This is a genomic window from Virgibacillus proomii (assembly GCF_900162615.1).
Taxonomy (GTDB): domain Bacteria; phylum Bacillota; class Bacilli; order Bacillales; family Amphibacillaceae; genus Virgibacillus; species Virgibacillus proomii.
Map to the genome: position 1 here is coordinate 1,614,801 of NZ_FUFN01000010.1, position 115,343 is coordinate 1,730,143.

General features: G+C 35.8%; 110 protein-coding genes and 1 other annotated feature (2 of these 111 cut by a window edge). Of the genes, 75 read left to right on the forward strand and 35 right to left on the reverse strand.

Translation table 11 applies throughout. The annotated features are described in order from the left end of the window. A protein-coding gene (locus BN1066_RS14930; RefSeq protein WP_077320246.1) for a zinc-binding dehydrogenase crosses the window boundary here: on the forward strand, positions 1-724 show its 3' portion. 263 nt of this gene lie to the left of the window's left edge; the window shows 724 of its 987 coding nt (coding positions 264-987); its start codon lies beyond the left edge, outside the window; the stop codon is at positions 722-724. Positions 725-1,114: 390 nt separating this feature from the next. On the opposite strand, the gene BN1066_RS14935 is transcribed toward BN1066_RS14930, so the two are convergent. From BN1066_RS14935 to BN1066_RS14970, 8 genes are all read right to left on the reverse strand, one after another. Next, a complete protein-coding gene (locus BN1066_RS14935; protein WP_077320247.1) occupies positions 1,115-2,344 on the reverse strand; it encodes a dicarboxylate/amino acid:cation symporter in 1,230 nt (409 codons plus the stop codon). A 179-nt stretch (positions 2,345-2,523) separates the two neighbouring features. Beyond that, on the reverse strand, positions 2,524-3,378 hold the full coding sequence (locus tag BN1066_RS14940; protein WP_077320248.1) for a DUF421 domain-containing protein: 855 nt from the start codon (positions 3,376-3,378) through the stop codon (positions 2,524-2,526). A 411-nt stretch (positions 3,379-3,789) separates the two neighbouring features. After that, positions 3,790-3,990: a DUF1657 domain-containing protein gene (locus tag BN1066_RS14945; protein WP_077320249.1), complete on the reverse strand. Its 201-nt coding sequence runs from the start codon at positions 3,988-3,990 to the stop codon at positions 3,790-3,792. 12 nt (positions 3,991-4,002) lie between these two features. Beyond that, the gene (gene spoVAE / locus BN1066_RS14950; protein WP_077321503.1) at positions 4,003-4,353 is read right to left on the reverse strand and encodes a stage V sporulation protein AE; all 351 of its coding nucleotides are present in this window, start codon (positions 4,351-4,353) and stop codon (positions 4,003-4,005) included. Then, positions 4,353-5,366, reverse strand: coding sequence for a stage V sporulation protein AD (spoVAD, locus tag BN1066_RS14955; RefSeq protein WP_077320250.1), 1,014 nt, complete (start codon positions 5,364-5,366; stop codon positions 4,353-4,355). Before spoVAD ends, spoVAE begins: the two co-directional genes overlap by 1 nt. After that, positions 5,366-5,845, reverse strand: a complete 480-nt coding sequence (spoVAC, locus tag BN1066_RS14960) for a stage V sporulation protein AC (RefSeq protein WP_077320251.1) — start codon at positions 5,843-5,845, stop codon at positions 5,366-5,368. The genes spoVAD and spoVAC overlap by 1 nt, the downstream gene beginning before the upstream one ends. Before the next feature lie 19 nt (positions 5,846-5,864). Continuing rightward, the gene (locus BN1066_RS14965) at positions 5,865-6,332 is read right to left on the reverse strand and encodes a hypothetical protein (RefSeq protein WP_077320252.1); all 468 of its coding nucleotides are present in this window, start codon (positions 6,330-6,332) and stop codon (positions 5,865-5,867) included. A gap of 365 nt (positions 6,333-6,697) precedes the next feature. Next, the gene (locus BN1066_RS14970) at positions 6,698-6,904 is read right to left on the reverse strand and encodes a DUF1657 domain-containing protein (RefSeq protein ID WP_077320253.1); all 207 of its coding nucleotides are present in this window, start codon (positions 6,902-6,904) and stop codon (positions 6,698-6,700) included. Positions 6,905-7,141: 237 nt separating this feature from the next. Here BN1066_RS14970 and BN1066_RS14975 point away from each other — a divergent pair, with 237 nt between their 5' ends. Beyond that, the gene (locus BN1066_RS14975) at positions 7,142-7,588 is read left to right on the forward strand and encodes a hypothetical protein (protein ID WP_077320254.1); all 447 of its coding nucleotides are present in this window, start codon (positions 7,142-7,144) and stop codon (positions 7,586-7,588) included. Between the two features lie 204 nt (positions 7,589-7,792). On the opposite strand, the gene nfsA is transcribed toward BN1066_RS14975, so the two are convergent. Continuing rightward, a complete protein-coding gene (gene nfsA / locus BN1066_RS14980; protein ID WP_077320255.1) occupies positions 7,793-8,542 on the reverse strand; it encodes an oxygen-insensitive NADPH nitroreductase in 750 nt (249 codons plus the stop codon). Positions 8,543-8,881: 339 nt separating this feature from the next. Between nfsA and BN1066_RS14985 the strand changes: the two genes are divergently transcribed. The 3 genes from BN1066_RS14985 (at position 8,882) to BN1066_RS14995 (ending at position 13,220) form a co-directional block, all read left to right on the forward strand. Next, positions 8,882-9,292 (forward strand): YwpF family protein, encoded by a 411-nt coding sequence (locus tag BN1066_RS14985; protein WP_077320256.1) that lies wholly within the window; start codon positions 8,882-8,884, stop codon positions 9,290-9,292. A gap of 581 nt (positions 9,293-9,873) precedes the next feature. Beyond that, positions 9,874-11,238, forward strand: a complete 1,365-nt coding sequence (locus tag BN1066_RS14990; protein ID WP_077320257.1) for a TrkH family potassium uptake protein — start codon at positions 9,874-9,876, stop codon at positions 11,236-11,238. Between the two features lie 23 nt (positions 11,239-11,261). Next, on the forward strand, positions 11,262-13,220 hold the full coding sequence (locus BN1066_RS14995) for a GGDEF and EAL domain-containing protein (protein WP_077320258.1): 1,959 nt from the start codon (positions 11,262-11,264) through the stop codon (positions 13,218-13,220). Between the two features lie 53 nt (positions 13,221-13,273). On the opposite strand, the gene BN1066_RS15000 is transcribed toward BN1066_RS14995, so the two are convergent. From BN1066_RS15000 to lepB, 4 genes are all read right to left on the reverse strand, one after another. Further along, the gene (locus BN1066_RS15000; protein WP_077320259.1) at positions 13,274-13,414 is read right to left on the reverse strand and encodes a YjcZ family sporulation protein; all 141 of its coding nucleotides are present in this window, start codon (positions 13,412-13,414) and stop codon (positions 13,274-13,276) included. Between the two features lie 517 nt (positions 13,415-13,931). After that, complete coding sequence (locus tag BN1066_RS15005; protein ID WP_245799808.1) at positions 13,932-15,065, reverse strand: S1C family serine protease; 1,134 nt, start codon at positions 15,063-15,065, stop codon at positions 13,932-13,934. 30 nt (positions 15,066-15,095) lie between these two features. Beyond that, on the reverse strand, positions 15,096-16,256 hold the full coding sequence (locus tag BN1066_RS15010; protein WP_077320260.1) for a zinc ribbon domain-containing protein: 1,161 nt from the start codon (positions 16,254-16,256) through the stop codon (positions 15,096-15,098). A 781-nt stretch (positions 16,257-17,037) separates the two neighbouring features. After that, entirely contained in the window at positions 17,038-17,562 is a 525-nt protein-coding gene (lepB, locus tag BN1066_RS15015) for a signal peptidase I (RefSeq protein ID WP_077320261.1), read from the reverse strand. Between the two features lie 380 nt (positions 17,563-17,942). On the opposite strand from lepB, the gene BN1066_RS15020 reads away from it, so the two are divergent. Beyond that, positions 17,943-18,113, forward strand: coding sequence for an aspartyl-phosphate phosphatase Spo0E family protein (locus tag BN1066_RS15020; RefSeq protein ID WP_077320262.1), 171 nt, complete (start codon positions 17,943-17,945; stop codon positions 18,111-18,113). Between the two features lie 20 nt (positions 18,114-18,133). Here BN1066_RS15020 and BN1066_RS15025 read toward each other — a convergent pair whose 3' ends face one another. Next, complete coding sequence (locus tag BN1066_RS15025; protein WP_077320263.1) at positions 18,134-19,297, reverse strand: aminotransferase A; 1,164 nt, start codon at positions 19,295-19,297, stop codon at positions 18,134-18,136. A 116-nt stretch (positions 19,298-19,413) separates the two neighbouring features. On the opposite strand from BN1066_RS15025, the gene BN1066_RS15030 reads away from it, so the two are divergent. Beyond that, on the forward strand, positions 19,414-19,572 hold the full coding sequence (locus BN1066_RS15030) for an FbpB family small basic protein (RefSeq protein ID WP_077320264.1): 159 nt from the start codon (positions 19,414-19,416) through the stop codon (positions 19,570-19,572). A 368-nt stretch (positions 19,573-19,940) separates the two neighbouring features. Here the strand turns inward: BN1066_RS15030 and BN1066_RS21330 are convergent, their stop codons facing one another. Then, positions 19,941-20,168, reverse strand: a complete 228-nt coding sequence (locus BN1066_RS21330; RefSeq protein ID WP_077320265.1) for an EamA family transporter — start codon at positions 20,166-20,168, stop codon at positions 19,941-19,943. Positions 20,169-21,228: 1,060 nt separating this feature from the next. On the opposite strand from BN1066_RS21330, the gene BN1066_RS15045 reads away from it, so the two are divergent. After that, positions 21,229-21,555 carry a hypothetical protein gene (locus tag BN1066_RS15045; protein ID WP_143695852.1) on the forward strand — a complete coding sequence of 109 codons (327 nt, stop codon included), beginning with the start codon at positions 21,229-21,231 and terminating at the stop codon, positions 21,553-21,555. A 256-nt stretch (positions 21,556-21,811) separates the two neighbouring features. Here the strand turns inward: BN1066_RS15045 and BN1066_RS15050 are convergent, their stop codons facing one another. The 4 genes from BN1066_RS15050 to BN1066_RS15065 form a co-directional block, all read right to left on the reverse strand. Then, positions 21,812-22,285, reverse strand: a complete 474-nt coding sequence (locus BN1066_RS15050) for a YkyB family protein (RefSeq protein ID WP_077320268.1) — start codon at positions 22,283-22,285, stop codon at positions 21,812-21,814. A 188-nt stretch (positions 22,286-22,473) separates the two neighbouring features. Beyond that, positions 22,474-23,328 (reverse strand): metallophosphoesterase, encoded by an 855-nt coding sequence (locus BN1066_RS15055; RefSeq protein WP_077320269.1) that lies wholly within the window; start codon positions 23,326-23,328, stop codon positions 22,474-22,476. Between the two features lie 305 nt (positions 23,329-23,633). Next, positions 23,634-24,566, reverse strand: coding sequence for a cation diffusion facilitator family transporter (locus tag BN1066_RS15060; protein WP_077320270.1), 933 nt, complete (start codon positions 24,564-24,566; stop codon positions 23,634-23,636). A 10-nt stretch (positions 24,567-24,576) separates the two neighbouring features. Further along, positions 24,577-24,879 carry an ArsR/SmtB family transcription factor gene (locus BN1066_RS15065; RefSeq protein WP_077320271.1) on the reverse strand — a complete coding sequence of 101 codons (303 nt, stop codon included), beginning with the start codon at positions 24,877-24,879 and terminating at the stop codon, positions 24,577-24,579. Between the two features lie 201 nt (positions 24,880-25,080). On the opposite strand from BN1066_RS15065, the gene cbpB reads away from it, so the two are divergent. From cbpB to BN1066_RS15095, 6 genes are all read left to right on the forward strand, one after another. Next, complete coding sequence (gene cbpB / locus BN1066_RS15070; protein ID WP_077320272.1) at positions 25,081-25,524, forward strand: cyclic-di-AMP-binding protein CbpB; 444 nt, start codon at positions 25,081-25,083, stop codon at positions 25,522-25,524. Positions 25,525-26,348: 824 nt separating this feature from the next. Next, entirely contained in the window at positions 26,349-27,068 is a 720-nt protein-coding gene (gene dapD, locus BN1066_RS15075) for a 2,3,4,5-tetrahydropyridine-2,6-dicarboxylate N-acetyltransferase (protein ID WP_077320273.1), read from the forward strand. 13 nt (positions 27,069-27,081) lie between these two features. Beyond that, positions 27,082-28,197, forward strand: coding sequence for an N-acetyldiaminopimelate deacetylase (locus tag BN1066_RS15080; protein ID WP_077320274.1), 1,116 nt, complete (start codon positions 27,082-27,084; stop codon positions 28,195-28,197). A gap of 70 nt (positions 28,198-28,267) precedes the next feature. Beyond that, positions 28,268-28,510 carry a YkuS family protein gene (locus tag BN1066_RS15085; RefSeq protein ID WP_077320275.1) on the forward strand — a complete coding sequence of 81 codons (243 nt, stop codon included), beginning with the start codon at positions 28,268-28,270 and terminating at the stop codon, positions 28,508-28,510. Between the two features lie 105 nt (positions 28,511-28,615). Beyond that, entirely contained in the window at positions 28,616-29,059 is a 444-nt protein-coding gene (locus BN1066_RS15090; protein WP_245799850.1) for a TlpA family protein disulfide reductase, read from the forward strand. A 1,016-nt stretch (positions 29,060-30,075) separates the two neighbouring features. Continuing rightward, complete coding sequence (locus tag BN1066_RS15095; protein ID WP_077320277.1) at positions 30,076-30,741, forward strand: potassium channel family protein; 666 nt, start codon at positions 30,076-30,078, stop codon at positions 30,739-30,741. 39 nt (positions 30,742-30,780) lie between these two features. Here the strand turns inward: BN1066_RS15095 and rnjA are convergent, their stop codons facing one another. After that, on the reverse strand, positions 30,781-32,448 hold the full coding sequence (gene rnjA / locus BN1066_RS15100; RefSeq protein WP_077320278.1) for a ribonuclease J1: 1,668 nt from the start codon (positions 32,446-32,448) through the stop codon (positions 30,781-30,783). 3 nt (positions 32,449-32,451) lie between these two features. Further along, positions 32,452-32,661, reverse strand: a complete 210-nt coding sequence (locus tag BN1066_RS15105) for a DNA-dependent RNA polymerase subunit epsilon (RefSeq protein WP_077320279.1) — start codon at positions 32,659-32,661, stop codon at positions 32,452-32,454. 973 nt (positions 32,662-33,634) lie between these two features. Between BN1066_RS15105 and BN1066_RS15110 the strand changes: the two genes are divergently transcribed. Beyond that, on the forward strand, positions 33,635-34,408 hold the full coding sequence (locus tag BN1066_RS15110; protein WP_077320280.1) for a Cof-type HAD-IIB family hydrolase: 774 nt from the start codon (positions 33,635-33,637) through the stop codon (positions 34,406-34,408). 36 nt (positions 34,409-34,444) lie between these two features. On the opposite strand, the gene def is transcribed toward BN1066_RS15110, so the two are convergent. Beyond that, entirely contained in the window at positions 34,445-34,996 is a 552-nt protein-coding gene (gene def, locus BN1066_RS15115) for a peptide deformylase (RefSeq protein WP_077320281.1), read from the reverse strand. Between the two features lie 566 nt (positions 34,997-35,562). Between def and BN1066_RS15120 the strand changes: the two genes are divergently transcribed. From BN1066_RS15120 to lpdA, 5 genes are all read left to right on the forward strand, one after another. Then, positions 35,563-36,249: a YkyA family protein gene (locus tag BN1066_RS15120; RefSeq protein ID WP_077320282.1), complete on the forward strand. Its 687-nt coding sequence runs from the start codon at positions 35,563-35,565 to the stop codon at positions 36,247-36,249. 1,122 nt (positions 36,250-37,371) lie between these two features. Further along, positions 37,372-38,454 carry a pyruvate dehydrogenase (acetyl-transferring) E1 component subunit alpha gene (gene pdhA / locus BN1066_RS15125; protein WP_077320283.1) on the forward strand — a complete coding sequence of 361 codons (1,083 nt, stop codon included), beginning with the start codon at positions 37,372-37,374 and terminating at the stop codon, positions 38,452-38,454. 3 nt (positions 38,455-38,457) lie between these two features. Next, a complete protein-coding gene (locus tag BN1066_RS15130) occupies positions 38,458-39,435 on the forward strand; it encodes an alpha-ketoacid dehydrogenase subunit beta (RefSeq protein WP_077320284.1) in 978 nt (325 codons plus the stop codon). A 23-nt stretch (positions 39,436-39,458) separates the two neighbouring features. Then, on the forward strand, positions 39,459-40,724 hold the full coding sequence (locus BN1066_RS15135; RefSeq protein ID WP_077320285.1) for a dihydrolipoamide acetyltransferase family protein: 1,266 nt from the start codon (positions 39,459-39,461) through the stop codon (positions 40,722-40,724). A 3-nt stretch (positions 40,725-40,727) separates the two neighbouring features. After that, on the forward strand, positions 40,728-42,134 hold the full coding sequence (gene lpdA / locus BN1066_RS15140) for a dihydrolipoyl dehydrogenase (RefSeq protein WP_077320286.1): 1,407 nt from the start codon (positions 40,728-40,730) through the stop codon (positions 42,132-42,134). A gap of 320 nt (positions 42,135-42,454) precedes the next feature. Here the strand turns inward: lpdA and BN1066_RS15145 are convergent, their stop codons facing one another. Then, the gene (locus BN1066_RS15145) at positions 42,455-42,844 is read right to left on the reverse strand and encodes a thioredoxin domain-containing protein (protein ID WP_143695854.1); all 390 of its coding nucleotides are present in this window, start codon (positions 42,842-42,844) and stop codon (positions 42,455-42,457) included. A 733-nt stretch (positions 42,845-43,577) separates the two neighbouring features. Further along, positions 43,578-45,107, reverse strand: coding sequence for a glycine betaine uptake BCCT transporter (locus BN1066_RS15150; protein ID WP_077320288.1), 1,530 nt, complete (start codon positions 45,105-45,107; stop codon positions 43,578-43,580). A 265-nt stretch (positions 45,108-45,372) separates the two neighbouring features. Here BN1066_RS15150 and BN1066_RS15155 point away from each other — a divergent pair, with 265 nt between their 5' ends. From BN1066_RS15155 to BN1066_RS15165, 3 genes are all read left to right on the forward strand, one after another. Beyond that, positions 45,373-46,245 (forward strand): polysaccharide deacetylase family protein, encoded by an 873-nt coding sequence (locus BN1066_RS15155; protein WP_077320289.1) that lies wholly within the window; start codon positions 45,373-45,375, stop codon positions 46,243-46,245. A 449-nt stretch (positions 46,246-46,694) separates the two neighbouring features. Then, the gene (locus BN1066_RS15160; RefSeq protein WP_077320290.1) at positions 46,695-46,802 is read left to right on the forward strand and encodes a GapA-binding peptide SR1P; all 108 of its coding nucleotides are present in this window, start codon (positions 46,695-46,697) and stop codon (positions 46,800-46,802) included. 468 nt (positions 46,803-47,270) lie between these two features. Then, entirely contained in the window at positions 47,271-47,558 is a 288-nt protein-coding gene (locus tag BN1066_RS15165; protein WP_077320291.1) for a UPF0223 family protein, read from the forward strand. Positions 47,559-47,636: 78 nt separating this feature from the next. Here BN1066_RS15165 and BN1066_RS15170 read toward each other — a convergent pair whose 3' ends face one another. Beyond that, a complete protein-coding gene (locus tag BN1066_RS15170) occupies positions 47,637-48,254 on the reverse strand; it encodes a YktB family protein (RefSeq protein WP_077320292.1) in 618 nt (205 codons plus the stop codon). A gap of 592 nt (positions 48,255-48,846) precedes the next feature. Here BN1066_RS15170 and BN1066_RS15180 point away from each other — a divergent pair. Then, on the forward strand, positions 48,847-49,038 hold the full coding sequence (locus tag BN1066_RS15180; RefSeq protein ID WP_077320294.1) for a hypothetical protein: 192 nt from the start codon (positions 48,847-48,849) through the stop codon (positions 49,036-49,038). A 421-nt stretch (positions 49,039-49,459) separates the two neighbouring features. Continuing rightward, positions 49,460-50,269: an inositol monophosphatase family protein gene (locus tag BN1066_RS15185; RefSeq protein ID WP_077320295.1), complete on the forward strand. Its 810-nt coding sequence runs from the start codon at positions 49,460-49,462 to the stop codon at positions 50,267-50,269. 7 nt (positions 50,270-50,276) lie between these two features. Here the strand turns inward: BN1066_RS15185 and BN1066_RS20345 are convergent, their stop codons facing one another. Continuing rightward, entirely contained in the window at positions 50,277-50,447 is a 171-nt protein-coding gene (locus tag BN1066_RS20345) for a DUF5325 family protein (RefSeq protein WP_179104414.1), read from the reverse strand. 189 nt (positions 50,448-50,636) lie between these two features. Between BN1066_RS20345 and BN1066_RS15190 the strand changes: the two genes are divergently transcribed. After that, positions 50,637-50,936 carry a YlaH-like family protein gene (locus BN1066_RS15190; RefSeq protein WP_077320296.1) on the forward strand — a complete coding sequence of 100 codons (300 nt, stop codon included), beginning with the start codon at positions 50,637-50,639 and terminating at the stop codon, positions 50,934-50,936. A 345-nt stretch (positions 50,937-51,281) separates the two neighbouring features. Here the strand turns inward: BN1066_RS15190 and BN1066_RS15195 are convergent, their stop codons facing one another. Beyond that, entirely contained in the window at positions 51,282-51,485 is a 204-nt protein-coding gene (locus tag BN1066_RS15195) for a YlaI family protein (RefSeq protein ID WP_077320297.1), read from the reverse strand. 380 nt (positions 51,486-51,865) lie between these two features. Here BN1066_RS15195 and BN1066_RS15200 point away from each other — a divergent pair, with 380 nt between their 5' ends. Further along, complete coding sequence (locus tag BN1066_RS15200; RefSeq protein ID WP_077320298.1) at positions 51,866-52,156, forward strand: hypothetical protein; 291 nt, start codon at positions 51,866-51,868, stop codon at positions 52,154-52,156. 56 nt (positions 52,157-52,212) lie between these two features. Here the strand turns inward: BN1066_RS15200 and BN1066_RS15205 are convergent, their stop codons facing one another. Together BN1066_RS15205 and BN1066_RS15210 are read right to left on the reverse strand one after the other, a co-directional pair. Next, positions 52,213-52,806, reverse strand: a complete 594-nt coding sequence (locus BN1066_RS15205; protein WP_077320299.1) for a YhcN/YlaJ family sporulation lipoprotein — start codon at positions 52,804-52,806, stop codon at positions 52,213-52,215. A 221-nt stretch (positions 52,807-53,027) separates the two neighbouring features. Further along, complete coding sequence (locus tag BN1066_RS15210) at positions 53,028-53,513, reverse strand: hypothetical protein (RefSeq protein WP_077320300.1); 486 nt, start codon at positions 53,511-53,513, stop codon at positions 53,028-53,030. Positions 53,514-53,820: 307 nt separating this feature from the next. On the opposite strand from BN1066_RS15210, the gene BN1066_RS15215 reads away from it, so the two are divergent. From BN1066_RS15215 to pyc, 3 genes are all read left to right on the forward strand, one after another. Beyond that, a complete protein-coding gene (locus BN1066_RS15215; protein ID WP_077320301.1) occupies positions 53,821-54,102 on the forward strand; it encodes an Fpa/YlaN family protein in 282 nt (93 codons plus the stop codon). 225 nt (positions 54,103-54,327) lie between these two features. After that, complete coding sequence (locus BN1066_RS15220; protein WP_077320302.1) at positions 54,328-55,521, forward strand: FtsW/RodA/SpoVE family cell cycle protein; 1,194 nt, start codon at positions 54,328-54,330, stop codon at positions 55,519-55,521. After that, the gene (gene pyc / locus BN1066_RS15225; protein ID WP_077320303.1) at positions 55,488-58,931 is read left to right on the forward strand and encodes a pyruvate carboxylase; all 3,444 of its coding nucleotides are present in this window, start codon (positions 55,488-55,490) and stop codon (positions 58,929-58,931) included. Before BN1066_RS15220 ends, pyc begins: the two co-directional genes overlap by 34 nt. A 477-nt stretch (positions 58,932-59,408) precedes the next feature. Here pyc and BN1066_RS15230 read toward each other — a convergent pair whose 3' ends face one another. Further along, positions 59,409-60,356 (reverse strand): COX15/CtaA family protein, encoded by a 948-nt coding sequence (locus BN1066_RS15230; protein ID WP_077320304.1) that lies wholly within the window; start codon positions 60,354-60,356, stop codon positions 59,409-59,411. A 1,247-nt stretch (positions 60,357-61,603) separates the two neighbouring features. On the opposite strand from BN1066_RS15230, the gene cyoE reads away from it, so the two are divergent. From cyoE to BN1066_RS15265, 7 genes are all read left to right on the forward strand, one after another. Further along, on the forward strand, positions 61,604-62,548 hold the full coding sequence (gene cyoE, locus BN1066_RS15235) for a heme o synthase (RefSeq protein WP_077320305.1): 945 nt from the start codon (positions 61,604-61,606) through the stop codon (positions 62,546-62,548). 61 nt (positions 62,549-62,609) lie between these two features. After that, complete coding sequence (coxB, locus tag BN1066_RS15240) at positions 62,610-63,662, forward strand: cytochrome c oxidase subunit II (RefSeq protein WP_077320306.1); 1,053 nt, start codon at positions 62,610-62,612, stop codon at positions 63,660-63,662. 36 nt (positions 63,663-63,698) lie between these two features. Continuing rightward, positions 63,699-65,552: a cytochrome c oxidase subunit I gene (ctaD, locus tag BN1066_RS15245; protein WP_077321506.1), complete on the forward strand. Its 1,854-nt coding sequence runs from the start codon at positions 63,699-63,701 to the stop codon at positions 65,550-65,552. Next, on the forward strand, positions 65,553-66,176 hold the full coding sequence (locus tag BN1066_RS15250) for a cytochrome (ubi)quinol oxidase subunit III (protein WP_077320307.1): 624 nt from the start codon (positions 65,553-65,555) through the stop codon (positions 66,174-66,176). Between the two features lie 3 nt (positions 66,177-66,179). Beyond that, positions 66,180-66,494: a cytochrome c oxidase subunit IVB gene (ctaF, locus tag BN1066_RS15255; RefSeq protein ID WP_077321507.1), complete on the forward strand. Its 315-nt coding sequence runs from the start codon at positions 66,180-66,182 to the stop codon at positions 66,492-66,494. Between the two features lie 404 nt (positions 66,495-66,898). Next, positions 66,899-67,807: a cytochrome c oxidase assembly factor CtaG gene (gene ctaG / locus BN1066_RS15260; protein ID WP_077320308.1), complete on the forward strand. Its 909-nt coding sequence runs from the start codon at positions 66,899-66,901 to the stop codon at positions 67,805-67,807. Positions 67,808-68,227: 420 nt separating this feature from the next. Further along, a complete protein-coding gene (locus BN1066_RS15265; RefSeq protein WP_077320309.1) occupies positions 68,228-68,683 on the forward strand; it encodes a DUF420 domain-containing protein in 456 nt (151 codons plus the stop codon). 272 nt (positions 68,684-68,955) lie between these two features. Here the strand turns inward: BN1066_RS15265 and ytvI are convergent, their stop codons facing one another. Both ytvI and BN1066_RS15275 read right to left on the reverse strand, forming a co-directional pair. After that, entirely contained in the window at positions 68,956-70,014 is a 1,059-nt protein-coding gene (gene ytvI / locus BN1066_RS15270) for a sporulation integral membrane protein YtvI (RefSeq protein WP_077320310.1), read from the reverse strand. 631 nt (positions 70,015-70,645) lie between these two features. Next, positions 70,646-71,011, reverse strand: coding sequence for a YugN family protein (locus tag BN1066_RS15275; RefSeq protein ID WP_077320311.1), 366 nt, complete (start codon positions 71,009-71,011; stop codon positions 70,646-70,648). Positions 71,012-71,710: 699 nt separating this feature from the next. Between BN1066_RS15275 and BN1066_RS15280 the strand changes: the two genes are divergently transcribed. The 7 genes from BN1066_RS15280 to coaD all read left to right on the forward strand — a co-directional run bounded on the left by BN1066_RS15280 (position 71,711) and on the right by coaD (position 76,234). Then, positions 71,711-72,778, forward strand: coding sequence for a CAP domain-containing protein (locus tag BN1066_RS15280; protein WP_077320312.1), 1,068 nt, complete (start codon positions 71,711-71,713; stop codon positions 72,776-72,778). A 122-nt stretch (positions 72,779-72,900) separates the two neighbouring features. Then, entirely contained in the window at positions 72,901-73,311 is a 411-nt protein-coding gene (ylbD, locus tag BN1066_RS15285) for a spore coat protein YlbD (RefSeq protein ID WP_077320313.1), read from the forward strand. 11 nt (positions 73,312-73,322) lie between these two features. Further along, positions 73,323-73,556 carry a YlbE-like family protein gene (locus BN1066_RS15290; RefSeq protein WP_077320314.1) on the forward strand — a complete coding sequence of 78 codons (234 nt, stop codon included), beginning with the start codon at positions 73,323-73,325 and terminating at the stop codon, positions 73,554-73,556. 53 nt (positions 73,557-73,609) lie between these two features. Then, positions 73,610-74,044, forward strand: coding sequence for a YlbF/YmcA family competence regulator (locus tag BN1066_RS15295; RefSeq protein ID WP_077320315.1), 435 nt, complete (start codon positions 73,610-73,612; stop codon positions 74,042-74,044). Positions 74,045-74,318: 274 nt separating this feature from the next. After that, positions 74,319-74,594, forward strand: a complete 276-nt coding sequence (locus BN1066_RS15300) for a YlbG family protein (RefSeq protein WP_077320316.1) — start codon at positions 74,319-74,321, stop codon at positions 74,592-74,594. Positions 74,595-75,163: 569 nt separating this feature from the next. Further along, on the forward strand, positions 75,164-75,739 hold the full coding sequence (gene rsmD / locus BN1066_RS15305; RefSeq protein WP_077320317.1) for a 16S rRNA (guanine(966)-N(2))-methyltransferase RsmD: 576 nt from the start codon (positions 75,164-75,166) through the stop codon (positions 75,737-75,739). 15 nt (positions 75,740-75,754) lie between these two features. Next, complete coding sequence (gene coaD, locus BN1066_RS15310) at positions 75,755-76,234, forward strand: pantetheine-phosphate adenylyltransferase (protein ID WP_077320318.1); 480 nt, start codon at positions 75,755-75,757, stop codon at positions 76,232-76,234. Positions 76,235-76,345: 111 nt separating this feature from the next. Here the strand turns inward: coaD and ylbJ are convergent, their stop codons facing one another. Beyond that, positions 76,346-77,557 carry a sporulation integral membrane protein YlbJ gene (gene ylbJ / locus BN1066_RS15315; RefSeq protein ID WP_077320319.1) on the reverse strand — a complete coding sequence of 404 codons (1,212 nt, stop codon included), beginning with the start codon at positions 77,555-77,557 and terminating at the stop codon, positions 76,346-76,348. Between the two features lie 330 nt (positions 77,558-77,887). On the opposite strand from ylbJ, the gene BN1066_RS15320 reads away from it, so the two are divergent. Beyond that, positions 77,888-78,919 carry a SepM family pheromone-processing serine protease gene (locus BN1066_RS15320; protein WP_077320320.1) on the forward strand — a complete coding sequence of 344 codons (1,032 nt, stop codon included), beginning with the start codon at positions 77,888-77,890 and terminating at the stop codon, positions 78,917-78,919. 614 nt (positions 78,920-79,533) lie between these two features. On the opposite strand, the gene BN1066_RS15325 is transcribed toward BN1066_RS15320, so the two are convergent. Next, a complete protein-coding gene (locus tag BN1066_RS15325) occupies positions 79,534-80,748 on the reverse strand; it encodes a nucleotidyltransferase (protein ID WP_077320321.1) in 1,215 nt (404 codons plus the stop codon). Between the two features lie 671 nt (positions 80,749-81,419). Here BN1066_RS15325 and BN1066_RS20350 point away from each other — a divergent pair. From BN1066_RS20350 to BN1066_RS15340, 4 genes are all read left to right on the forward strand, one after another. Beyond that, the gene (locus tag BN1066_RS20350) at positions 81,420-81,578 is read left to right on the forward strand and encodes a hypothetical protein (RefSeq protein WP_179104415.1); all 159 of its coding nucleotides are present in this window, start codon (positions 81,420-81,422) and stop codon (positions 81,576-81,578) included. A gap of 329 nt (positions 81,579-81,907) precedes the next feature. Beyond that, entirely contained in the window at positions 81,908-82,438 is a 531-nt protein-coding gene (locus BN1066_RS15330; RefSeq protein ID WP_077320322.1) for a YceD family protein, read from the forward strand. 151 nt (positions 82,439-82,589) lie between these two features. Continuing rightward, complete coding sequence (rpmF, locus tag BN1066_RS15335) at positions 82,590-82,763, forward strand: 50S ribosomal protein L32 (RefSeq protein WP_077320323.1); 174 nt, start codon at positions 82,590-82,592, stop codon at positions 82,761-82,763. 401 nt (positions 82,764-83,164) lie between these two features. Then, a complete protein-coding gene (locus BN1066_RS15340) occupies positions 83,165-83,629 on the forward strand; it encodes an RsfA family transcriptional regulator (RefSeq protein ID WP_077320324.1) in 465 nt (154 codons plus the stop codon). 381 nt (positions 83,630-84,010) lie between these two features. Here BN1066_RS15340 and BN1066_RS15345 read toward each other — a convergent pair whose 3' ends face one another. Continuing rightward, positions 84,011-84,493: an N-acetyltransferase gene (locus tag BN1066_RS15345; protein ID WP_143695856.1), complete on the reverse strand. Its 483-nt coding sequence runs from the start codon at positions 84,491-84,493 to the stop codon at positions 84,011-84,013. 556 nt (positions 84,494-85,049) lie between these two features. On the opposite strand from BN1066_RS15345, the gene BN1066_RS15350 reads away from it, so the two are divergent. From BN1066_RS15350 to ileS, 26 genes are all read left to right on the forward strand, one after another. Then, positions 85,050-85,430 carry a DUF3397 family protein gene (locus BN1066_RS15350; RefSeq protein WP_077320326.1) on the forward strand — a complete coding sequence of 127 codons (381 nt, stop codon included), beginning with the start codon at positions 85,050-85,052 and terminating at the stop codon, positions 85,428-85,430. A 624-nt stretch (positions 85,431-86,054) separates the two neighbouring features. After that, positions 86,055-87,674 (forward strand): bacillithiol biosynthesis cysteine-adding enzyme BshC, encoded by a 1,620-nt coding sequence (bshC, locus tag BN1066_RS15355; protein WP_077320327.1) that lies wholly within the window; start codon positions 86,055-86,057, stop codon positions 87,672-87,674. A 313-nt stretch (positions 87,675-87,987) separates the two neighbouring features. Continuing rightward, the gene (gene mraZ, locus BN1066_RS15360; protein ID WP_077321508.1) at positions 87,988-88,419 is read left to right on the forward strand and encodes a division/cell wall cluster transcriptional repressor MraZ; all 432 of its coding nucleotides are present in this window, start codon (positions 87,988-87,990) and stop codon (positions 88,417-88,419) included. A gap of 55 nt (positions 88,420-88,474) precedes the next feature. Beyond that, positions 88,475-89,452 (forward strand): 16S rRNA (cytosine(1402)-N(4))-methyltransferase RsmH, encoded by a 978-nt coding sequence (gene rsmH, locus BN1066_RS15365; protein WP_077321509.1) that lies wholly within the window; start codon positions 88,475-88,477, stop codon positions 89,450-89,452. Next, on the forward strand, positions 89,452-89,826 hold the full coding sequence (gene ftsL / locus BN1066_RS15370; protein ID WP_077320328.1) for a cell division protein FtsL: 375 nt from the start codon (positions 89,452-89,454) through the stop codon (positions 89,824-89,826). The genes rsmH and ftsL overlap by 1 nt, the downstream gene beginning before the upstream one ends. A gap of 23 nt (positions 89,827-89,849) precedes the next feature. Then, on the forward strand, positions 89,850-92,045 hold the full coding sequence (locus BN1066_RS15375) for a penicillin-binding protein (RefSeq protein ID WP_077320329.1): 2,196 nt from the start codon (positions 89,850-89,852) through the stop codon (positions 92,043-92,045). A 345-nt stretch (positions 92,046-92,390) separates the two neighbouring features. After that, positions 92,391-94,322, forward strand: coding sequence for a stage V sporulation protein D (locus tag BN1066_RS15380; RefSeq protein ID WP_077320330.1), 1,932 nt, complete (start codon positions 92,391-92,393; stop codon positions 94,320-94,322). Positions 94,323-94,609: 287 nt separating this feature from the next. Beyond that, positions 94,610-96,085: a UDP-N-acetylmuramoyl-L-alanyl-D-glutamate--2,6-diaminopimelate ligase gene (locus BN1066_RS15385; RefSeq protein ID WP_077321510.1), complete on the forward strand. Its 1,476-nt coding sequence runs from the start codon at positions 94,610-94,612 to the stop codon at positions 96,083-96,085. Then, positions 96,085-97,446, forward strand: a complete 1,362-nt coding sequence (locus BN1066_RS15390) for a UDP-N-acetylmuramoyl-tripeptide--D-alanyl-D-alanine ligase (RefSeq protein WP_342745614.1) — start codon at positions 96,085-96,087, stop codon at positions 97,444-97,446. Before BN1066_RS15385 ends, BN1066_RS15390 begins: the two co-directional genes overlap by 1 nt. 30 nt (positions 97,447-97,476) lie before the next feature. Beyond that, positions 97,477-98,463 (forward strand): phospho-N-acetylmuramoyl-pentapeptide-transferase, encoded by a 987-nt coding sequence (gene mraY, locus BN1066_RS15395; protein ID WP_077320332.1) that lies wholly within the window; start codon positions 97,477-97,479, stop codon positions 98,461-98,463. Next, positions 98,460-99,809, forward strand: a complete 1,350-nt coding sequence (gene murD, locus BN1066_RS15400; protein ID WP_077320333.1) for a UDP-N-acetylmuramoyl-L-alanine--D-glutamate ligase — start codon at positions 98,460-98,462, stop codon at positions 99,807-99,809. The genes mraY and murD overlap by 4 nt, the downstream gene beginning before the upstream one ends. Before the next feature lie 428 nt (positions 99,810-100,237). After that, positions 100,238-101,302 carry a stage V sporulation protein E gene (gene spoVE, locus BN1066_RS15405; protein WP_077321511.1) on the forward strand — a complete coding sequence of 355 codons (1,065 nt, stop codon included), beginning with the start codon at positions 100,238-100,240 and terminating at the stop codon, positions 101,300-101,302. A 445-nt stretch (positions 101,303-101,747) separates the two neighbouring features. After that, positions 101,748-102,500 (forward strand): cell division protein FtsQ/DivIB, encoded by a 753-nt coding sequence (locus tag BN1066_RS15410; protein ID WP_077320334.1) that lies wholly within the window; start codon positions 101,748-101,750, stop codon positions 102,498-102,500. A 276-nt stretch (positions 102,501-102,776) separates the two neighbouring features. Beyond that, positions 102,777-104,057, forward strand: coding sequence for a cell division protein FtsA (gene ftsA / locus BN1066_RS15415; protein WP_077320335.1), 1,281 nt, complete (start codon positions 102,777-102,779; stop codon positions 104,055-104,057). A 107-nt stretch (positions 104,058-104,164) separates the two neighbouring features. Further along, entirely contained in the window at positions 104,165-105,310 is a 1,146-nt protein-coding gene (gene ftsZ / locus BN1066_RS15420; protein WP_077320336.1) for a cell division protein FtsZ, read from the forward strand. A 579-nt stretch (positions 105,311-105,889) separates the two neighbouring features. Beyond that, complete coding sequence (gene spoIIGA / locus BN1066_RS15425) at positions 105,890-106,810, forward strand: sigma-E processing peptidase SpoIIGA (protein ID WP_077320337.1); 921 nt, start codon at positions 105,890-105,892, stop codon at positions 106,808-106,810. Between the two features lie 13 nt (positions 106,811-106,823). Then, positions 106,824-107,543: an RNA polymerase sporulation sigma factor SigE gene (gene sigE, locus BN1066_RS15430; RefSeq protein WP_077320338.1), complete on the forward strand. Its 720-nt coding sequence runs from the start codon at positions 106,824-106,826 to the stop codon at positions 107,541-107,543. A 124-nt stretch (positions 107,544-107,667) separates the two neighbouring features. Further along, the gene (gene sigG, locus BN1066_RS15435; protein WP_077320339.1) at positions 107,668-108,450 is read left to right on the forward strand and encodes an RNA polymerase sporulation sigma factor SigG; all 783 of its coding nucleotides are present in this window, start codon (positions 107,668-107,670) and stop codon (positions 108,448-108,450) included. A 665-nt stretch (positions 108,451-109,115) separates the two neighbouring features. Beyond that, positions 109,116-109,394: a YlmC/YmxH family sporulation protein gene (locus BN1066_RS15440; RefSeq protein ID WP_077320340.1), complete on the forward strand. Its 279-nt coding sequence runs from the start codon at positions 109,116-109,118 to the stop codon at positions 109,392-109,394. Positions 109,395-109,583: 189 nt separating this feature from the next. Further along, a complete protein-coding gene (gene pgeF / locus BN1066_RS15445; protein WP_425445283.1) occupies positions 109,584-110,399 on the forward strand; it encodes a peptidoglycan editing factor PgeF in 816 nt (271 codons plus the stop codon). A 27-nt stretch (positions 110,400-110,426) separates the two neighbouring features. Then, entirely contained in the window at positions 110,427-111,095 is a 669-nt protein-coding gene (locus BN1066_RS15450) for a YggS family pyridoxal phosphate-dependent enzyme (protein WP_179104454.1), read from the forward strand. A gap of 9 nt (positions 111,096-111,104) precedes the next feature. Continuing rightward, complete coding sequence (locus BN1066_RS15455; RefSeq protein ID WP_077320341.1) at positions 111,105-111,530, forward strand: cell division protein SepF; 426 nt, start codon at positions 111,105-111,107, stop codon at positions 111,528-111,530. 6 nt (positions 111,531-111,536) lie between these two features. Then, positions 111,537-111,803 carry a YggT family protein gene (locus BN1066_RS15460; RefSeq protein ID WP_077320342.1) on the forward strand — a complete coding sequence of 89 codons (267 nt, stop codon included), beginning with the start codon at positions 111,537-111,539 and terminating at the stop codon, positions 111,801-111,803. Positions 111,804-112,037: 234 nt separating this feature from the next. Further along, the gene (locus BN1066_RS15465; RefSeq protein WP_077320343.1) at positions 112,038-112,814 is read left to right on the forward strand and encodes a YlmH family RNA-binding protein; all 777 of its coding nucleotides are present in this window, start codon (positions 112,038-112,040) and stop codon (positions 112,812-112,814) included. A 121-nt stretch (positions 112,815-112,935) separates the two neighbouring features. Continuing rightward, complete coding sequence (locus BN1066_RS15470; protein WP_077320344.1) at positions 112,936-113,439, forward strand: DivIVA domain-containing protein; 504 nt, start codon at positions 112,936-112,938, stop codon at positions 113,437-113,439. 104 nt (positions 113,440-113,543) lie between these two features. After that, positions 113,544-113,760, forward strand: a binding site (T-box leader). Positions 113,761-113,998: 238 nt separating this feature from the next. Then, positions 113,999-115,343, forward strand: the start of a protein-coding gene (gene ileS, locus BN1066_RS15475; RefSeq protein ID WP_077320345.1) for an isoleucine--tRNA ligase. Its footprint extends 1,412 nt past the window's final position; only the first 1,345 of its 2,757 coding nucleotides appear in the window; its start codon is at positions 113,999-114,001; its stop codon lies beyond the right edge, outside the window.

Sequence of the window (115,343 nt, forward strand, 5' to 3'; positions counted from 1 at the left end):
TGATAATAGTGATGCACCGCCTGCAGGGTATGAAATATTAGGAATGCCTGATCATGGTACGTTTGCTGAAAAAATTGCTATTGATTATCGTCAAGTAAAGAAAAAGCCTGCTCACTTAACGTGGCAGGAAGCCGGAGTGCTTGCACTATCTGGGTTAACAGCATATCGTGCACTGTTTACAAAGGGACAAATAAAGGCAGGAGAGACGGTATTTATTCCTGGTGCAGGGAGTGGTGTAGCTACATTTTTAATTGCATTTGCAAAAAATATTGGTGCAAAGGTGATTGTGACATCTCGAAGCAGAGAAAAGCTGGAGCAAGCAAAATCATTGAGCGCCGATATACTACTCCATAATGAAAATGATTGGAAAGTGGCGTTAAAATCGGAAACAGTGGATCTCGTCATCGATAGTATAGGACGAGCTACCTTTCAACGATCGCTTGATGTGCTGAAAAAGGGTGGAAGAATGGTTGTGTTTGGTGCAACAACGGAAGATACAGTGACCATCAATTTACGTGAATTTTTCTATGGTCAGTATCAACTGTTTGGCTCAACAATGGGAAGCAGACAAGAGTTGACAGCGATGCTTGCTCATGTTGAACAATATCAATTACACCCAGTTGTCGATAAAACTTTTTCATTACAAGCTATGCCGGAGGCGCTGGATTATTTAAACGATAATCACCAATTTGGAAAAATTGCTATTGATTTATCCATATCATGATTAAAAGTACTTGTTTTGTAGCTTACAAACAGAAGAACTTATGACGGGATAAAATGAAACTTTATTCAAGGAGTGCTTTTCTCCTTGAATGTTTGTCGCAAGGGTATGACCTAAAGGCCCTTAAACGAATTGGGGATTTAGGAGCCGTTTTTCGGTTCGTAACATCATTAGCACATTTTTGAAATAATAAAAATACGGCTTCTTATATCCGGGCTAAAGGAAACATCCCTGCAACAGGGGTTTCTACGAAAGTGCCAATTTTGCTACCGCTAATGTGCTTAAGCTAAACGACGAAGCTATTTTCAATAAAGATATTCAAGAAAAAATTGCACCTCCAATTGGTAGATTATGTTAACAATGGGGGTGCACTTCAAAACAGTATTTTTTAGATTAGGCTGGAGATTTTTCTATCCAGTCTTTACCTTCTAAGTGTCTAGTTACGAGCATGCTGGAAACTGTATCACCAGTAACATTAATCATTGTTGCAGGAGGGTCAACCACTATTCCAATAGCAGAAATGATTGGTAAAGCTTCTAATGGCAAGCCGTACAGTGTAATAATCATCATTTCGCCCATAAAACCTCCACCGGGAATACCACTCATTACAATCCCAGACAATAAACAAATTCCAATTGCTGTTAAAAAAGTATCGATTCCGGAAAAGTCCAAATTAAATACACCGAAGACAAAGGCGATTTTTAACATAGCTGAAAGACATGAGCCATCCATATGTATGGTAGCACCAAGCGGAAGCACTGTTTCCCGAATATCCTTAGGAACTCCTATTTGCTTTGCAGCTTGTAAATTAGCGGGTAATGAGGCCACACTGCTACCAGTACCAAGTGAAGTTGCAGCTGGGGCAAGTATGTTTTTCCAAAATCGGGCTATTCCCTTTTTACCACCAGCGATAAAAGCATATAAGGTAAAGCCGATGGCAAAATATAAGACAGATACTGGATAATAAATAATTACTGCTTTAGCGTAATCACCAATTAATTCTGCGCCAAACTCCCCAACTAGAGATGCAAAATAAGCGCCTAGACCAATCGGAGCGTAGTACATAACAAGTTGTATAATTTTCATAAATACTTCTGAGCCACTTGTTAAAAATGTGGTGAATGCTCTTCCTTTTTCTCCGGTAAGTCCAGTTGCTACACCGATAAGTACGGAAAAAACAATCAAAGCAAGCATGTTATCGCGTGAAAATAAGTCTACAAAATCAGGAACAGTAAACGTATTTACTAGTTGTTCAGAAAAGCTCATTTTCTCTTGAACCTCATCTGGTTTTATTCGTGGGATATCCACACCAGAACCAGGTTGGAAAATAACGGTAGCAACTAGCATAAATACTGCAGCAAAGATTCCGGTAATCACAAACACTGTTATCATAGAACCCATTATCTTTCCCAGCCTTTTCATGCTGTCCATACTTGCTATAGCAGATGAGATTGTAAAGAAAACAAGCGGCATTACAATCATAAATAGCAAGTTAATAAACAAATCGCCTAATGGCTTAATAACCGTAGCGTCTTTGCCGAATATAAGCCCAATAATGGACCCGATAATGATTGAAGCAATTAATATGATCGGAAAGCGATAGGCTTTTAATTTACCCTTCATATCAGTTCATTCCTTTTTCGTGTAATGAAATAAGATAGCTATTCTATTCTACACGAAAAATAATGTTAACAAAAGGGACTTCATCTATATTTGCCAATTATAATTGTCATAATAGGGCTTTTAACAAGAGCTAAGTTACCAAACTACATCGGTTACCAACAGAATGTGAAAAATTTCGGTTATAAATACGGTTGCACAAGGTCAATAACATGTTGGAGTTTCTTACTATTTTTTTCGTATACATTCTTACTTTCCTCGTTTTCAGTGGCTAAAGAAAACAACTCCAAATCCGCTTGACATTTTTTCAAGTTTGCAAGCAATAACGCTTTTTCTGTTGGTTCAGGGACAGTAATTTTATCATCGTATAAATCAAGGTATAACTGACCATTGTTATCCGCTTGGGCAAGAAATACATTTTCAATGCTTACATTTTGTTTATCTAGTTCAGTTTCTAACCAGTTTACATTTAACGATAAATTAGCAAGTGATTCTAACATTATCTCTCCATCCATGATAACCGTTTGTGGTTCTTTTTCTGGGGCTACATTTATTCCTAAATCTTTTGCTGTTAATGGGCGATTTTCTTTTTTAGGGAGTACATTTAATTCTCCAGAAGATTCAAGAACAGCAAATTCCACATCTGATGCTAAAAAAACGTTATTCTCTCGTAATGCTGCTAACAAATCATCTGTTGAGTATCCTTCTTTTTTTAGATTATCCTCCATAATTTTACCATCTTGAATAAGTACAGTGCTTTTACCTTCTGTAAAATCACGAAATCGTTTACTTTTTAATGACAAAAACTCGGCGATATAGGGAACAATAAACCAAATGAACATGGAAATTAAAGCATACATAAAATTGGCATTTGGATCAATAGCATGAACAGCAGCAATTCCCCCTAGCACAATACCTGAAATATATTCGAAAATGTTTAACTGTGATATTTGTTTTTTACCTAGCCATTTTGTCATAAAAAACAAAATGACTAACATAGAAAACGACCGAATGGTTACGTTAATCCAATCTGGCATTGAGAAACCTCCTTTCATAAAAAACTGGTAAAAATGACGAAGCGAATGTTTCGTTGGCTTGTTTCTTTAGTTTTCTTCGATTTAACTCATACACTGTATACCATATGTTGCCTCGATTTTTGCCGGACAGGACTTGCTTGTGTCGGCTTGCAACAGTACCGGAAAAAACATAGAATCGATAATTCGCACGCATAAAAAACGTTTTTTTCTTTCCCAAGCAAGGAAAGCTACGTCAGCTACGCATCGCACGCATAAAAAGTATACTGCTTTTTCAAGGATAGAGTAGCTTCGACAGCAATACAACGCGGTTTTTTAAAGGATAGGGAAAAGCGTGAAAGCGGTACAACAGAGTTTCATGGACGTGTGTAGTTGACATTGATCCTTTTCATTCCGATTGCTCAAAATATAACTTCATTTATATTGCGGTTCCTCTTTCGTCAGTTTAATGACTTGTTGTTGCAAATCTTTTTTCACTTCCGCTACAATCTGCATTGCTTGTTCGAACTGTTTTTGTTGTTCTTGTTCCTTGGTTTTTTCTATAAGCAATTGTAAAGTAGCCTCAATACTTTTAATGGAAGAAAAACATCCTTTTACTTGTGCTCCGACTGTCACGTTATTAACCTCCTAGCCTTTTGATTTAAAAATTATTGCTCCAATCACACCGAAAATAATCGCTGAGGAAATACCAGCACTTGTTACTTCAAACATTCCAGTTACTACACCAACTAAACCGTGGATTTCAGCTTCCTGCATAGCGCCATGAACTAAAGAATTACCAAAGCTTGTAATAGGTACCGTTGCACCTGCACCAGCGAAATCAATTAATGGTTCATATAGACCGAAACCGGATAAAATTGCGCCTGATACGACTAATATAGTCAATGTTTGTCCAGGGTTTAATTTAAAAACATCAAATAAAAGCTGACCGATTACACATATTAACCCGCCAACTAAAAATGCCCAAAAAAAGATCATCATATATCACTTCCTGATTCTATAGCTACTGCATGTGCAATACATGGAATTGGGTCGTTTTGCTGTATACTTAACGGTGAATGTAGTGCACCTGTAGCTACAACTAAAATACGTTTTAGTTCTCCATTTTTCATACGATTTAACAAGTGGCCATATGTTACTACAGCAGAACAAGCAGAACCACTTGCTCCAGCTTGGACAGGCTGATCTTCTCGGTAGATGATTAAACCGCAATCTACATATTGGTCTTCTTTAATATTTAACCCTCTTTCCAGTAATAAGTCATAGGAAACTTCCCGACCGATACGGCCTAAATCACCAGTGATAATTAAATCATAATAGGAGGGATCAATACTCAAGTCTTTAAAATGATTTTCAATGGTATTGACAGCAGCAGGTGCCATTGCTCCTCCCATATTAAATGGGTCGGTTATTCCCATGTCTACTATCCTGCCAATTGTAGCGGACGTAATCACCGGTCCCTTGCCCTGCTGAGCTATCAAAGAGCAACCGGCACCAGTAACTGTCCATTGTGCAGTTGGCGGTTTTTGCCCCCCATATTCTGTAGGGTAACGGAACTGTCTTTCAGCGGAAGCGTTATGACTTGATGTCCCGCTAAGAATATAGTTGGCCCCTTTATTATTAATAATCATTGCTGATAGGGCGAGGCTTTCCATCGAAGTAGCGCAGGCATTAAATAAGCCGAAAAAAGGGATATTCAGTGTTTTTGCTGTAAAGTTAGTAGGTGTAATTTGATTTATTAAGTCCCCGCTTATAAAGAATTGAACTTGATCTTTTTCAATTGAACTTTTTTTAAGCGCTATTTGACAAGCTTCTTCCATTAACGTTTGCTGAGCTTTTTCAAAAGATTCTTGTTTTAACCACATATCTTCATGTAGCAAATCAAAATCTTTAGCAATCCTTCCATCAGCTTCGAATGGTCCACCCACGGTACCTGTAGAAATAATCACCGGCTTATTAGCAAAAACCCATGTTTGATGTCCTTGTAACATTATAGCCCCCCCCAAATGATGAGGATTGTTTTAATAAGCGCTACGACAAATGCTGCGAATACGCCATATACGATTACGGGTCCTGCTAACTTTAGCATATTTGTACCAACTCCGAGAATAAAACCTTCTGTTCGATGTTCAATTGCTGAAGCGATGACCGCATTTCCAAACCCTGTAACAGGTACAGCAGAACCTGCACCAGCAAATTGACCAATTCGATCATATAAACCAAATCCAGTGAGCAACATAGTGATAAAGATTAAAGTGGCTACAGTTGGATTACCAGCTGTTTGTTCTGTAAAACGAAAAAAATACATGTAAAAGGTAGAGATAATTTGACCGATGAAGCAAATAAAACCACCTACTAAAAAAGCTTTGACACAATTTTTAAAAATGGGTCTTTTTACTTCTCTTTGTTGTTGAAATGCTTGGTATTCTTGAGCTTCAGGTGGTGCATTTTTCTTTTTCTTATCCGCCATTTTATACTCCCTCTTTCCATTAAGTTTGTTCTTTAGACAATTCAATGAGTCGTTTAACTTCTTTTTTTATTTCTTTTTTAGTAAGTTTGTTTTCTTGGATTTGCTTTTCTAATTTTTCCAGTTCTATAACAATTTTTTTATCAGTTGATAATTCTACCTTTAAGTCGGGAAAACTTTTTTTCATCTTTTTCTTGAGTTCTTTACGAATATCCGCCAGCTTAAATCGCTTCATATGTTCAATTTCTATGGTTAATAATAAAACCTTATTTGTATTAACAGCATTAATTTTTGTTATTTCCGGGTAATGACTAAGTAAGTCTTTTGCTTCATTCGCTGGTTTTTGACTGACGGGTTGTTCCGTAGAGATTTTTGCTAAGTCTATTTTTTCATTTTTTTGATTTGTTGGGGGCTCTAGTGCGGAATCATTCCCACAAGCAACTAATGACACAACTAAAGCAACCATCCCGATCCATTTGCCAATTTGCATTATTTCACCTACTTTAATGGAGTAAAAGGAGGCTGGGATGATGAACCAGCCTCACTTCAACAGTTGTTTTGGTTTTAAAAGGTTGTTCAAAAACCTTTCAAAAATAGAAATTTGTTGGCTTGTTTCCGGCTACTCATGTATTTACGGGATACACTCTTTCGTCAAAACTACGCCACCTTGAAGGAAAAGGCGTGAGTATCGGCGTTGCAACAGGATAGTAGTATGCTTCGACAGCTCTACATCGACGCATAAAAAGTGCTTTTTTTTTCAAGGATACGAAAAACGTCAAAGCAATACATCTCTTCAAGGATGCCTGCGTTCTTAGCCGACCTTAGTCCTTTTGACCTCTTTTTTGAACATGCACTTTAAAAACCTTTATATTGAGGTTCCTCTTGTTCAATTTGCTGTATGCGTGGTTCTATACTTTGTAAGATAGCCATCGTTTGTTGAGCAGCGTTTTCGTATAGCTGTTTTGCTTGTTTATTTTCTGTTTGTAAAGCAAATTGTTCAAAACTGGCTTGAGCACTTTTAAGACCAGCAACTGTTTGCTTTATTTGACTTGATACAGTCATATAGGTTTCCTCCTTTTAAACTGTTCATTAGTTAGAATGAGTTGTTAACGTACGAAATATACAGAGGATGTTTTTCCTATTATCACCAGTTATTACTAATCTTTTGGAAACCAAACAGGCAAAGTAGGAAAATAAAGAGGAAATTCTTTGTTTTCAATGAAAAAAGTACTAAATAATGAAACTTTTTCGAGTGATATTTCGTCTTATATACTAAGTGGGAGTATAGGAGGATAGTTCGTGAAGAGGAAAATAACCTTACTATTGGTCATCATTGGTTTATGTTCTATCTTAATTATGGTTGGGGGTATTGGTCACCGTAATATAACGATAAAAGAAACGACAAAATCGAAGGAGGTAGGAGATTTTATTTTACATATGTACATTGAGAATGCAGATGAAGGTATTAAGGTATATAGTTCCCTGCAATATATTGGAGAGGGGACCATTAAGTTAATACATCAGGAGCCGTTAATATCTGTTGTTTCAGGAAATCAACGTCATGTCTTTTCCGGTGAAACGAAAACAAAACAGCTTAATCATGGAAATATTTATCATCCATTTAGTGATGGAAATGAGTTTGAAATATCAAGGAAAACAGCAAATGAACTACACTTTGAAGCCCGTTTTAAGGTAGATGATGAAGAAATTATTATTAAACATTCAGAAAGGCTGCAATTTGAATAGCCAGCATTCTTAAAAGGAGAATACTGGCTGTTTTTATTGCTCAAGAAATAATAAAATTGTTCAGGGAAAAAATATTTGTATTGAGTTTATCCATATTCAGATCCTAGCCCCTCAAGATTGTTTCAAACCTAAGTAAGACGATCCTCTTGTTGTAATTCCAGTGCTTGTCGAGGCGAATCAAGACGCTTATCCCTTTTTGCTTGTTTATTTTTTATTTAAATTTTTGTGGTGTAAAAATGGAGTTACGTCCATACGGATAGGATTAGAAAATTTACGAATGATTTGATTTGACCAATTATCTGTGCGACGATTTTGTTTACGTTTTTCGTAATACTTTTGTAATTGTGCATCAAATTGCTTAATAAATGGAAGTTGTTGTTCAAATGGTTGATACTTATTTTCATGATAAACTACTTCAAATGGCAAACGCGGCTTCTGTTCAGGCTCATGGTTTGGATAACCTACAGCTAGTCCAAATAAAGGCACAACTCGTTCAGGTAGTTGAAGCAATTCACTTACACGATGAATATCATTTCGTAAGCTTCCAAGAAAGCATATTCCTAGCCCTAAATCTTCAGCTGCTATGGCTGCATTTTGGGCAGCAAGTGTCGCATCAACAGTCATTACAATAAATTGTTCCGAGGATGCTAAACTTTCTTCCATAGCAGCTTGTTGTTCCGTAGTTCCTAATTGCTCTACCCGATGCAGATCACCACAAAAAACAAATAAGTGTCCGTTATTTTGAACATAAGGCTGACCGGAAATGGCAGTGAGTTGTTCTTTTATCTTTTCATCTGTTACTCCAATAATCGTATAGCCCATTACATAACTAGAAGTAGAAGCCATTTGCGCTGCATCAACGATTGTTTTAATCTGAGCTTCTGTAAGTGGCTGATCTTTAAACTTACGAATAGATCGGTGATTCATAATAGTTTGAATTGCTGAATTTGTCACGTTTATTCTCCTCTTTAATATACTCCTCTATATCATAAGAGGTTCTAAATTTTACTGTCAATTGGAATGCTCGAATAAAGAAGAAGTAATATCAAAGTGAGGCTTTTTTTGTTACACTGATCTTATAGTAATGTTCAAAAATTCCGGTAAAATTAAAGTAGTTTAGACTGAAGTAAGGTGACGCTGTAAAATAATGCGATTTGTTCGCTCGATGAACGTATTAAAGCATAACTGAAGGAATAGACAAACTGTGGTGAATTTTACAAAGCACTCTACTTTAAAATAAAGTTTGCTTAAACCCTATTTCGATAAAGAATTTAATTAAAGGAGATGGGAGTAATGAAAACCTTTAAACTAAAGTTGTTAAACATAATGGAAGAAAAAGATGGAGAAATTATGCCACATAAAATTGAACTATTAGATGGTTTAATTATTAATCGGGAGGATGAAAATAATCAATGGACAATAGAAGCATATCTGGACAAATCGTACTTGCCTTTTTTTGAAGAACTCTGGAAGCAGAAGCCGGAAATCTTGATTCAAGTAAAAATTACCAAGGAGAGTAACGATACTGCAACATTCATTACCACGATTATAGATATAAATGAGATTGGCTCGCATATAAATGTTTTATTTTTAGGAAATATTGTCGATAAAAGAAAGGCAAGTATTGAAGCTCTCTTAACTACATTAATCGACAAGGGATATCAAGGAGAGGAATTGTTGGATAAATTTAAAGAAATTATGTAACAATCTTAATCAAGCTTATCCTCCTAAAAAGGCATTTTTTCCTACATGTAAAGCAAGTAACACTCCTCCTGTAAGTTATAAAAGAGTACAAAAAGTCTCATCGGGGAGATGTCTGATTCGTTTGGGTGACAAGGCAAGAAAAACTTCGCCAGCGACACATCGCAGTTTTTAAAGGACGGCTGAGAATTTTATCCATTGTTCTACTTCAAGGAAAAAAGCACTCCTTGAATGAAGTTTCACTTTATCCCGTTAGAAGATCTCCGGTTTGTACGCTAACTTGAGCGCTTCTAGCTTATGTTCTTTTTATCAGTAAGGGATGAAGAAAAAGCCTAACTGAATAAAGCAGCTTTGTTTTCTCTATTAGTCCAAGTTTGGTGTAAGCAATGTATTCTTTATAAAAGAACAACTCAGATCATTTTGACTAAAAAGCTGTTGACATTATTTAAACAGAGAAAGAAGCCTCATTATGTAAAGAACTATTATTATAAAATATGGGCATTTTCCATTATCCCCTGTTATAATATATCTTAGATTTTTACTAACAGATACTAACTATGATAGTTAATAAGGAGTAAATTATAATGCAATACCAAAAGCCAGTGTTTCGCTGGGGGAATCGCTTATCACCTGTACAGGTTTTATTATTATTTTATTTTTTAGCAGTATTATTATCAACAGTAGTTATGTCATTGCCTGTTGCATATCAAGATGGGGTGGATATTGCTTTTATTGATATCATTTTTACTGCAGTTAGCGGTCTAAGTGTGACAGGATTAAGTTCTATAAATCTTTCAGAAACATTAAGTACAACTGGAATTATTTTCCTTGCTTGTATACTCCAGCTTGGTGCGGTTGGAGTAATGGCTATCAGCACTTTTATCTGGCTATTATTAGGTAAAAAAATAGGCTTAAAAGAACGTAGATTGATTATGGCAGACCAAAATCAATCTACGTTTGGAGGAATGGTTCGATTAATAAAACAAATTGTTTATGTGCTTTTAACGATAGAAGGGATCGGCTTTCTTGTCTTAGGAACCTACTATTTAAAATATTTTGATTCTGCAGGCGAAGCTTATTTACATGGACTCTTCGGTACAATTAGTGCTATATCAAATGGAGGATTCGATATTACCGGCGCATCATTAATTCCATTTAAAGATGACTATTTTGTACAATTTATAAACATGCTGTTAATTATTTTTGGGGCTATTGGTTTCCCGGTATTAATTGAAGTAAAAGAATACATATTTGCAAAATCTGAGCAGCGAAAGTATATCCGATTTAGCCTATTTACGAAAGTGACAACGACCACCTTTATGGCACTGATTGTGGTTGGGGCAATTGGTATGTTTTTACTGGACATAACTAATTTTTTTGCCGATAAATCTTGGCATGAAGTGTTATTTTATTCGCTATTTCAGTCCGTAACGACGAGAAGTGGCGGAATATCAACGATGGATGTTAGTCTGCTTTCAGAACCTAATCATTTGTTTATGTCCTTGTTAATGTTTATCGGAGCTTCACCAAGCAGTGCAGGGGGAGGTATTCGGACTACTACGTTTATATTAGTCGTGATTTTTATCATAACATACGCAAGAGGAGGAAAGAGTATTCGACTGTTTAATCGTGAAGTATATGATGAAGATTTATTAAAAGCAGTAACTGTAACGTTAATGGCATTGATACTTATATTCACCTCCATCCTAATCATGGCTATTGTTGAACCATTCACTCTAACTGAGATTCTATTCGAGGCAACCTCAGCGTTTGGTACAGTCGGATTATCATTAGGAATAACGAGTGATTTAACAGTAATTAGTAAATTAATTCTCATGCTGTTAATGTTTATTGGACGTGTAGGAATTATTACCTTCCTATTCATTTTTAAAACAAATAAAAAAAGTGGTAACTATCATTACCCAAAGGAAAAATTAATTATTGGCTAAATTTATCAGTCGGGGGAAATAGTATGCCTGGACAGAAAAATGTTCTACCAATTGCTCCGTGTATTCTGGATCATTTAAAAGAAGCGATACTGCTAACAGATCAAAACGGTATCATTGTGACCGGCAATCCATCTGCTTATAAGTTATTAGATACAGAATGTGCTCTGAATAAGCGAATCGATGAATTTATAGATATGTCGTTTGGTGCATTTGAGGAAATGCATCAGCTAGTTGAACTGTATAAAAACAAAGGTACGTTTATCGAATTAAAAGGAATCAAGGTTGACGATACGTATTATTGTTTTTACTTAAAGGTATTACGAATTTCCGATAAGGTTCGGGAATTAAAACAATATATGACTAACTTTATGGCTAACTATCTCGAAGGAATTATTATATATGATGAGAATAGTGGTGCAATTATTGATTGTGACTCAAATTGCGCTACTATGTTTCGTTATACAAAGCGGCAATTACAAACGAAAAAGCTGACGGATCTATTTACTAATGACAGTTTACATGCATTTCATAAAAACTATCATATACAAGAGTTTATTCACGAGTTAACAGCGTTTACCAAATACGGAGATCAATTTTATGTGGAAATGCTGCAATATCCATTATTAAAGGAAATAATGGTTAACGTTTGCTTATTAAAAGATGTGACGGAACAAGTAAGAAATAAAAAGCGGATTGAATATTTAGCTTATTATGATGAGCTAACTGATTTACCTAATCGCAATTATTTTATATGTGTTTTACAACAAGCAATTGAACAAGCTGCCATTATGAAACAGGAGGTGGCTGTATATACATTAGGTCTAGATTACTTTAAAGAAATAAATGATATATTGGGATATTCGGTTGGTGATGAACTAATTCGTTATAGCGCCCTTCGATTGAAGAACTTTTTACAATCTGATACGTTTGTTGCACGTATGGCGGGGGATGAATTTATCATACTACAATCTGGAATTAATAATAAAAAAGAGATTATATCATTTGCCGAACGGTTAATTCGGACGTTTGAACATCCGATTAAAATTAATGGCTATGATATTTACACATCTGTAACAATAGGAATTAGCCTATATCCTAACCATGGAGAAGAAGCAGAAGATTTAATAAAACATGCGAATTTAGCCATGTATGATAACAAAAATAAACATCGGAACAACTATAAATTCTTTGAACCTGCCATATCAAAAAAATTTCAGTCTACAATCACGCTAGAAAGTGAACTACGTGAAGCGATTAAAGATGAACAGTTAGAACTTCATTACCAACCACAAGTGGATTTTCAAACGGATCGTATCGTAGGGATGGAAGCACTGTTGCGCTGGAAGCACCCAGAAAAAGGATATATCCCTCCAAACGAGTTTATTACGATTGCAGAAAAAACAGGATTGATTATTGAAATTGGTGAATGGGTCATTTATGAAGCCTGTAAACAAAATAAAGCATGGCAGGATGAGGGATTTGAACCTTTTATTATTAGTGTAAACCTTTCAGCAATACAATTTCATCAAAAGGATTTAATTTTAAGAATAAAGCATATCTTAAATCGTACTAAACTTGATCCAGCATATTTGGAATTAGAGATAACAGAAACAATGGCGATGACGAATGAACAAGCTGCACTACAAATATTGCATAAATTAAGAGATTTAGGGATTCTTGTCTCCATTGATGACTTTGGTACAGGTTACTCATCGTTAAAATTACTCAGCCTTTTTCCGATCTCCAAATTAAAGATTGATAAAATTTTTATGGAGAATAGGCATGAGGAAAATCAATTGATTGTTAAATCAATTATCCATTTATGTCATTTATTAAACATGCGAGTTGTAGCAGAAGGTGTAGAGACGGAGGAACAGTTTGCTTTTTTAAAGGCAGAACAATGTGATGAATTGCAAGGGTTTTATTTTAGTAAACCATTACCGCCTAATGAGGTTTCACGTCTATTGACAAAACATCATTAATGTAAAAAATATAACAGCTCGTGCGCATTTATCGGCACAAGCTGTTAATCGTATTAATAGAAAAATGCAGCACCTACAATGATCAATAGAATAAAAAGTACTACAATTAACGCAAAGTTACTTCCATAACCGTATCCGCCATATCCATATCCTGGATTGCAACAGCCTCCACCACCAAATCCGAATCCCATTATTTCACCTCCTAATCTTACAGTTATACAATATGCGTTTGTATAGAATTTGTTTGGACGTTTAACCCAATTCTATTTCACTCATTGATGAAATTTTGTTTTTTTAGCAGAAGCTGATTGGTTCATGTAACATTTTTTCTTAACACTAGCCTTGTGTTAAAGAATTACAATCTTGCCAGAAGCGGTCGTTTAGCAACGTTTAAACAGGATAACTTCTAACGGGATAAAGTGAAACTTCATTTCTTGGAATGAGAAAAATACGGATCCTTACATTCGGGATAAAAGAAACATGCCTTTACAACAGGGGTATGCATGATGCCGAGGCTTTTAGTCGGCTTTCCTTTAGGTTCGAACTAATATTGACTTATCGTAGGAAAGGAGGGAAGTTTCTAGAGCTTGATCACATAAGCTAGAAGATTTTCAAAAAATATGTCCATGAGAAACGGATATAGGTTCTAATACAATTCAAAAAAAGAGGGGAAAAACCCCTCAGGTTGTTACAATACAGTTAAATGTCAATTTACAATTTCTCTGCCGCAATGCTAAAGATCTTTAATTGGTCGTTTTCATATTTTGTTATAAACGTATAATTATATGTGGTTTTACTTGGCTTTTCTTCCTTTTTAGAACGTGTTTCGATGGTTACTTTTAATGTCGTTTTTACCTGATTACTGTCTGTCGCCATGCTCTTTGGCTTTTCATCGTTTATTTTAATAAAATCAATGTAACGATCTCGAAATTCAGCATATGAGGTTTTTGAAAGCATTTCGCTGCTTAGAAGTGTATAGGCATTAACATAATCTCTTAACTCAATACTGTCGAGAAAGTAGGAGATTAAATATTCTGCATCTTGTTTTAGCTCTTTCGGGTCTTTGGTACTAATAATATCTGAAGTACTGGCAAAATCTAATTCATCTGTTTGTGCTTTATTAGACCATATTTCAATTTGTTTAATTACATCTTTAATTGGAATACTAAATCCAATTGTCCCATCCTTGGTTCCAACTGAGTTTACACCTATAACATTACCGCTGTTTCGGTCAATTAAAGGTCCACCACTATTTCCTTCAGCAATTTGTGCAGAGATTTGAAAAGCATTATTATAGTTAAAGCCATCAACAGCAAAATCACGTTCTTTACCAGAAATAATCCCTAAGGTTACCGTGTTTTGGAAACCATGCGGACTTCCCAGCGCCATTACTTCATCTCCTACTTCTGGTGTTTTTTCTTTTTCTACTGTTAGAAATTCTCCTGCAAGTTGAGGTACACGGATAACAGCAATATCTGTCTCCTCGCCAATACCTACAACTGCTGCTGGGTAAACTTTTGCATCAGCAGTTCTAACATAAATGACATCCGAACCTTTAATTACATGTGCATTGGTAATAATGTCGCCTTTTTTGTTATACAGAAACCCGGAGCCTGTCGTTGTACTGTCTTTCGTTTGCCCTTCGATTTGTATCACATTCTTTTCGGCTTCATGAATAATCGATTTTAAATCAAGTTCCTTTGTATTTGTAATTTTATTAATAACAGGATTACTAATTACAATATTTTCGTGTTTTGATTGTTGAAACAAATAAACAATTACAGTGAAACCAATCATAAGAATAGCAGCTGATAGAATGATGGCAGCATATTTATTTTTGTTCACGTGATGTTCACCTCATTAGTAATAGCTTTATTACTCTGTATACCATGTTATTGCCTTGACTTCAGCTTTTAGATTCATATACTTTTCATCCAGGTCATAATGGGTGAATTCAAATTTCCCTTTTTCATTGGGATATAATTCATCTGGATAGATATAGACCTCATTTGTTAATATCTCTTTCCCCTTTTTAGTTAAAATAGCATATTTCACCACTATCGAGTTAATTGGGATCGCGGCCTTATTTTGCACCTGACCTTTAACAACTAGATTTCCCTGATCATCGTTAGTAAGGTCGATGTTTTTTAAGATTATCGCATTTGATTTATTTGCTTGTTGCTCTTGACTTGCAGTTGACATAGCTTGTTCGATCCTATTTTGCTGTGCTGTTTCAAAGGCTATCTTTTCTTTATCAATTGTAGTTTGTAAGCTTAATAATTTTTCTGACTCTGGTGCATATTTCAATCCATCTTTCACAATCAATTGTGCATCGTTGAATTGTTTATTATTCAGCTGTTCACTTGCCTTAGTAAATACGAAACTAATAATTTGGTTTCGGATATTTTCTGTAATTGTTGATGCTTCACCTGTTTCGATGGATGCTGCTTCCCACAATAACAGCTTCAGTTTATCAATATTAGGCTTTTTTTCTAATTCATACTTAATCTGATTTAGTTTAATAGTATTGCGTTTTTTTGTAATTAATTCAATAATTTGATTTACAGCTTCGCCATTAAAATTTTTTAATTTCTGTTCGGGTTTGTTAAGCATCGTTAATGCTTGTTGAAACTGTTTCTTTTCCATGAGTGTTGTAGCTTCTTTTATAACGGCTTGAATAGATAACGCAGTATCCATAAAATCCAATGAGTTTTGCGCTTGATAGAAATTACTTTTATGATCCAACGCTTCTTGAAATAAAGTTTTAGCTGTTTGATAATCTTGTTTCAAGACCTTTTCTTCACCTTCAATATATAGATCCTTGGCTTTTGCGGTGTTGATTTCCAGTATGATATACGTAGAAAGGAAAGAAAGTAAAACGATAACACTTGATAATAATGGTAATTTCCAACGTTTTATCCATGGAGATTTATTATTAATTCGATTATATCGATCTTCAGGAAGATATTTACCACATTTTACACAATAGTGCTCATCCTCTTTTGTTTGTGTCCCACAATAAGGACAATAGAGCATAGTAATCACCTGCTTGATAAAATTTAAGTTATACGTACATGTGTACATTTGTGTTCAAAAAAATGTTTGAACAATCCCTATAACGCAATCCATAATGAAAAATAATATATAGTTACGTGCAGTTAGTCGATCATTATTTCAATAAGAGAAAAACATGTTAAACTTCTAACAAAGAAAGTTTCAATTTATCCCGCATGTAAGGTGGCGTAAGTTTCCCACTTCAAGACCTGAGTTCGTGCAAAGGGTCTAAGTGGGAGATAAGGGCACCTAAATTCCCGATCGTTCGGGTCGACCGGATGTCGAATCACAAAGGGTTTTAACAGGATAGGCTATGCTTCGACAGCACTACATCGCGATTTTTCAAGGACATGGAAAGCGGCGTATCGACGCATTGCAGTTTTTCAAGGACGCCTGCGATGTTAGCCTTTGTTCCACTTTTATCAGTGGAAAATAAAGGAAAACTCCTACGGAATAAAGTTTCACTTTATTTTAGCATACTTTAGCTTTTCTCGGCGATCAGAAATTGGTATGATATATAAAGAAATACTTATCATAAAAAGTATCAACACGATTGGTTTCTTAGAGGGGGTGCAGTTTATGTGGGAGATAGCATTTGGGGTACTTTGTTTTGGGATTATTTTGTTAAATATTGGCTATTGTATTTTTGATAGAGAAAAATAGACGAGTAAATCCAAACAAGGCCAGACAAAGTCTGACCTTGTTTGGATTCCCATAGTATTGGATAAATTATGCAAGATCTAAGTGAGGAATAAAGTTTACTTTATCTAGTCAGTGTCCATTGGTCGAATGGAAAAATAACAAATTCAGAACGTCCAATAATTTCATTTTCTTCAATAAACCCCAGTCCATTACGGCTGTCTTTGCTAATTGCACGATTATCTCCCATTACAAAATAGCTTCCTTCTGGTATTTTTTGCGGGCCAAAATTACCAGTTTGTCGTTGGGCATCCTCATCAAGAAATGTTTGTTCATATTGCTCCCCATTTATATATAAATTACCACTATTAATCTCAATGGTTTCTCCGGGTAGTCCAATTACTCGTTTCACATAATTTTTATACGGTTTTTCAATAATAACAATGTCTCCGCGCTCTGGCTCATCAATGATATAAATGATCTTATTAAAGATAACCCTTTCTCCGTCTTGAAGCGTGGGGTCCATACTTTCACCTTCAACTATGGAAGTTGCAAAGATGAACGTCTTTAAAAAGAAAGCAATCAAGATAGCAATAATTAATGCTTTTACCCATTCCAACCATTCATTTTTCTTTTTTGATTCTGACACCGAAGACATCCTTTCCAAATAACATTTCATTATTATAGTAGCACACAGCAAGAAACTAATCGAGCCTTAAAACCTATAGGAACGCAAGGATAGATAAAAAAGCTTGTCAGTTTCTGTCACGCTGTGCTACATTAATCTAAAGTAACAGTATTCTGTTTGTTTTATTTGTCAGCCCCTGTTCCATTGTAGCTACAAACAACACTGTAATGTAGTTGATTACATATGAAAAAAGTGATCATGTCCAGCAATCCCGGACGTATGGTTTCGATATGGGCTAATTGCACTAATCGAATTCATAATTAATTATACCTATATACCTGTAATCATTTGCGTAAGGGGCTCCAGCCCAACCATGCATAAGGAGGTATACTTTCAATAAAATGACTACAACAGACAATCTTCTAAAACGTATTGAATTTCTACGCAATAAAATGACGATGGTCGCTTTAGAAAAAGGATTTACAAATTTAGAGTCCATTAAAATTAGTCAAGAATTGGACAGACTTTTAAATTTATATGAAAATATAAAGCAGCATGAAACAAAGAAATAAATTTTTTAATGCTGTTTTATTTAGTTTAGCAAATGATTTTTTAAATATTCTTCTAAGCGATCAAGACCCAATGCTAATGTGGCTTGATCATAAGCGTAGGATAATCGCATATATCCTTCTCCCAAACTTGAAAAACTATCTCCAGGTACTAATGCAACCCTGTTTTTTCGAACAAGATCCAATCCGAGCTGGAATGAAGTCTTTTCTTTTAAAGGAAAGCGAGGGAACATATAAAAGGCTCCTTCAGGTTTGAGGCAAGCTAGTCCCATTGCTTGTAACCGTTTAAGGACATAATCTCTACGTTTCTGATAAGCTTCTCGCATTAACTTTGTATCTTCTAGGCCGTTTGTTAGTGCTTCTAATGCAGCATATTGGCTAATTGATGTTGCGCAGGATACATTATATTGATGTACTTTAAGCATTTGTCTAGATAGCCATTGAGGGGCTAAAGCATAGCCAATCCGAAAACCAGTCATGGAATGAGATTTTGATACACCATTAATAACAATAGTTTTTTCCTTCATATCAGGAAAGCTAGCGATAGAAGTGTGAGCTTGGTCATATACAAGCTGGCTATAAATTTCATCAGCTAATATAAAGATAGACTTACCTTTTAATACATCCACTAGTGTGGCTAATTCCTCTTTAGTAAATGACATTCCGGTTGGATTAGATGGATAAGGAAGCACTAGACACTTTGTTTTGGGTGTAATATATTGGAGAAGTGTCTCCTTTGTCAACTTTAAATTTGTTTTGGTCGTATCCATATGTACAGGTTTAGCTCCTGCTAGCCGTATTAATGGTTCATATCCCGGGTAGATAGGAGCAGGGAGTAACACTTCATCACCAGGATTTAATATAGTGCGAAACGTTATATCAATAGCCTGTGAAGCACCTGTAGTTACGATCACTTCGTTTTCTGGATGATAAGATACATGATAGCTTTTTTCATAGAAGCGAGAAATAGCTTTTCGTAAGTCAAGTAGACCAGCATTATGTGTATAAGTTGTTTTATTGTCATAGATTGCTTGAACAGCTGCCTCTTTAATATGTTCAGGAGTATGAAAGTCTGGTTGTCCAATTGTTAAAGACACAATGTCCTCTTCATCAGCCACCAAATTAAAAAATTTACGAATCCCAGAAATTTCAATTGATAATACATGTTTATTCAATAAGTGTTGCATAAAATGACCTCCAATTATTAATTGATAAAATTGTTAAAAAATATTTAAAAATTTGTGATATATCATATACAAATATACGGTATACTTAAGATACAAGTATAAAAGGAGTGTATCATATGCGACCTAAAACGTTAAGCTTTGAGCAACTAGTAAAGCAAAATAAACAAGAATTGCTTGAAGATGAAAATAGTATTTCAAGAATTGAAAGAAAATTAGAAAAAAGGAAAATGGAACTTATAGAAAAGAAACAAGCAAAAAAAGAAGTTAACATCTAAAATGAAAGTTAAGTTCAATCATGTACTGATGATTGTACATGACAACAGTAAGGGTAGTGCACATATGCCCTTAACAACATCTGAAAAGTTGGACAGGAACAACAGGAGGGTAAAATAATTGGGACTCCTGTTGTTTGCGTTAGCAGGAATCATTTGCAAGTTTCCGATGCTGTTGAGTTATTAAAATTAATTTTAAACAAACTATAGCATATTTTAAGCAGATTGATGTATATGAACCTTGTTCGAAGGAGAGTGTTTAATTACATAAAACAGCAGCTACAATATAGGACATACCTAAATTGCAATATAGTAAAGTTCTCTTGAAACGCAAACACCAATCAATGTGGTGACAATCGACTCAATGGTTGTTAGAATCGATGCCTTGGATGCTTCTGTTTGACATATGTATAAATATAAGCGAAAGCAGTTGGTAAAAATCCAAGTCCAAGGGCATAAAATAATACAAGCGGATTAATCAGTAGCGCTCCTTTTTCTGCATACGGGAAAAATGGAGACAAAGCAATTGCTGCCGTAATAAAAGTAAATGTTGTAACGCTAAGTGTTGAATACGTTCTTAATGCAAGTTTACTAAAAATACTATAGTGAGTAACCTAAGCCTGCTTCCAAACCAAATAATATGGCTTTTTAGATACAAAACCGATATTTAATGGGAAGATTCCGACAACTAAGCATATACTAACAAATGTTAGTATCAATGCAATAAGTTTTCTTTTTGTCAATGGCTCCTTAAACAGTAAAAAAGAAAGAATCCAATGCCAGATTAGTATATAATAATGCAGCTAGCTACCGGATATCACTAAGTTGCAATGGCAGTAAATACACAGAAATTTAAAAAAATACTAAAAGTGCCCGTCCCAATAAAATAACGGATATCTTTAAACGCCGAAGCTTTATTTTTTGTTGAGTAAAAATAATTAAATAAGCTAGTAATAAAAAAGCGGCCCGTCCATACTTGTAAAATAACGATTTCCATTGGAGTGAAACCAAATTCATAGAGGTGTCTTACATACCAACTAATCGTTCCCCATAATGAAGCTCCGAGCATTAAGATACGCTTTCTTCAATAAGTGTCGCTCTTTCTCATTTATACTGCTCCGTTCTCTTTAACTTCCTGGCATATCCGTACTTTCATAGAAATTTCCAGTATTTAACAACTAACTGCTTTCCTAATGAACATAGATGAAAAAATTTTTGTTGAATAGGAAATTATATCCGTTTTGCATAGTGAACATTTTTTGTGCGGGTATGTTTTCTTTATCTTGAATGTAAGCAACCATATTTCTCGCCTTTGAAAAGTCTGTATTATTTTGCGGGCTTTATGAGAGAAACGTCTCCTAAATTCCCGATTCGTTCGGGCGATAGGATCAAGTAAGACTTCCTGAATAGCATCGCGATTTTTTCAAGGAGAAAAGAGCTCCTTGAATGAAGGTTCACTATCAGAAGAACTGCTGTTTATACGACGCTAACCGAGCGCTTCTAGCTGGTTTATTTTCTTTATTGGAGAGGATGAAGAATATAGTAAAAGAAAGTTCCTGTTACGCTTAATAGCGTGAGTTACGTATATTTAAGGGATAAAATGGTAAAAATGGTATGAAGCTAAAATAATAAGATTGGATACGATGGGAGTTATTGAAATTGATGACATGGTGGATTGGAAGCATCAGTCTATGGGAAATGGACCAAAAGTATTGGTATTTATTATTTTTGATCTTTGGAATAAGTGTAATATATAGTATGGTTCGTTCATTTATTCGCTGGATTGTACAACGACGTTCATTTATGCTCTTATCTTATTTATTCATTAGCTTTTTTATTTTTACAATTTATTTCGGGCTTAGTTTATTAAATGGCGGACTTAATCAAGGATTCTTTTATTCATTTCCTCTAATTATGCAATCATTAGCTTTTTTTGGTTGTCTATTGATTATTGGAGCAACAATAAGACGTTGGTTAAATAAATAATAAGCCAGTAATCCTATAGTTATTAGTTTAGTAAACATATATTTTATACCGTTTAGTTGTTAAGAACACATAAAAAAATGGTGCAAAAGTCAATATGAGTCTTAAAAGTACAACTAGAGTAGCCAGCAGCTACTAATTCAACTATTTCTATAATATAAGGAGAATGAATAAAAGAAACGACAATTCTCTCTGACTTCAACTTACTTAAGTACGGTACTTGCTTTTCTAAGATCACTTTGAAAGTTAACAGGTGTTTTTAGCTTCGATGCGATTTGGTAGGCGGCCATTCCATTTTACCAAGCGAAGATGGTGTAAAGTAAGTAGACGTACTCCTTTTCCAATTGTTTTTAGGTGTTGATTTTTTTCCTTTCCATTTCATGTACTGATAAATCACTTTTTTTGCTCTGGATAAGGACATTTTAGCTTGCGGGTTACGGTAACTCTCGTCTAATTCTCCTAAATGTTGTAATTTCTTAAAGTCTTCTTTAGTTGGTGGTATATGAAAATAATAACCGGCAACACGTACTAGTAAAGTAGAGTATTGATTACTAAATTTTGGTTGTTTGGAAAAATGAAGTCCTACCTTTGTGGCATGTTTTTCTTTGAGAAGTCTATTAATGGCTTCTTTTTTTATAAAGTATAAATGTTTTGGGTCAGGAGCAGTTTTAGCGTGGCGATTTATTGTATAAAGTGCTTTTGCAATTTCATCTAAGTTATCTTGTTCAGTCATTGTATTTGCTCCTCCTAAAAAAATGTAATCATGCTTGTATACATCCTATCGTAAAGCAGTTTAGCTTGCAAGGGATATTAAAAAGTAATCAAAAATAATTGATTTTAAGCTTGCTTTAAAATGCAACTTGAAAATAATAAGGTGTAATTGATCCAGTTAGCTTAAGGTGAACCGAAGTTATTTTTACTTTAAGAAAGGGACTTTAATGAATATTCATGTATTTCAGGTTTACAAAGAAAACGAAATGGAGCTCTGGTTGTACCAATACCACTATTCACAAATAACAGGAATTTATCATTATTCAAGCTATATTTTCCTTGTACATACTTTTTAGCATAAGCAGGGCTATATAAATGTCCAATCAATGGAAATCTAATTTGTCCCCCATGGCTGTGCCCGGATAATTGTACATCAATAGGGTATTTTTTGGCGATATCTGCAAAGTCTGGCTCATGTGCTAAGAGAATAGTAAAGAGATTAGGATTCGCATTAACTAATGCAGCATCTAAGTCTGGTTTTCCTAACATAACATCATCGATTCCTGCTATTACTATTTCTTCATTCGCGATTTCAATGGTAGTATGGTTGTTTTGTAATAATTGAAAACCGGCTTTTTTCATTACATCATTAACAACCTCTGTACCATAACCGCCGTGATCATGGTTTCCGTATATCCAAAATTTTCCGTGATAAGCGCTAAGCTGTTTTAATACATTAATAATCTTTGAATCCCAATGGAAATTTTGTGGTTCATCGACAAGGTCACCTGTAAATACAATTAAATCAGGATCTAATCCATTTATTTTTTGAACTAATTCTTTTAATTGTTGCAGTGAATAATGAAATCCGACATGCGTATCAGAAAACTGCACGATTTTAAAGTTATTAAACGAGTTTGTGATTTTTTTCGATGCAATTGTATTTTTATTAATATGAAGTAGAATTGGTTCTACATCTCTAGCATAATAATAGGTTCCACTACTTAATCCTAATAAAGCAAGCAAGCTACCAACCGCTTTTTTTAGAAATGTTCTTCTGTTCATGGCTGACAAACCTTTCTCAACAATCAATTAGAATCAAATTATAACATGAATATAGAATAAAATAGAATCCCTACTTTTGTAACTATCATCTTTTGAGCATGGTAGAGATGGTTAAATGCTTTGTTCGTATAGTATAAAGTATAGAAAACTGAAGTAACAAATAGAAGCTGCAAACAAGTTGGAGTTGCTCAAAAGAGAAGGGTATCTTCTAGTTATATTGGTTAGTGGAATGATTTAGCTTTTAAAAATGACAATAAAAAAGAAAGTGACGAACATGAGAGTTATCACTTTCAAAGTTAACTTAATTAGGAAGGAGAACAGTCATTACAGTTGTTTTTGATATGCGAGTTTATCCCTTCTATTTGCAGTGTACTGTGTGAGATATCGAAGTGTTTTTTTAACAGTTTATTTGCTTGAATAAGGATTTTATCTCGATCTACAGTATTATCTACAACTAAATGACAGCTTAGAGCCGGAAATTCAGAAGTGATTGACCAAATATGAAAATCGTGAACATCTTCAATTCCTGGTAGCTCCATTAATTTGCTTTTTACTTCTTCAACGTTAATATTAGTAGGTTTTCCTTCCATTAAAATATGAATCGAATCTTTTGTTACCCTAATTCCAGAAATCACAATGAGGAGCGCAACGATAACACTCGCAATTGGATCGGCGATATTCCAGTCGAATAGCAATATGAGGATACCTGCAATAATGGCACCGATTGATCCTAAAAGGTCACCAAGGACGTGTAAAAGAGCACTGCGAATATTTAAGTTTTCCTGTGAATCGCCGCGCATTAGCATCCATGCGACAACGATATTCACAACTAAGCCGATGAAGGCGATAATCATCATGCTTGCACTTACATTTGGCGGCTCAATAAACCGTTGAAATGCTTCATAAAATATATAAAGTGAAATTATAATTAATGTCAATCCATTTATGAAGGCAGCAATGATTTCAACTCGACGGTAACCGTAAGTTTTAGAATATGTTGCTTGACGTTCACCGATTTTGAATGCCAGAAGACTTAAGCCAAGGGCTGCTGCATCGCTGAGCATGTGTCCGGCATCTGAAAGCAGTGCGAGACTGTTTGTTAAAAAGCCACCGACAGCTTCAACAATCATAAAAAAGGTAATTAACAAAAAGCTAAAAAACAGTACTTTTTTATTGCTAGTCGTATGGTGATGTCGGCCATGATCATGGCTATGACTATGATTGTGTTGATGTGACATAATTTACCCCCTATTTTGTATGTTCACTATGCTCAATCGTCTGTTTCAATAAATTCATAACATGATCATCGTCTAGTGAATAGTAGTAAGTCGTTTTTTCACGGCGATTCTTTACTAACCGCAATTGTTTTAAATACTTCAATTGATGTGAAATAGTCGATTGATGCATGCTTAATTTTTGAGCAATTTCAGTTACAGAGTATTCTTTATGAGAAAGCAGATGTAATATTTTGATTCGGGTCGGGTCTGATAAAGCCTTAAAGGTTTGCGATACATGTTCAATTAAATGTTCACCAATTGGTTGGTAATCCATAATCGTCTCTCCTATACTATATGATCATATGTTCATATTATAACTTAAAATAGAATCAATTTCAAGGAATGAATAGGTTTCGTTTTTCTTATTTCCTTACTGTGGTAAAATAAAGTTAGTCTGTTCTCCGTCTAAAGTTTGCTTATATTACAGAGAAAGTAAACAGCAAACCTCCTACATGAAGAAAAAGGGGTGATATGATTGAGTATGTTACAAGAGAAATATTTAACAGGCATAACATTGGAAGAAATAATGATACCTTCTGAAAAGGTGGCACATGTACAAGTAAATAATCCGCTTGAGCATGCCTTACTTGTATTGGTTAAGTCGGGTTATTCTGCTGTGCCTGTTCTTGATTCATCGTATAAGTTAGTTGGTACAATTGGAAAAACTGCGATTCTTAACCAGATTCTCGGATTAGAACGTTTCGAATTTGAACGACTTTCAAATATTGTAGTAAAAGATGTGCTCAATGAGGATATTCCATGTCTAATGAAAGAAGATTCCTTATTACAAGGATTGAATGCGCTTATAAATCATCCGTTTGTTTGTGTTGCTGATAAGAATAAATATTTTGATGGGATTTTGACGAGAAGAGCGATTCTTAAGCAAGTAAAAAAAGATTTGTATGCACAAAATGATTAAACGAATCCCCTGTAGCTCTACAGGGGTTAAATTCTTTTTTTATTATAAGTATAAAACTTTAGGCTTTATCCCGCATGTAAGGTGCCGTAAGTTTCCCACTTCAAGTCCTGAATTGATACAAAAGAGTCAAAGTGTGAGAAAATGGCACCTAAATGCCCGATTGGTTCAACTAACATTCCGTAGAAGAAAACTCCTACGGAATGAAGTTTCACTTTATCCCGCATGTAAGGTGCCGTAAGACTCCCACTTCAAAATCTTGAGTTGATACAAAAGGTCTAAGTGTGAGAAAACGGCACTTAAATACCCGATTGGTTCAAGGGCCTTTAGGTCATACCCTTGTGGTACTAACATTCCGTGTAAAAAGCATTCCACGGAATGAAGTTTCACTTTATCGTATAAGAAAAACGATCGCTTTTGCCATAAAGATTTGGCGACAAGCAAAGTTTTTCTAATTGAATCTTAATCGAAGTTTTTAAGATGATGTCAAAAAGTCTGATAAAAATAACACAATGGAATTTCATCGCCGGTTTAGTATGTATAAAAAATTTTAGTGAATAAGTTAAGTCGATGCAGTTGAAATACGTATACGCGTAATTAGTGAGTATGTCGACTCAAAGTCAAGCCTTCTCTAACTTTGACATATAGAACGTGCTAGTTTCAGTTACAAGAAGGGGACATGAAAAAAGTCAACAGTTTTAAAATACGCTAAATGGATTTACTGAGTACTGAGAATATGAAAGGGTAATGAAAAACAGCTAATTATTGCGACAAAAAAAGCGATCTGCTAAATTAGAAGATAGTACATAATTGGGAGGTAACGAATAATGAAAATGATGGATGGAAATGAAATTATCAACTTTATTTCGAATAGTAAGAAAAGCACACCTGTAAAAGTGTATGTAAAGGGAGAAGGATTAGATCAATTAACGATTGATGATTCCATCCAAGCTTTTTTAGAATCAAAAAGCGGTGTTTTGTTTGGAGAATGGAATGAGGTACAAAGACTGTTAAATGACCATCAAGATGTGATAACGGATTACGTTATCGAAAATGATCGTCGTAATTCAGCGATTCCTTTACTTGATTTAAAAGGAATAAATGCACGAATTGAACCGGGTGCTATTATTCGTGATCAAGTAGAGATTGGTGATGGCTGCGTCATTATGATGGGAGCAGTAGTTAACATTGGTTCTGTTATTGGCGAAGGAACTATGATAGATATGAATGCTGTACTTGGTGGACGAGCAACGGTTGGGAAAAATTGCCACATTGGAGCAGGTACTGTATTAGCTGGTGTAATTGAACCACCATCAGCAAAACCGGTAATTATTGAAGACGATGTAGTTATTGGGGCAAATGTTGTAGTATTAGAAGGGGTAACGATTGGTAAAGGTGCAATTGTTGCTGCCGGAGCAATTGTCACAAAGGATGTAGCGCCAAACACATTAGTAGCAGGTACTCCTGCAAGAGTATTAAAGGAGATTGACGAAAATACGAAATCGAAAACTGAAATAAAACAAGAACTTCGCAAGTTGAATAATTAAGTAGGGAATTAATATGTTAAACTTACAACAAATCCGCAGAGATTTACATCAAATACCGGAATTGGGTTTTCAGGAAACGAAAACCCAACAATACTTGGTAAGTAAAATAAAAGAACTGCAAACGGAACGTGTGTCGATCCAGTTATGGAAGACGGGAATATTAGTCTTTGTAAAGGGAACGGCACCAAAAAAAATAATTGGCTTCCGAGCTGATATCGATGGATTGCCGATCACTGAAAAAACAAACCTTTCGTTCGCTTCACAGCATGAAGGAAGAATGCACGCTTGTGGACATGATTTTCATATGACCATTGCGCTTGGTGCTTTAGAACGCGTGATTTCTGAGCCAATTACAGATGATTGTTTGTTTATATTTCAACCAGCGGAAGAAGGTCCAGGCGGTGCTCTTCCATTGTTACAATCCAAAGAGTTTAATACTTGGCGTCCTGATGTTATTTTTGCCCTGCATATTGCTCCAGAATTACCTGTTGGTACGGTAGCAAGTAAACCAGGTTTACTATTTGCAAATACGAGTGAATTATTTATTGATTTTATTGGTAAAGGAGGACATGCTGCATATCCACATATAGCCAAAGATATGACGGTTGCTGCGAGCAGTTTTATTGTTCAAATGCAGCAAATTGTTTCCAGAAATATAAATCCGTTGGAAAGTGCTGTTGTTACAGTTGGAAAAATGGAGAGTGGCTACGTCCAAAATGCTATTGCAGAAACTGCTCGGCTGGAAGGAACGATTCGAACCCAGCATCCAGAGACAATTCACATCGTAAAAAAGCAATTGGAAAAACTAATGAAAGGTTTTGAAATTGCTTATGATTGCTCTATTGAGGTAGATTATGGCGCCAATTATTATCAAGTGTATAATCAAGCTGATATGGTAGAAAAATTTCAACAGGCTCTGGACGGTTCAGGTATAGAATACAAACAAGCGGAAGCGGCTATGACTGGTGAAGATTTTGGTTATTTTATGAAGGAGATACCTGGCTTTATGTTTTGGCTTGGTGTTAATTCTCCATTCGGTCTTCACGATGCACAGCTCAACCCAGATGAAGAGGCATTAACTATTGGTTTAGATGCTGTAACCCGGATGATTTCTCAGCTTTCTGAATGACCGGTGTATAGTTTTTATACTAATGCAGAATCTATCTATGTAATACAACATAATTAGAGGAGGCATTAGAATGGCGAGAATAGGTGTGGAAGAAAGTCTTGCTAATGTAAAAGAAGCGTTGATGGAAATGGGTCATGAAGTAGTAGACTTACGAAACGGAGAAGATGCTGCTTACTGTGATTGCTGTATTATTTCGGGGCAGGATAAGGATGTAATGGGAATCACAGAAGCAGCAATTGCTGGGTCTGTAATTAATGCACAGGGTATGAGTGCCGAAGAAGTTTGTCAAATGGTAAATCATAAATTATCGTGATTATTCACCTGTTTCCTCCTACAAGAACCTTTTTATGTTAATAATCATATAAAGATAGTGGTATTAGTAAATTCTAAGAGGATGATGCAGGAGGAATGGGTGAAGATGCGTTTAAATGAAAAAATACCGGAATTTGGTGTAGCGAAAGAATGGCTAAATACGGAACCATTAACTACGGAAACAATTAGTGGCAAACCAATATGTGTCCAATTTTGGTCAGTAAGTTGTAAACTTTGTAAAAAAGCAATGCCTAGCTTTGTGCGAATACGAGATACTTATGCTGATACATTGCAAGTAATTTCTGTGCATACCCCTTTATCTGAGGATGATATGGATTTGGATTTGGATGAAATTCGTAGCGTAGCAGCTGAAAATGATTTAACCGAACCGATTGCTATCGATAATGAAGAATCATTATCAAAAGCTTTTAACATTCATTTTGTTCCCGCATATTATTTATTTGACCACTCCGGGAAGTTACGTTATATTCAGCGAGGTAAAGTAAATGCAAAGTTGCTGGAAAAACAAATACGGCGGCTAATTAGGTAAAGTGAAACTTCATTTTGTGGAGCACTTTTTTCCTCCACGAAAGAAAATAGAATAAATGCTTAAATCGCAACGTCCTTGGAAAACCGCGATGTTTATTCAAGGAGCTTTCCTTGTCCTAGAAAAAGAAAAACACTTTTTCTACGTATAATGTGTCGTTTTAGAGCTTTTTTTGTTATGCCGATTCGTTTAAGGGCCTTTAGGTCATACCCTTGCGGTATTCAGTAGGAGATGGAAGAAAACTCCTACTGAATGAAGTTTCACTTTATCGTATAAGAAAAACGATGGCTTTCGCTAAAGACTTGACGACAAGCCAAGTTTTTCTAAACACAAACAAACCGAACAATTATAAATGAATTGTTCGGTTTTTGCTATTTAGTATTTGCTTATGTCCCAGTCCTTTTTTACCGGCAAAATCCTAGCTTGGATTAAAGGTTTAAACTTTTAAGGTGGCATGCAAAATAGGTTTAGGATGTACTAATACAAAACAAAGTCGCCGTTTTTTAATGGAAAAAGAATTATTCGGTACTGGTATCATCACGATAGAATATATGTCTAAAAAGCGTTGTTCTTTTTCCAGGAGAAAAATACTCTTGAATGAAGTTTCATTCTATCTCGTCAGAAGTGTTCCAGATTGTAATCACTGACCGAGCACTTGACGCTTTGTTACGTAAAATAGGGTAGTGAATCAAAGTATAAAAGTTGAGGGTGAAAATCAGTAGGTATTATGTATTAAATGCGTTACTGTCAGGTTACGGTATCGAAGTCTTCAGGCTAGTCAAGTTTCATAAAAATGTATACTTATTAATTCAAAAATAATGTACAAGAAACAATAACATCGGTAATATAGGGAAGTGAAGTTAATTCAATATTCTAAGAGTTAACCCTGGATTTGATGTACAGTTAGTAGCTGATTATTAAAGGGATAAAAGTCTTTTGTTACGAGACATAATTTAGTATAGTAGAACTAAAGTGACGATGATAAGTTATGAACAAAGAAGAAAGATGGAGGAAACAGCATGAAACGAGAATTTGCAGTAATTGGCTTAGGAAGATTTGGCGGAAGCATTTGTAAAGAGTTAAGCATGGAAGGAATGGAAGTACTTGCTATTGATAATAACGAAGATCGTATTAATGAATATAAAAATATAGCGTCTCATGCAGTAATTGCTGATGCAACGGATGAAGTGTCTCTTAAAGAGTTAGGAATTAAAAATATTGATCATGTTATTGTTGCAATTGGTGATAATATTCAAGCTAGTATTTTAACGACAGTTATTTTAACCGAGTTAGGAATTAAAAAAATAACCGTCAAAGCACAAAATGATTACCACGCTAAAATTTTAAATAAAATTGGGGCCGATCAAGTTGTACATCCGGAGAGGGATATGGGAAAACGAATCGCCCATAGTATTATATCCAATAATATTTTAGATTACTTAGAGCTTTCGGATGACCATAGTATTGTAGAAGTGAAGGTTGGAGAAAAAATGCTTGGTAAAACATTGGTGGAACTGGATATACGGGCAAATTATGGCTGTAACGTTGTCGCAATTAAGCATGGAAAAGATATTAATGTTTCACCAAGTGCTGACCATCGTTTTTTAGAAGGCGATATTTTAATTGTAATAGGTGCGGATAAAGATATTTCTCGGTTTGAAAAGCATTTAGTTATAGAAGAATAAAAAAACAAACAGCCAGAAAAGGATCTGGCTGTTTGTTTTTTATACTTCCATAATAATTGGTAAGATCATCGGGCGGCGCTTTGTTTTATCATAAAGAAATGGAGCGATTGTATCGGTAATTTCATTTTTGATTTCTGACCATTGAGTTGTTTTACGTTCCATTACTTTTTCTAAGTGAGCAGATACTAATTTTTGAGCTTCATTGATCAAGTCTTCAGATTCCCTCATATAAACAAAGCCTCGTGAAATAATATCAGGACCTGCAGAAACTTTGAACTCTTTCATATTAATACTTACTACGACAATCACTAAACCTTCCTCAGAAAGGATTCGGCGATCTCGTAACACGATATTACCGATATCTCCGACTCCGTTTCCATCAACATAAATGGAGCCGGAAGGGATTTTTCCAGCAATCGTAGCAATATCCTTTCCTAAAGCCAAAACATCTCCATTGTCCATGACGAAGCAATTATTTGGATCAACATCACAAGCAGCCGCCAATTTGACATGTTCTTTTAGCATGCGATATTCTCCATGAATCGGCATAAAGAACTTTGGTTTTATTAACCGTAGCATTAATTTTTGTTCTTCTTGACTACCATGACCAGAGGTATGGATGTTTGTAAGTTTGCCGTGAATAACGTCTGCTCCTGCTCGGTATAATTTATTAATCGTCCGGCTAACACTAATTGTATTTCCAGGGATTGGGGACGAAGAGAATACAACTGTATCACCGGGAATGATTTGAATTTGTCGATGAGTACCATTAGCAATTCGTGATAAAGCAGCCATTGGTTCACCTTGGGATCCGGTACAAAGGATAGTTACTTCTTGAGCAGGTAGACGATTAATTTGATTTGCATCAATAAACGTATCTTTTGGAGCTTGAATATAGCCTAATTCTTGTCCCAGATTAATAGCCGACTCCATGCTTCTGCCAAATACAGCAATCTTTCGGTTATTTTGGACAGAAGCTTCTACTACTTGCTGTAGTCGATAGATATTTGATGCAAATGTAGCAAAGATAACTCTTCCATCAACTCTGCTAAAAATATCTTTTATATTACCTCCAACCACTTTTTCTGATAATGTAAACCCGGGAACTTCACTATTCGTACTATCTGATAGTAGACAAAGTACTCCCTCACTGCCAATTTCTGCCATTCTTGTTAAGTTAGCAGGTTCACCAACGGGTGTAAAATCAAATTTAAAGTCACCTGTGTGAACAATGTTTCCTGGTGGAGTTTTTACAACAATACCATATGAATCGGGAATGCTATGGGTTGTTCGGAAAAAGCTGACCGAGGTTTTACGGAACTTAATATAATCGTCTTCTTCAATGGTGATTAATTTAGCATTTCTTAATAGACCGTGTTCATCTAATTTGTTTCGTATTAATCCTATCGCAAGTTTACCAGCATATATTGGCACATTAAGCTCACGGAGAAGATAAGGAATGCCTCCAATATGATCTTCATGCCCATGAGTAATAAATAATCCTTTGATTTTGTCCTGATTTTGCACTAAATACGTGTAGTCAGGAATAACATAATCAATTCCAAGCAATTCATCTTCAGGGAATTTAATCCCTGCATCAATTAAAATGATCTCATCTTGAAATTGAACACCATACGTATTTTTACCAATTTCTCCAAGTCCGCCTAGAGCAAAAACAGCAGCTTGGTCATTTTTTACAAACTTCATTGGTTAGATGTTCTCCACGTGAAAATCTTCGGATTGTTTTTCATATGCTAAATGTGCTTCATCTAGTGCTTGAATATATTCAATATTATACTTGCGTTCGTTTATTCTTGTTCTAACTTCTCTGACAGATTCTCCTTCAACGTATGCACATTTTGTTCTTTCTCGAACAGGAATTTCATCAGCCCGCTCTTGATATAATATTTTATAAATCATCTCATCTCTCCTTGATTGTTTCATTTTTATTTCTATAATTGAACACGATTTTTTGCTAAACAAATATCCTACCTTTTTAAATCACCATTAAAACGGCTCCGTCATTTTTCCAAATCACGTTATTTTTTGTCTTTTTCCCGATATTTATGGTACCTTTATTGTGATTGGGTAATAATATCGATGATTAATGGTAGTCTTTTTTACAAGTAGTTGGTACACGTCCTTGACCTAAAAAGTCTTTCCAGCGTTTCTTAAGCTTTTCTTTTAGACGCTTTAACATGACGTGTCAGCTCCTTTCAAAATTCTAAGAAAAGCAAGAAATACAATCTACCGATCCAATCCCTCTTACCTATAGTATAGTATGAGTTGAGGAATTTTGAAATAAAAATACGTTATTTCTTAAAAATATTTATGATGGCAACTGGGTAGTATGCTTGGAAATTTTGATTGGTGCCCATTCCGTAATTACCTGTTATAGTTGTTTATGCCACATGTAATTAGCAGTAAGACCTCTACTTCCATGTTTTATGAGCCGAACCCTGGGAAGATAAGTGGAGGAACCAACTGCGAGTCAAATACCCGATTCTGTTCATTCTAACAAATCAGTGGGGGATAAAAGAAAACCCCCACTGATTTGAAGATTCACTTTATACTTTTTTCGTAAAAAGATTTATTTGTTCATCGTCTACAAGACAATAAATTAAGATAAGCATACACCTTCATCGGTTTTCCGTTGAATTTCCCCTGCATCTAAGCTGTCAAACTCTTACTTAAGAGTTATAGAGAGTATGAAGAAGTCTAAGTGGAGCTAACGTAATGGTGCCTAATTGTCCAATCGCTTGGGTCGACAAGAGGCAGGGAGAATTCAGTAGGGGATAAAGGCAAGTTCTACTGAATGAAGTATTCTTATAACTATACTTAGTTTAAGCAGAGAAAAATATTTTATACATTGAGAGAAAGAAGGGGAAGAAATATGCATAAAAAAATTGTGTTCTTTGATATTGATGGTACTATATTAAACGAAACAAACAAAATCCCAAGCTCCACTAAGCAAGCAATTAAACAGCTGCAGGATAATGGAGTTTATGTAGCCATAGCCACCGGAAGAGCTCCATTTATGTTTGAACATATTCGTAAAGAATTAAATATTCACTCATTTGTTAGCTTTAATGGACAATATGTGGTGTTTGAAGGAGAAGAGGTTTATACAAATCCGATCAACAGCGATGAACTGGCGGATTTGTACCAAGCAACTCTGAAACATAAATTTCCGATCGTTTTTATGAATCACCAACAAATGAAGGCAACAGTTCCGGATCACCCGTTTATTAATGAAAGTCTAAAAAGCTTAGATTTTAGTTACCCGGATGTCGACCCTGCTTTTTATGAACAGGAGTCGATTTATCAAGCACTACTATTTTGTAAACAGAAAGAAGAAAAGTTATTTGCAAAAGACCATAAAGCATTACACTTTTTACGCTGGCATGAGTATTCATGCGATATTATACCTCAAGGCGGTTCAAAGGCTGTTGGAGTTAAAAAATTAATTGAAGCAAGCGGATTAAATATTGCAGATACGTATGCATTTGGAGACGGTTTAAATGATATGGAGATGATTAAGGAAATCGGCACTGGTGTAGCCATGGGTAATGCTATTCAAGAACTAAAAACAGTAGCTGATTATACAACAGATCATGTTGAAAAAGATGGGATAGCTAAGGGATTAAAACAGTTAAGATTAATTTAAAAAAATATAGCGGCAGTTAGACAGCTGCCGCTATATTTATTCTACAGGTTTTGCGTTCTCAGGAACAGCAAACGGGTTTTGTTTATTAATGTGATCATAGAACATAATACCGTTTAAATGATCAATCTCGTGCTGGAAAACAACCGCTGCATAGCCTTTTAAGCGTAATTTCACAGGTTCTCCTTCCATCGTTGTTGCGGTTACGGTTATCCGTGCATGCCGTGGAACAAAACCTTCCACATCACGATCTACAGATAAGCAGCCTTCCCCGCCTGGAAGGTACGTTTTTTCTACAGAATGACTGATGATTTTAGGATTAGCCAGTCCATAGCTATATTTTCTTCCATTTGGTGCTTCAAAGTGAACTGCTATTAAACGTTTATTCACTCCAAGCTGGGGTGCAGCTAAGCCAACACCAGCACGTAATTGATATTTTTTAGCCATTTCATCATCTTGACTATTTTTTAGAAATTGAAGCATTTTTTCCAGCAAATCTTTATCTTCGTCTTCTACCGGGATTGTTACTTCTTCAGAAACATTTGTCAGTGAAGGGTGACCCTCTCGAACAATGTCTTTCATAGTAATCACACGTACCACTCCTATTCCAACTTTCCATTAATTATTTTATCATATTTATATGTGTTATAGCATATTTTGACTATTGGATAGAGACGGGGGCGCTAATATGTTCATTTTAAAAAAGAAGACAAGCGCGATTACTGTTATATTACAAATTTTTTAGATCGGAAGAACGTTTCATCCCGTACCTAATTGCCGTAAGGATTTCGTACTTCAAAAGTTGTAGAAAAGACTACGGAGGAGTAACAGCTCCTAAATCCCCGATACGTTCGGGCGATAGGACAGAGAAGTTTCTTGAATAAACATCGCGATTTTTTAAGGACAAGAAACAACCACGACAGCGATACTTCGCGGTTTTTCAAGGATAAGAAGGTACTACGACAACGATACATGATTTTTTCAAGGTCTTCTTTAATGTTCTACTCTTTCGTAAGGAAAAAACGCTTCATGAGTGGAGTTTGACTTTATGAATAGAAAAATTACCTTGTCCGTTTTTAATTTTTGTACAAACTGATTTATGTTATACTAAAAAACATAATATTTGATTCAGCAAAGTTGTAGGAGGTTAGAGTTTCATGTCAATAAAGAAGTTAACAATTATCGCAGTAATTATACTTTCAATTTTAACCACTGCGTGTAGTAGTAAAACCCCAGAAGAAAAAATCCAGAACCATTTGGAAGAAGCGGTAGCTTTAGAAGAAGGGTTTGAAAAACAGCAAAGTAAAATAACAGATTTAGAAAAGCAAGAACAAAAAATCTATAATGAAATAATCGATCTAGGCATGGATGATATGGATCAAATAAAAAAACGTTCGGAACAAGCACTTGAAACGGTTGATAAACGAAAAGATGCAATTGAAAAAGAGCAGGAAAGTATTAAACAGGCTAGAGAAGAATTTTCAAATATTGAGGAATTAATAAATGATCTGGAAGATAAAGAAGTAAAAGCAACCGCTAAAAAAATGAACAAAATAATGACTCAGCGTTATGACTCCTATGGTAAATTAAATAAAGCCTACAACGATGCGTTAAAGTTAGAAAAGAAATTGTATGAAATGCTGCCTAAAAAAGATCTAGAACAAAAGATTTTAACAGATCAAGTTAATAAAATAAATGAAACCTACAGTAAAGTAATTGAGTTCAATAAAGAATTTAATCAAAATACACAGGAATATAATAAAGTTAAGCAAGACTTTTATAAACAGGCAGGGATAGAAGTAGTTAATAAAGATACGGACAAGCAACCGTCTGAAGAAAAGTAAGGTTTAAAAGCATTCTCTTAAAAAGGAGGTGCTTTTTTAAGTTTAGAAAACTATATTTCTTTTGTACATGGTGGATAACTTTTTTGCACTATAGGAAAGCATAAAATTTTAGGGTTTATCGTATAAGAAAAACTACAGCTTTCGTCATAAAGACTTGGCGATAAGCCAAGTTTTTTCTAAAAAAGTAACTTCTTCTAACTTAACCGCTTAAGCGTATAAGCACATTCTGATCCACCTTCCTGCGATAAGCTAACGACTCGAATCTAAAGGAAGGCCTGCTAAAAGCGGGCTTGCCGTTCAGGCGTTGATATCCCCCTGCAACAGTGGCCTGTTTTCTTTATCTCGAATGTAAAGACCCTATTTTTCTTATTTCAAAATGTGCTTATAATTTTGCGTACGGATGAGAAAAACGGCTTCTAAATCTCGATTCGTTTGGTTGACAGGACGAGGAAAGCTTCTTGAATGAGCATCGCGATTTTTCAAGGAGAAAATTGTATCTTGAATGAAGTTTTCATTATCTTGTCAGAAGAGCTTCCATTTACGCACTGCTAAAAGAGCGCTTCTAGCTTTTTTTCGTGAAAAGTTAAATATGAACATGCATTCCGTAATTTTTTGTACAAGTATAAATGTAAGTGGGAAGCATCGAATACACAACAGGTCGGAGAGCACGGCTGTAATTCGCGAACTTAACAAGCTGTATAAGATATGAGATCAAGCAATTTCCATATTGGAAAATAATTGATTGTAATAATACAGATAATAAAAAGTACTATAACAGAGAGAGAAGAAAGCGTTTTAATAAAAATGGTTATTTTTCAATTTATGTAAAAAGCACATAATGAAGACAAAGTGTTTGACCGTTACAAATAATTAGGCTAGAATTTAGATGAAAAGAAATTGTACTAATATTTTTTCGCGTTTTTATGTAACAGTTTTGTGAATATCTTTCTCTGGTAAGTGCAAATAATCATTAGCAGCTAATGGTATGATTGTACGTCTTCTGGGGATTATTCACAATCAAAAAAGGGAACACCTTTAAAAGAAGTACAGTTTTTTTCGTTTTTGGGGTAGGCTAGAAATAATAATACTAAAAGGATATAGGAAAGGAAGAGGTGAACTATTTTGAAACACGTATTAGAAAGTGTTGAAAGTCAGTTCGAAACGTTCCAAATTCTTAACGAAGATGGAAAGATTGTCAATAAAGATGATATGCCCGATCTTTCAGATGATGAATTAAAAGAGCTTATGCGCAGAATGGTTTACACTAGAGTATTAGATCAGCGCTCTATTGCATTAAATCGTCAAGGTCGCTTAGGTTTCTATGCTCCAACTGCAGGACAGGAAGCATCACAGTTAGGAAGCCAATTTGCGCTTGAAAAAGAAGATTTTATTCTTCCAGGATATAGGGATGTACCACAATTAATTTGGCACGGACTTCCATTATACCAAGCATTTTTATTTTCTAGAGGTCATTTTCATGGAAATCAAATGCCAGAAGGAGTTCATGCACTAAGTCCACAGATTATTATTGGTGCACAATATGTTCAAGCTGCTGGTGTAGCATTAGGAATGAAGAAGCGCGGCAAGAAAAACGTTGCTATTACTTATACTGGTGATGGCGGAACTTCTCAAGGTGATTTTTATGAAGGAATTAACTTTGCCGGAGCATTTAAAGCACCAGCGATTTTCGTTGTACAAAATAACTTCTTCGCTATTTCCGTTCCAGTTGAAAAGCAAACAAATGCTAAAACACTCGCACAAAAAGCGGTAGCTGCTGGGATAGAAGGTATTCAAGTTGATGGTATGGACGTACTGGCTGTCTATGCTGCTACGAAGCATGCAAGAGATCATGCAATTAACGGTAATGGCCCAATGCTTATTGAGACAATAACTTATCGTTATGGTCCACATACAATGGCCGGGGACGATCCAACTCGTTACCGTACGGAAGACTTGGATAACGAATGGGAAAAGAAAGATCCACTTGTTCGTTTCCGTAAGTTTCTAGAAAGTAAAAACCTTTGGTCAGAAGAAGAAGAAAATAAAGTGATTGAAGAAGCGAAAGAAGATATTAAGAAAGCTATTAAACAAGCTGACCAATATCCAAAACAAAAAGTTACAGATTTAATTTCAAATATGTTTGAAGAACTTCCATATAATTTACAAGAACAAATGGAAGAATATAAAGAAAAGGAGTCGAAGTAAATCATGGCACAGATGACAATGATTCAAGCCATTACAGACGCGTTACGCACAGAACTCAAAAATGATGAAAATGTGCTTGTATTTGGGGAAGATGTCGGCAAAAATGGCGGCGTGTTCCGTGCTACTGATGGATTACAAGCTGAGTTTGGTGAAGAACGTGTATTTGATACACCACTAGCAGAGTCAGGAATTGGCGGTCTTTCCATTGGACTTGCTTTACAAGGATTTCGCCCTGTACCAGAAATTCAATTCTTCGGCTTCGTTTATGAAGTAATGGATTCAATTAACGGACAAATGTCACGTATGCGTTATCGTTCTGGTGGTACACACATCAATCCTATTACAATTCGCTCACCATTTGGCGGCGGGGTGCATACGCCAGAATTACACGCTGACTCTTTAGAAGGATTAATTGCTCAACAACCAGGAATTAGAGTAGTCATTCCATCAACGCCGTATGATGCAAAAGGCTTGTTGATCTCAGCAATTCGTAATAACGATCCAGTGTTATTCTTAGAACATATGAAGCTGTACCGCTCATTTCGTGAAGAGGTTCCTGAAGAAGAGTATACCATTGACTTAGATAAAGCTGATGTAAAACGAGAAGGTACAGATGTGACATTAATTGCTTATGGCGCAATGGTTCATGCTTGCCTTAAAGCAGCAGACGAACTAGAAAAAGAGGGAATAAGCGCTGAAGTTATTGACTTACGTACTGTTTCACCGCTAGATATTGATACAATTATTACATCCGTAAAGAAAACAAATCGTGTTGTTGTTGTTCAAGAGGCTCAACGTCAAGCAGGGGTTGCCGCAAATGTTATTGCAGAAATTCAAGAACGTGCCATTTTGCATCTAGAAGCTCCTGTATTACGTGTTACCGCTCCTGACACCGTTTATGCATTTTCTGAAGCGGAAGAAGTATGGTTGCCTAATCACAAAGACATCATTGAAAAAGTAAACAGTGTCATGAACTTTTAATAAGAGACAGGAGGTAAAAATTTATGGCTTTTAATTTTAAATTACCTGATATCGGAGAAGGAATTCACGAAGGTGAAATCGTCAAGTGGTTTGTCAAAGAAGGTGACGAAGTAAAAGAGGATGACGTCCTATGTGAGGTTCAAAATGATAAAGCAGTTGTTGAAATCCCTTCTCCAGTTGATGGTACAGTAGAAAAAATTCATGTTGAAGAAGGAACAGTAGCAGTTGTTGGTGATACACTTATTTCATTTGATGCAGAGGGTTATGAGTCTGATGATGAGGCATCAGAAGATTCAGAAGAAGAAGCACCAGCACCTAAAGCTGAAGAAACAAAAGAAACAACTACTCAAGCTGCTACTGACAACAAAGATCAAGATAAACGAGTTATCGCAATGCCATCTGTCAGAAAATATGCTCGCGACAATGGTGTGAACATTTCGGATGTAACTGGATCAGGAAAGAATGGCCGCATCCTGAAAGAAGATATTGATAGCTATCTGAAGGGAGATCAACCCGCTGCAGCAGAGGCTAAAACGGAAGAAACAGCTAATGCAGAGAAAACAGCTGCACCAGCTACTGCAGGTGACTTCCCAGAAACTCGTGAAGCAATGAGTGGAATTCGCAAAGCAATAGCCAATGCAATGGTTAATTCTAAAACAAAAGCGCCTCACGTTACCTTGCTAGATGAAGTAGATGTTACTGCATTAGTGGCTCATCGTAAGAAATTTAAGCCAATTGCAGCCGAACAGGAAATAAAGCTGACTTATTTACCATACGTTGTAAAGGCGTTAGTTTCTGCATCGAAAAAGTATCCAATCATTAATGCTTCTGTAGATGATGAAACAAATGAAATTGTTCACAAACACTACTATAATATTGGGATTGCAGCAGATACAGATAAAGGTTTACTAGTTCCAGTTGTTAAACATGCTGATCGCAAATCTATTTTTGAAATTTCTAAAGAGATTAATGAATTGGCAGACAAGGCTAGAAATGGTAAACTAGCACCAGATGAGATGAAAGGTGCAACGAATACAATCACTAATATCGGATCTGCAGGCGGTCAATGGTTTACTCCAGTACTAAACTATCCAGAAGCAGTAATTCTTGGTATTGGACGTATTGCAGAAAAACCAATTGCTCGTGATGGAGAGGTAGTTATTGCACCTGTACTAGCATTATCATTAAGCTTTGATCATCGCATTATTGATGGGGCTACGGCACAAAATGCCCTAAATCAAATCAAGCGATTATTAAGCGATCCACAATTAATTATGATGGAGGCGTAAGGTATGGTAGTAGGAGATTTCCCAATTGAATTAGACACACTTGTTGTTGGAGCTGGTCCTGGTGGATATGTTGCAGCTATTCGTGCTGCTCAACTTGGACAAAAAGTAACGATTGCGGACAAAGGCGCATTAGGTGGTGTTTGTTTAAATGTAGGATGTATTCCTTCAAAAGCATTGATTCAAGCTGGCCATCTAGCTGTACATGCACGAGGTAATGAAGAACTCGGTATTAAAACGGAAAATGTGTCCGTAGATTTTGCCAAAGTGCAAGAGTGGAAGGGCAGTGTCGTTAAAAAGCTTACTTCTGGAGTCCAAGGACTATTAAAAGGGAACAAAGTTGATATTGTTAAAGGTGAAGTTTACTTTGTAGATAAAAACACAGTAAAAATCATGGATGATAAAAAGTCCCAAACATATACGTTTAATAACTGTATTATTGCAACAGGTTCTAGACCAATTGAAATACCAGGCTTTAAATTTTCCAACCGTGTTTTAGATTCTACAGGTGCGCTTAACCTTAAAGAAATTCCTAAAAAAATGGTTGTTATTGGTGGAGGATACATCGGTACGGAGCTGGGAACTGCCTATGCTAATTTCGGTACAGAAGTTACGGTATTGGAAGGAACGAAAGATATCCTTGGCGGTTTCGAAAAACAAATGAGACAGGTGGTTAAAAAGCGCCTGAAAAACAAAAATGTTACGATTATAACAGAAGCAATGGCTAAAGGTGTGGAAGAGTCGAAAGACGGTGTAAAAGTAACATATGAAGTTAATGGAAAATCAGAAACCGTTGAAGCCGATTATGTATTGGTAACAGTTGGTCGCCGTCCAAATACAGACGAACTTGGACTAGAACAAGTCGGTATTGAAATGGATGATCGTGGTCTAATAAAAATTGATAAGCAATGTCGTACAAACTTTGATAATATCTATGCTATTGGTGATGTTGTTCCAGGAATGCCATTAGCTCATAAGGCTTCTTATGAAGGTAAAGTAGCTGCTGAAGCAATTAGCGGTGAAAAAGCTGAAATTGACTATATTGGTATGCCAGCAGTTGTATTCTCTGAACCAGAATTAGCTACCGTTGGTTATACAGAACAAGAAGCGAAAGATGCTGGGTTTGATGTAAAAGCTGCTAAATTCCCATTTGCTGCTAATGGTCGTGCGTTGTCATTAAACGATAGTGATGGATTTATGAAATTGATCACACGTAAAGAGGATGGCTTAGTTATTGGTGCACAAATTGCAGGTCCTAACGCAAGCGATATGATTGCAGAATTAGGACTAGCTATCGAAGCTGGAATGACAGCAGAGGATATCGCCTTAACCATTCATGCTCATCCAACGCTTGGAGAAATTACCATGGAAGCTGCTGAAGTTGCTTTAGGTACACCAATTCATATGTTATAAAATAAAAAGGAGAGCTAATCTTTTAAAGATTGCTCTCCTTTTTATTATCAACGATATCTGTTTTTACGTGGTGGATATCGTTTTTGAGAGTAGTTCTTAGTTCTTCTAGCTTATGCAACAAACTTCATGATTAGTCGATACGGACTCCTCACGTCATTTTATTCGGTACCTAAGTGCTCTATTCGTCGGAGTCGACAAATAGAGTAAATACATTGTGCGAAGAATTATTGCTTTTTAAGGATTAGAGAAGTTACGATAGCGAAATGCAGTTATCCTGATATGAAAAATACATATACAGCATCAAGCGATACATTATATAATTATGTTTTTTCCTCTACAACTATTTGTTTCAACTTCTTCATAATTTCTTGTTTGGATACTTGCCCGGATATTCGTTCAACTGTCTTTCCGTTTTTTGCGATTAGCAAGGTGGGGGAGGCAGGGTCTATGAGTTCTTTTACTTCAGAAAGTTCTTTTTTCTCGGTTTCTACAGGACTAAATTCGTTTGGATAATTAGCTTTAATTTCAATAATCGCATCGTAATAGATGTTTTCCAATTTATTATTAGTGGAATGGGTGTAGAATACCACATCATACTCTTTTGGTTGAAAAGATATAATATTAATGATAGAAGCATTTGACTCTCCGCAACTAACTAACAGTAGCAATAAAGAAATAAAAAAGGGGACGATTCGTTTAATTATCCTCACCTACTTTAATGTCGTATTCCTATTTACTAGTTTAACAAATATATAGGTGCTAAACTTTACTGTAAATAAACTGTTATCAAGTTGAAAGTGTTATGTTAGATTTGGTAATAAATTTACTAATTCTAACATGAAACAGTAATAAATAATCGATATTTGTCGAATGCACTAGCAAATTCTATATTATAAGTAGTTGGATATGTCGACCTATTCTTTTAGAAACGATTCGTAATTTGGGAAGAAATAAGATATAATGGATCAGTTGCGTGGAAGTATCTTCGCTTTTCGGGCAATGGAATATGTGTTTTATCTATGTAAGAAGAGAAAGGTGGGATAATGACGAAGCTCTATCTGCATTTAGATTTCGTAAGACTCCTATTTCACATTTACAGAGAAAACGAAGAAGTCAAAGTGGGAGAGAAGGGTAACTAAATGTCCAATTTATTTAGGTGGATAGGGATAGGGTAAGTTTCGTTAGCAGTACACGCTACATGAAGGAAAAGCGCCTTTCTTTTTCAAAGCCAAGATGGCCTCGACAACGCACGAAAAAAAAGAGCGTTTTTTCCAAGGACAAAGTAGATTATAAATGCTTATCAAACATTAGATAAGTTAAGGCAAAATAAATTCGCTATCAATAGTAGTTAAAGAAGATGACTCCTATTCAATATAGAAATCATCTTCTAGATGCACAACTCTTTTTTGGTTTGTCCTAGACATAGGTGTTCGTTTAAGCTCCTTACCCTTTTCTTTTTCCGGTTAAATCAAATTCTTTTGCTTCTCTCCTAAATGATTTTATTAAGGAGAAAATTATCAGAATCATAATAATTGCAAATGGAAAGGCGGCAATAATTGATGCAGTTTGTAGTGCGCTTAACCCACCCTGCCAAAGAAGTACAGCTGCGGCACTTGATTGAATGATACCCCAGATAAATTTAACAGAGTTTGCGGGATCAAGGCTTCCTCCAGTTGTTTGCATACCAAGCACAAAGGTTGCTGAATCTGCTGAGGTGATAAAAAAGGTACAGATTAGTAAAATAGCGATAACCGAGATTACACTACCGATTGGAAAGTTTTCTAAAACAGCAAATAATGCTGTTTCTTCTCCGAGATCATTTATCGTCTGAATTATATTTGCATCTTTAAAGACTTCTAAGTGAATAGCGGAACCGCCAAAAACGGAGAACCATAGGGCACCGAAAATTGTTGGTACAAGTATAACACCTAAGACGAATTCGCGAATGGTTCTCCCGCGTGAAACCCTTGCTATAAACGTCCCTACAAAGGGTGCCCATGCAATCCACCAAGCCCAATAAAAGAAGGTCCATTTATTTTGCCAATCTGATTTTGCTTCACTAAACGGCGTCATGCGCAAGCTCATACTAGGCAAATTTTGGATATAACTTCCTAATGTAGTAGTAAAATAATCCAAAATAAAATTAGTTGGACCTAAAAATAAAACGAATAACATAAGCAATACTGCAAGAGCAAGATTTGCGTTACTCAAATATTTGATCCCTTTATTCAGTCCTGTCATTGCTGAAGTTATATAAAGCACAGTAACAATGGCAATAATAATCAGCTGTACGGTGATAGTGGATTCTATTCCAGTTACATAGGAAAGCCCTCCACTAATTTGGATCGCTCCTAAGCCAAGTGAAGTAGAGACTCCAAATATTGTTGCGAATACAACTATAAAATCAATTACTGTGCCCCATGTACCTTTAATTCGATCGCCAAAAATCGGCTCAAGGACAGCACTTACAACTCCGGGCGCTTGTTTACGAAATTTAAAATACGCTAGTGCAAGTGCAATAGTTGCATAAATCGCCCAAGGGTGAATGCCCCAATGAAAGAAGCTATATTGCATGGCAGTGCTAGCCGCATCACCTGTTTCTTCTGCACCAAACGGTGGTGCATGATAATGAGATATTGGTTCAGCAGCTCCCCAAAACACTAGCCCAATCCCCATTCCGGCGCTAAATAGCATGGCGAACCAAGTTAAATAGCTGTATTCCGGCTTATCACCAGGGCGCCCTAATTTAATGTTCCCATATTTGGAAAAAATAAGGTAAATCGAAAACACAACAAATGCGGTTGCGCTTAATAAATAAAACCAACCAAATTTATCAACAAGAAATGTTTGAATAATGTTTGTAACATTATCCAAATTGGCATTTGGCCATACGTCTTTTGGAATGATTCCCCAAATAATAAATAATGCTACAACAATTGCTGAAATATAGAATACTCGTGTTACTTTTTTCACAAAAATAATCCTTTCTATTTTTATTTTTGGTTAACTATGTAGACGTACTTATTGTATTAAAACATATAGCATGGTATTTATTCAAATAACAAAACTTGTTTTTACTATTCTCTGACAAACTGTAAATAAACCAGTTCCAAATATTGTAAGAAACTAAAATATGATGTCAAAAATATCAGCTTTTTTATTTTCCATTGTCAATATTTTTCCAGAAGTTTATAATAGTGGAGACAATATTCGACATTGTATAATCAGGAGGGATTGAATGAGGAAAGTCGGAATCATTATAGCACTTATTATCGCTATCTTGCTCGCTGGGTGTGCCAATGAAAACGATGAAAATAATCAATCTACAAAGGAAGAAAATCCAAAAGCAGTAAAAGAGACAGGCTCTCAAGTAGAACATAACTCTCAAAACACTGAAGATAAGCAAGAAAATGCACAAGTAAATAAAAAAAAAGTAACAGAGCAAGACGATTCTAAATATACAGTAGCTGAAAATGCTACAATTGTACCAATTAATAAGGGTATAAACAAAAAGGTAGTGCTATTAACAATTGATGACGTTCCCGATAAATATGCTTTGGATATGGCTAAAACATTAAAGCAACTAGATGCCAATGCTATTTTTTTTGTTAATGGACATTTTTTAGAAACGAAAGAACAAAGGGATGTCCTTAAGCAAATTCACGACATGGGATTTGTTATTGGTAACCATACATATAGTCATGCAAAACTTCCAGATTTAGCAGTACAAGAACAAACAGAAGAAATTGTTAAAGTTAGTGATCAAATTGAAGAAATAATTGGAGAACGCCCTAAATTTTTCCGTGCTCCACATGGTATGAATACAGATCACTCCAAGCAGGTTGCTAAAGAAGAGGATATGATCATTATGAACTGGACATATGGCTATGATTATTTTGCTCCTTATCAAGACGCTAAAAAGCTAACAAAGGCTATGGTAAGCGGCGAAGGGCCTGAAGTAGAAGTACCCTATTCATTATTGAAACCAGGAGCGAATCTGCTGATGCATGATCGAGAATGGACAAATCAAGCATTGAAAGATATTGTGACGGGTTTAAGAGAAAAAGGCTATGAAATGGTTGATCCGCACACAATTAAAACATTAAATTAAATATAAGTTTCAAACGGCTCCTGTCAAGAGCCGTTTTTTTACTATCTAAGATTCGTTTCTACATGGTGGATATCTTTTTTGAAAAGCTTCGTTGTCAAGCTTATGTGCTGTAGCAAATCGCACGCAGAAAAAGTGCTTTGCTTTTTTAAGGATGTCGATTACAAATGCGTTGCCCAGAAGTCTTCCGGCATCTTAGATATGCGGAATAGGTTAGTTAACAGTTACCTGCATCATTTATATACGCAATTGGCAGTCATGAAAATCCTAAAGGGTTGATCCAATTTTTAAAAGCCGTAGGGAAATTAACTTTAAACGTTAAAGTTAAAGAAGAAGCTCATAATCTTTAACTGATAATAATATAATATGACATACTATATAGGGTTGATTTTTTAAATATGACATATTATAATATGAATACGCTATCATAATATGCAAAGGGGTTGGCACGAATGGGCACTATTGTATGCCAAGATTGTCATAAGATCATTGAACAATATGAAAATGAAAAAGTTGTTACACTTTATAGTACTTGTCCGACTTGTCGCAAAAATAAATAATAAGCGTTATAGCTACCAGCTTGTAGGGAATGTTGTTCTCTACAAGCTTTTTTGTATGTTGAAAAATTTACTGCAGATTTCTTTTACATTTGTAAACATCACGCCAACCCAACGTAAGAATCACTATTTATATGTTGATTGAAAGGAAATCTACTTGCACGTGGGAGTATTTTTACTTACACTAGACTAAGTAGTTGCTTTTGTTTAAGTAGTGTCAAAGGGAAAACTCCTCGATATTAAGTTTCCACGAATGATCTTTACACAAAGACGGGAGGCAAACTTTGTTGCGGAAGGACCTTGATCCTATCATACCCATTACTTAATTTATAGCCTCAGTGGGTAAAGAGGCGTTCAGAATTCTTTTCATAAAGAGGCCCGTTTTTCCCCACAGTGTACTAATATTAAGAAATATCAAATTTTATTTAAAAAACTTTTGGACAGTACGTTTGTTGCATGGGAGGTAGCTTAATGAATTATCATTACCCAATAGATGAAACATGGACAAAAGAAGAAGTGATACAAGTGGTTCAATTTTTTACCCTGATAGAGCAGGCATATGAGAAAAAAGTAGAACGTGATGTATTATTGGCTGCTTATCGAGCATTTAAACAGATTGTACCTTCGAAAAGCGAAGAAAAGAAACTATTTAAGGCTTTTGAACAAAGTTCTGGCTATTCAAGTTATCAAGTTGTAAAGCAGGCAAGAACAACTGAAAAACCTTTTCTATCCATAAGAAAAGAGGAAAAGCTTCGTTAATAAGCTTTTCCTCTTTTATCCTTATATTGTTTTATTGTTAATTGTTATCATTTATTTAGTTATGTGTGAAGTAAAGAATTATTTACTATTTAAAGCAAGTTTATAAAATGGCAATAAATAATCAATAGTAAATTTTGCTAGTTGTAAAAAAGTAGTGCCATTATAAACACGATTATCTTCCTTAGAATAATGTCGCCCAATTAAAAATTCAGCTTTTTTTACATCTCGAAAACGTTCCACATCTTTCTTCTCTAAATCACTTATCTGCTTAGCACCTTTTTTAGTATGATCTAAAGAGATAACGAAATCTTCAGGAAGTTGTTTTAAACGATTAAAATCATTAAGAAACGCTTGAGCGATTGCTGATTTATGGTCCAATTCATAAATAAGTGCTAACCAAATAAATACATGATCATCAAACAATCCAACTTGAAAATGTGGATGTTTTTTATAGCCCCGTTTGTTATTGGCTACTGCTAGCCACGTATCATTAGGCGGATTAACTGTCCTTCTGGCATGTTTAGCTATATGTAAGAACATCTCATTACCTAATTGAGTTGCTAAATAATCAGTTAATTCATTACCTATTTCTCTAAACTTAGGTTGAATTCGAGCTTGAATGGCTTCCATGCGAGCTTCAAGTCCAGCAATTGTAAATGTATCAAAATCTTTCTCTTCAAAACCTGTAAATGACATCCTATTCTTCCTTTCGTTAATCAACTTTACTGTTACTATTTAGCTTTAATCCTGTATCAAGCTGTAAGCCTTCCTCTAGAGGGATAGGGAACGCAAAGAAGTCTAATTGAAAGGTAACGGTACCTAAATGCCTGAATCGTTGGATCGACAGGACAAGGAAAGCTACGTCAGCGATACATCGCACGCAGAAAAAGCGTGTTTCTTTTTTCAAGGAAATAAACTCCTTGAATGAAGTTTCACTTTATTACATTTTATAATTATTATTAAGTATGGATTTAAACAAGTCAAGCTATACGTATTAATAATTAATGTCAGTAAAATGTTGCTCAAAGCATAAAATCAAATGTTTAAGAACAATCTATAATTGGGAATATAGTATTTAAGATTACATTTTAAATAAGTATGCTCCCTTTAATAAGGAAGTAATGGTTTTACCTGTTTTACTAAATGAATGGAATAGTTAAAAATCTACGTATGTATAAACAAAGGTTTGTTTTATAGAATAGGTCAATCTGTATCGAACCAATCCCTACGAGTATTCATAAATATATTAAAAGGAACCCTGCAATGGGAATGAAAGGGTGTGTACCATTTGAAATACGTAATGGAAGTTCTGCGTCGTAAAGAGGCCGAGGAAAAATTACCTGTCATACGTATGGAAATCGATTATGAACTGGTTACACTATACGATGCTATGAAAAATGACGATAAAGTAGCAGTAATAAAAAGTAAGGAAAGATTAAACCAATTAAGAAAACAATTATTGGAATTAAGTCAGGTGTAACTAGATAGGTTAATTTGGTTTTCATTTACACGATAGGCAAGTATAAAACTTTAGGCTTTATCGTATAAGAAAAACGATAACTTCGCCATAAAGACTTGGTGACAAGCCAAGTTTTTCTAAGTAAAGAAGGGAAGCCGTTTGCTCGATTATGTCTTTGTTATAGCTAAAAAAGTTCTAAGACTGTTAAGGTAGAGGAGAACTTAAAAATTGCTTATTTATACGGAGATGGCTATGGTTAAAAATCCAAACAGGCAACACCCCTAATGAAAGTGAGTGTATTATATTTCTATCATAGAAGTTGGTTCGTCGTTACGTTTTACGTATCAGCAAGTATTCTTTAAATTAAGAGTGGCCTTTCATGACGAAGTCTCTAAGTTTTGGTAGTATTATACTAAGAGCTTTCGAATGGAGGAGAACTCAAATGAATAAAGAACAACGTGATGAGGTTTTTAATCACGCAAAAGAATGGATATACGAAGCCGGTAAAGAGATAAGAGATCAAATTCACGCTCCATTAGTTGTCGACACAAAATCAAACCCCAATGATTTAGTGACGACCATGGATAAAGCTACTGAAGAATTTTTTACTAAAAAAATTAAAGATACCTTTCCGCATCATTTCATTTTAAGTGAAGAAGGCTATGGTGACAATTTAAAATCAATGAATGGAACGGTGTGGATCATTGATCCGATCGATGGTACGATGAATTTCGTTCATCAAAAAAGAAATTTCGCTATTTCTATTGGAATATATTATGATGGGGTTGGAGAAATAGGTTTTATATATAATGTGATGGAAGATATTCTCTATAGTGCTAAAAAGGGAGAAGGCGTTTATAAAAATAATGATAAGCTACCAAGGTTAAGAAAAAATATTCCTTTTAATGAAACAATGTTAAGTTTAAACCATTTTTGGCTATGTGAAAATCGACTAGTGGATGAAAAAGTAATGCAAAAACTTGTAAAAGATGTAAGAGGAGCACGCACTTACGGATCAGCAGCATTAGAATTTGCATATGTAGCCGAAGGGATTATTGATACCTATTTAACACTTAGTCTTTCTCCTTGGGATTATGCAGCTGGTATTGTTATTGTTAATGAAGTTGGTGGGGTGACTACTACTGTTGATGGAGATGCGATAAATATGCTTCATAAATCATCTGTAGTTACAGGAAATCGAGGTATCCAGCAAACAATATTAAACGACTACGTAAAGACAGCAAGAAAGTGACTAATTGTCACTTTCTTTTCTTTTTAAAACTAATTCCTGTACCCATAAAAACGCAGGCCAGTACCAGAAATAGAATTACGAGCCAAATATTCCGATAGGCGATTGCAATGCCAACGCCAATAAACATAGATATTACGAGAAAAGCCAATAATAACATTGGCCAATTTATTTTTTTCATTTTCCCATTCCACCTCTTTTTCTCAAAATCTAGTATATCGGAAAGAGTTGGTGAGTTCAAAGGGTATAACCTCTATATAAGGAGGAATAGGGAAGTTATATAATAATTACTGGCGAAGCAGATAAATATTTAGTATGATGGTACAAGGATCATCAATATATAAAGGATGAATAGTTATGGGGGATGACTATGGATGGAAGCTTCAGTTTTGTTTTTGATTTTCTTTTAGAACAGTATGGAACCAAAAACATTTTTTTGAAATTATATATCATCAATTTAATTTTTAGTATTATTTCCTTTAAGCTTGGTTTTGCGCGAAAGCTGCCAGCATTAAAAACGATTATTGTATACATAATGCTTTTCATTGGAGTATATTTACTAACTATATTTAGCATTATGCAACTGCCGATTACGGAAAGCTTAATCGTTATTTCTGTTGTTTTAGCGATTTATCGGTTTAGACTGCATCGAGAGCGTAAAACAAGATAGTTTACATAACATGTAACTAAGTATGAATAGTTTTACCTGTTTGTGTTCAAAAAGAGGATAAATGACGTGTTGTCGGCTAACATTACAACGTTCTTGAAAAAATCGTGACTATTCTTTTCGTTTCGAGAAGTCTTCCTTGTCCTGTCGCGTTAAACGAATCGGGCATTTAGATGTTACTTCTCTCGCAAAGTTATCACGATAAAAGAGAAGAAAGAAATATGGTTCTATAATTTGGAGGGATTTTTACCAGACTTTTTGACAATCCTCTTTAATAATTAATATAATGTTTTATTTACTTAAGTTTTTAAAACCAAAGGTATGCTTTCCCTCCTTTGGTTTTAAAAACTAAATAAAATCATTAGCTGCCTTTTTTTCTTCATACAAGCGGAATTTTCCTGTTGCGTGACGCTGCAATGTCTTTTCTTCGATTCTATTATAGCAATCATTGCATAAGTACATATGAATACGCCGATTACGTAAACGTTTAGCCTCGAAGCAATGATCTTCAATACTTTCTATTTGATCACAAATTGTACATTTTACTTGCATAATTTCACCTCAACAATCAAAAGATAAGGTATAGCACCAATATAGCTTTATTAATTTAATCAAGCACAGTCGAAATGTTTTACTTGATCCTTCATTTTAATCTTAGGTATTACCGTAACTAAGATTATTTTTAATTCTAACGTGTCAAGCTAGCTGAAAATGGTAAGGTGAATATTACCTTGAATTAGTATGATGTTAAAGAAAAAGCGGTCTGCTTTTCTGGAAAGGATATGAGCTGTTCGTTTATTTAACTTCTTTGAATTTAAGGATGTAAAACTTATCAGAACAAAGTTTCATTTAGTATAACATAATAAAGATGTTTGATGAAGTATTAGGATGGGTAAATAGACTATAAAGAGCGGGAAAGAAAGGACGATTCCATGAAAAAGAAATATTTGTATTCAGCTGGTGCAGCTGGAGTTATCGGAGCAACAGTAGCTGGATATTTTTTTAGTAATAAGGATGCTCGAGAAAAATTAAAGCAGAGATACAAAAAATATCAAAACTCTATTCGATCAACCTTTGAAAATGCTGGAGTACCAGATCAATCTCCTAGTCAAGATTTAGCACAATTGGAAAACGCCAAAATGGTATCTGAAGGTTCGCAATTTGGTGTTCAATACTATACGGAAAAGAAAGAAAATAACAAAGCAGAAATACAGCACCAATAAACTGTTATGGATTATTAATGAAGAAAGTTTCCGTCAATTAACGGAAACTTTCTTCATTATTTTTTATAATGATTGGATTGTTCTTCTTCTATATCTTCTAACTGCTCTTTCTCTTTTTCAGGAATGACTTCTTTATTTTGATCAGGTTCAATTGGCCGATTCTTATTAATTGGAAACTCCGGCATATAACGCCCAACAATTGCAGCCAATTCATCAACTACCCCATATACAGGATGTCCTTGCTGAATTTTATTAGCCATGTTTCGTATTCTTTCATTCCCGTCAGCATCAGCGACAACAACAGCGGTTTTTCCATAAGGGTCATTATATAATGCTTCTAATACACTGTATTTAATCGTACCTACTCGGGAACGGTCCAGATTCTTGTCCACATCAATACCTACCACCGCGTATGGACCGGCAACTACGGATACAGCATCATTAACATTAGGTACATCACTAGCAATATTAGCTAAATGATTAGCGATTTCTGTATTTGTTAGTTTCTTCTTTTCACTTGGTTCTGAACTTTTTATTTGAGTAAATTCCTTGTTGTTGTCCGTATCTTCAATTGATTTTTCTTGTTGTTGATTGCATCCAGCGAATAAAAGTGCACAAGACAGGATGATTACCATGTGAAATAATTTCATCGCTATTCCTCCATCCAAAATAATCGATACAATTATTTTGGATAAAAGTTGCGATATTATGCAAAATATAAAAGAAAATGATATATGTTTACGAATACTCCTCTTATTGACGTACCTTCCACCATATAAGAATCTACATAAACGGGAGTGGGTGAGGTCAAAACAACTGTTAGTGAACAATAATTATCTTGCAAGATTTTGGACTTTTATAGGATTTATCCTTATTGAATCGTAATTCCAGTAATATTCGTTATTGGATTGTCTTTATTTGAACCGTCCTTATAGTAAAGGTGTACAGGTCCGTTGTCCTTTAATGGTTTTCCATCCTTAGAAAATAAAAAATAACTTTTATATAAGTCAGCTAAAGGAATGGCTGCGTTTTCACCATTACGAATTAAAATTGCCTCCGTTGCGTCTTCTTTTATTTGTGCATGATTAAGAAAATCGTCAAGTGGCATCACATAAGAACTTTTCAAAATTTTTTCCCTTTCAAACCGCTTGATGCTTCGATTCACAGGTGGCTTTGCTTTATCTGTCACCTCGCTATCCCATCTTTTGGAAGCCTGCTCGATATCATCTTTCTTATCTTCAGATATCGCCTTATTTGTAAAAGCGTGTTCTAATTCAATTTTTCTGTCATCAAAAATCCAAACAGATGGGTCTAGTGTTATTGGGTATGTAACTTTTCCTTTGATTGGTATGATCATTTTTATCACCTCATAGTAGTTTTCCTCATTTAGGATAGCAGACATGGTATATTTTTTCACTTCAGGCGAGTTATTTTTCCCTATCTACTTTTTACTAATAGAGCAAGAGACAGGTTAAGTAAGTCGATGCCGGTAAAAAAGAAAGCGAGTTCTAACTTTATTATGATTGGTAAAATTGTTAATGCATACACATTAAAACCTTTGCAGATTAATTACAAATTAAACGTATTTTTTTATTTGCATTTTATTGGGACTAACGATAATATAATATAGAAAGAAGTCTTTGAAAACGGAGGGGATTGTATTGATGCCAGAGGTGAAAGTAGATCATCGTGAAAAAGCCCTTGCCCTTCTTAAGGCTGATGCTGAAAAAATTTTGCGACTAATTGAAGTTCAAATAGATAACTTAACAATGCCACAATGCCCATTATATGAAGAAGTACTGGATACACAGATGTTTGGACTTTCCAGAGAAATTGATTTTGCTGTTCGTTTGAATTTAATCAGCGAAAATGAAGGTAAAGCACTCTTAGAGGATTTAGAGAGGAAGTTGAATATACTGCATGAAGCAGCGCAAAATTCCGTATAATCCTACTTACGTTCGGTTTTTGCGAGACGATGAAGGAAGCAAAAACTTTGCCTACATGTGCTATTGGCAAGGTTTTTTTGTTTAAGGAAGCAATCTAAGCGGATAGATGTTTGCATTTAACTAGCTATAGATCATAATAATAGTAAGCTTTTTGCTGTTAGTCGATTTGGCGTTTGGTTGAAGAATCAATTACTTCTGTATTACATAATAGTAGGGAGAAGGAATATGTTAGATAAATTAAAGTACTACGATTATACACTGATTATAACACCAATCCTTTTATCTGCATTCGGTCTAGTAATGATTTATAGTGCGAGTATGGTGTTTGCTGTTGTTCAAGGGTACCCGCCAACTTATTACTTAACACAGCAGGCTGTTCGATTTGGAATGGGTTTAGTAGGCTTTATTGTTTGCTCTGTTTTTCCTTATAGATACTATCAAAAATTAATTAAACTAATTATCTTAGGTGTGATATTATTACTAATAGCAGTACTACTATTTGGTTCAACTGTTAACAATGCTCAATCTTGGATTCTAGGAATTCAGCCTGCAGAGTTTGCTAAATTAGCATTAATTATGTATTTAGCATCTGTATATTCGAAAAAGCAGGAATATATTAATGAGTTTAATAGAGCAGTTTTACCTCCTCTTATTATTACTGGTTTTATATTAGCACTTATCACTATGCAACCAGATATTGGGACAGCTTCCATCGTGTTTTTGATTGCTTGTTCCGTCATTTTTAGTTCTGGCATACGCTTGAAGCATTTAGTTTTATTAATGTTTATTGGTATCGTGTTTGTATTGATTGCATTGCCATATATGATTACAGATGTGCGTATTGCTCGTTTTACGGGGGCATACCAACCCTTTGAAACTCCTGACTCTGATGGGTATCAGTTGATCCAGTCGTATGTTGCTATAGGTAATGGTGGACTTACTGGAGAGGGTCTTGGTCAAAGCGTTCAAAAATTAGGCTATTTAACGGAGGCACATACGGATTTTATTATGGCAATTGTCGCAGAGGAGCTTGGTTTTATCGGTGTGTTAATTGTTATTGGTATGCTTGCAATTATTGTCCTGCGAGGAATTTTTATATCTAGAAAAGCAAAGGACAGTTTCGGAGCATTGTTAGCGATTGGCATTTCGTGCATGGTAGGGATCCAAGCATTTATTAATTTAGGTGCAATTAGTGGCATACTACCTATTACAGGAGTACCTCTTCCGTTTGTAAGTTATGGTGGTTCATCTCTTTTGGTATTATTGACATCAATGGGGATTTTAAATAATATAGCTATGCAAATTAATAAAAGAGAAATGGAACCCACAGCAGAAAAGCAGTATAATAATACAAAAGTATTACACACATATCAAGGAGGAAAAACATGGCACAACTCAAACAAATCAACAAAATTTTAGTTGCCAATCGGGGGGAAATTGCAATTCGTGTATTTCGGGCATGTACCGAATTGAATATTCGCACGGTTGCTATTTATTCAAAAGAAGATTTAAGTGCTTATCATCGTTATAAAGCAGACGAATCCTATTTGATTGGTGAAGGTAAAAAGCCAATCGATGCTTACTTGGATATTGAAGGAATTATTGCGTTAGCAAAACGAGTTGGGGTCGATGCTATTCATCCTGGCTACGGATTTTTATCAGAAAACATTCAGTTTGCTAAACGTTGTGAAGAAGAAGGAATTATTTTTATTGGTCCGACAAGCAAGCACTTGGACATGTTTGGAGATAAAGTAAAGGCTCGTGAACAAGCTATAAAAGCAGGGCTGCCAATTATACCAGGAAGTGATGGACCAGTCCATTCATTAGAGGAAGTCGAGCAATTTGCTAATTCTCATGGTTTTCCAATCATTATTAAAGCTTCTCTAGGTGGCGGAGGACGTGGTATGCGGATTGTCCGCAGTAAAGAAGGCCTTGCTGAGGCATATGACCGAGCTAAGTCAGAGGCTAGAGCCGCTTTTGGTAATGATGAAATATACTTAGAAAAGCTGATTGAACATCCGGAACATATAGAGGTACAAATTATTGGCGATGTTCATGGTAATATCGTTCATTTATATGAAAGGGATTGTTCCGTACAGCGAAGACATCAAAAGCTAGTGGAAGTGGCGCCTAGCACATCGTTGTCAGAAAAATTACGAGCAGATATTTGTGAAGCTGCCGTTAAATTAATGCGCAATGTGGAATATGTGAATGCGGGAACGGTTGAATTTTTAGTAACTGGAGATCAATTTTTTTTCATTGAAGTAAATCCACGTATTCAAGTTGAACATACAATCACAGAAATGATCACAGGTATTGATATTGTTCAAACACAAATCAAGGTGGCGGAAGGTAGAAATTTACATGATTCATCCATTGATATTCCAGTACAGGAAAAAATTGTGACAAATGGTTATGCAATACAATGTCGTATTACAACAGAAGATCCTTTGAACAATTTTATGCCTGATACTGGAAGAATTATGGCATATCGTTCTAGTGGTGGCTTTGGTGTTCGCTTAGATGCTGGCAACGCTTTTCAGGGTTCTGTCATTTCTCCGCATTATGATTCATTATTAGTAAAAGTATCAACTTGGGCAGTAACTTTTGAACAGGCTGCGCAAAAAATGGTCAGAAACTTAAAAGAATTTCGCATACGTGGAATTAAAACGAATATTCCTTTTTTAGAAAATGTAATTAGGCATAAAAAATTTTTAACAGGTGTTTATGATACCACTTTTGTCGACAACACCCCTGAATTATTCGTATTTCCGAAGCGCAAGGACCGAGGAACTAAAATGCTCACGTATATTGCGAATACTACGGTTAATGGTGTTGATAAAGATGGTAATAAAGAAAAGCCTGTGTTCACTAAATTGCAAATCCCACGGATCGATAAATCGAAGCCAATTCCAATAGGAACAAAGCAAATTTTGGACGAGTGTGGTCCTGAAGGGTTAGCTGCTTGGATGAAAGAGCAGAAAGAAGTATTATTAACGGATACAACCTTTCGTGATGCTCATCAATCATTATTAGCAACTAGAATTAGGACAAAAGATTTATGTCGAATTGCTGAACCTACCGCCAGAATGTTGCCAAATTTGTTTTCTGTAGAGATGTGGGGCGGAGCAACCTTTGATGTTGCTTATCGCTTTTTAAAAGAAGACCCATGGGATCGATTATTAAAGCTGCGTGAAAGAATGCCGAATGTATTGTTGCAAATGCTGTTACGTGCGAGTAATGCAGTAGGTTATAAAAACTATCCAGACAATTTAATTAAAGAATTTGTTGAGAAGAGTGCAACAGCTGGAATCGACGTCTTTCGAATATTTGATAGTTTAAACTGGGTAGAAGGTATGAAGCTTGCTATAGAATCCGTTCGTAACAATGGTAAAATTGCTGAGGCAGCAATGTGTTATACGGGAAATATTTTAGATACTGGGCGCGCTAAATACGATGTGTCTTATTATAAAAATTTAGCTAAAGAACTTGAAAAATCCGGTGCACATATTTTAGGCATTAAAGATATGGCAGGTTTATTAAAACCTGAAGCTGCATACCAATTAATTACAACCTTAAAAGAAACCGTTGACTTACCAATTCATTTACACACACATGATACTAGCGGAAACGGAATTTATTTATACGCTCGGGCGATAGATGCGGGTGTTGATGCAGTTGATGTAGCAGCAAGTCCAATGGCTGGCTTGACCTCACAACCAAGTGCACAAACATTATATCATGCATTAGAAGATCATGAGCGTCAGCCTAATATAAATGTAGATGCATATGAAAAGTTGTCGTATTATTGGGAAGGAATTCGTGAATATTACCGAGATTTTGAAAGTGGCATGAAAGCGCCACATACTGAGATTTATATGCATGAAATGCCTGGAGGGCAATATAGTAATTTATTGCAGCAGGCGAAGGCAGTAGGTCTTGGGGATCGCTGGAATGAAGTGAAAACAATGTATAGACGGGTTAATGATATGTTTGGCGACATTGTAAAAGTAACTCCATCATCCAAAGTAATTGGTGATATGGCATTATTTATGGTACAAAATAATCTAAATGAAGACGATATTTACGAGCGTGGAGAAACGATTGATTTCCCAGATTCGGTTATTGAATTTGCACAAGGTTATCTTGGACAACCTTACCAAGGCTTTCCACAAGAATTACAGCGAATTATTTTAAAAGGAAAAGAACCAATCAAGGTTCGTCCAGGGGAATTATTGGACCCAATTGACTTTAACCAATTGAAAGAAACGCTATTCAAAACGTTGGATCGTCAAGTGACCAGTTTTGATCTCATCTCACATGCACTATATCCAAAAGTGTTTATGGAGTATCATAAATTCCATAGTAGATATGGGGATGTGTCGGTTTTAGATACACCAACTTTCTTTTATGGTATGTCACGTGGAGAAGTAATTGAAGTAGAAATAGAACAAGGAAAAACATTAATTGTTAAGCTTGTATCTATTTCCGAACCGCGTGAAGATGGGACACGCGTTGTCTATTTTGAACTAAATGGACAGACAAGAGAAATTGTTGTAAAAGATCAAAGTATCCAATCAGAAGTAGAAATGCGCGCTAAAGCAGATAAAAGCAATGCAAAGCATATAGGTGCGACAATGCCTGGAACGGTGCTCAAAGTGCTTTGTAATCAAGGAGATAAAGTAAACAAAGGAGATCATTTACTTATCAATGAAGCAATGAAAATGGAAACTACGGTTCAAGCTCCATATACGGGGCTCATCAAACAAGTGAATGTTAAAGAAGGAGATAGCATAGCAGTAGATGACTTACTGATTGTATTTGAATAGATAGAATATATGATAAAAAGAAATAGTTTAACCCCTTACAGGTACAAAGAGATCTGCTTGTAAGGGGTCTTTATCCCGCATCTAAGGTGCCGTAAGACTCCCACTTCAAGAGCCTTGAGTTGATACAAAAGGGTCTAAGTGGGAGAAAACGGCACCTAAATGCCCGATTCGTTCAAGCTAACATTCAGTAGGAGATGGAAGAAAACTCCTACTGAATGAAGTTTCACTTTATCTATACGAAACTGTAAGTCTCTTTCTGCCATCGTTTAAAGTAATGGAACTGGCATAATTTGTGACATATTTTCACAATAAGTTATAGATATCAAAAGGCTATCTCAGAAGATCCGTTCCATTTAGAATGTTTTTGATCACTTTTACTATTATGCGAACGTGATTTGTTTTGATAAATATAGGTCTTTTCCTTTCATATTTAAATAGGAAAAGACCTATATTATAGTAGAGTAATAGCTGTTTCACTTAGAGGGATTGTACATTTTCTTTGGTATCTATTTGTTCCGCATATTTTCTGCTTCTACTAGCTAATAATATAAAATAAGTCAACATTGCAAAATAAAGTGAGATAAATAAAGCGTGTAAAAGTGCAGTTCCCAGATGCAATCTAGTGATGATTACCAATGCACCAAAAACTACTTGCAATGTGATTAATGCTAAAGAGATTCCCCAACCCCATGACATGATACGGTTATTTCGGTAATGACGTATCATTCTAACAGCCAGAATTACTGTCCAAAGAAATAAAATTCCTGCTGCAAGCCGATGTCCCATTTGTATCCATTGCGGAACAGAATAGGCTGAAAACGCTAACGGCGCATTATTGTTACAAAATGGCCAACTTCCACAGACTAAATTTGCATTCGTATGTCGTACTAATGCACCAGTATAGACGACAAGTATCGTATATATAGTAATTGCGTAAATTTCCACTCGATGCGGTTTTTTAATGTGAAGTGAAGTGGTATCAAATTTTTTATCTACTTCAAATATAAGCAATGTTAATAAAAAGATACCTGCAAATGAAACCAGAGAAATTCCAAAATGTGCTGCCAATACAGCATCTGACTGCCCCCACTTTACTGCTGCTGCACCTAACAGTGCTTGAAAAATTAAGAAGAACAAAGAAAAGAGAGACAGAAACTTTACTTCGCGAACATGTCCGATTTTTTTCCAAGCTAAAATTACTAGACCAACTACAGCAATGCCAACAACCCCACTTACTAATCGATGACTTAATTCAATAATTAATTCGGGTGTTATTTCAGAGGGGATTAATTCATCTTCACATAATGGCCAGCTATCTCCACAACCATCTCCAGAATCTGTTTTCGTTACTAAGGCACCTCCCAGTAACACAAAGACCATCCCAAGTGTTGCAACTACAGATAACCACTTTAAGATTCTCATTATTTATAGCCTCCACTTTTAAACTATTTTTTTCGTATTAGGTTTTCTTAACCATTTTTAAATTTGCTGGAAACGAGTATCTATAACTAATAGTTAAAACTTTTATTACGACATATAATAGATAATTAATTTTTCACTGCATCTAGCAACGGGTTTTTTATTATCTAGAAATTTATATCCGTTTTCTGCATGTTAGATATCATTTAAAAGTAGCTTTGTCGTCTAGTTATACGATCAAGTAACGGTAAACTTCGATCTTCTTCCTATAATGGGCAACATTGCCACATCTTCTTTATCCCGGATGTAAGGACCCGTATATTTCTCATTTCCAAAATGTGCTTATAATGTTACGAACAAGCTGAGAAAAACGGTTCCTAAATCCCCGATTCGTTTGGGTCAACAGGACAAGGAAAGCTGCGGCAGCAATACACCGACGCAGAAAAAGTGTTTTTCTTTTTCAAGGACAAGGAAAGCTTCTTGAATAGACATCGCGGTTTTTCAAGGACTCATCGAACTTCTTCATTAACTTGTTTTAATAGCACGTATTTTAATACATCCATTCCGCAAACAAGCTTGACTTCAACTACCCAGTTCTTTTTAACTTGTTAGACCACGATAATTATAAATAATTAGGGTAGAACGTTTTCAATTTTATTTCATTAGATTTAGTAAGAACATTACTTAAAGGCTAGTAAATTAATGATAATATTAATGACCTAAAAAAAGCAATTAATTAGAAATGATTTTAAGGAGACATAAAGTCGTTACAGATAAATATGTAATGTAAACAAATGGTTGCTTTCACTTCAGGTACTAAGTTATATTATAGAAGGTCCGCCTGAAAATTGGAATGTATTCAAATTACAATGACTGTTTTTTCTGGAAACCAGTATCTATCGTAACATGTTCTATTATTATTTTCACTATTAAAAAGAAAAAACGCTTGCAATGTTTTCGTTTGTTTGCTAGAAATAGTGTAGAGGGGAGTATGATAAGTTCTGTTTAGAAGATAAATAGGTGGTACATATTGGGACTTTTAATTATAATTATTCGCATTCGTAACAAATGGTTCACAAAAAAGTCACAAAAGGTTACGAGATATGAAGTAAAATAGAAATGAAGCTTTATTTTGTAAGCAGTTATTAGAATGTAAAACTGTTCCATGATACAATGATGTTTGCTATCTATGGTAATTCATTAAGAACCATACATCATGCTTTTATTTTTGGCGCTTAAAGGGGGGATATGGAATGGGAAAAGTTGAAACAACAGCTGCACACGTTGTTGGAAATGCTACAGTATCCGGGGAACAGCGCTCAAATTCAGTATTGGCAGATATTAAATCATTAATTAAGATAGGTATTATTAATTCCAATTTGATTACTGTGTTTGCCGGTTTTTGGCTCGCATTATATTTTAGTGGACTTTCATTCATGGATCACATTGGGACATTCATTATAACCATGCTTGGAAGTGCACTTGTCATTGCTGGTGGATGTATAATTAACAATTGGTTTGATGTCGATATTGATATTATTATGACCAGAACAAAAACTCGGCCAACGGTAACCGGTACAATTTCTTTGCAGACCGTACTCATTTTAGGCATGCTTACTTCAGCGTTTGGGTTTGGTTTCTTGCTATTTACAACTATACAGGCAACATTATTTGCATTTATAGGTTGGTTTGTATACGTTGTTCTCTATACGATGTGGTCAAAACGAAAAACTACGTTAAATACAGCAATTGGAAGTTTGTCGGGAGCAGTTCCACCTTTAATTGGTTGGGCGGCAATAGATCCGAATTTTCACATTGTTCCATTTGTTTTGTTTTTAATTATGTTTATTTGGCAAACACCACACTTTCTAGCACTAGCTATGCGAAAATCCAAAGAATATAAAGCAGCAGGTATACCAATGTTGCCAGCAGTACATGGCTTTGCAATTACAAAACGGCAAATTGTTGTTTACATTGCTTGTTTACTACCACTGCCGTTTTATTTAGCTTCCTTAGGAACGGTATTTTTAATTGTAGCTACCGTATTAAATATCGTTTGGCTCGTAATCGGTATCAGTGGATTTTATGCTAAAAACGATATTAAATGGGCTAATATCATGTTTGTTTATTCTTTAAACTATTTAACGATCTTCTTTTTGATGATGGTTATAGTAACTTGGAGTTCTCCATTTAGTTAATATTGTCCTTAATGAATTTAAAATATAAGGAGCATCAAGAAAAGAAAGAGAGGTATAGGTAATGAAAGGTTGGATGGGAAAAATTAAAACGTTATCCCTGTTAAGTTTCCTTGCAGTCGTTTTAACTGGTTGTGGTAAGGAAAATTTAACAGCTCTAGTACCAAAGGGGTATGGTGCAGAGACTTCCATGGATTTAATTATTCTATCGACAGCAATTATGACATTTGTCTTTGTAGTTGTCTTTGTTGTTTATTTGATTGCGATTATTCGCTTTCGTAAAAAGAAGGGGCAGGAGGATTATATCCCTAACCAAGTAGAAGGGAGTAAAAAGCTTGAAACAATTTGGACAATAATACCAATTATCTTAGTGCTAATTCTAGCAGTACCGACCGTTGCAGCAACTTTTGATTTAGCTGATGAATCAGGTAAAAAAGATGGTATTAATATTGATGTTACTGGAAACCAATATTGGTGGCATTTCAGCTATCCAAATGAAGAAATTCAAACAAGCCAAGATTTATATATCCCTACTGGGGAAAAAGTATTCTTAAATATGAAATCAACTGATGTGATTCATTCTTTTTGGGTACCAAGTATATCAGGTAAAATGGACGTAAATCCTGAAAATGAAAATACGATGTATATTGAAGCCTATGAAGAAGGGGTTTATTGGGGCAAATGTGCTGAGCTTTGTGGTCCTTCCCATTCTTTAATGGACTTTAAAATAATAGCAGTTAGTCCGGAAGAATATGAAAAATGGGTTGAAGATATGCAAAGCGTAGATCCGAAAGCAGAACCGCAAAATGCAGTTGCTCAAGATGGAAAAGCAGCGTTTGAGGAAAATAACTGTATGGCGTGTCATGCAATTGGATCATCGCCGGCAGCAGTGGGGCCAAACTTAACAAACTTTGGTGACCGGTCAAGAATTGCTGGATTCCTTGAACCGACCAAGGAAAATCTGGTGAAATGGCTACAGGATCCGGAGTCAATTAAACCGGCTAACAAAATGACAGGTAATTACCCTAAACTGTCTGAAGAAGAAGCGGATAGCATAGCAGAATATCTACTGCAGTTGAAGCCTTCTGAGATAACACCAGAGAGTGCAGGGGAGTAAAAACAAAGGATGGAACTTAAAAGGGAGGTTTATGATTTGAGTACTGCTACTGCTCAAAAAAGAGGTTTTGGTGCAGTCCTCTGGGATTATTTAACTACTGTTGACCATAAGAAAATAGCACATTTATATATTATTGGTGGGGGCTTTTTCTTTATCCTTGCAGGACTGGAAGCGTTATTAATTCGTATTCAATTGATAAAGCCTGAGAATGACTTTTTAAGTGCAGGTTTATATAATGAGATGATTACTATGCATGGAACAACAATGCTTTTCCTTGCAGCTATGCCGTTGTTATTTGGGCTAATGAACGCCATTATGCCATTACAAATAGGTGCGAGAGATGTTGCATTTCCATTTCTAAATTCACTTGGATTTTGGTTGTTTATGCTTGGAGGTTTATTATTAAACTTTAGTTGGGTAATGGGAGATGCTCCCGATGCAGGTTGGACTGCGTATACCCCATTAGCAACTGAATCACCTGGACATGGACTTGACTATTATGTGCTAGGCTTGCAAATATCCGGTGCTGGTACACTAATGGGTGGAATTAATTTCTTGGCGACTATTGTTACAATGAGAGCGCCGGGAATGACATATATGCGAATGCCGCTGTTTACGTGGACAACATTTGTAACAAGCACACTTATTTTACTTGCCTTTCCGGCTTTAACAGTTGGCTTGTTTCTATTAATGTTTGATCGAATGTTTGATTCGGCTTTCTTTGATGTTACATTAGGCGGAAACTCCATTATTTGGCAGCATTTATTCTGGATATTTGGACATCCGGAGGTATATATTTTGATTCTTCCGGTATTTGGCGTGTTTAGTGAAGTATTTGCAACCTTTTCTAAAAAACGTTTATTCGGTTACACTGCGATGGTCTTTGCAACGATGCTAATTGCATTTTTAGGATTTATGGTATGGGCACACCATATGTTTACGGCAGGACTAGGTCCAGTAGCCAACTCGATTTTTGCAGTAGCAACAATGGCTATTGCAGTTCCAACAGGAATTAAAATCTTTAACTGGTTGGCGACAATGTGGGGCGGAAATATTACCGTAAGCACTGCTATGCTATGGGCGCTTGGATTTATTCCTTCTTTTACTATCGGTGGGATGACAGGAGTCATGCTTGCATCTTCTGTTGCCGACTATCAATATCATGATTCATACTTTGTTGTCGCTCATTTTCACTATGTTATTGTAGGTGGAACAGTGTTCGGTATTTTTGCTGGTCTTCATTACTGGTGGCCGAAGATGTTTGGCAGAGTTTTAAATGAAACATTAGGTAAAATTACATTTTGGCTATTCTTTTTCGGCTTCCACTTAACGTTTTTCATTCAGCACTTTTTAGGGTTAATGGGAATGCCGCGTCGATATTGGGTGTTTCTAAAAGATCAAGATTTGGATTTAGGGAACTTAATAAGTTCACTAGGAGCTTTATTAATGGGAGTAGCTGGAATTCTGTTTTTAATTAATATTATTTATACAGCTGCTAAAGGGGAAAAAGCTCCTGCTGATCCGTTTGATGGTCGTACCCTGGAATGGGCTGTATCTTCACCACCACCATATTATAATTTTAAACAATTGCCTCTTGTCCGTGGTCTGGATCCATTGTGGATCGAAAAACGGGAAGGAAATGGAAAATTAAAGCCTGCTGAGCCGCTTGGAGATGTCCATATGCCAAATAGCTCGATTCTGCCGTTTGTTATGTCTGTTGGATTTACGATTGCCGGTTTTGGTTTTATTTATCAACCGGATAATAGAACATGGCTATTAGCGGTATTTATTGGTATGGGAATCGCTTTAGGTTCCATGTTAATCCGATCATTAAAAGACGACCACGGCTATTATATTAGCAAGGAAGAACTTGAAAAGGAGGCGAACTAGATGAGTCATGACCATTCCTTAAATCCAGAAACGATGCCACAGGAGCCGGAAAAAGCAACACTGGAAGGAAAAAATAAATTCTTTGGTCTATGGTTCTTCCTCGGAGGAGAAACCGTATTATTTGCTAGTCTTTTTGGTACGTTTTTAGCTTTGCGTAACTCAACAGCAAATGGTCCAACTGGTGATGATATTTTTGGATTAGGGCTTGTTTTTATTATGACAATGCTGTTACTAACCAGTTCATTAACTAGTGTTTATGCCATGTATCATATGAAAAACAATGATTTTAAAAAGATGCAATTATGGCTTGCTGTTACTGCATTTTTAGGTATTGGATTTTTAGGCTGTGAAATCTATGAATTTTATCATTATATTACTGACTTTGGGTTTACGTTTCGATCATCGGCATTTGGCTCCGCCTTCTATACCCTTGTAGGGTTTCATGGGGGACACGTAGTATTTGGACTAAGCTGGCTTATTGCTCTACTGGTTCGGAATGCAAAGCGAGGACTAAACTTATACAACGCACCAAAATTCAATACATTTAGCTTGTATTGGCACTTTATTGACGTTGTATGGGTATTTATTTTTACCGTTGTTTACTTGATGGGAAAGGTGGGTTAAATGATGACAGACAATACGAATTTTAACTCATTTCAAAAGCAGAGAAATAAAGAGGAAATGAAAAGACAGCTGATTGCATTTATATTAATGATTGGCTTTACGATAGTAGCTTTTGCAATTGTAGCGACTGGTTCCATGCAAAAAATGTTCGCAGTACCATTGCTGCTTATTATGGCTGTTGTTCAAGTTGGATTTCAATTTTACTATTTTATGCATATGAAAGACAAAGGACATGAGTTTCCTGCTTTAATGATTTATAGTGGTGTATGGGCAGCAATATTAACCATAGCAGCTCTTGTAGCAATTGTTTGGTGGTAGAAAGGTCGGGGGAGAACATCCCGATCTTTTTGTACTATAGGAAACTATAAAACTTTAGGCTTTATAGTATAAGAAAAACTACAGTTTTCGCTAAAAGACTTGGCGACAAGCCAAGTTTTTCTACTTTTACTGTTTAGGGTATCTGTTTCTTTTTGCTAGGACGCCTCGTCTAGTTTAAGCGCTCGTGTTACTAGCAAATTTCGATCTTTCCTACGATAGGTTAAATTGGTACTTTCCGTTGCCATTTCTTTAACTTGTCAAAGGTTTGCCGTTTGTACGTCACTAACCGAGCGCTTCTAGCTTTTGTTGATTCAATCTGTTGTTAAGTTGTCAAATTAGAAATGTTTAAGTGTTTTCAAAATAAATTATAATAAAAGGACAATCCTTTTTAGGGGTGAATAATCATGTGGCTAGAGTTAGAGATATTTGGTTTTCGTGCACTGTGGAGTCCCTACTTTATGGTGTTTGTTATAAGTTTAGCACTGGCATATTTTCTTATAACCGGGCCATTTCGCCATAAATTTAGCGGAGGAGAGAGACCAACAGCTAAACAGCAAATTATGTTTTATTCCGCCATGGTACTGTTGTATGCTGTAAAGGGCGGACCAACGGATTTACTATCGCATATCATGTTGACCGCACATATGATACAAATGGCAATATTTTACTTGGTCTTCCCAATTCTTGTTATAAAAGGAATTCCAGAATGGATTTGGAGAAAGGTTTTATATGCTCCGATTATTAAGCCAGTTGTTCAGTTGTTAACGAAGCCGATAATTTCTTTGTTGCTATTTAATGGCTTATTTTCATTTTACCATATTCCTGCAGTGTTTAATTTTGCTAAATCATCACAGTTAGCACATACTTTTATTTCTTTAATCATCCTATTTGCTGCTTTTATGGTTTGGATGCCAGTTCTCGCACCAATTAAAGAACTAAATAGAATGCGTCCATTAGTTAAAATCTTTTATATTTTTGCGAATGGTGTATTGCTTACACCGGCTTGTGCGCTTATTATATTTGCTGATAAGCCATTATTTGCAACGTATACTCAAGATGGAGCCTGGTTACAAGCACTTGCATTGTGTGTACCTGGAGATGTACTTGATGGACTTGCTGTACAAATCAGTGGTCCAGAAATGTTTTCACCAATGAGTATCTTGGAAGATCAGCAATTGGGTGGAATCATTATGAAGGTTATACAGGAAATGACGTATGGTATTATTTTGGGGAGAGTATTCTTTAAATGGTTTAGTGATGAAAGTGTAAAGAAGATTGATCCAGTACCAGCAGAACTTCAACACATACAGTGATTTATAGTTCCTGTCTATGTCTAATTGAGGGGCGGGAACGTTTCCTTCTTTTAACATTTAAAAGTAAGTGACATCATAAATAGGAATATTTATCCCACGTGCTGTAAGACTTCTGCTTTAAGAGCTATAGAGAATACAAGGAAGTCTAAATGGGAGATGACGGAAACCTACTGCCCGATTCGTTCAAGTTGAAAGGACAAGGAAAACTTCGGTAGCGATACTTCGCGGTTTCTCAAGGACAGAGTTCTACGGCAGCAATACATCGCTTATACCTTTGTTTCTGCTGTTTATTCAGTAGGGGATAAAGGAAAAATATACTGAATGAAGTTTTTGTTTTAATTAAATGTTATCAAGAGGTACGTTTGTATGTAAGTTGTTGTTTGGCTTCATATATAGGAGATAGAGAGAAAGGAGAATTAGATGCCTGTTTTACCAACGATAAGTACTTCGTTTATTATATTAAGTGCTATTTTAGTAGCAATTGGTTGGCGTTTTATAATAAAAGGTCAACCAGAAAAACATAAAAAAACAATGATAGCTGCTGCAATTAGTGCATTGCTGTTTTTTATCATTTACGCATCTCGAACAATCTTTATTGGAAATACTAGCTTTGGAGGTCCAGATCACCTGGAAATCTATTATACGATTTTTCTAATCTTCCATATTATACTTGCTACGGTAGGCGCTATTTTTGGTATTGTAACCTTGATATTAGCTTTCAAACGAAAAATCAGTGTGCATAGAAAAGTTGGACCTGTAACTAGCATTATTTGGTTCTTTACTGCTGTAACTGGGATAGCGGTATATTTATTATTATATATTTTGTATGATGGCGGCGAAACAACAAGTTTAATTAAGGCCATCTTGGGCACCTAAAAAAGGTTGGAACAGAACGTTCCAACCTTTTTTATACTATAGGAAAGTATAAAGTTTTTAGGTTTATAGTATAAGAAAAACTACAGCTTTCGCTAAAGACTTAGCGACAAGCCAAGTTTTTCTAAGGTTTGTCAAGAATTAATTTGGGTATATTCAAATGCTATAATCTAAAGCAGTTGCTTTCTAACTGTTGCTCTTTATTTTCCGCAAAGCGAAGCCCCTCAGAGATAGAAAGACAAAATATCCTCGTGTAGAGTGCTGTTCACATACTTTTATATTTTAATCTTCCATTTTATTATCCCTGCTTCTTTTGCCGAAGTAAACGCGATAATGATAAGTGGTCCTAAAATAAACCCTAATAAACCAAGCAATTTCAAGCCGATAAACATAGATATCAAGGTTGCTAATGGAGAAAGTCCTATATGTTGCCCCATGACTTTCGGTTCGACTGTTCTACGAATAGCAAGCAATATAACAGCTAATACAGCCAGTTGTATAGCCACAGTAGTATCCCCAGCCATCAGCATAAATAAAGACCATGGTCCAAGGATGACGATCGAACCAATTATAGGAATCAAATCAATGATCCAAATAATTAAAGACATAATAATCGCTACTTCTGGTACAATGATGAACAATCCAATTAACGTGACTGCTAAAATAATAAGACTAACAAGAAACTGTGCTTTAAAAAATCCTAGAAAGACACTAGCTAGTCGATTATTCATAAATGAGACCTTTTCGGCTGTTTCTTTTGTCATCATCTGATACATTTTTGCTTTTAGTATTGGTAATTCTAACATAAATAAAAATAAGGCGATTAAGTATACGATGAAACTAATTAAATATTGAGGAATTGAAGCAAAAAGCTGCGCAATCCTTTCAAAGGTGATGGTTTCTTTTGCTGTCGTACTTAACGCATGAAGGTTTGTTTCAATACTAGAAGAAACCTGTTTAACAAATTCATCTGGTAAATCATCGGTGTATTGTTGAAGTTGGGCTTCCCAATTTTCATAAATCCGATTCAATTCGTTGAAGTGTCCGGGTACATCTTCAACAAAATTAACAACTTGTGTCACGACCCTTGTAATAGTAAACGTACCTAAAACACCAAAAATGATTAAAAATAATAGGAAAACGATAGTTACAGATATTTTACGATTAACTTTTAAGCGCTTTTGGATGAGCCGTACAACTGGGTTTAGAAAAAGAGCAGTTATAAAGGCAACGATTAATGGAATAGAAATCGGTAAAATGAAAATAAAAAATAGAATTACTAATATAACTAATAGAATTAATGTTAAATGGCGTTTAGTTAGATTGCGAAACAACGTAATAAAATAGCTCCTTTCATCAGACAAACAATAACATACTTATAAAAAATATAGCATTAATCAACGCGTTTGAACAGAAGAATTAATTTGGATAGAAAAAAATTGTCTTTATCTTTATCATGCAGTAAATGAAACAGGTTAAAAGATTTGGTATGGAGGAGAAAGTTTGAAATAAAGTGTTGAAAAGAGTAGCTTAAAGAAGTATTTATTCCCCCGTAAGATGCCTGCTTGAAGAATTATAGAAAATACGAAAAAGTCGTGGGGATAAGCACTAAATGCCCAATTCCTTCGGGTCGATAGGAAAAACTCGACAGTGATACGTCGCATTTCTTTTTCAAGGATAAGTAAGACTTCTTGGTTAAACATCGTGTTTTTCAACGCCTTCCGAGCTGATAGCCTATATTCTACTTCTATCAGTAGAAAACTAATACTGAAAGAAGTTTCATTTATGGTAACACCTAATATGATCAATATAAAAAGGCGGTAATATTAACTCTAAAATTAGTTAAAGGATAGTTGATCCCTTTTCTCCCGACTCAAAGTCCAAGGAGAGTAGGGATCGTGATTTACATTGCATTCGATAATAAAATTCTGTGTTGAATGATAAATGAGAAGATAACTGCACAGACTATTGTTTAAGTAGCTCGATTTCTGTTTTTAATTTAGTAACTAAATGATTAGCTCGTTCTACAATATCATCTGGAAAGTTTTCTTCTTCACCATATTCAACACCGTGAGGATAGTAATGTTTTCCTAATAATGGCGTCATCAGTTTAATAATAGCGTTTCCACGGTCAACATCACCTTCAATGGCATAACCTTGAATGCGAATATAGTATGTAATGTTTTTTTCTGAAGAATCAATTCGGTAATCGTATGTCACACGCTCATAGTCCCATTGCTCTGCCCGGATAAAAGCGTGTTTTCCCGTTATATGATCTAGTGCTTTTATGTCAATGACCAGATCCTCTAATCCAGTATTTTCTAATTTCATTTTCCCACCTCACCTCTTTGTCCTCATGATACTATATTAGTATGAAACGTAACAACTTTCAAGAACAAAAGCGAATAGTGATCGTTTGGCAGTGTTCAAATTGGAGAACTTCTAACCGAAATAAAGGGAAGCTCCATTTAAGGAGTGCTTTTCTCCTTAAAAAAGAAAAACGCTTTTTCAGCGTGCGAAGTCTATTCAAGAAGCTTTTCTTGTCCTTGAAAAAGAAGAACACTTTTTCAGCGTGCGAAGTATCGCTGACGTAGCTTTCCTTGTCCTGTCGCGCTAAAGAATCGGAAATTTAGAAAACGCTTCTCTCATAAAGCTTCAAAATAATAAGCAGATTTTTCAAATAAGAGAATACGACTTCTTACATTGGGGATAAAGGAAATATGTCCCCCGCAACAGGTGTATGCCGATACTTGAGCGGCAAGCTCGCTTTTAGTCGGTCTTCCTTTGGATTCGATGCCGATGTTGTATGTAGGAAGAAGCGCGAAGTTTGCTACAACTTGAGCGCTTAAGCTAGACGATGCTCCTTTCAAAAGAAAAGATATCCACCATGTATTTCTTAGATTTATGAACAAGATAAATTAAAACGTTTGCCGAAGCGTGAATTTTTTATTATTATACTTGTAATAATAGAGTAACTAACATTTATTTTATGAAGTAAACATATAATCGTATAAAAAAGGAGAACGAGCGATGCGCTTTATACGAAATCTATTATTGTTGTCTGTTATCGCCATAGCAGGATTCTATCTTTTAGAAAAAAATGATATGTCTCCTGATAAAAAAATGAATTCGATTAGTGAAACCGTAAAAGAAAAACAAGAAATGCTTAAATCAAAAAACGTTCCGGAAAAAAGAGACGCATTGTCCTTAGAAGGGGAATTATTTCAATGGTATGACAAGCCGACGGATCAATTGGTTAAAAAAATTGGTGAACCTGTTAGAAAGGATCCAAGTGCGTATGGATATACATGGTGGATTTATACCAATGAGGTTGATCAGTATATCCAATTTGGCATCGTTAATGATCGGGTGAAAACAATTTACGCAACAGGAAAGGGAACGAATATAGAGCCAGTTACCATCGGAGAAAGCTATAAAAAGGTACAGCAGCATTTTAGTTTTCCTGAAGAACTAAACTATCGTAATGGACTGGCTTCTTATACCTTTAAACTTAAGGAAGAAGATAGAAAAATGCGTCCACTTGTAAAAATATCCGATTCTGTCTTTATGCAGCTTTATTTTGATACGTTTACACAAAAACTCTCATCTGTCCGTATATTAGATGTAGATATCCTGTTAAAACATCAGCCTTATGAATTGCAATATCGGGGAAAACTGCCGGAAAAGCCAAATTTAACAGAAGAAGAATGGGTAAAGGTTGAGGCAGGGATGGAGCGACAGATTTTCGATATTACTAATATTATCAGGCAGCAGCACGGAAAAGATAAATTAAAATGGGAAGAATCTGTTGGAGAAGTTGCATTTCGACATAGTAAAGATATGGAAGAACATAATTATTTCTCACACTCCAGTTTAGATGGACGAGGGTTGAAAGAACGGCTGGAGGAAGGAGAGGTCGCATTTGTGGCAGCAGGGGAGAATATTGCTGCACAGTATCCAGATGCAGCTGCTGCGATGGAAGGATGGTTGAATAGTGAAGGACATAGAGAGGCTTTATTAAATGAAAAATATACGCATTTAGGAGTAGGGGTATATCGTCTTTACTACACGCAAAACTTTTTAGCAAAACCTTTTTAGAAGTCGATGCCAAAAAGTCGGATGCAGCTGAATTATTTTTGCATCCGACTTTTTTAATCACAAACTATGGGTACTTACATAGAATATAGTGCATATGACTATGTAGTTGAGAGGTGATCCGTATGAGTAATCGGTCCCTACATCCTTCAGTGATCGAATTTAAACAGTTTATTAATAGCCATCCGAAACTGATTGAGGAAATTCGCAAAAGTGGCAAGCCGCTCCAAGAAATATATGAAAAATGGGCTTTACTAGGTGAAGATGATCCATATTGGACAAAATATAAACAACCCAAAAAGGAATCCAATAAAGAGGATAAGAAGCAGCGAGATAGTTCGAAAAAAGGCAAGAACACAGAGCTGTTTAGTCAATTGTTGAAGATGACAGAGTCCATCGATTTAGATAAAGTTCAACAGCAAATGGAACATTTTAGCTCATCTATTTCTACGATTCAAGAGCTTATTGGACAATTCAAACAAACCAATGATACGAAACAAGCCCCAAATGAACAAATGGGTTGGTTTCGTGATTAAGGAGCGATAAAATGGACCCAATTTGCTATCGTTATTTGGAACAGAATCCGGACTTGTTACATTTTGTTCGCATGAATCCAATTTGGTATCGTTATTTATCTCGAGATCCCTCCTTACTCCCAGAGATGAAAAAAGAAGCTAAATATTTTTATGGGAAAACCTTTTCCCAGCAAATAAATAAAGTTAATCAGCAAATCCAAATGGTAGGAATGTTGATGCAATTTGCAGGGGCGATGAAGGATTAAACATTTTCACAAACGGTAAAAAGTGATACTATGAAGGTGTGGAGGTGTATAGGATGATAGCGACAATGGATTATGCAGCCATGCTTGATCGTTCGGAGCAATTAAGTAATATGATTATTCATTCGGAGGTCATGGAAGCCTATCGTCAATCTCAAAAAGAGTTGAAAGAGGACGAACATGCCCAAAAGCTGATCCGTGCTTTTTTAAAAATAAAAAAGGATTATGAAGAGATTCAGCGATTTGGGAGATACCACCCCGATTATAATACGATTATGAAAGAAGTTCGTAAGGCTAAGCGGGAGATGGATATGCATGAAAAAGTAGCCTCCTTTAAAGTTGCTGAGCGCAATCTGCAACAACTATTAGATGATATTAGTGAGTTTGTTGCTCATAGCGTGAGTGAACAAATTAAAGTCCCACGAGAAGGAGCATTATTAACTGGAGGCTGCGGCTGCGGAAGCGGTGGAGGTTGCGGCTGTGCATCATAAAGGAGTCCTTATTTCGCAAAAAAAGGAGTTTCTTGAGAAAAAAGAACCCTTAGAGATACTGTAAACAGTGCATGTTGAGGGGATCTTCCCCCTCTAAACGCGCTATAATCTATATTGCAAGTTAAGAAATTAAAATTTGATGTGTGAAATTTATGTTTTACTGTCCGTGCAATCATTCTTACTTGCACCGACGGTAGACAAGCAAAGTTTATAACGATAAGAAAATATAAAATTTTAACGAAATAGAAAATTTTTTGAAAGTGAGGGTAGAAGGATGCGAATTAACCGACAGGGATTAATTGTTTGGTTTCAGCATATGAAAAATCTGAAGCAAATAAAGCGGTATGGTCATTACATATACAGTTCCAAAAAAATGAAATATGCGGTTTTATATGTGAATCAGGAGGACATAGACAAAGTAGAAGAAAAGCTTATCAAACTTTCCTTTGTTTCCAAAGTAGAGCGCTCCTATAAGCCGTTTGTTCGCACAGAATTTGAAAATGCTAAGCTAGATAAAGCGAAGCAATATGATTATAAAATGGGGATATAATTTTTATCCCTATTTAAGGTCGTAATACTCCCACTTTAAGAGTAATATAGGGAACGAAGAAAAGTCTAAGTGAGAGATAACTTTATATGCGGGATAATGGAAACATGCCTCTAAAACAGGGGTATGCTAACGCCTGAGCGGCAAGCACACTTTTAGTCGGCTTTCCTTTAGATTCGATTCGATGTTGATTTATTGTAGGAAGGCGATCGAAGTATGCTACAGTTTGAATACTTGACTAGGCGGTGACTAATTTTCAAACATGTTATCTACAATGTAGGAATATGATATCGTTTCCTATAAAAAGAAAAAACCTGCAGAAAAAATCTACAGGTCCCTCTGTTTTCCTACATAGAAAACAAAAAGGCAAAGGGAGAGGAGAAACCGGAAGAAGAACTTATGGGGAAGTGTAAGTCTTCTCCGTGTTTTGAAACAACCGAGGTAACCTCTAGCTGTTTCATTATCTTAGTATAGACGATCGAGCAATTTATATACATCTTACCTAAAAAATTTCCCAGTTGAATATTTTAGTTTTCGTTTTTCATTTTTTATGATAGGATAAATGTCGAATAATGGTAAACGGAGGTGTTGCGATGCGGATTATTGCAGGTGAATATAAAGGAAGACCGATAAAGGCTGTTCCCGGAAAGACAACTCGTCCAACAACAGACAAAGTGAAGGAAGCAGCCTTTCAAATGATTGGTCCTTTTTTTCAAGGAGGCTACGCCATTGACCTGTTTGCGGGAAGTGGATCCCTGGGAATCGAAGCTTTAAGTAGAGGAATTGACAAAACTATATTTGTTGATAAGTATCCTCTTGCTATACATACCATTCATGAAAATTTGCGACGATTAAACCTTGAACATCGAGCTGAAGTATTTCGGACTGATGCTTTTCGTGCTTTACATGCTGCGGCAAAAAGACAATTAGAATTTCAACTCGTTCTTCTTGATCCTCCTTATGGAAAAATTAATCTTGAGAAGCTTTTAAATAAACTATTAGAGCTTCAATTAGTAGCAATTGACGGGTGGATTTATTGTGAACACGACGCATCTGAAGAACTGCCTGCTGACCATCCCCGTTTATCCATTGTGAAGCAAACAAACTATGGAGGTACCATTTGGATAACCCTCTATAAAGTTAACTAGAAGGGAGCACTTATCTTGACTAGATTGGCGATTTGTCCAGGCAGTTTTGATCCGGTTACGTATGGACACTTGGATATTATTAAACGAGGTGCTAAAATATTTGACCATGTAATTGTTGCTGTTTTTAATAACCAGTCCAAAGATCCATTGTTTACGGTAGAAGAACGAATAGAACTATTAAAAGACTCTACCAAAGAACTGTCAAACGTTACGGTTGATTCATCGAACAGCTTGTTGATGGATTATGCTAAGTCAAAAAACGCACAAGCAATCATTCGTGGATTACGAGCTGTTAGTGACTTCGAATATGAAATGCAGATTACATCTATGAACAGACATCTATATGAGGATATTGAAACCTTTTTTATGATGACGAAAAATCAATATTCGTTTTTAAGCTCTAGTATTGTTAAAGAGGTTGCTAAATATCGAGCAAATGTGAGTGAAATGGTTCCAAAAGTAGTTCAAGAAGCCTTAGAAAAGAAATTCAGATAGTCAGTTACTAGTTTTATACGTAAAGAGAGGGCTTCGCTGTAGTAAAGCCCTCTTTTTGAACACGCACTTACACTAGCTTTTCTCAGTTTGCTATCACAATATAGTTAAAGCTTATTTTATGAACCGTCGATATAAAAGAACAAAGGAAGTTATGATACATATAATAGTAATAAATGGACCAATCGAAGCAATTGTTGTTAGGATATCCATCCATATATTTTCTGAAGTCGTATGCACCACAGGGACATCATACATATCAAAAGCTTGTCTATCTAAATATAGGGGTTTATAGAGAAAGATAGTCAGTGTACTAGCGAAAAAACCGTGCAGGATACGTGCAAAAAAGTACGGTGCAAAACGAATGTCGGTTTTCGATATGATACTAGCTACTTGTGCTTGAACTGAAAACCCGTTAAACCCCAAAATAAAGCTTACTAATATAGCTTGTACGAGTAATGTATCATTCACACCGGAAATGCTTTGAACACCAATCGTTATTTCAAATAAACCAGATATGATAGGTAACCCAAATTCTGTTGAGATGGAAAAAACCAGTAATAATTGTTCTACCAATTCGGCAATAACGGATGTAAAGCCAATTAAAAACATCAATTTCGTTAATACAGAAAATAAAACGATAAATCCTCCAACCATAACAAGCGTTTTTACTGAATGAATGACAGCATCACCTAGTATCTCGCCTAATGGCCTCTCATCACTTATTCTCGCGCGATGCATAGCATAAAAAGCTCTTCGTAAGGATGTTTTAGACGGCGTCTTCTTTTTTTTCTCTATCTTCCATTCATATTCACTTCTTCTATAGAATCTCATGCATAAGCCGACAAACAGATTGCCTACATAATGACATACAGCAAGTAAAGCCCCTAATTTGTTATCATGGAAGAATCCAACTGATATTGCTGCAAAAATAAATAATGGGCTTGAAGCATTGGTGAACGATACAAGACGTTCTGCTTCTACTCTTGTTAGTTGTTTTTCTTCACGTAATCTTGTAGCTATTTTTGCTCCGGTAGGATAACCGCTTGCCATTCCCATAAACATGCCAAAGCTTCCGACACCAGGTACATTAAAGAGGGGGCGCATGATTGGCTCGAATAAAACACCGATAAATCGTACTACTCCGAAGCTAATAAGCAATTCAGCAGTAATAAAGAAGGGGAGTAAAGAAGGAAATACGACTTCCCACCAAATATTTAAACCTCTTATACTTGCTTCAAGCGATTGATCGGGAAATTTGACTAAAGAGATGGCGATACATAAAGTTAAGACGGAAAAAAGAATTGTTTTTATTATTTGTGCCAATGTTGAGCCTCCTAAAAAATAGCCTTACTCTGTACTTATTCAAATGATAGTAGTAAAATTGGAATACCGTTTGGTTAGCCAATCATTTTGCTTCGCGTGTTGTACAAGTATACTTCAATATACGCACATACATAGTGGTTTTATGCCATACACTTTTTATAGTTCGTCTTTTTGAAAGCAAAATTTGTAGTTTGCGATCCTGACTTAACATGAACTTATATTGATGAGCAATTCTTGATCCTAATCCTTGGGTTACAAACGGTCGAACGAATATAAAGGAGAATGTTTTTGTTTTTATGAAATGGAAAGGCTGGGAGTGGAGGGTTATATATGAAGAAAAAACATGTATTAAGTTTATTGCTTATTTTTGTTGCTGTATACTTTTTGGCGTTTTTTAAATTGCCATATTATATTTATAAACCAGGTAGTGCTGACCCTCTAAATCCAATTGTTAAAGTAGAACATGGTTTTTCTAGTAAGGGAGATATGCATTTGGTAACTGTAAGTGGTGCACAGGCTACGCCGATGCAATTTTTATTGGCAAAGGTTTTGCCACACCACGAAATATTACCATTAGATCAAGTGCTTCCTGACGGTATTACGGATGATGAGTATATGCATGCACAATTACAAATGATGGAAAGCTCGCAGGAGGCCTCTACTGTTGTGGCTTATGAAGCTGCAAATGGGAAAATTAAAATTAAATATAGTGGAGTATACGTAGCGCTTGTTATGAAAGATATGCCTGCGGATGGAATACTAAAAATGGGAGATCGAATCATTGGCATTGATGGAAGAAAAATAAAAGAAGCAGATGATTTACTTGATTATGTGGCTACAAAACAGGCAAATGATACGATAGAAGTAGAATTTGTAAGAAATGATAAGAAGATGACAAAGATGATAACGTTAGAAAAATTAGCAGATCTTGGAGGTAAACCTGGAATTGGGATACAACTCGTAACAGATCGCGACGTTTCAGTGGAACCAAAAGTGAAGTTTTCTAGTGGACAAATTGGTGGACCAAGTGCCGGTTTAATGTTTTCTTTAGAAATCTATGATCAATTAACGAAAGAAGATATTACGAAAGGTTATGAAATTGCTGGTACTGGTGAAATTGATTATGATGGAAATGTTTATCGGATTGGTGGAATTGATAAAAAGGTAGTTGCAGCAGATAAAGAAGGTGTAGATATTTTCTTTGCGCCTAATGAGAAGGGAAAAGCGAACTCTAATTATCAAGTTGCTCTAAAAAAAGCTAAAGAAATTAACACGGACATGAAAATTGTTCCAGTCGATACGTTTCATGATGCAATTACTTATTTAAAAAAGTTAGATGAAAGTAAAGGTGCTGGGACATAAGCAAATACGAAATAGCACAAACCGAACAATTCATTTATAATTGTTCGGTTTGTTTGTGTTTAGAAAAACTTGGCTTGTCGCCAAGTCTTTAGCGAAAGCCATCGTTTTTCTTATACGATAAAGTGAAACTTCATTCAGTAGGAGTTTTCTTCCATCTCCTATTGAATGTTAGTACCGCAAGGGTATGACCTAAAGGCCCTTAAACGAATCGGGCATTTAGGTGCCGTTTTCTCCCGCTTAGACCTTTAGTATCAACTCAAGATTTTGAAGTGGGAGGTCTTACGGCACCTTACATACGGGATAAAGCCTAAAATTTTATACTTTCCTATAGTACAAGGACGATTTGTTGTTCGTTTTTTAATCAGCAGTTTTTGTTTTGTCCCAGCCTCTTTACAAAGTTTAAATAACACTTTAAAAATAGTTTGTTTAACTCATGATGCTTATTGTTAAAGAACGTTGTTAAGCAAAGACAAACACGATTAGCTGATAGACTGGCAAGATATACAGTAAACTTAATCGCTTTTGACAGTTCGGGGAAATGGTATCGTTACTGAGAGGGTCAGCTGTATTTGTTCTCCTTGTCATTATAGTATATCGTACATGAAGGAGCTTTTCTAAAATATGCGAATCGGCGGCTGTAGTTCCTGTTTTTGCAGCGGTAATCTTCGTTCTGGTGGGACTACACTGAAATAGGCGTTACTTGCACGCTCTTCCATTTCCAATAATGGATGCATTTCGCGTGTCATACTAGTAATTATTGGGGTAGCTAGCGTTTTCTTATGTTGATGCAAATAAGTTTGTCCGGTTTTACTAAAACCTAGGATTCGTACATAGGGGAGTTCATTCGGGCCGCATACACTCCTAATTTCCTGTTTAGTAGTATTCGTTAAAATATGGACAAACATTCGTTGGAGTCGAGTCCAGGTGTATCGTTTGGTTTTTAATTGGTTCATCCACTCATTAAAAGAACGTACTTGTTTAACCGTTTTCTTTAATCGATACTCTAAGCCTTCATCTACTCCTTGAATCTTAGAAAGCTCGTTACTAGACATGGTAACTATGCGGTAATGCAACAGCGGAAAATAGTGCTCCCATGTGTGCCAAAGTGAAGCAGTCTGTTTATAAGCTTCCAATTGTAGACAAGTTGTTTCTGGTATAGCGTTACGAACAGGTTGAGTTATGTTTCCGGACTCGATGATAGAGTTGCGGATACTAGTAGCACTTGCAATGGTACCCGTTATTATTTTATCATGATATCCACTTTGACTACGTTCAATCGTTAGAGGTGTTATGGATAGTTGAAGATCATAAATCATTTTCACATAACTGAAACCAAGAATATTGTTTGGTTTTGATAAATCAATCTTTGCCAGATCAAGATCGATATGTTGATAAGCAGCCCTGCTTGCTTCAGGAAATGCTAACCCTTTCTTTATATGCATTTTTAGCGCTTGTTCATATTCATTTTGCTTAGCGGTTAGTTGCTTGTAACTGTGAATGAAATCGGATATTTCTCCTGATTCACTACCAAAGCAAAGGCTAGTTGTTCCCAGAGCATCAAGAGCTAAAACAGCACCTTTAGCAAAAAGTTCACTGCTTTGGACAGCGAAAGCATATGGAAGTTCAATAACTAAATCAACACCGTGCTTCAAGGCTGCTTTTGTGCGATGGAATCTATCAATAATTGCTGGCTCTCCCCGTTGAAGAAAAGATCCGCTCATTACAGCAATGATGCAGTCTGCCTGAGTGAGTTTTTTTGCCTGTTGAATGTGATAAACATGTCCATTATGAAAAGGATTATATTCAACAATTAGACCACAAGCTTGCAATTTTCACCAACTCCTTATAAAGTAAACCTTTATTCATTAATGCGGTTGTCCTTATCTTTACCAGATAGAAGTCGAACAAAAGCTAAAATCTCGGTCGTCCTTGAAGAACCGCGAAGTATTGCTGTCGTAGCAACTCGGTCCTTGAAAAAGAAAGTCACTTTTTCTGCGTGTGAAGTATTGCTGCCGAAGTTTTCCTTGTCCTGTCAACCTGAACGAATTGAGCATGTAGGCGCCGATAACTCTTGATGCGGAAGTCTTACAGTACGTTAGATACGGATAAATATGTGTCTTATTGTAGCAGAAATAATGAATATTAGCATTAGAAAAATTCTACTGGGGAAAATAATAAAGTGAAACTTCATTCAGTAGGAGTTTTCCTTCATCTCCTACTGAATGTTAGTACCACAAGGGTATGACCTAAAGGCCCTTTGAACGAATCGGGCATTTAGGTGCCGTTTTCTCCCACTTAGCCCCTTTTGTACCAACTCTAGCTCTTGAAGTGGGAGTCTTACGGCACTTTACATGCGGGATAAAGTGAAACTTTATTTCTTGGAATGCTTTTTCCAAGAAATGTTAGCTGAACGAATCGGGCATTTAGGTGGCCGTTTTCTCTCACTTAGATCCTTCTGTATCAACTCAAGATTTTGAAGTGGGAGCTTACGGCACCTTACATGCGGGATAAAGTGAAACTTTATTTCTTGGAATGCTTTTTCCAAGAAATGTTAGCTGAACGAATCGGGCATTTAGGTGCCGTTCTCTCTCACTTAGATCCTTCTGTATCAACTCAAGATTTTGAAGTGGAAGCTTACGGCACCTTACATGCGGGATAAAGTGAAACTTTATTTCTTGGAATGCTTTTTCCAAGAAATGTTAGCTGAACGAATCGGGCATTTAGGTGGCCGTTCTCTCTCACTTAGATCCTTCTGTATCAACTCAAGATTTTGAAGTGGGAGCTTACGGCACCTTACATGCGGGATAAAGGTAGAAGATGAGTTTAACTATGTTAGAGGTGAATGTTCAATATTGTAGATAGTCTTACTATTAAAGATGGTTAATGAACAACTCAATCAATGAATTGTAAATTAGTCTGTAAAGAGAATATGTTGACAAAAGTCTTTTTTTCTTTTAAAATAACTTTTGTTGCCTTGAGGTGATAATAATGAAATTTGTATTAGCTCAGCTGAAAAAAAGTGCTTATAAGGAACCTTTTGTGTTTGAAAACACTGTAAATGTTCAGGAACTAAAAACAATGAATAACGATATTCGACATATTGATGAAGTTATAGTTCAGGGAACGTGTTTTTTTCAAGGAGATAACATTATTTTTTCCTTGCATATTAAAGGTGAGATGATACTTCCATGCGCTCGAACATTAGCGGATGTTTCATATCCTTTCGATATTCAAGCTGATGAGGTCTTTACAACCGCAACTTATTTAACGGAAGACGAAGTAGAGGATGAAGTCCATCCAATTGAGGGAGAAGTCCTTGACTTAACACCGTTAATCAAGGAAAATATTTTATTAGAGGTTCCATATCGCGTATTTTCAGATGAAAAAACAAGCCGAGAAAATAACCCTACAGCAGGGAAAGGCTGGAAAATTATTTCAGAAGAAAAGAACGAGCACACGATAGATAAGCGTTTTAAAAAACTGGAATCATTATTTAACGATGATGAGAAGCACAATTAAGCTGATTGCTTAGCGTTTTTATACGTAAGAAAAGTATAAAAGTTTAACGTAAGTTTTTAGTCTTTCAAGTATTAAGTGCAAGCTAGGCAATCACCTGTGCGAAAGGCTTGGCGTAACCAAGTTTTCTAATCTTATGAAGGAGGTGTAAGTCATGGCAGTACCTAAAAGAAGAACTTCAAAAAAAGTAAAAAATCAACGTCGTACGCATAAAAAATTACACGTACCTGGCATGGTAGAATGTTCAAATTGCGGAGAATTAACAAAGCCTCATTATGTTTGTAAATCATGCGGACATTATGACGGTAAAGAGGTAGTAAGTCAGTAATTACAAACAGTGAGTCGTGTAAGAGGGGAATACTTAAAACAAATATAATAGTTATCGGGTATTACTCCATGCAAGATTTTTATAAAAGCTGTTGTAGAGAAAACAGGTCACAGAGGTGGTCTGTTTTTTTGTGTGGAAAATAACCAACATCTGGCTCTATACTGAATGTGATATATAATTAACGTTCAAACTTCCATCAGTACATTTGACTAGAACCACTTTAGTGGCATATAAGAATCATTAAGATTAACGCAAAAGTCCAACTAACATTAGGTAACAAGTAGATATTTTTGGTAGCGTTTTCTTTATAAAACTAAAAAATCTGCTAAAAATATAATCCTTTATTCTATCACACCTAGTTTTTGCATACATTGATAGCAAACGTATAAGGAGGATGTGTGATGAACGCAACAAGACAAGATGCGTGGACAAAGGATGAAGATATCCTATTAGCAGATACGGTCCTGCGTTATATAAGAGAAGGAAAAACACAATTAGAAGCTTTTAAAGAGGTGGCACAAAAGCTATCCAGAACACCAGCTGCATGTGGATTTAGATGGAACGCTACCATCCGTAAACAATATGAACAAGAGGTACAAAGCGCAAAAGAAGAACGGAAAAAAGGAAATAGAAACAATTTCTGGAGTACTGCAAAGTCCCACGATCAAGATACGATAGAGACTGCTATTTTGTTATTAGAAAAAATGAAGTCTAATATTGGTCAGGAGGATGCTAGTCAATACCGTGTTCAAGAACAAACGAAACAATTAGAACGAGAAAATTTGCATTTAAAGGAAAAGCTAGCCCGTTATGAAAGAGCTTGGGATGAAATAGGGAAGTTGTTAAATTTAGTTAAACCAGATTAATATCGACGAACAAATAGATAAGTAAATTATTCCAGGTTTTTTAAATTGTTTATGAAAAATAGGAACAAAAGCTAGAAGCGCCGTTTTGCGACATACAAACTGGAGAACTTCCGATGAGAATGTCAAACTTCATTGGAAGGAGTGTTTTTCTCTCTACGAAAGAGTGGTTCCAAGACGAAGATCGAAGCATCCTTGATTGCGATGTATGCTGCCTGAAGTTTTCTGTTCTTTTGCTGGTTGCTTGAGTGCATAAGCTAGATGAAGTTATTTTCAACAAAGATATCCACCATGTAGAAATGGATATCGGATATCGGTTCCTAGACAGTAAAAAAGACATGAATCTTTCTTTATTCATGTCTTTCAATTTTTTACGAACATGTTCTATTTAACTACAGGTTTCTCTTTAACTCCTTCTGGCATCCATATGAGTGGGTTTTCACCCAGGTCACGTTCCATTTCATATTGAGCCTTTTTGAACCCCATTTTTTCCCAAAACCCATGAGAATTGATGCGAGGATTCGTTTTGATTGGTAAATTATAGCTTTTAGCAAAGTCTACTAATGTTTTTCCATAGCCTTGTCCTTGATACTCCGGAAGCACTTCCAATTTCCATAATGTTAAATAATCTTGTCGTGGCTCAAAATAGTAATCATATTTCTTATTTACTTTATAAAGGCTCATTCTTGCAATTAAACTATCCCCGATATAAATACCATAAAATGGGGAATCGCTCTGATTTTCTACTAGGTTATTTTCTAAATCTTCTAGCATTGATAATTCTTGGTTACCATATTCCTTAAAATGCTTAAACTTTTCCAATGTTTTATAATTGATCATGAGTTTCTCCACTTTGACCGGTTTCACAATCCTGCCCCCCTTATCTCCTGTTGACATAAAAAATTCTGGTTTAAATTCAGAATAGTTTAGGTTTTTTCTATGGTTTTATTATAATATAAAAAACATGAAGATGAAAATAAATTGAAGAGAATCGAAGTTTAATAGTCGCTCGAGGTATAAGCTAGACGACAAAACTTCCTTCAAAAAATATATTTCCTGTAAAAATGGATATCGTTTCTTAGATAATTAAAAACGACCTTAAGCGTGAACCGTTCAAAAAACAAGGTAGGAATTTAATTAATAAAATTACATTTTTACCGATAATAAAAAGAGTTTCCGTTTAATAAAAGCATAAGAAGATAAAGGTTCAATAACTGAAAAACAACTATACTCCGATGCCAATCCCCTTTAAATGTAGGGGAAAATAATACTCCTACTCCACTATCTGAATAAAACGATCGTTGGTTTTTAAGGAAAATAATATCTGTTTTAAGATTTCATATTGGTTTAGTTTGTTTTACTTAAAATTGCTAGTAGCACACCAACTATTTACTTGGTAACTGTAATATATGGAGGAATTAAGATGTTAAACGGATTTATATACCTACTTGCATTTTTCATAACAATACCGATATTTGCGACATGGCTCACCTATATAATTATTTCTAAATGGACAAGACACCCTTTGAGAGCAGTTCATTTTGCTGTAACTTGGACAACTCCTTTATATGTAATTGCTGTGATTTTTATAATCGCTATCATTTTCGATGTAAATGTCGTTGGTATTATTTTGGCTTTACTTCTTATTTCTCTTGCAATTATTATTATGTTCCAATGGAAGAGAAACACGGAAGTATTGCTTATAAAAGCAGTAAAATTAATGTGGCGGTTTACCTTTTTATTATTTTTTTTGTTATACTGCTTATTTTTAATTATAGGAATTGTACAGCGGATATTCTTTTAACCTATAAAGTGTATTCATTCAGCGGGCTTTTTCCTTTATCCTCGACTCTGTTAAGAAGTAAACAAACGCTAAAATCTCAATTGTTCTAGGAAATCGTGAAGTCTGCTCAAGAGTCTTTCTTGTCTTTGAAAGAGAAGAGCATTTTTTCTTCGTGCGATGTGCTGGTGTCGAGGTTTTTTTGTTTTACTATAGGAAATTATAAAATTTTTTCATTGTGGATATTTTTTAAAAAGTAGCCTCATCGTCTGCTTAAGCGCTCAAGTTGTAGGAAACTTCGAGCTTCTTTCTATGATTAATCATTATCAGGTTCGAATCTAAAGGAAGGCTGATTAAAAGTGGGCTTGCCGCTTTAGGCGTCGGCATATTCCTGTTTAAGAGGCATGTTTCCTTTATCTTGTTAGATCTCCCATTTGTACGTCACTAATTGAGCGTTTCTGCTTATGTTCTATCGCCCTGATAAATCGTCATTTAGGTGTCGTTATCTACGATTAAATATCTAAAATTCTTGAAAGGAGAATCGTACGGCACCTTACCTTAGTATGGAATAAAAACAGATCACATGAAATTTGTGATTATTTTATGTACAATACTTAGATGAGATTATAATAAAAGGAGCAGGAATTTATGCGGATCAAACCTATCGATCTATATCAGCAAACAAAATTACTAAGGGATTATCGGGACTATAAACAGAAGATTCACACTTTTTTTGATTACAAACCATTGGATGATTTTGACCATAGGTATCATGATCTGCAACAAAGAAACTTTAAGCGTGAGGAGCTAAGCAACGCTTTATTTACCATGAATAGACAGTGGGATGCTCCTGAATCTACATATCGAAATATACAACGACTTAGAACACCTGAAGCAGTAACAGTTATCGGCGGTCAACAAGCAGGTGTATTAACAGGACCTATGTACACGGTAAATAAAATCATCTCCATTATAAAATTAGCAAAAGAGCAGGAAGAAAAGCTGAATGTTCCTGTTATTCCTGTATTTTGGATCGCTGGTGAAGATCACGATTTTGCTGAAATAAATCATATTTATATAGAAAAAGAACAACAAATGTATAAATATCAAGTACATCAGCAAGTGAATAATAAGACAGCTATATCTGATATACAAATAGATAAGCAAATAATGAACCCTTGGCTTGACGATCTATTTAAACAGTTGACGGAAACAAACTATACGAAACAACTATATGATGAAATAAGAATATGTCTCGAAACATCTAAGACATATGTTGATTTTTTTGCAAAGCTTATTTTTCGGCTGTTTCCTCGATCGGGGCTCGTGTTAATTGATTCTGGAAATAAACATACACGTGAACTAGAAAGCGACTATTTCGTTCAATTAATTAAACATCAACCGCAAATAAGTAAAGGGGTTAGTGATTCAATAACCAAACTGCAGAATCTGGGATACTCTCCATTATTAACAGGAGAACTGACTGATGCTCATTTGTTTTATTATCAAGAGGGTGAGCGAATATTATTGAATCGAATGGAGAATGGGGATTGGGAAGGAAAGCAACATGAGATACGTTTAACTACAGCGGAAATGATTCAAATCGCAGAAACTAATCCTTTTTGTTTAAGCAATAATGTTGTTACTCGACCAATTATGCAGGAACTACTTTTTCCTAATTTAGCATTTATTGCCGGTCCCGGGGAACTTAGTTATTGGTCAGCACTAAAGCCAGCCTTTCATGCGTTGCGAATAAAGATGCCTCCTATACTACCTAGGTATTCCATAACTATCGTAGAACGTGCTGTTGAAAAGCTGCTTAAGCATTACCAACTGGACACAGAACGAGTAATTAATAATGGGGTACTTCAAGATAAAGCTGCATGGCTGGAAAGGAAAAACACCCCTTCTATTCAACAAACTGCAGATGAAGTGCGGAAAAAGATTGCTCGGGCACAGTTGCCTTTGCGAGAAGTAGCGATGGCAATGCGAAGTGATTTAGGAGCATTAGCGGAAAAAAATTTATTTTACTTGCAGAAGCATATTTCGTATTTAGAATCCAGATTAATGCAGGCACTTGAAGAGAAGCATAAGATTGAGCTAGCTGCTTTTGATTTACTTCATTGTACGCTACATCCAGCAGATGGGCTGCAAGAACGGATATGGAATCCTCTTCCTTGGCTAAATGCTTATGGCTTTAATTTCGTTGAAAACCTGATAAATCAAGACTATTCGTTTGAACAAGAACATTATGCGGTTTATGTGTAAAGGGGCTTGTAGAAGAGGGATGCTCTACTCGAAACGATGTTGTCTCTAGTTTCAAAAGTTTATTCGAACACTCCCTTAGAAATTAATCCAAACGAGGAAAATTAGATCGTGAAGAATATACAGTGCTGTGAACCCCCCACCAGCTGCTAAATTGGATAAAAGGTTGTCAAATCAATGAATGACAACCTTTTTTTATTTTATTTTTTAGGTAAAAAGTCCTGTTTTTGAGGATGATAATGGAAAAACAGAAAATGAGGTGGTGCAGAGTGGGGGGATGTGGTAATATAATATGTACGAAGGTGGGGCGGAATATATGTTCATGGGTGAATTCCAGCACAACATTGATACAAAAGGAAGAATCATTGTCCCTTCTAAGTTTCGCGAAGAACTGGGAACTACTTTTGTGGTGACTCGCGGGCTTGATCAATGTTTATTTGCTTATCCCATGACAGAGTGGAAAATTTTAGAAGAAAAGTTAAAAAAACTCCCCCTTACAAAAAGGGATGCTAGAGCTTTTACGCGTTTTTTCTTTTCTGGCGCAATTGAATGTGAAATTGATAAACAGGGAAGAATAAACATCCCACAAACATTAAGAACGTATGCAAGTTTAGAAAAAGAATGTGTAATTATAGGTGTCTCCAACCGAATTGAGATTTGGTCTCATTCCACTTGGGAAACGTATGTTACTGAATCAGAAGAATCTTTTGCAGAAATTGCTGAGAATCTAATGGACTTTGATATTTAGCGGTAATTCAACTCTCCATAAAAGATGAGCGTATAGGAAGAAATGGGTGTTTTTGATGTTTAAACATATAAGTGTTTTAAGAGATGAAGCAATTAAAGGTCTTAACGTTAAATCAGATGGTGTTTACGTAGATTGTACCCTTGGTGGTGGCGGTCATGCAGAAGCAATTGCAGCTAAACTAAATGATAATGGTTTACTCATTGCTTTTGATCAAGATTTAGAGGCTTTACAAGCTGCTCAAAAAAGATTAGTCGCTTATGCAAAACAGATACGATTTGTTCATGCCAATTTTAATCAGCTTGAAGTGGTTTTAGCAGAACACCAAATTACTCATGTAGATGGAGTTTTATTTGATTTAGGTGTTTCCTCTCCTCAGTTAGATCGAGGAGAGAGGGGATTTAGCTATCAGCATAATGCAAAGCTTGACATGCGTATGAACCAGGAACAAACGTTAGATGCTTATGAAATTGTTAACAACTGGTCCTATCAAGATCTGGTTAAGATTTTTTTTCAATATGGCGAGGAAAAATTTTCAAAACAAGTTGCTAGAAAGTTGGAAGAACAGCGAAAAAAAGCACCTATAACGACCACATATGAATTAGTTGACATAATAAAATCAGCAATACCTGCACCTGCAAGACGGAAAGGGGGACATCCAGCAAAGCGGATTTTTCAAGCATTGAGAATTGCTGTAAATGATGAACTTGGGGTATTTAATGATGCACTTCATCAAGCAGCGAGGGTACTCGGGATAAACGGAAGACTTGCTGTGATCACCTTTCATTCTTTAGAGGATAGACTTTGTAAACAAGCATTCAAAAAATGGAGTTCAAACAAAGAAACGCCACGTAATCTACCTATTATCCCAGAGCAGGATAAAGCACCATTTCGATTAATAACTAGAAAACCGATTATTGCAACAGCTGAGGAATTAGCTCAAAATCGACGATCACGTTCAGCGAAACTACGAATCGTGGAAAAACAAGCAAAATGGCAACAACAATTTACCTATGAAGAAGGGTGGAGAAAATAATGAGTGCGAATCATGCGAGAACTTGGCAACAAACAAGACCGCAACATACACCACATCGTAAACAACCTGTTCCTGTTAAAAGTTCAAAACAGGGATGGATTACGAAAGGTGAAAAAGTAATTTATTCCATCATTGGTTTCTGCATCATTTTAGCTGGTATCTATATGGTTTCTTATTCTTCCTCAACCGATGCGATTAATCGCAACACGCAGGAATTAGAAAGCAAAGTACATGTTCAACAATCGAAAAATGAACAATTAGAGGACGAAATTAAAGAATTAAGTGATCCAGATCGAATTATTAGGATTGCGAAGAAAAACGGCTTGAAAATACAAGATACGAAAGTAAAGCAGGCACAAGTCATCGATAATTAACCAATTAAGGGGAACGGACTTGTATGAGAAAAAATAAAACAACTCACTTCATGGCAGGAATATTAATCATCTTATTTGTGGGTATTTTTCTCGTTTTATCGGGAAGGTTTTTATATATTCAAGCAACAGCAGAAGTGGACGGTGTTTCGTTGGAAGCTTGGGCGGACAAGCAACGTACCTCCGCTTATCCATTACCCGCTGAACGAGGTAAAATATATGACAGTAATAAAATGTTATTAGCATATGATAAGCCAACCTATCGCTTGTACGCCATTTTAAGAGAAGATTATTCGGAAGGTGCAAAGAAGCCTAGACATGTAGTGGATCCAGAAAAAACGGCTATGGCATTAGCACCTTTATTGGATATGAAGGAAAGTGACATATTAGATCGATTGCAGAAAGGGGTCGAAAAGAAGAGCTTCCAAGTTGAATTCGGTATAAAAGGAAGAGGACTGTCCTTACAAAAAAAGGATGAGATTGCTGCATTGAACCTACCGGGGATCAACTTTGAAAAAGAAGCTGTACGTGCATATCCTAATGGAACATTTGCTTCTCAAATTATTGGTTTTGCTAAAAAAATGGAAACTGGTAAAAAGAAAAATCCACAGACACAAACCAAAGGCGTAACAGGTATAGAGAAGCAAATGGATAAGTATTTAAGCGGAAAAGATGGTTATATTTCCTTCCAACGAGATAAATATAATAAAAAACTGCTTCATCCAGAAGAGGCTGTGAAGAAACCAGAGAACGGAAAAAATATTTACTTAACAATTGATCAAAAAATACAAACATTGCTTGAGGATACATTGTCTCAAGTAGAGGAAAAGTATGAGCCAGAGCGAATATCAGCTGTGGTCATGGATCCCAAAACAGGGAAGATTATTGCAATGGGTAATCGGCCAAGCTACGATCCTAACAACCCAACAAATGTTGAAAACTGGTACAATGATGTTATTTCAACTCCTTTTGAACCAGGTTCCACTGTAAAGATGTTTACGTGGGCAGCTGCGATTGAAGAAGGTGTTTATAATGGAAATGAAGCTTATAAGTCTGGACAATACCAGCCAAATGAAAAAATTAAGCCTATTCGTGACCATAATGGAGGAAATGGCTGGGGAGCAATCTCTTACGATGAAGGCTTTGAACGTTCCTCCAACGTTGCTGCTTCAAAGCTGGTCTGGGAAAAAATCGGTTCTGACAAGTATCTGGAATATTTAAAAGCTTTTCATTTTGATCAAAAAACGAATATTGATTTACCTAATGAAGTTGCAGGAGAGATTTTGTATAATTGGCCCGCAGAAAAGCTAACTACTGCATTTGGACAGGGAACGACGATGACTCCGATTCAACAAATGAAGGCTGCTACCGCTCTGGCAAATGGTGGAAAAATGATGCAGCCATATATTATTGAAAAAATAATCGATCCTAATTCAAAGCAGGTAATTGAAGAAAAATCTCCGAAAGTAGTTGGTGAGCCAATTTCAAAGAAAACATCGCAACAAATGCTGAAATTATTAGAATCCGTAGTAAATGGAAAACATGGAACGGGAAAAAATTTTAAATTAGACGATTATACGGTTGGAGGTAAGACCGGGACAGCTCAAATCCCTAATCCAAAGGGAGGTTATTTAATCGGTCATGAAAACTATGTGTTCTCCTTTTTAGGAATGGCCCCCATTGATAATCCTCAGTTAATGATGTATGTATCTGTAAAGCAGCCAAAACTTAGGCCGAAACAAGATGGCTCCATCCCGAATGGTGCCGAACCTGTTTCGTTCATATTTAATAATGTCATGGAAAATGGCTTGCATTATTTAAATATTGATCCAGATAAACAAAATAAGACAAAGACAAAAGCAATAGCCATACCTAGTTTAATTGGCAAAGATGTAGATCAAATGAAAGACGTATTAACGAGACGAGGTTTACGAGTTACAACAACTGGAAAAGGGAAAATAGTAAAAAGTAATGTAGCTGAGGGAGATAAAGTTCTACCAAATGACCATATCTTCTTAGTAACAGAAAAACCGCAAATGCCAAACATCATTGGCTGGTCATTTCGGGATGCTATGCAGTTTGCTCAACTGTTGGATTTAAAAACAGAAACATTTGGTAATGGCTATGTAGCGACACAGAATATTAAAGCCGGGACTAAAATTAAGCCAGGTGACTATTTAGGGATTGAACTTGTTCCACTTGAAAAACAAAAGAATAACTAAGTCTTCATCGAAGAACCCCCTTATCTACAGTCGAGGTGAAAAAGTATAAAGGGGACCAACTAAAATTCTTCTAATAATCTGTTATGAAGGAAATAAAAGCCAAAGGTTTTATCCCGCATGTAAGATGCCGTAAGACTCCCACTTCAAAATCTTGAGTTGATACAAAAGGTCTAAGTGGGAGAAAACGGCACCTAAATGCCCGATTCTTTCAACTAACATTCAGTAGGAGATGGAAGAAAACTCCTACTGAATGAAGTTTCACTTTATGCAAGAGAAACAGTGTTCTAATCCATCTTCAACGTTCATATAGTGAATACAAGCATGTCTTTAAAAAGGAGATGTAGTATGAAACGTGTATCCGCTGTGACGACGAAGAAAAGGATTGTCGCTGTTTTTCTTATTGGTTTAGTCATTTTTCTCATCATCGATATTCGCTTAGGTTATGTACAATTTGTATTAGGTGATCAATTAATGGGACAAGCTACAGATTCATGGACAAGAAATATCGAATTTGAACCTGAACGAGGGAGAATTCTAGATGAAAATGGAGAGGTTCTCGCTGAGAATGTAACAGCACCCTCTGTTGTTGTTGTCCCTAGGCAGGTGAAAGAACCGAAAGAAACAGCAAAAAAACTAGCGGCTATTTTAGATATTTCTGAGGAGAAAGCATTGGAATATATTACAAGAAATGCTTCCAGTGTGAACATACACCCAGAAGGTCGAAAAATCAATGAAAAACAGGAAATGGCAATTCGCTCACTAAATATGGAGGGTATTTATTTAGCAAAGGATTCAAAAAGGCATTATCCATATGGTGATGATCTTTCCCATGTATTAGGCTTTGCAGGGATTGATAATCAAGGCTTAATGGGACTTGAATTATTTTATGATGAACTACTAAATGGTGAAAAAGGAAGTTTATCATTTTATTCAGATGCTAAAGGAAGAAGATTAGATGATTTGGCAGATATCTACACACCGCCAAAAGATGGGTTAGACTTAAAAACAACGATCAATACGAAGGTCCAAACGATTATGGAAAGAGAGTTAGATTTAGCGGAGTCTAAATATGACCCGGATGGTGCTATTGCTATTGCAGTTAATCCTAAAACGGGCGGTGTTCTTGGAATGACATCACGTCCTAATTTTCATCCGGAAAACTATCAAGAGGTAGATTCTACTATTTTTGACCGTAATTTACCAATTTGGAGTACGTATGAGCCAGGTTCCACTTTTAAAATTATAACATTAGCTGCTGCACTTGAAGAGGGAGTGGTAGATTTAACAAAAGATCATTACCACGATGATGGTGCTATTAAAGTAGGAGGAGCAAGACTGCGGTGCTGGAAAAGTGGCGGACATGGGAGTCAGAATTATTTAGAGGTTGTGCAAAATTCTTGCAACCCGGGTTTCGTCAATCTTGGGCAAAAACTTGGAGACGACAAGCTATTTTCATATATTCATAATTTTGGTTTTGGTAAGAAAACGGGGATTGATTTACAAGGAGAAGGAACTGGTATTTTATTTAAACCAGAAAATATTGGACCGGTTGAGTTAGCTACTACTTCCTTTGGCCAAGGTGTTTCGGTTACACCGATTCAACAAGTGATGGCTGTAGCAGCTGCTGTAAATGGCGGCTATTTGTATAAGCCTTACATTGCAGATGAATGGATTGATCCAACAACTTCACAAGTTCAGCAGAAGGTTGAATCAACGTTAAAGAAAAGGGTGATTTCGCCTGAGACTTCAAAAGAAATTCGCCAGGCGCTAGAAAGTGTCGTGGCAGAAGGAACAGGTCGCCCAGCTTATGTAGATGGTTACCGTGTGGGTGGGAAAACGGGAACTGCACAAAAAGTGGGACCAGATGGTAGATATATGGAAAACAATTATATTGTATCGTTTATTGGATTTGCACCAGCTAATGATCCAGAAATCGTCGTCTATGTAGCGGTTGATAATCCAAAAAATACGGTTCAATTCGGTGGAGTTGTAGCAGCTCCAATTGTAGGGACTATTATTGGCGATAGCCTCCGAGCAATGGATATCAAACCGCAAAAGGGAGGATTGGAAAAGAAATACCAGTGGCCAGATGAGCCAAAAGTAGAAGTTCCTGACTTGGTTGGATTAAGAAAGAAAGAGTTAACGGAGTATATGACAAATTTATCAGTAGAAACGAGTGGAGAGGGCGACTATATCGTTGATCAAGCTCCTAGTCCTGGAACAAAAGTTGAACAAGGATCTAAAATTAGAATTTATTTAGCGAAAAAAGATCGTTAAACAGATTTATATTTGCTATAATAGATAGGCATTAGAAAAAACTTGGTTTGTCGCCAAGTCTTTAGCGAAAGCTGCTGTTTTTCTTATACGAGAAAACGGCACCTAAATGCCCGATTCGTTCAGCTAACATTCAGTAGGAGGTGGAAGAAAACTCCTACTGAATGAAGTTTCACTTTATACTTTCCTATAGCAAAATAAAGAAGAGGGTAGTACTACCCTCTTAAAAATGAATGTCACAAAGAATTATTATATAGTGAGAATTTAACAAGAAGAATGGGATGTTACAAATGAATTTAGATGAATTAGTAAGCTGTTTACCTTTTTATCAAACAAACAAAAGTATCGACAACATAGAAGTTACGAACATTGTGATGGACTCACGAAAAGTGGTGTCTGGCAATTTATTTGTTTGTATTGCTGGTTATACAGTCGACGGACATGATTTTGTTAAGCAGGCTGAACAAAAAGGAGCTGTTGCCATTGTCGCAGAAAAGCCGGTGGATTCAAAGCTTCCTACTATATATGTTGCCGATTCCCATCGGGCCTTGTCGATGCTCGCTGTAAAGTTTTTTGAGAATCCAACAAGTAAACTTCCTTTAATCGGTGTAACTGGAACAAACGGTAAAACAACCGTAACCTATTTGCTAGAAGCTATCTTTCAATTAGCTGGGCGAAAAACTGGTGTTATAGGCACCATACACATGAAGATTGGAGAAAAAACGTATCCGGTTGTAAATACTACTCCGGATGCACTCATGTTGCAGCAATCATTTAAACATATGGTGGACGAAGGAGTAGACCAAGCAATTATGGAGGTTTCTTCTCATGCACTTGTGCAAGGGAGGGCCCATGGCTGTGATTATGATATGGCTATATTTACCAATCTCTCCCAAGATCATTTAGATTTTCATAAAGATATGGATGAGTATTTACGAGCAAAAAGTCTGTTATTTGCTCAACTGGGAAATAATTATACGGAAGAAAAACTAAAATTTGCGATTATTAATGAAGATGAAACAGCAAGTAAAGTATTAAAAGAAAGCACTGCACAACATGTGATTACGTATGGTATTAATAAACCAAGTCAAGTGACGGCAACGAATATTAAATTAGGAGCTAAAGGAATCCATTTTCAGCTGCAAACCCCAGTCGGCAATATACATATTAAAAGTAAACTGATGGGTAAATTTAATGTTTATAATATGCTGGCAGCGAGTGCAGCCGCAATAGCCACAAACATTCCACTTTCGGTTATTCAAACAGCTTTTGAGCAAATCGGAGGCGTGAATGGACGGTTTGAGCCAGTTAATGAAGGTCAGCCATTTGCAGTAATTGTTGATTATGCACATACCCCGGACTCGTTGGAAAATGTCTTACAAACGGTGAAAGAGTTTGCCACTGAACGTGTGTTTGTAGTTGTTGGTTGTGGAGGAGATCGGGATCGGACAAAGCGCCCGATAATGGCAAAAATAGCGGTTGAATATGCAGATAAAGCAATTCTAACCTCTGATAATCCAAGAACGGAAGATCCACAGGCGATTCTAGATGATATGATCAGTGGATTATCACAGGATTCCACATATGAAGTAATTGTTGATCGTAAGGAAGCTATTTATGAAGCGGTTCATCAAGCAGCACCTGGAGATATTATCGTAATTGCTGGAAAAGGTCATGAAACGTATCAGCAGATTGGTCATACAAAACATGATTTTGATGATCGAAAAGTCGCCCGTGAAGCAATTTTAGCGAAGGAGAATAAATGATGTTTACGGTAAAGTGGCTTTCGCAAGTATTGCCAGACTATAAGGGAAATATAATTAATCAATCGATTCAAGGCGTTTACACAGATAGTCGTGAGACAATGACAAATGGTTTATTTGTCCCTATTATTGGTGAACGCTTTGATGGACATGAGTTTGTCGATCAAGCCATCGCGAATGGAGCAGTTGCAGTTATATGGGGTAAGGAAAAAAAGCTACCGGAAACGATACCTGAACATATTACGGTATTTAAGGTTGATAATACGTTGACAGCCCTTCAAACCGTAGCGTCAGAGTATCGCAAATTGGTTGGTCCAATTGTGATTGGTATCACGGGTTCCAATGGCAAGACGACAACGAAAGACATGGTTGCAGCAATTTTAAAGACAACGTATAAGACCCATTGCACAGTTGGTAATTTTAATAATCATATTGGTTTGCCATTAACGATTTTGTCAATGCCGAAAGACACAGAAGCATTGGTTGTTGAAATGGGAATGAGCCACTCTGGAGAGATTCAATTATTATCCACCATCGCGAAGCCTGATTATGCTATTATCACAAATATCGGTGAATCACATATCGAATTTTTAGGTTCTAGGGAAAATATTGCCAAGGCTAAACTGGAAATACTAGCAGGACTAAGTAAAACAGGTACATTAGTAATCGATGGAGATGAACCATTATTAAGTCATCTACACCATCATGATTATGTAAAAACATGTGGTTTTACAGCGGGTAATGATACACAAATTACTTCGACAGTATTAAAGCAAGAACAAACGGTATTCCAAATACTTGATGGCACCACTTATACGATTCCCTTTTTAGGAAGTCATCATGCTAAGAATGCTGCTTTAGCGATTACAATAGGCAAATGTTTACATATACCAACTGAAAAAATCCAAACAGCATTTGATTCTATCATGAAAACAGGCATGCGGTTTGAAAAACGAATTGGAAAAAATGGTGTCACGATCATTAACGATGCGTACAATGCTTCTGCAACATCGATGAAAGCTGCCATTCAGGTTGTTAAACAAATGGAAGGATTTTCGGAAAGGGTATTAGTGCTAGGAGATATATTAGAACTGGGAGCTTATTCTGAAGCTATGCATCGATCTATTGTAGAAGTAATTGATAAACCAATTACAAAAGTTTGCACATTTGGTAAAGCTGCTAAATATATTACAGAGGCGATGAATGAGCAGAATAACCAGATTCCTGCTGAACATTACTCAACCAAACAAGCTTTACTCAAAGCGCTGCAACCTCATTTACATGAAAAAGCAATTATTTTATTTAAAGCTTCTAGAGGGTTGAAGTTTGAAGTATTAATAACTGAGTTGAATCAGTCTATATAGTCGGGCGGTTTCGTACAAGGAGGAATAATAATGAATTTTTCTGTGTTATTTATAACCATGGCTATCGCATTCTTAATTACCGTCCTTTTATCTCCTATTTTTATTCCATTTTTAAGACGATTGAAGTTTGGACAAAGTATTAGGGAAGAAGGACCTAAATCCCATATGAAAAAGACTGGAACACCAACGATGGGTGGTATTATGATTGTTTTTAGCATTGTCATAACTTCTCTAATTATGGCATGGAAAACAAATCCAGTCGGTGTTAGCTATGAATTGTGGATTTTATTGTTTGTTCTCGTGGGATATGGTCTGTTAGGATTTTTAGATGATTTTATTAAAATTATAAAAAAACGCAATCTTGGCTTGACCTCAAAACAAAAGTTGCTAGGACAATTAATTATTGCGCTTATTGTATTTTTTGTCTTACGATATCAAGGATTTCCAACGTATATTTCTATTCCAGGTACAACCATTCAGTTGGAATTAGGCTGGGGTTACGCAATTTTAATTATATTTATGCTCGTTGGTTCATCGAATGCAGTAAATTTAACAGATGGTTTAGACGGGTTACTGGCAGGAACTGCTGCCATTGCGTTTGGTGCCTTTGGAATTTTAGCTTGGTATGGCTTCCCACAAAATGAGGTAACTATTTTTGCATTAGCTGTGGTCGGAGCATTACTGGGCTTTCTTGTGTTCAATGCACATCCTGCTAAAGTGTTTATGGGAGATACAGGTTCGTTAGCATTAGGAGGAGCGATTGCTGCCATTGCGATTTTAACCAAACTAGAGATCGTTCTAGTCATTGTTGGCGGTGTGTTTGTCATTGAAACACTTTCTGTGATTATTCAAGTAATATCATTTAAAACAACTGGAAAAAGGGTGTTTAAAATGAGCCCATTACATCATCATTATGAGCTTTTAGGCTGGTCAGAATGGCGCGTCGTGACAACCTTTTGGCTAGTAGGGCTTGTTTTTGCAGCTTTAGGAATTTATATTGAGGTGGGCTTAAATTGACAAGGCTAAAAGATTTTCCCTATAACCATATTCTTGTTTTAGGATTAGCAAAAAGCGGCACTGCTGCCGCAAGAGTTTTGTTACAACATGGAAAAAAAGTACGTGTAAATGATCAAAAGGCAGCAGCAAACGATTCAGAGGTAAAAAAACTAAAAGCGATGGGCGCAGACATGATACTCGGCTCCCATCCTATTTGTGTGCTTGATGGAATTGAAATCATTGTGAAAAATCCGGGAATTAATTATGAAAACCCAATTATAAAAGAAGCGGTAGAACGTCAGATCCCAATTATTACAGAAATTGAGATAGCTGCCCAGCTAACGGATGCTCCGATCATCGGTATAACAGGCTCAAATGGGAAGACAACGACGACAACGTTAACTACGGAAATGTTAAAGAAAAGTAATCAGGCTGTTAAAGTTGCGGGAAATATAGGGATCGTTGCGACTGAAATAGCTGAAAACTTAGTAGAAAACGAAAGGTTAGTTTTAGAATTATCTTCTTTTCAGCTGATGGGAGTTGATAAGTTTAAACCAAAAATTGCTGTCTTACTTAACATATTTAAAGCACATTTAGATTATCATAAAACCTTTGAGAACTATAAACAGGCAAAGTTTAATATATTTAAAAATCAAACGGAAGACGATTATCTTGTATATAATGCGAATGATAAAAATATCATAGCAGAGGTTGGGAAATGCAAAGCAACAAAAATTCCTTTCTCTGTAAAAGAACAGCTTGCTAATGGGGCTTGGATGGATGAAAATTCCATTTATTTCAAAGATGAAAAGATTATGGATCGAATCGATATTTCCTTATTAGGTGAGCACAATTATGAAAATATTTTAGCTGCAGTGGCAGCTGCTAAATTAAGTGGTGCTACAAATGAAGGAATTCGGACAGTTCTATCTATGTTTACTGGGGTTAAACATCGTTTGCAATTTGTTGGTAATTTCCATGAACGCTTGTTTTATAATGATTCCAAAGCCACGAATATTTTAGCAACGCAAAAGGCATTATCAGCTTTTGAACAACCGGTTATTTTATTAGCGGGTGGTTTAGATCGTGGTAATGAATTTACGGATTTACTTCCATATATGAAGCATGTGAAAGCATTAGTATTATTTGGCGAAACGGCAAATAAATTAAAAGAAATAGGTAAAAAAGCGAATATCCCTGTTATTCGGTTAACAGAAAATGTTCAATCAGCAGTCCAAATTGCTTTTGAAATTTCTCAACAGAAAGATATTATTTTGTTATCACCAGCATGTGCCAGTTGGGACCAATATCGAACATTTGAAGAAAGAGGAGACATGTTTATACAAGCTGTGCATACATTAGTATAGGGGCTTGTTTAAAATAAAATAATTAAAGTTCTTGTTCAAAAGAGATGATAAAAAGGCTTAATGTCTGCTAAAGTGGCAGGCGTCCTTGAAAAATCAAAGCGCTTTGATTTTTCAAGGACAAGAAGAACTACGACAGCAAGGTTCACTTTATTTCTCTTTAGAAGTTCTCCAGTTTGTAAGTCCTAGAAGAGTGCTCCAGTTTTTGTTCTCCTGTTGCAGCGCTGATACTAGCACGTCCTATGTGTCGAAGTTCGAGTTCAGTTAGAAACATGGGATACGGAGAAATTCGAACCGTTATTTACCGGTCTTTTTGAACATACTTTTAAAAGATTACTTTTTAAACACCCCCTAGCAATCTTGTAAAGTGGGGTGTTATTTTGCTTACAAAAAAGAACAATGCACCTTATTCTTCTCCCGATTATATTTTAATGGGTGTTATTGTTGCTTTATTAATTATTGGCATCGCCATGGTTTACAGTTCTTCATTTGTATGGGCAGAATATAAATTTAATGATGCGTGGTATTATGTGAAACGTCAAGCTCTGTTTGCAGGTGCTGGAATGATAGCGATGATTTTTACCATGAATCTTCCATATACGACATGGAAAAAATATGCCAAATTGATTCTGCTGTTTTGTTTTAGCTTATTATTACTTGTTTTGATACCAGGAATTGGTATGGTAAGAGGCGGTGCACAAAGTTGGATTGGAATCGGCGCATTTAGCATTCAGCCTTCTGAGTTTATGAAGTTAGGCTTAATTATATTTTTAGCTACCTATCTATCGGTAAACCAAAAATATATTACATCGTTAAGGAAGGGCTTCTTTCCATCTCTGTTATTGGTTTTTACAGCTTTTGGTTTAATTATGCTTCAACCTGATTTAGGAACAGGCATGGTGCTTGTATTAACTTGTATGGTCATGATATTTACTGCTGGAGCTAGGTTGTCACATTTTTTTGGATTGGCTGCTGTTGGACTAGCAGGATTTATTGTACTAATTGCATCAGCTCCATACCGGATTAGTCGAATAACGGCTTTCCTTAATCCGTGGGAAGATCCCTTAGGTGATGGATTTCAAATTATTCAATCTCTATACGCAATCGGTCCAGGAGGTTTAATGGGACTTGGATTTGGGGAAAGCTTACAGAAGTTTTTTTATTTACCAGAGCCACAAACAGATTTCATTTTTGCTATTTTAGGAGAGGAACTTGGCTTTATCGGCGGAACCGCTGTTCTCTTGTTATTTTTTCTGTTGTTATGGCGCGGAATTAAAATCGCCCTTGAAGCACCAGATAGTTTTTCACGCTTTTTAGCATTGGGTATTGTTTCGATGCTGGCGCTTCAAGCAATGATTAATATTAGTGTTGTTATCGGACTGATCCCTGTAACTGGGATTACACTTCCTTTTTTAAGTTATGGTGGTTCTTCTTTAACGTTAATCTTATGTTCTGTAGGTATTTTGTTAAATATTAGTAGATACACAAAAATATAGAATTCACCAGACGCCTGTATAAGAAAATGAACTTGTTGGATAATTATAAGTAACAAAGCTCCTTAACTAGATTATCCCATATCTAAAGTCACCGTAAGACTTTCCACTTTAAGAGTTATACAAAATACGAAAAAGTCTAAGTGAATGATAGTGGGTACCTAATTGCTTGCTTTTGTTTAACTAAGATTCAGTAGGAGATGAAGGAAGTCATCCGCGGAATAAAATTTTACTAGACTATGAAATTATAAAATTAGCGAATTTTCAGCTTGTTTTAGTTTTAAAAATAAGTATAAAGCGAATCAAAATATTATAGCTGGAAAACTTGATTTTTACTAAGTCCTACTACATGTTTCAAGGGTGAATATGATATACTCATAGTAACAAGTTGAAATGGCATATTTATGCCATTTCTTGTTGTTAATTTAAGATAAAGGAAGAAATGGAGATGGAAAAAAAGAAAATTGTTTCTATTGAAGACCGAATCCCAAAATTGAAGCAGGCAAGGAAAAAAAAGGCAAATCGACGGTTGCTATTTTATCTGTCTATTTTTTTCATCTTAATTTCCATCATCGTTTATTTACAATCTCCATTAAGTCATATACGTACGATTCACGTAAAGGGCAACACGTTTTTAAGCGATGAGTCGGTCATTAAACAAAGCAACTTAACAAACAATCAAAATATATGGACAATTGATAAAAAAGCTAGTGAAAAAGCGTTAGAAGAAAATCCCATCATTGCTTCTGCTAAAGTTAATCGAAAATTACCTTGGACTGTTTCGATTATAATCAAGGAATATGAACGTGTTGGTTATTTGCAACAGGGAACAAACTATTTTCCAATATTAGGCAATGGTACGGCACTTCAAAGTATGAAGCAAACATCATATAATGGAGACGCACCCTTAATCATAGGGTTTAATAAAGAAGAATATTTACATAGAATGACGAAGGAATTAGAACAGCTACCGAAAGCAATAAGAAAGTTGATTTCTGAAGTTCATTGGACACCAACAAAGGAAAATCAGAATAAGATTACCCTATATATGAATGATGGTTTTTTAGTTGATGCCAGTATTCAAAACTTTGCCGAAAATATGAAAATCTATCCTTCTATCGTGACGCAATTGGATGATGATAGTAAAGGCATTATTCATATTGGGGCAGGTGCATATTTTGAATCGTTTAACAAAAAGTAATTCGGCTAACTCTCAAGATAAATAATATCATTTTCTACTCGGTGGAAAGTCATAATTTCTATATATTATACGAAATTATTTAATACAATCATTATCTTGATCAGTCAGTTAAAAGAATAGGTTTGATTTTTTAAAAAAATACTGAAAAATAAAGGAAATTCATGGTTTTATGTGGAATATCCTATATAATATTTTATTTTTATTGATTCGATGACGATAGGTGATATAGAGAAGTGTGTTTTTTACACAGCTTCTGAATTTTAGGGGGGCTTTACTTTGAACAACAGTGAAGTTTTAGTAAGTCTTGATATAGGTACATCAAAAATTAAAGTTATTATTGGCGAGGTTTTAAATGATTCATTAAATATTATCGGTGTTGGAACTGCAAAATCCAATGGAATGAAGAAAGGAGCAATCATTGATATTGATGAGACCGTTCAATCAATCCGCAATGCTGTAGAACAAGCGGAAAGAATGGTTGGTATGCAGATAGATCGGGTTGTCGTTGGTATCAACGGAAATCATATTCAGTTACAGCCATGTCACGGCGTTGTAGCCGTTCAGAGTGAAGATAGGGAAATTACGAATGAAGATGTTACTCGAGTGATTGATGGAGCGCAAGTAATGTCTATTCCTCCAGAGCGTGAAATTATCGATGTTATTCCAAAACAATTTATCGTCGATGGATTAGATGAAATAAATGATCCGCGTGGTATGATTGGTGTTCGTTTGGAAATGGAAGGAACGATTATTACATGCTCCAAAACTATTCTACATAATATTTTAAAATGTGTAGAGCGTGCTAATCTTCAAGTAGCCGATATTTGTCTTCAACCTCTTGCTGCTGGCACGATTGCACTATCAAAAGATGAAAAAAATATGGGTGTTGCATTAATTGATGTAGGCGGTGGGTGTTCTACAGTTTCTATCTTCGAAAATGGTCATCTAGCTTCAACCAGTGTTGTTCAGTTAGGCGGGGACAACATAACGAAAGATCTTTCCATAGGTTTACGAACTTCTACAGAAGAAGCTGAAAATGTGAAATTAAATCATGGACATGCCTTCTATGACCATGCTCTAGAGGAAGAAGTCTTTGATGTTTCCATCATTGGCAGCAATTCGAAACAGACTTCAAATCAATTAGAAATTGCCGATATAATTGAAGCAAGAATGGAAGAAATCTATGCATTTGCTGAAAGAGAAATAAGAAGAATGGGCTACCATGAATTACCAGGCGGTTATGTTTTAACTGGAGGCACCACGGCAATGCCTGGAGCGTTGGAACTGGCTCAAGATCTATTTCAAGCTAATGTTCGGATCGCTATACCAGATTATATAGGTGTACGTGAACCGCAATTTACAGCAGGCGTAGGAATCTTGCAATTTGCGTATAGGAATGCGAAAATACAAGGAAAAGAATTATTCCCAACCTTCATCCCAATGGGAAATGAACCAAAACCAAAACGAATAAAAAAACAAGTAAATTCACATGAACCAACAGAAAAGAAGAATAAAGAATCTGGAATTGCTAATTTGTTTAAGTATTTTTTTGATTAACAAATAATCTAACCTTGTAAAAATACGGTAGTTTATCAATAATAGAAACCTCTTAACCAATTAGCTTCTAGAACGCTTGTAATTTTGCATATTAGGAGGAACGAGTTATGTTAGAATTTGATACGAATATGGAAGAATTAGCAACAATAAAAGTAATAGGGGTTGGTGGCGGAGGTAACAATGCTGTTAACCGAATGATTGAGCACGGAGTCGAAGGTGTTGAGTTTATCGCTGTTAATACAGATGCCCAAGCTTTGAATCTATCAAAAGCGGAATTAAAAATACAAATTGGTGCCAAACTTACAAGAGGGTTAGGAGCGGGTGCTAATCCGGAAGTAGGAAAGAAGGCGGCTGAAGAAAGTAAAGAGCAACTGGAAGAAGTGCTTCAAGGTGCTGATATGATTTTTGTGACTGCGGGAATGGGCGGTGGAACGGGTACGGGTGCTGCTCCAGTTATTGCTCAAATCGCTAAAGATCTCGGAGCATTGACGGTAGGTGTTGTAACACGTCCTTTCTCATTTGAAGGAAGAAGGCGTTCTACCCAAGCAATTTCTGGTATTGAAGCGCTTAAAGGTAGTGTTGATACACTAATTGTTATACCGAATGACCGACTGTTAGAAATTGTAGATAAAAACACCCCAATGTTAGAGGCGTTTCGTGAAGCTGATAATGTATTACGTCAAGGTGTACAAGGTATCTCTGATTTGATCGCTAAGCCCGGCCTGATTAACGTGGATTTTGCGGATGTCAAGACAATTATGTTTGATAAAGGTTCTGCTTTAATGGGAATCGGTGTCGCTACTGGTGAGACTAGGGCAACCGAGGCTGCTAAAAAGGCTATCTCTTCACCATTATTAGAGACTTCTATAGATGGGGCACACGGTATTTTAATGAATATTACTGGTGGTACGAATTTAAGTCTCTATGAAGTACAAGAAGCAGCTGATTTAGTAACTTCTGCTGCTGATAATGAAGTTAACGTCATTTTTGGTTCGGTTATTAATGAAAACTTAAAAGATGAAATTGTAGTTACCGTCATAGCTACAGGATTTGACGAATCAAATAAAAAAGTAGAGCAACAACCAAAGCAGCAGCGATCCATAATGAATCAGCATGCAGCAACTCGTGCTAATGATGAAGTTCCGTCAAGAAGAGAAAGAGATCATGAGTCTCAACAACGCGCTGCACAAGAGGAAGATACGTTAGATATCCCCACGTTTTTAAGAAATCGTAACCGCAACCGAAAACGCTAAATAATAAAAACTATGATTGAATTTTCGTCACATCATAGATGATACGTTATTCTTAAATAATCACACAGGAATGGATGATGAATGACTTCCTAGTAACTTTACTTTAGCTTTTGTAAACTAGCAACTGTTCACCATTTTAAAATGTACCTATAGATAAAGGACATTTTATTTAGTGAATGGTTGCTTTTTTGTACTATAGGAAAGTATAAAGTTTTTTGGGTTTATAGTATAAGAAAAACTACAGCTTTCGCTAAAGACTTGGCGAGAAGCCAAGTTTTTCTAATGTTTGCCGCTGGTTCGTCTGAGTTTCGAGCATGGAATGAATCATTACTTACCAAAAGCCAGTTACTCTGTTCACTTTCCCGTTGTTATCTTATATACTTCAAATTGCTACATCGTTAACCCCTAGTAGTTAGCTTCGAACAAACGTATCCTAGTCCCGACAAACACTCCAATAACTCGGTAAAACTAGTCACAATTACCGTACAGAATATGACAGACTTTGCTAGTTTCCTTAGGTATACTAGAATCACTATGGAAGATGGCAAGCATTAAAAAATATGGAAAGGGAGGAAATCTGTGAAGATTTATTTGGATGCAGTCTGGGCGCTTAATTTTTTGCTAGATATTATGTTGTTATTGCTAACCCAGGCATTAGCTAGAGATGCTACGAGGAAACGCCGTATAGTTACCGGAGGTTTTATTGCATCCTTACTTGTTCCCATTTCCTTATATTTTCCTGATTCTTTTTTTATAAGTTTTCCAGGGAAAATAATATTTTCCGCAATTATTATTACAACCGCTTTTGGCTACCAGAATATTTATCGCTGGTCTAAATTGTTATTATTATTCTATTTTGTTAGCTTTGCCATTGGAGGTGGTTTAATCGGCATCCATTTTTTGTTACAACGTCCATTTAGTCAGGGTAGCAATGGATTTTTAACCTATAATAGTGGGTTTGGAGATCCCGTCAGCTGGCTCTTTATCATCATTTGCTTTCCGATTGTATGGTGGTTTACTAAATCCCGTATGGACAAGCACGTAAGCGAAAAAATCAGATACGATCAGTTAACTCCCGTAACCATTCGAATGAGAGGAAAAAGTTATTCATCGACTGGATTTATTGACAGCGGCAATCAATTAACAGATCCCTTAACAAAAAAGCCGGTCATTTTATGTGATGAAGTCTTTTTAAAACAATGGTTTACGGATGAAGACTGGCTACGTCTCAAAGAGTGCTACCAATCACTACAGATGCATGACTTACCGAAAGAGTGGGAGAAATATATGCAATTGGTTCCATATCAAGGAGTAGAAGGAAAGAGTATGTTTTTGTTTACACTTCGTCCTGATCAATTAATTATTTATTATGGAGAAGAGCGAATTGAAACAAGCAAAGTTTTAATCGGTATTCAATTTGGTCGTTTAACTAAGGATGCCAGTTACCATTGTTTGTTGCATCCGCAAATAATTCATTCAGCAACTATTTATACTGCTTAAAGGAGAGATAAGGTTGAGGACAATCAAATTACGCCTGCGTTTATGGTGGTATAAACTACAAATTAAACTTGGATTAAAATCAGATGAAATTTATTATATTGGTGGCAGTGAAGCACTACCGCCACCACTCACGAAAGAAGAAGAACAGGAATTATTAGGATTATTACCAAAAGGAGATAAATCGGCTCGGGCAATACTAATTGAGCGTAACTTAAGATTAGTCGTCTATATTGCTCGAAAATTTGAAAATACAGGTATTAATATTGAGGATCTCATTAGCATTGGCACGATTGGCCTTATTAAAGCAGTGAATACATTTAATCCCGAGAAAAAAATAAAATTAGCAACGTATGCGTCTAGGTGTATTGAAAATGAAATCTTAATGTACTTACGCCGAAATAATAAATTGAAATCAGAGGTTTCCTTCGATGAGCCATTAAATATAGATTGGGATGGGAATGAATTATTATTATCGGATGTACTAGGAACGGATGAAGATATTATTACAAGAGATTTAGAATCTGATGTTGATAAAAGCTTATTAAGAAAAGCATTATCTCAGCTTAATCCTCGAGAAAAACAAATTATGGAACTGCGTTTCGGTCTTGTTGGCGAAGAAGAAAAAACCCAAAAAGATGTTGCAAATATGTTGGGAATTTCTCAGTCTTATATTTCTCGATTAGAGAAAAAAATTATTCGCCGACTAAAAAAAGAATTTAATAAAATGGTCTAGCCTTGTTGTTGTAAGTTTTCCTATGTTATTAAAAATTAGATAGAAATTTCCTTGTGCATAAAAACCTTTCCAGAGGGAGATACTGTCCATGAACAGCATCACCAACTGGGAGGGTTGAACATAGATGACAAGACATAAAGTTGAAATATGTGGTGTTGATACATCCAAGCTACCCGTATTGAAAAATGAAGAAATGCGGGAGCTATTTAAGAAAATGCAACAAAATAATGATTTATCAGCTCGAGAAGAGTTGGTCAATGGAAATCTACGGTTAGTTTTAAGTGTGATACAACGATTTAATAATCGCGGCGAACATGTGGATGACTTATTTCAAGTAGGTTGTATCGGATTAATGAAATCTATTGATAATTTTGATTTATCCCATAACGTGAGATTTTCTACTTATGCTGTTCCGATGATTATTGGGGAAATCAGAAGATATTTGCGAGATAATAATCCAATCCGCGTATCAAGATCTTTAAGAGATATTGCTTATAAAGCATTACAAGTGAGAGAAAAATTAATAAGCAAATCTTCTAAAGAACCAACACCAATGGAAATTGCGGAGGAAATGGGGATACCCCACTCGGAGATTGTGTTTGCACTAGATGCCATTCAAGATCCGGTATCATTATTTGAGCCAATTTATAATGACGGCGGTGATCCTATCTATGTAATGGATCAAATTAGCGATGATAGTGATAAGGATTCGACATGGTTGGACAAATTATCGTTAAAAGAGGGGATGCATCAATTAAATGAACGAGAAAAGATGATTTTAAATAAGCGCTTTTTTCAAGGAAAGACACAGATGGAAGTGGCAGAGGAAATTGGTATTTCCCAAGCTCAAGTGTCACGATTGGAGAAAGCTGCTATCAAACAAATGAATAAACAAATGTTCGAATAGAAGAACGTTTCAAGATTTATACGTGTTCAAGAGGAGGAAAACAGTTTGTTTCCTCCTTTTTCGCTGTCCTGAAAAGTAGCATCGTCTAGCTTAAGTGTCCAATCTGTAGCAAACTTCGATATCCTCTTGCAAATATGGCTCGAAGCAAAGGAAGCCGACTATAGCGGACTTGTCGCTCAGCTGTCGGCATACCCTTGTTAGGGGGCATGTTTTGCTTTATCCTGAACGTCAGCGAGACGTATTACTCTCATTTAAAAATCTGGTTATTATTTTACGAATCTTTATGAGAAAAACGGCTTCTGATTCGTTTGGTTGACAGGGCAAGAAAGACTTCTCGAATAAGCATCGCGATTTTTCAAGGGCAGAGTTGCTACTACAGCAATGCAGGCACGCAGAAGAAGTGTTCTTCTTTTTTCAAGGATAAGAAAAACTACGTCAACGATACATCGCGGTTTTCAAGGGTTTCATCTAGAAAGCACCCCTTGAATTTCACTTTTTCGTTAGAAGATCTGCCGTTTGTACGCTGCTAACCAAGCAATTTTAGCTTTTGTTCTGTTTGTAAGCCTTTACCATGTTGCTATAAAATATTCATATGTCTAAGTCTGAAATAGGACAAATAATACTTTACTTATGCATATACATGAGTATTAGGTGAGGTGAGAGCAATGGTAAAATTATCAGAATTACAAGTAAAAGAAATTATCATTATTAACAGCGGACGAAAGTTAGGGCATATCCATGACTTGGAGATTGATACGGATCGCGGAAAAATAGTTGCAATTATAGTTATTCCTCGTGATAAAAAAACGTCTTTATTTGGGAAAGCGGAAGAAATAATTATTCATTGGGAGCAAATTGTACGTATTGGTTCTGATGTTATTTTAGTAAAAGATGTCGATAGACCTAAACTATATTCCGAAACGGTTACTCATGGACAAAAGTAGCTATAGTCATGTTGTAAAAATCGAGCTTCTATTTTAGGATATTGTCTAGCGTTTGATCAATTATGAAAGTCTAAAACAAAGCTAACTTTAAACTTAAGATTCCTGATGTACAAACTATTTTCTTTATAGAAATTAAAAACAGTGTGTTTTTATGGTAAAATAAGAATTAATGCAACTTCTAATGGAGGTGTGAAATTGAGTGAAGTATTTAAACAAAAGGAGACAACCTATTTACATATAGAAAAGTGGAAGCAATTAAACGCTGACATCATCGCTGGATTTACAATGAGAAATGGCGGTATTAGCAAACCGCCATTTCATTCGTTAAATACCGGACTTCATGTAAAAGATGTAACTTTAGATGTTGTTGAAAACAGAAAAGTTATTGCCTCGGAAATAGGCGTCCCACTTAGCAACTGGGTTTGTGCTGAACAGACTCACCAAACAAATGTGCATTTTGTGACAGATTTGGATAAGGGCAAGGGTGCAATGGATTATTCATCTTCAATCAAAGCAACGGATGGGCTGATTACCAATAAACCAGGTATTTTATGTACGGCAGTTTTTGCTGATTGTGTGCCTTTATTTTTTTATGATCCGATTACATCTTCTATTGGAATTGCACATGCCGGATGGAAAGGAACGGTAAACAAAATGGCTTCGCAAATGGTACAAGCTTTTGAAGCAGAAGGTGTGGAGCCGAGTGATTTGTTAGTAGCAGTTGGACCATGTATTTCCAAGGATTATTATGAAGTGGATCAACGGGTGGTTAGACATATTCCAGAGGATTATTGGGAAAAAGTTGTTTTTCCAAAAGAGAATAATCGATTTTTATTCGATATGAAACAGCTGCATGTAGAAATTCTTTTACAAGCTGGGGTGTTACGTAATAATATAGAGGTAACAGAATATTGTACATATCGCGATGAAACACTATTTTTCTCACATCGCAGAGATCATGGTGAAACAGGGCGAATGTTAGGTTTTATTGGCTTATTGCCATGATTATACGAGAGGAGAGAATTGGGTATCATGGATGTAGCAAGTAATCTACAGACAGTCAAGCAAAATATCAGCGTTGCTTGTAAAAATAGTAATCGAAATCCACAAGATATCACGGTAATTGCAGTGACAAAATATGTTACAATAGAACGAACAGAAGAAACAATTCAAGCTGGGATAACAGATATTGGCGAGAACCGTTTGGAAGGTTTCCAAGAAAAATATCATCACTTTAAAGACCGAGCGAAATGGCACTTTATTGGAACGTTGCAAACTAGAAAGGTAAAAGATATCATTGATCAGATTGATGTACTGCATTCTTTAGACCGATTGTCCTTAGCTAAAGAAATAAACAAGCGTGCAAGTAAGCAAATAGAATGTTTTGTGCAAGTAAATGTTAGCGGAGAAGCGTCAAAGCATGGTTTAAAACCAGAGGAAGTACTGCCATTTCTAGAAGAACTCAAAGCGTACCCAAAAATTCATGTAGTTGGACTGATGACAATGGCTCCACACATTGATGATAAAACGAAATTACGTTCTATATTTCGTGAATTAGCTCAATTACGGGTTCAAGTTCAAAGAAAGCAATATGCTTATGCCCCGTGTAATTTCCTATCTATGGGAATGAGTAATGACTACTCAATTGCTATTGAGGAAGGTGCTACTCATGTTCGGATTGGAACAAATTTAGTAGGGTGAGGTGTTGGAATGAGCATTAAGAACAAAATTAAAAATTATTTTACGATGGAAGATGAATACGAGTATGAATATGTCGATGCTAATGAGTTTGAAGTGGAACAAAAACAAGTAATGGATAAAAATAAGAATGTCGTTAATCTTACCAGCGTAAATAACCCCACTTCTAAAGTTGTATTATGTGAACCAAGGACGTATAGTGAAGCACAGGAAATTGCCGATAATATCGTCAATCGCCGTGCAGTTATCATTAATTTACAACGTGTTGATAATCAGCAAGCAAAACGAATTGTTGATTTTCTAAGCGGAACTGTGTACGCGATTAATGGCGATATTCAAAAATTGGGAGCTAAAACATTTCTTTGTACACCAGACAATGTAAATGTTACAGGAACAATTACAGATTCCCTGGAAGACGAATTTGAAAAAGGATGGTAGTCATACATGGTTGAGTTATTTAGGATATTGAATTTAGCATTATACGCTTATTCATATGCGATTATTATTTATATTTTTATGTCTTGGTTTCCTGGTGCTCGAGAGTCTACATTTGGAGAAATATTAGCGAAGATTTGCGAGCCTTACCTCGAACAATTTCGGAGATTTATACCACCATTGGGAATGATCGATTTTTCTCCGATTGTTGCCATATTTGTATTGTACCTCGCACGAATAGGGTTACTGGAATTTTTTAAAATGTTTATTTATTAAACCAACATAGGTGATTGACCTGTTACAAATTATCAGCTTTTAGTGGTTGTAAGAAAGGTAGCAAACCAGAATTTTGATAACGGCTAACTTTTTAAAGTATAAAACTTTAGGGGTTATCGCATAAGAAAAACGATAGCTTTCTCCATAAAGACTGGGCGATAAGCCAAGTTTCTCTAATATTTTTATGATACGTGCAAACGAGCAGGTGGAAATGAACCTTTTGGGAGTTACAACATGCAATTATACCAACATTTTCGTAAAGAAGAAGAAACGTTTATCGATCAAGTTTTATCATGGAAGGAACTAGTAGAGCGTACCTTCCAACGAAAGCTCACTGACTTTTTGGATCCTCGTGAACAGCAGATAGTTAAGATGTTAATTGGTTCTAAGGATAGTGATTTACAACTGAGATTTGATGGAGGACATCCGTATACAGAACGAAAACGGGTAGTTATTGCCCCTTTTTATGAAGAATTGAAGGAAGTGGACAGCGAGCTTTGTTTATTACAAGCAAGTTTTCAAACGAAATTTGTCCATTTAACTCATCGTGATGTAATGGGAGCATGCTTATCGCTTGGAGTTAAACGAAAAAAGCTTGGTGATATGGATGTCAGTGATGGTAATGTGCAAATCATTGTTGCTTCTGAAATAGCCCCTTACGTGATGATGAACTTAACCATGATTAAACATGCAAGGATCCAGCTTAAACAGCGACCACTAACAGAATTAACGATCGTAAAGCCAAACTGGCTGGAACAAGAAACAACAATTGCTTCTTTACGACTGGATGTAGTCGTAAAAGAAATCTACCGAGTCCCGAGAAAAGAGGCTGTTGGCTATATAAATAAGCAATATGTCAAAGTCAATCATAAATTAGTAGATGATGCTGCTTTCATATTGCAGGAAGGAGATATGCTTTCCGTAAGAGGAAAGGGAAGAAGTAAATTGATGCAAATTAAAGGGCGTACGAGAAAAGATAAGGTAAAAGTAACATTTGCAAGGTTAAAATAATATTATTTTTGCAGGAATTAGGTCTTTTTTGTCGAATTAAATAATGTATGATTAATTTGTGAGAGTAGTTACCGATATTTTTAATATATGGAGCAATTAGTAAAACTAGGAGGTGGCTATATTGCCATTAACACCATTGGATATTCACAATAAGGAATTTACCAGAAGATATCGCGGGTATGATCAAGATGAAGTAAATGAATTTCTAGATCAAGTAATTAAAGATTATGAAATGGTTATTCGTGAGAAAAAGGATTTACAAGAGCAAGTGGAACATTTACAAGAGAAGCTTGGTCATTTTACCAATATTGAAGAAACACTTAATAAATCGATTCTTATTGCTCAGGAAACAGCGGAAGAAATAAAAGGGAACGCAATGAAAGAATCAAAGTTAATTATTAAAGAAGCTGAAAAAAATGCAGATCGGATTATCAATGAAGCATTAACAAAATCACGTCGAATTTCGATGGATGTAGAAGAATTAAAAAAGCAAGCTAAGGTATTCCGTACCCGATTAAAAATGCTCGTTGAAGCACAACTAGAGATGATTGAAACAAATGACTGGGATCAACTATTTGACACAGCTTTAAATGAAGATCTTGAATTGGAGGAAAGTGAAACGTAAGCCTTGACGTTAACTTGGATTTTACATATAATTCATAACACAGATATATTTCTCGCTATATAAATCGAGATTTATCAAATTTTACTTAAAATGGAATTATTAATAGGAAAGCATGGAAAGAGACAGTACAAAAGCGGATTGTTGCTCAAGCGAATCAGGGGTTGGTGAGAGCCTGATGCAGACTAGCTTTTAGAAGATCACTCTTGAGCTGTCATTATGAAGAAAGTAGTAATGACCGGGTTATTCCCGTTATAAATATCGAGTGAATATGGATGGAACCATATTTATAAGGGTGGTACCGCGAGTCTTCTCGTCCCTTTTGGGATGGGGAAGGCTTTTTTGTACTATAGGAAAGTATAAAACTTTAGGGTTTATTGTATAAGAAAAAATTACAGCTTTCGCTAAAGACTTGGCGACAAGCCAAGTTTTCTAATATGTTAAGACAGTAAAAACTAGAAATTTTCTGCATCAAAAGCCGGTACAAGAAAATTATTAAACTGGATGAAGGGCTTTACAAATGGAAGCCTTTTTCGATAGATAGTTTAAGGAGGAAGCAAAGATGGATTATAAAAATACGTTATTAATGCCAAAAACCGCATTCCCTATGCGAGGTAATTTACCTAATAAAGAACCAATTCGTCAAGCGGAATGGGAAGAGAAAAATTTATATCAAAAAAGTTTAAAGCGAACTGAGGATCGCCCTGCTTTTATTTTGCATGATGGACCTCCTTATGCAAATGGTGATTTGCATATTGGTCATGCGCTTAACAAAATATTAAAAGATTTTATTACCCGTTATAAATCAATGACGGGGTATTATGTACCTTATGTACCTGGTTGGGATACACACGGATTACCAATAGAAACAGCTTTAACTAAGAAGAAAAAAATTAATCGTAAAGAAATGAGCGTTGCAGAATTTCGTAAATTATGTGCAGAATATGCACTGGAACAGGTTGATAATCAACGTGATCAGTTTAAAAAGCTAGGGATTCGCGGTGATTGGGATAACCCATATATTACGTTAACAAAAGATTACGAAGCGGCGCAAATAAAAGTTTTTGGAGAAATGGCGAAAAAGGGATATATCTATAAAGGCTTAAAACCTGTATACTGGTCTCCTTCTTCAGAATCAGCCCTTGCGGAAGCAGAAATTGAATATTATGATAAACGATCGCCATCTATTTATGTTGCTTTTGAAGTAACAGATGGTAGAGGATTGCTGGAAGCTGGCGATAAAATTGTTATTTGGACAACAACTCCTTGGACCATACCTGCTAACTTAGGTATTTGTATACATCCGGAATTAGAGTATGTAGTAGTAGCTGTTGATGGTGAAAGGTACGTCGTTGGGCAAGCATTATTAGAAATGGTAGCGGAAGAATTAGAATGGAAAGATTATCAAATTGTTAAAACGTTCACGGGGGAAAAGGCAGATCGCATCGTTGCAAGACATCCATTCTATGATCGTGATTCACTTGTGATGCTAGGTAATCATGTTACAACAGATGCCGGAACTGGTTGTGTTCATACAGCTCCTGGTCATGGGGAAGATGATTTCTATGTATCAAAACAATATGGAATTGAAGTTTTATGTCCGGTTGATGAAAAAGGTGTATTTACCGAGGAAGCTCCAGGATTTACAGGATTATTCTATGATAAGGCAAATAAAGTAATAACAGAAAAACTGGAAGAAGTCGGCGCCTTATTAAAACTACAATTTATTACTCATTCCTATCCACATGATTGGCGGACGAAAAAGCCGACTATTTTTAGGGCGACTGCTCAATGGTTTGCTTCTATTAAAGATTTCCGGCAAACGATTTTAGATGAAATTAAAAAGGTAAATTGGTATCCGCAATGGGGAGAAACTCGTTTATACAATATGGTTCGTGATCGTGAAG

What these genes read in the sequence shown, in the direction of transcription:
- BN1066_RS14935 (WP_077320247.1), bottom strand. Translation starts at nt 2,344, where the DNA reads ATGAAGGGTAAATTAAAAGCCTATCGCTTTCCGATCATATTAATTGCT.
- BN1066_RS15210 (WP_077320300.1), bottom strand. Translation starts at nt 53,513, where the DNA reads ATGATCATACCAATCAAAGGAAAAGTTACATACCCAATAACACTAGAC.
- spoVE (WP_077321511.1), top strand. Translation starts at nt 100,238, where the DNA reads ATGGGTGTTATTGTTGCTTTATTAATTATTGGCATCGCCATGGTTTAC.
- BN1066_RS15155 (WP_077320289.1), top strand. Translation starts at nt 45,373, where the DNA reads ATGAGGAAAGTCGGAATCATTATAGCACTTATTATCGCTATCTTGCTC.
- BN1066_RS20345 (WP_179104414.1), bottom strand. Translation starts at nt 50,447, where the DNA reads ATGAAAAAAATAAATTGGCCAATGTTATTATTGGCTTTTCTCGTAATA.
- BN1066_RS15055 (WP_077320269.1), bottom strand. Translation starts at nt 23,328, where the DNA reads ATGAACAGAAGAACATTTCTAAAAAAAGCGGTTGGTAGCTTGCTTGCT.
- pyc (WP_077320303.1), top strand. Translation starts at nt 55,488, where the DNA reads ATGGCACAACTCAAACAAATCAACAAAATTTTAGTTGCCAATCGGGGG.
- BN1066_RS15410 (WP_077320334.1), top strand. Translation starts at nt 101,748, where the DNA reads ATGGAAAAAAAGAAAATTGTTTCTATTGAAGACCGAATCCCAAAATTG.
- BN1066_RS14970 (WP_077320253.1), bottom strand. Translation starts at nt 6,904, where the DNA reads ATGACTGTATCAAGTCAAATAAAGCAAACAGTTGCTGGTCTTAAAAGT.
- BN1066_RS15195 (WP_077320297.1), bottom strand. Translation starts at nt 51,485, where the DNA reads ATGCAAGTAAAATGTACAATTTGTGATCAAATAGAAAGTATTGAAGAT.
- BN1066_RS15390 (WP_342745614.1), top strand. Translation starts at nt 96,085, where the DNA reads ATGTTTACGGTAAAGTGGCTTTCGCAAGTATTGCCAGACTATAAGGGA.
- BN1066_RS15200 (WP_077320298.1), top strand. Translation starts at nt 51,866, where the DNA reads ATGAAAAAGAAATATTTGTATTCAGCTGGTGCAGCTGGAGTTATCGGA.
- BN1066_RS14940 (WP_077320248.1), bottom strand. Translation starts at nt 3,378, where the DNA reads ATGCCAGATTGGATTAACGTAACCATTCGGTCGTTTTCTATGTTAGTC.
- BN1066_RS15085 (WP_077320275.1), top strand. Translation starts at nt 28,268, where the DNA reads ATGGCGAGAATAGGTGTGGAAGAAAGTCTTGCTAATGTAAAAGAAGCG.
- BN1066_RS15060 (WP_077320270.1), bottom strand. Translation starts at nt 24,566, where the DNA reads ATGTCACATCAACACAATCATAGTCATAGCCATGATCATGGCCGACAT.
- BN1066_RS15030 (WP_077320264.1), top strand. Translation starts at nt 19,414, where the DNA reads ATGCGACCTAAAACGTTAAGCTTTGAGCAACTAGTAAAGCAAAATAAA.
- spoVAD (WP_077320250.1), bottom strand. Translation starts at nt 5,366, where the DNA reads ATGTTACAAGGACATCAAACATGGGTTTTTGCTAATAAGCCGGTGATT.
- BN1066_RS15205 (WP_077320299.1), bottom strand. Translation starts at nt 52,806, where the DNA reads ATGAAATTATTTCACATGGTAATCATCCTGTCTTGTGCACTTTTATTC.
- BN1066_RS14995 (WP_077320258.1), top strand. Translation starts at nt 11,262, where the DNA reads ATGCCTGGACAGAAAAATGTTCTACCAATTGCTCCGTGTATTCTGGAT.
- BN1066_RS15080 (WP_077320274.1), top strand. Translation starts at nt 27,082, where the DNA reads ATGTTAAACTTACAACAAATCCGCAGAGATTTACATCAAATACCGGAA.
- BN1066_RS15050 (WP_077320268.1), bottom strand. Translation starts at nt 22,285, where the DNA reads ATGACTGAACAAGATAACTTAGATGAAATTGCAAAAGCACTTTATACA.
- BN1066_RS15020 (WP_077320262.1), top strand. Translation starts at nt 17,943, where the DNA reads ATGACTACAACAGACAATCTTCTAAAACGTATTGAATTTCTACGCAAT.
- rsmD (WP_077320317.1), top strand. Translation starts at nt 75,164, where the DNA reads ATGGTAAACGGAGGTGTTGCGATGCGGATTATTGCAGGTGAATATAAA.
- BN1066_RS15220 (WP_077320302.1), top strand. Translation starts at nt 54,328, where the DNA reads ATGTTAGATAAATTAAAGTACTACGATTATACACTGATTATAACACCA.
- BN1066_RS14985 (WP_077320256.1), top strand. Translation starts at nt 8,882, where the DNA reads ATGAAAACCTTTAAACTAAAGTTGTTAAACATAATGGAAGAAAAAGAT.
- ctaF (WP_077321507.1), top strand. Translation starts at nt 66,180, where the DNA reads ATGACAGACAATACGAATTTTAACTCATTTCAAAAGCAGAGAAATAAA.
- ylbD (WP_077320313.1), top strand. Translation starts at nt 72,901, where the DNA reads ATGAGTAATCGGTCCCTACATCCTTCAGTGATCGAATTTAAACAGTTT.
- BN1066_RS15380 (WP_077320330.1), top strand. Translation starts at nt 92,391, where the DNA reads ATGAAACGTGTATCCGCTGTGACGACGAAGAAAAGGATTGTCGCTGTT.
- BN1066_RS15295 (WP_077320315.1), top strand. Translation starts at nt 73,610, where the DNA reads ATGATAGCGACAATGGATTATGCAGCCATGCTTGATCGTTCGGAGCAA.
- BN1066_RS15110 (WP_077320280.1), top strand. Translation starts at nt 33,635, where the DNA reads ATGCATAAAAAAATTGTGTTCTTTGATATTGATGGTACTATATTAAAC.
- BN1066_RS15350 (WP_077320326.1), top strand. Translation starts at nt 85,050, where the DNA reads ATGTTAAACGGATTTATATACCTACTTGCATTTTTCATAACAATACCG.
- BN1066_RS15135 (WP_077320285.1), top strand. Translation starts at nt 39,459, where the DNA reads ATGGCTTTTAATTTTAAATTACCTGATATCGGAGAAGGAATTCACGAA.
- BN1066_RS15105 (WP_077320279.1), bottom strand. Translation starts at nt 32,661, where the DNA reads ATGATTTATAAAATATTATATCAAGAGCGGGCTGATGAAATTCCTGTT.
- spoVAE (WP_077321503.1), bottom strand. Translation starts at nt 4,353, where the DNA reads ATGATCTTTTTTTGGGCATTTTTAGTTGGCGGGTTAATATGTGTAATC.
- BN1066_RS15165 (WP_077320291.1), top strand. Translation starts at nt 47,271, where the DNA reads ATGAATTATCATTACCCAATAGATGAAACATGGACAAAAGAAGAAGTG.
- BN1066_RS15120 (WP_077320282.1), top strand. Translation starts at nt 35,563, where the DNA reads ATGTCAATAAAGAAGTTAACAATTATCGCAGTAATTATACTTTCAATT.
- ftsZ (WP_077320336.1), top strand. Translation starts at nt 104,165, where the DNA reads ATGTTAGAATTTGATACGAATATGGAAGAATTAGCAACAATAAAAGTA.
- BN1066_RS15340 (WP_077320324.1), top strand. Translation starts at nt 83,165, where the DNA reads ATGAACGCAACAAGACAAGATGCGTGGACAAAGGATGAAGATATCCTA.
- BN1066_RS14990 (WP_077320257.1), top strand. Translation starts at nt 9,874, where the DNA reads ATGCAATACCAAAAGCCAGTGTTTCGCTGGGGGAATCGCTTATCACCT.
- BN1066_RS15375 (WP_077320329.1), top strand. Translation starts at nt 89,850, where the DNA reads ATGAGAAAAAATAAAACAACTCACTTCATGGCAGGAATATTAATCATC.
- dapD (WP_077320273.1), top strand. Translation starts at nt 26,349, where the DNA reads ATGAAAATGATGGATGGAAATGAAATTATCAACTTTATTTCGAATAGT.
- ftsL (WP_077320328.1), top strand. Translation starts at nt 89,452, where the DNA reads ATGAGTGCGAATCATGCGAGAACTTGGCAACAAACAAGACCGCAACAT.
- BN1066_RS15265 (WP_077320309.1), top strand. Translation starts at nt 68,228, where the DNA reads ATGCCTGTTTTACCAACGATAAGTACTTCGTTTATTATATTAAGTGCT.
- BN1066_RS15095 (WP_077320277.1), top strand. Translation starts at nt 30,076, where the DNA reads ATGAAACGAGAATTTGCAGTAATTGGCTTAGGAAGATTTGGCGGAAGC.
- BN1066_RS14965 (WP_077320252.1), bottom strand. Translation starts at nt 6,332, where the DNA reads ATGCAAATTGGCAAATGGATCGGGATGGTTGCTTTAGTTGTGTCATTA.
- BN1066_RS15190 (WP_077320296.1), top strand. Translation starts at nt 50,637, where the DNA reads ATGGATGGAAGCTTCAGTTTTGTTTTTGATTTTCTTTTAGAACAGTAT.
- BN1066_RS15465 (WP_077320343.1), top strand. Translation starts at nt 112,038, where the DNA reads ATGCAATTATACCAACATTTTCGTAAAGAAGAAGAAACGTTTATCGAT.
- rnjA (WP_077320278.1), bottom strand. Translation starts at nt 32,448, where the DNA reads ATGAAGTTTGTAAAAAATGACCAAGCTGCTGTTTTTGCTCTAGGCGGA.
- BN1066_RS20350 (WP_179104415.1), top strand. Translation starts at nt 81,420, where the DNA reads ATGCGGGATAAAGTGAAACTTTATTTCTTGGAATGCTTTTTCCAAGAA.
- BN1066_RS15275 (WP_077320311.1), bottom strand. Translation starts at nt 71,011, where the DNA reads ATGAAATTAGAAAATACTGGATTAGAGGATCTGGTCATTGACATAAAA.
- BN1066_RS15250 (WP_077320307.1), top strand. Translation starts at nt 65,553, where the DNA reads ATGAGTCATGACCATTCCTTAAATCCAGAAACGATGCCACAGGAGCCG.
- BN1066_RS15065 (WP_077320271.1), bottom strand. Translation starts at nt 24,879, where the DNA reads ATGGATTACCAACCAATTGGTGAACATTTAATTGAACATGTATCGCAA.
- BN1066_RS15215 (WP_077320301.1), top strand. Translation starts at nt 53,821, where the DNA reads ATGCCAGAGGTGAAAGTAGATCATCGTGAAAAAGCCCTTGCCCTTCTT.
- BN1066_RS15185 (WP_077320295.1), top strand. Translation starts at nt 49,460, where the DNA reads ATGAATAAAGAACAACGTGATGAGGTTTTTAATCACGCAAAAGAATGG.
- BN1066_RS15320 (WP_077320320.1), top strand. Translation starts at nt 77,888, where the DNA reads ATGAAGAAAAAACATGTATTAAGTTTATTGCTTATTTTTGTTGCTGTA.
- spoVAC (WP_077320251.1), bottom strand. Translation starts at nt 5,845, where the DNA reads ATGGCGGATAAGAAAAAGAAAAATGCACCACCTGAAGCTCAAGAATAC.
- BN1066_RS15460 (WP_077320342.1), top strand. Translation starts at nt 111,537, where the DNA reads ATGGTTGAGTTATTTAGGATATTGAATTTAGCATTATACGCTTATTCA.
- BN1066_RS15455 (WP_077320341.1), top strand. Translation starts at nt 111,105, where the DNA reads ATGAGCATTAAGAACAAAATTAAAAATTATTTTACGATGGAAGATGAA.
- bshC (WP_077320327.1), top strand. Translation starts at nt 86,055, where the DNA reads ATGCGGATCAAACCTATCGATCTATATCAGCAAACAAAATTACTAAGG.
- BN1066_RS15440 (WP_077320340.1), top strand. Translation starts at nt 109,116, where the DNA reads ATGGTAAAATTATCAGAATTACAAGTAAAAGAAATTATCATTATTAAC.
- mraY (WP_077320332.1), top strand. Translation starts at nt 97,477, where the DNA reads ATGAATTTTTCTGTGTTATTTATAACCATGGCTATCGCATTCTTAATT.
- ctaG (WP_077320308.1), top strand. Translation starts at nt 66,899, where the DNA reads ATGTGGCTAGAGTTAGAGATATTTGGTTTTCGTGCACTGTGGAGTCCC.
- sigG (WP_077320339.1), top strand. Translation starts at nt 107,668, where the DNA reads ATGACAAGACATAAAGTTGAAATATGTGGTGTTGATACATCCAAGCTA.
- BN1066_RS15450 (WP_179104454.1), top strand. Translation starts at nt 110,427, where the DNA reads ATGGATGTAGCAAGTAATCTACAGACAGTCAAGCAAAATATCAGCGTT.
- BN1066_RS15130 (WP_077320284.1), top strand. Translation starts at nt 38,458, where the DNA reads ATGGCACAGATGACAATGATTCAAGCCATTACAGACGCGTTACGCACA.
- BN1066_RS15170 (WP_077320292.1), bottom strand. Translation starts at nt 48,254, where the DNA reads ATGTCATTTACAGGTTTTGAAGAGAAAGATTTTGATACATTTACAATT.
- BN1066_RS15025 (WP_077320263.1), bottom strand. Translation starts at nt 19,297, where the DNA reads ATGCAACACTTATTGAATAAACATGTATTATCAATTGAAATTTCTGGG.
- BN1066_RS15280 (WP_077320312.1), top strand. Translation starts at nt 71,711, where the DNA reads ATGCGCTTTATACGAAATCTATTATTGTTGTCTGTTATCGCCATAGCA.
- BN1066_RS15290 (WP_077320314.1), top strand. Translation starts at nt 73,323, where the DNA reads ATGGACCCAATTTGCTATCGTTATTTGGAACAGAATCCGGACTTGTTA.
- mraZ (WP_077321508.1), top strand. Translation starts at nt 87,988, where the DNA reads ATGTTCATGGGTGAATTCCAGCACAACATTGATACAAAAGGAAGAATC.
- BN1066_RS15300 (WP_077320316.1), top strand. Translation starts at nt 74,319, where the DNA reads ATGCGAATTAACCGACAGGGATTAATTGTTTGGTTTCAGCATATGAAA.
- rsmH (WP_077321509.1), top strand. Translation starts at nt 88,475, where the DNA reads ATGTTTAAACATATAAGTGTTTTAAGAGATGAAGCAATTAAAGGTCTT.
- lpdA (WP_077320286.1), top strand. Translation starts at nt 40,728, where the DNA reads ATGGTAGTAGGAGATTTCCCAATTGAATTAGACACACTTGTTGTTGGA.
- BN1066_RS15010 (WP_077320260.1), bottom strand. Translation starts at nt 16,256, where the DNA reads ATGCTCTATTGTCCTTATTGTGGGACACAAACAAAAGAGGATGAGCAC.
- cyoE (WP_077320305.1), top strand. Translation starts at nt 61,604, where the DNA reads ATGGGAAAAGTTGAAACAACAGCTGCACACGTTGTTGGAAATGCTACA.
- BN1066_RS15160 (WP_077320290.1), top strand. Translation starts at nt 46,695, where the DNA reads ATGGGCACTATTGTATGCCAAGATTGTCATAAGATCATTGAACAATAT.
- BN1066_RS15330 (WP_077320322.1), top strand. Translation starts at nt 81,908, where the DNA reads ATGAAATTTGTATTAGCTCAGCTGAAAAAAAGTGCTTATAAGGAACCT.
- coxB (WP_077320306.1), top strand. Translation starts at nt 62,610, where the DNA reads ATGAAAGGTTGGATGGGAAAAATTAAAACGTTATCCCTGTTAAGTTTC.
- BN1066_RS15090 (WP_245799850.1), top strand. Translation starts at nt 28,616, where the DNA reads ATGCGTTTAAATGAAAAAATACCGGAATTTGGTGTAGCGAAAGAATGG.
- BN1066_RS15385 (WP_077321510.1), top strand. Translation starts at nt 94,610, where the DNA reads ATGAATTTAGATGAATTAGTAAGCTGTTTACCTTTTTATCAAACAAAC.
- rpmF (WP_077320323.1), top strand. Translation starts at nt 82,590, where the DNA reads ATGGCAGTACCTAAAAGAAGAACTTCAAAAAAAGTAAAAAATCAACGT.